The organism is Stenotrophomonas sp. MYb57 (assembly GCF_002966815.1).
Classification (GTDB): Bacteria; Pseudomonadota; Gammaproteobacteria; order Xanthomonadales; family Xanthomonadaceae; genus Stenotrophomonas; species Stenotrophomonas indicatrix.
In genome coordinates, this window is record NZ_CP023271.1 from 3896479 (window position 1) to 4010554 (window position 114076).

Genomic DNA, 114076 nt, shown 5'->3' on the forward strand with positions numbered 1-114076 from the left:
CAACCTGCGCTTCATGCTCAACGTGATCGAAAGCCGCAACCGCGACCGCCTCGCCGGCACCACGGTGGATCGCACGCGCGCGGTCACCGGGCGCCTGCAGTTCGACTTCTAACGCGTTTTCCCCGGGCACGCTCGCTCGGGCCCCTTCCACGTCCCACGTCCTGTTTCCTCTAGGAGTCCGCAGATGATGCTGAGCATCCTCGGCTTTGGCATGGTCATTACGTTCATGTACTTGATCATGAGCAAACGACTGTCGCCGCTCGTTGCCCTGATCACCATTCCCATCATCTTCGCCCTGATCGGTGGCTTCGCCGCCGGCATCGACGAGATGATGCTGGAAGGCATCAAGAAGATCGCGCCGACCGGCGTGATGTTGATGTTCGCCATTCTCTACTTCGGCGTGATGATCGATGCAGGCCTGTTCGATCCGCTGGTGCGGATCATCCTGCGCTTCGTCAAGGGCGACCCGATGAAGATCGTGCTTGGCACCGCCGTATTGGCGATGCTGATCTCGCTCGACGGCGATGGCTCGACCACCTACATGATCACCGTCTCGGCGATGCTGCCGCTGTACCAGCGGCTGGGCATGAACGCGCTGAACATGACCTGCGTGACCATTCTCGCCGGTGGCGTGATGAACCTGACCCCGTGGGGCGGCCCGACCGCGCGCGCGGCCACCGCACTGCACGTGGATCCTGCCGATGTGTTCGTGCCACTGATTCCCTCGATGGTGATCGCCTGCGCCGGCGTGCTGCTGCTGGCCTGGTACCTGGGCCTGAAGGAGCGTCGTCGCCTGGGCGTGGTGACCCTGCCCAAGGGCGGCAGCTGGATGGACAACAGCGTGTCAGATGACGGCAACACGCTGCCGACCGTGGAAGACGCCGAAGACACCAAGCGCCCCAAGCTGCTGTGGGTGAACCTGGTGCTGACCTTGGCGCTGATGAGCGCGCTCATCATCGGTGTGCTGCCGATGCCGGTGCTGTTCATGATCGGCTTCGCCATCGCGCTGGTGATCAACTACCCGAACCTGGCCGAACAGCGCCGCCGCGTGGTCAGCCATGCCGGCAGCGTGCTGTCGGTGGTGGCGCTGATCTTCGCCGCAGGCATCTTCACCGGCATCCTCAACAACACCGGCATGGTCGAGGCGATGTCGCACAGCTTCCTGGCGATCATCCCCGACAGCTGGGGCCCGTACCTGGCGGTGATCACCGCCGTGGCTTCGATGCCGTTCACCTTCTTCATGTCCAACGACGCGTTCTACTTCGGCGTGCTGCCGATCCTGTCCGAGGCGGCCGGCAACTACGGCATCACCCCGGTGGAAATGGCCCGCGCGTCGCTGGCCGGGCAGCCGGTGCACCTGCTCAGCCCGCTGGTGCCTTCCACCTATCTGCTGGTGGGGCTGGCCAAGGTTGAATTCGCCGACCACCAGAAATTCACCCTGAAGTGGGCGATCGCCATTTCGCTGCTGCTGATGATCGGCGGCCTGTTGTTCGGGCTCTATCCCTTCACGGCCTGATTTCCTTACCAAGGAGCGTTCTGCAATGACTCTTCGCATCGCCTACGTCACCAGCGGGATGGGCAGTGTCGGCACTGCCATCTGCCAGAGCCTGGCCCGTTCCGGCCATACCGTGGTCGCCGGCTGCGCGCCCAACTCGCCGCGCAAGGCCAACTGGCTGCGCGAGCAGCGCGAACAGGGCTTTGATTTCATCGCCTCCGAAGGCAACGCCACCGATTGGGCGTCGACCACAGCGGCCTTCGCCAAGGTGCGTGCCGAGGTCGGCGAGGTGGACGTGCTGGTCAACAACTCCGGCGGCAGCCGCGACCTGCTGTTCCGGCAGATGACGGTGGAGGACTGGAATGCGGTGATCGCCTCCAATCTCAATTCGCTGTTCAACCTGACCAAGCAGGTGGTCGATGGCATGGCCACGCGTGGCTGGGGCCGCATCATCAACATCGGTTCGGTCAGCGCCCACAAGGGCCAGATCGGCCAGGTGAACTACGCCACGGCAAAAGCCGCGATGCACGGTTTCAGCCGCGCGCTGGCCGCTGAAGTCGCCTCGCGCGGGGTCACCGTCAACACGCTGTCGCCGGGCTACATCGCCAGCCAGGCGATCAGCAGCTTCCCACCGGACGTGCTGGATCGACTGGCCGCGTCGGTACCGGTGCGGCGGCTGGGTCGCCCGGAAGAAGTGGCCGGCCTGTGTGCCTGGCTGGCTTCGGATGAAGCCTCCTACGTGACCGGTGCCGACTATCCGGTCAACGGTGGCCTGTACATGGGCTAGCCCTCTCCGCGCAGGGCGTGGGTCTGCTTCCCTCCCCCGATGGATTCACGCCCTGCGCGGCTTCTCCCACGACGCCGTTCGTTGGTTCTCCGTAAACAAGGTTTCATGTTCCGTTCGCATAGTGGCCGTGCACCACGCCCCCGGGCCGGTGACCATCCCCCATGCAACGGACCATCATGCAGACCCGATACCTGACGATCGCCGTGGCGATCGCGCTTTCCGCCGCCAGCGCCCATGCCGCTGAAGCCACCGACGCCACCGCCGATACCGCGCTGAGCGCGCAGACGCTGGATACCGTCTCGGTCATCGGCCAGGGCGAGACCCGCCAGGTGCAGCGCATCACCACCGTCGACAAGCAGGTGCTGCCGCCGGGTACCAGCGGCCAGAAGATCCTCGACCGCCTGCCCGGCGTGTCGGTGCAGTCCAACGATGCGTTCGGTGCCAATGAGGAATCGCAGACCATCAGCCTGCGTGGCTTCGACAAGAGCCGCCTGGGTTACACGCTGGACGGCATCCCGCTGGGCGACAACAGCTACGGCAACTACAACGGCCTGAGCATCGCCCGTGCACTGATCGCCGAGAACCTGGCCGGCGCCGAGCTGTCGCAGGGCATCGGCTCGCTGGGCGTGGCCTCGACCAGCAACCTTGGCGGCACCATCCAGTACTTCTCGATGGACCCGTCCACCGAATTCGGCGGCCGCGCCAGCATCACCGTCGGCGATGACAACCAGCGCCGCGGCTACCTGCGGGTGGACACCGGCGACATCAACGGCTTCTCGGCCTACGTGTCCGGCGTGCACCAGGACCAGGACATGTGGGCCGCGCCGTACCAGAACCAGACCACCCGCCAGTTCAATGCCAAGGCGGTATGGAACGTGGGCGACAACCGCTTCGGTGCCTTTGTCGCCACCTCGCGCGCCAGCCAGGCCAACTATGCCTACCTGTCCAAGGACATGCTGGCGCGCGGCCTGGGTTATGACTGGAACATCTATGCACCGGACTGGGATCGCGCCGTCGCGGCTGCATACTGCGCACCGGGCACCTACAACAAGGCACGCTGTGCATTCAGCGGCGGCGTCAACAGCATCGACGATGCCTACTACCAGAGCCGTGCGCTGCGCGATGACAACCTGTACTCGATCGACGCCGACATCCGCTTGGGTGAACAGGGCCGCCTGAAACTGCTGGGCTACCACCACGAAAACCGTGGCCAGGGCCACTGGTGGGCACCGGGCCAGCCGTCCTACCCGGGCACCGACAGGATGCTGCCGATCTCGATCCGCAGCACCAACTACACCATCAACCGCGATGGCGTGACCGCTGCGCTGTCGTGGACGCTGGGCATCCACGAACTGGAAGCCGGCGTGTGGTACGAGCAGAACGACCATAACGTCTCGCGCAACTTCTACTACATCAGCGGCCCGTTCCTGGACGACCTGTACCTGCAGAATCCGGACCGTCGCCTGTTCAACCAGGACTTCGACATCCGTACCCGCCAGTTCTATGTGCAGGACCGCATGCGCTTCCTCGACCAGCGCCTGACCGTGGACGTGGGCATCAAGAGCCCCAACACGCGCATGACTGCCAAGGCCCAGCCGGGCGTGGAAACCAGCATCGCCTCGGGTACGCTGACCGCCAAGGAATCGGTGCTGCCGCAGCTGGGCGTGGGCTTCAAGCTCAACGCCAACAATGAAGTGTTCGCCTCGTACGCCGAGAACATCGCAGCCTTCGTCGGCGGCGGCAGCGGTGGCCCGCTGCAGGTGTCGCCGGAATCGTTCGCGGCCAGCGCCGGCCTGGAGCCGGAGAAGTCCAAGAGCCTGGAAGCTGGTTTCCGTACCTTCGGCGAGAAATACCAGGCGTCGATCGCGGCCTACAACGTGAAGTTCGACAACCGTCTGCTGTCGTTGAACCCGTGCTCGAGCATCGAGGTAGGCACGCGTCCGGAGTGCGTGACGCGCTTCATCAACGTCGGTTCGGTGAAGAGCCATGGCGCAGAGCTGACCTTCATCCTCAAGCCGGTCGATGGCCTGCAGTGGTACAACGCGCTGTCCTGGAACAAGACCACCTACGAGGATGACTACACCTCGGGCGGTGCGATCGTACCGGTGGCCGGCAAGATCACCGTGGATACGCCGCAGCGCATGGCGTCCAGCGAGATCAGCTGGAACCGCGATGGCTTCTTCGCCAGCCTGCGCGCCAAGTACACCGGCAAGCGGTACTACACCTACACCAACGACCAGTCGGTGCCGGGCGTGACCACCTTCGATGCCGGCGCCGGCTACGACTTCGGCCCGGGCATGGGCCTGCGCAACGTGCGGGTGTCGTTGAACGCGACCAACCTGACCAACAAGCGCTATGCGGGCCAGCTGAGTTCGTTCGCACCGACCGATCCGAAGGGCACGCGGTATGCAATCCATGCGAGTGCCCCGCGGCAGATCTTCATGACGGTGGCGGCGGAGTTCTAAGTCGAAAGCGGGCGCTGCGGCGCGTTGATTGTTCCTGCATGGCGTGGGTAGGCAGGCCCATGCAGGACACGCCGTAAACCCATCCATGGGGGCTCGATGGCGCCATCCATGGCGCCAACGGTCCTGCATGGGCCTGCCTACCCGCGCTGGACAGTTCCCCGCGCCGGCGCGGAGGCAATGGAAAGCAAGAGCAAAAGCAAAAGCAAAGAGCCGGGCAGTGCCCGGCTCTTTGCTTTTCAAGCGCAATCCCTTCGGCGCGGTGATGTGCTGCCGCCCGCGCGGGAAACTGTCTGGCGGCGGTGGGGCACCCTGGCCAGGACCGTGAGGCGCATGGATGCGCCGATCGAGCCCCCATGGATGGGTTTACGGCGTGTCCTGGCCAGGGTGCCCCACCGCCGCCAACCGATATCAATCGAGGCGCCAGCGCATCATCCCGCCAACGCATTTCATTCCGGCGCCAGCTGGTCCATCCGGATGCGGTTGGCGAACAGCGAGAACGCCAGCATGCCAGCCAGGCCGTTGGCCCGGCTCATCCAGTGCGGCAGCCAGCGCGGTGGCTTCAGCACACCCGATTCGAACAGCGGGGCGAACGCGATCGCATCGGTCAGGCTCATCTTGCCGGCGAACAACCAGCGGCAGACCTGCAGGCGATCCTCGGCCAGCATGTGGCGGAAGAAGGTATGCACCGACACCAGCCCGCGCAGGTACACCGTGTCCTTGGTGAAGGCCAGGCCGCCACTCGGCGGCACACCGCGGAATACCCGCTGCGCCGAGGCGAAGCTCTCTTCCGGGTTCTGCCCCGCATCGCAGAAGTAGCGGAACACCTCGATGAAGTCCGCACCTTCGCGCGCCATCGCGATCGCCTCGGTTCGCAGGCTGATGCGCTTCAGGCGCTCGATGTCGATGCTGCCGGTGATCTGCTCGGCAAACGTCGCCAGTCCTTCCTGGGTGGCCGTCACCCGTGGCGAGGACAGCGCCAGGCTCGGCAGCACCGGCTGCGCGCGACCGTTCAACGCCGTCAACGAATGCACCAGCGCTTCGTGGTGGAACAGCTGCGCGCGGTCGTAAGCGCTGAAACGCGCGCTGGTGCGCAGGCGGATGCGGGTCGGTCCTGCAGCCGCCTTCGAGACCAGCTCCGGGTCCAACTGCACCTGGATGATGCGTGATTCAAAGAACGCATCGAGATCATTCTGCAGCTGCAGCTGCAGGGCGATGGCCGAGACCGGCACCTGCTCTTCCGGTGCCAGCAGTTCGTGATCCAGTTCGGCAGCAATCTGGATGAAGTGGCGCGCCGCATCGCGCGTGCTCGGTCCGTTGCCCGGCAACGGCTGCTCGGGCGAACCGAACAACTGCATCGAACAAGCATCCACGGCCGCGGTACCGAGGCCTTCCAGCAGCTGCGCTGCCAGATCCCAGCTCTGCGCGGACTGCTGCACGTAATGGCCCAGCGGATGGCTTTCGTCACACTCGGCAGCGAGCGCGGCCAGCGCGCGACGCTCGTCGCTGAAGTCCAGCTTCGGGTAGTCGACCACCGGCAGCGTCGGCTGGCCACGGGCCACGCTGTCCAGGAAGGGTGCCTGCAGTGTCGCCGGCCAGCTGGTCAGGCCCAGCAGGCGGATGCCTCCTACGGCCTCGACCAGGCGCGCATCGAGCGCTGCATGGTGGGCCACGTCACGGTCCAGCGTCGCGGTCGGTTCCATGGGCGGACTATAACGCCCTGCCCGCGCGTTGGTAGGTGCCAACCTTGGTTGGCACAGATATGCATGCGCGGGAAGCATCCACGCATGGCGTGGATCTACTGGGCTGCCCCTGCCGTGACAGTGCCAACCAAGGTTGGCAGCCACCATTCTCCAGCCTTAGCGCCGGCGCGGTTTGCCCGCCGGGCGGAACTGCTGGCTCTTGCCCTTCCTGCCACCGCGTTCCTGCGCGGTCTCGGCCTGGCGCACGGCCAGCTTGGCGGCGGCGGCGGCCACTTCTTCCTTCAACTTGAAGTAGTTCAGCAGCCGGCTCTCTTCGATCTCGCCGGCATCGATCGCCGCACGCACGGCACAGCCGGGTTCCTGCTGGTGCATGCAGTCGCGGAAGCGGCACTGCGCGGCCAGCGCTTCGATGTCGGCGAAACCGCCTTCGGCCAGCGTTTCTTCGCCGGTCGGCTTCAGTTCGCGCATGCCCGGCGTATCGATCAGGCAGGCGCCCATCGGCAGTGGCATCAGTGCGCGGTGGGTGGTGGTATGGCGGCCGCGCGAATCGTTGGCGCGCACCGTATTGGTCTTCATCCGCTGCTCGCCCAACAGCGTGTTGGTCAGCGTCGACTTGCCCGCACCGGAAGAACCCACCAGCACCACCGTGCGGCCGGGGCCCAGCCACGGCTCCAGCACTGCAACACTGTCGGCATCCAGGCCATTGATCGCGTGCAGGGCGATGCCCTGCATCTCCAGTTCTTCCAGTACCGCCAGCGCATCTTCGCTGTACTCGGTCTGGTCGGCCTTGGTCAGCACCACCACCGGTTCGGCACCGCCACCGCCCACCAGCAGCAGGTAGCGCTCAATACGGCGCGGATTGAAGTCCGCATCCAGGCCACAGACGATGAAGACGGTATCGATGTTGGCGGCGATCACCTGCTGGTGGTAATGCTCACCGGCAGCGCCACGCTTGATGGCGGTACGTCGCGGCAACAGGGCAACGATGCGGATGCCATCCAGCAGCACCCAGTCGCCCACCGCCGGCCGTTCGTGGCTGGGGAAGCGCGGGCGCTGCCACTCCGGCAGCGATTCGGCCTTGATCGATGCCTCCGGGCCATCAGCCACCACATAGTGGGTGCGATGCTGCTCGATCACCCGCGCCGGGTGGGCCTGCGGGTGTGCGGCCATCACAGCCTGCCAGTCGGCCTGCTGCGGCGGGCCCGGCCAGGGCCAGCCAATGGTCTGCAGAGCGGTGAAATCGGGGGTCTGGGTCATCGCCGCCATTCTACCTGTGTGGTGCCGCCCAGCCCAATGTTGGCGGGCCCTGCGGCCCTTGCCATGCGCTGCAGCAATTCCGCTACCATGGAAGCCCCATGCCTTTTGCGGCCCACCGCCCATGTCCACTCCCTCGCCCAAACCCCTGGTCATCCGCGAGCGCCTTTCCGAAGTGCGCTACGAAATCCGCGGAGAACTGGCACGGCGAGCCCGGGAGCTGGAAGCGCAGGGCCACAAGCTGATCAAGCTCAACATCGGCAATCCCGGCGCTTTCGGCTTCCGTGCACCGGAACACCTGCAGCGCGCGATCGCCGATGACATGGGTCGCACCGATCCGTATACCCACCAGCAGGGCCTGCCGGTCGCCCGCGAGGCCATCGCCGCCGCCTACGCCCGCCGTGGCGCACCGGATGCCCATCCGGACCGCGTGTTCGTCGGCAACGGTGTCAGCGAGCTGATCGACCTGTCGCTGCGTGCGCTGCTCAACCCGGGCGACGAAGTGCTGGTGCCCTCGCCGGACTACCCGCTGTGGTCGGCCTCGACCATCCTCAACGACGGCCGCCCGGTGTATTACCGCTGCGCCGCCGAGAACGGCTTCCAGCCGGACCCGAGCGAGATCGAGACGCTGGTGTCCTCGCGCACCCGCGCCATCGTGCTGATCAATCCGAACAACCCCAGCGGTGCCAGCTACCCGCGTGAGCTGCTGGAGCAAGTGGTGGAGATCGCGCGCCGCCACAACCTGCTGCTGCTTGTCGATGAGATCTACGACCAGATCCTGTACGACGACGCGGTGTTCCAGCCGGTCGCACCGCTGGCCGGTGACCATCCCTGCCTGACCTTCGGCGGCCTGAGCAAGGTGCACCGCGCCTGCGGCTGGCGGGTGGGCTGGGCGCACCTCAGCGGCGACGACGCGCGGCTGGGCGACTTCCGCGCCGCGCTGGACCTGCTGGGCGCACTGCGCCTGTGCGCCAACGTGCCGGGCCAGTACGCCATCGACGCCGCAGTGAACGGCCCGGACACCATTTCGGAGCTGTGCGCGCCGGGTGGCCGCCTGTATGAAACCCGTCGTGCGGTGATCGAAGCCTGCGAGGCCAGCGAACACCTGTCGCTGGTTGCCCCCGCCGGCGCGCTGTACGCGTTCCCGGCCGTGGTCGGTGCCGCTGCCAAGGGCTTCGACGATCATAATTTCGCGCTGGACCTGATGAACAACGACGGCGTGCTGGTGGTGCCGGGCTCGAGCTTCAACGTGCCTTACCGCCATCACTTCCGCGTGACCCTGCTGCCGGAGGCGTCGGTGATGCGCGACGTGTTCGCCCGTATCGACCGCGCCCTCACCCGCCGTGCCGAAGACGCCACCAAGGTGGTGCCGCTGAAGCCCCGCCGGTCGGTGGCTTGATCGATGGGCTTGTCGTATCTGGCCCTGGGCGATTCCTACACCATCGGTGAAGCGGTCGCGGTCGACGGCCGTTGGCCGCATCAGCTCGCCGCCGCCCTGCGCGCGCAGGGCATCGCGCTGGGCGACCCGCAGACCATCGCCACCACCGGCTGGACCACCGACGAGCTCGATGCCGGCATCAACGACGTTGCGCCGCAAGGGCCGTTCGACTTCGTCAGCCTGCTGATCGGCGTCAACAACCAGTATCGCGGGCGTCCGCTGGACGAGTACCAGGTGCAGTTCCAGGCCCTGCTGCAACGCGCGATTGGTTTTGCCGGCGGCCGTGCGGACCGGGTCCTGGTGCTGTCCTTCCCGGATTGGGGCACCACGCCGTACGGTGCAGGCAGCGGCCGCGACCTGGGCCAGATCGAACTGGAAACCGACGAGTTCAACGCTGCCGCCGAGGTGATCAGCACCCAGCAGGGCGTGGCCTTCGTCGACATCACCGATATCAGCCGCGACACCGGCGCTGACCCGGCGATGATCGCCGAGGATGGCCTGCACCCGTCCGCACGGATGTACGCGCTGTGGAGCGCGCGTGCGCTGCCGGTGGCCGCACACCTGCTGGGCAGGACGGACTGAGACGATGGACGGCACGCCACGGAACGGCACGCCCCTGCCCTGTTCGCCGCTGGATGCCGGGCAGGCGCGCCTGATCGCCGAGTCCTTCCGGCCGATGCAGGCCTGGGGCAGCCGCCGCGATTACTACTACACGCGCGGCAAGCTGGGCAGCGACCCGCTGTATGACGGCGTGCTGCAGCACCTTCCCGATGACGGCCAGCCGGTGCTCGACCTGGGCTGCGGGCTGGGCCTGTTCGCACATGTGCTGCGCCAGCGCGGTCGCCAGCAGGGGTATCTCGGGGTGGACGTGGACAGCGACAAAATCGCCCGTGCGCAGCGCGCCGGCAGCGGCCTGGCCGACGTACGGTTCGACTGTCTGGATGTGCAGGCGCCGTTGCCGGTGCATGGTGGGCATGTGCTGCTGCTGGATGTGCTGCAGTACCTGGACGAAGCGCCGCAACTAGAGCTGCTGCGCGCGGTGAGCGCGCGGGTCGCGCCCGGTGGCCGCCTGCTGCTGCGCACGCCGCTGGCAACCGGCGACCGCCGCGACCGCACCACGCGGGTGGCTGACCGACTGGCCTGGCTGGTCGGCTGGATGGGCACGCGACCTCGCCACTACCCGGATCCGCAGCGGCTGCAGGCCACGCTGGCGGCTGCCGGCATGCAGGTGGCTCCGTTGCGTCCGCTGCATGGGCGCACGCCGTTCAACAGCTGGTTGCTGGTGGCCGAGCGGCCGGGAACTGCGGCCAACGGCTGAGCCCCTCGTGGTGGGCGGCGGTCTACGGGGGCTGCCCGGGCGGGATGGGCTGCGCGGGGACGCCGTGAACCCCTCCTTGGGGGCTTAGCCGCGCTATCCATGGCGCGGATACCCCGCGCAGCCCATCCCACCCGGGCACGGACGGTTTACGGGCGCGTCCACCACGGAAGACAAGAGAAAAGCGAAGGGCAAACGCGGGTCGCTTCGCTCTTGCCGCGCTGCGCGCTCGCCGGGCGTGGCCCGGCGCTACCGGTCACCTGGCCGGCAGTTCGGCTTTCAGGCCGCGCTCGTCCAGCACCTGCAGCACCCGTTCGATGATGGCCAGGTTGTGGCCATGTGCGGCACCTTCATGCAGCAGCACGATCGCGCCCGGGCGCAGGTCCGGGAGCAGACGCGCCAGCACGCCATCCGGGGTGCAGCCGACGCCGTCATAACCGCGGGCGCTCCAGCCCACGCGCACCAGGCCCAGCTTGCGCAGTACCGGCGCCACGAACGGGTTGGTCATGCCCACCACCGAGCGGTACCAGCGCACCGGTCGCCCACTCACCGCCTGCAGCGCCTGCTGGCAGCCCTCGATCTCCGCCGCCATCGTGCCCGGGCCCAGCCGCCAGAAGCGCGCCTGCGGATGGCTGTGGCTGTGGTTGCCGAGGTCGTGTCCGCGACGCAGGATCTCCTCCACCAAGGCCGGATGCGCCAATACGCGCTCGCCGACCAGGAAAAAGGTCGCCTTCGCCTGGTGCCGATCCAGCAGATCCAGCACCGCCGGGGTCTGTTCACTGGGGCCGTCGTCGATGGTCAGCCAGACGCTGTTGCCAGCCTCGGGCAACCGGCTCAGCACCGGCGCGTAGAAGCGGCTGTTGGGCAGGAACACCGGCACCATGAACAACGCGTGGCTTGCCACCATCAGGGCCAGGCCCCAGTGCCAGCCCGCCAGCACCCAGACCAGGATCACGGCCAGCTGCGACAGCACCAGCCAGGGCACCCAGCGCCAGGGCCGGGTAGGGATGCGATGCAATGTTCCTGCGTTGGTCATGCCCCATGATGCCATGGGGGGTAGAATTGATGATTCGAATTTTTCGGACCCATGACTGCCATGTCCCTCGATCCCGCCCTGCGTTCGCGCATCGAAACCATCCTCAACGACAACCGCGTCGTGCTGTTCATGAAGGGCCAGCCGTCGATGCCGCAGTGCGGCTTCTCGGCCAAGGCCGTGGGTGCCCTGCAGGACCTGGGCGTGGAGTTCGCCCACGTCAACGTGCTGGCTGACGCGGAGATCCGTGAAGGCATCAAGGCCTATGGCGACTGGCCGACCATCCCGCAGCTGTACATCGACGGCGAACTGGTCGGCGGCAGCGACATCGTGCTGCAGATGGCCGCCAGCGGCGAGCTGAGCAGCGTGCTGGGCCTGGCTGCACCGGACCGCACCCCGCCGCGCATCACCGTCACCCCCGCCGCGGTGGAAATGCTGAAGGGAGCGCTGGCCGATTCACCGGGTGCGTCGCTGCAGTTGGGCATCGATGCCCGCTTCCAGCCGAACTTCCAGCTGGCCCCGTACGATGAAGGCGCGATCGCCGCCGAGTCCAACGGCCTGCGCGTGCAGTTCGACCTGGCCAGCGCCCGCCGCGCCGATGGCATCACCATCGACTGGGTCGACGACATCCGTGGCAAGGGCCTGGCGATCGACAACCCGAACGCGCCCAAGCCGGTGCAGGAAATCAGCGTGCGTGATGCCGACGACCTGGTGCGTGCCGGCAACGTGATGCTGGTGGACGTGCGCCCGGCCGAAGAACGCGCCATCGCTGCTGTCGGCGTACCGTTCAAGAGCTTCGATGGCAACGGCCGCGCCGAGCTGGAAGCCCTGCCCAAGGACACCGCCCTGGCCTTCCTGTGCCACCACGGTGGCCGCAGCGCGCAGGCAGCAGAGCAGTTCCGTGCGCTGGGCTTCAGCAAGGTATTCAACGTCACCGGCGGCATCGATGCCTGGTCGGACGAAGTGGACAACGGCGTGCCGAAGTACTGATCGGCTGCGCTTGATGCACAGGAAAAACGCCGGCGAAAGCCGGCGTTTTTTGTTGAGCCCATCCACGCGTGGTGTGGATCTACTCCTTCCGTGCCCCAAGCGCGGGGGCTGACGTTCCGGTTACCCGGCAAACCCGCCTTCGGCCAGGTAATCCAGTTCTTCCGGCGACGGAATGCGGCCAAGCACCGCATTGCGGTGCGGGAACCGGCCGAAGCGGCGGATGATGTCGCGGTGCAGTTCGGCGTACTGCAGGTATTCCTTGTCACCCAGCACGTCGAACATCGCGACCGAGCGGTCCTGGTCCAGCGGATCTTCGGAGTGCTCGAACGGCAGGTAGATGAAGGCGCGCAGCTTGGGGACCAGCTGCAGGTCCAGCCCCTCTTCGATCGCGCGCGTGGCGTAGTGCCGTGCCAGGCCATCGGTGGCATAGGAATGGGCCGTGCCGCGGAAGCAGTTGCGCGGGAACTGGTCCAGCAGCAGCATCAGCGCCAGCGCGCCCTCGGCGCTGCCCAGCCAGTGCTCGCGCGCGCGCGATGCGGCAGCGTGGTGTTCGTCCGCGAACAGCGTACGGAACCGCGCGTCGAACGCATCATCGCGGGCGAACCACTTTTCAGGGCCCGCGTCTTTCCAGAAATCCACCACTTGCGCGGCAACGTCCATCACCTACTCCCCAGGGCCGGCGCGCCGCGCCAGGCCATCATCATCATTCGTCGAAGCGCAGGTGGCGGACCGACTTGCCGTTGCGCCGGATAAGCTTAAGCGCCTCGATGCCGATCTGGATATGGTTTTCCACGAACTGCGAGCTGACCTTGGCGTCGGACGCCTCGGTTTTCACCCCGTCCGGGATCATCGGCTGGTCTGAAACCAGCAGCAGGGCCCCGCTGGGAATGTGGTTGGCGAAGCCGGCAGCGAAGATCGTCGCGGTTTCCATGTCGATGGCCATGCAGCGCATCGCCCGCAGCCGCTCCTTGAAGGCCTCGTCGTGCTCCCAGACCCGGCGGTTGGTGGTGTAGACGGTGCCGGTCCAGTAATCATGGCCGAGGTCGCGGATCATGGTCGAAACCGCACGCTGCAGGGCGAAGGCCGGCAAGGCCGGCACTTCCGGCGGCAGGTAGTCGCCCGAGGTCCCCTCGCCGCGGATGGCCGCGATCGGCAGCACCAGGTCGCCCAGCTCGTTCTTGCGTTTCAGCCCGCCGCACTTGCCCAGAAACAGCACGGCCTTGGGCATCACCGCCGACAGCAGATCCATGATGATCGCGGCATTGGGGCTGCCCATGCCGAAGTTGATCATGGTGATGCCGTCGATGGTGGCGCTGGCCATCGGCCGGTCCAGGCCGATCACCGGCGCCCCGGTCAGCGCGGAGAACGTATGCAGGTAGCCCCCGAAGTTGGTCAGCAGGATGTGCTGGCCGAACTGGTCCAGAGGCACGCCGGTATAGCGCGGAAGCCAGTTGTCGACGATGTCCTGCTTGCTCTTCATGGGCGCTCCGGTACGGCGTGGGGAGCACCATTTTCCGGGAGGCGGTCGTTGCCGTCGAGATGGCCGATGGCGACCCGTGAAAAAGGACACTTGGCAAGCACGCCGCTCCCCGGCTAGCGTCGGTGGGTTGAACACGCTGCCAAGGGGATCTGCATGACATCGACGTTGTTGCGCGCCGGGTTGGGTCTGGCGCTGGTATCGCTGAGCACGGCGCCGGCCGTGGGCGCTTCGCGCTTCGTGGCCGATCCCTACCCGAGCACCTACCAGGCGCACCCCGATGGGCCGCTGCTGATCCAGAACGCAACGGTGCTGACCGGCACCGGCCAGCGCCTCGACAACGCCGATGTGCTGCTGCGCGATGGCCGCATCGTCGCCGTCGGCGATGCGCTGCAGGTCGATGCCAGCGTCACCCGCATCAACGCCGACGGCAAGTGGGTGACGCCCGGCCTGATCGACGTGCACTCGCACCTGGGCGTCTATCCCAGCCCCGGTGTCGGCGCGCACAGCGACGGCAACGAGATGACCGCGCCGGTCACCGCCAACGTCTGGGCCGAGCATTCGGTATGGCCGCAGGACCCCGGTTTCCAGGCGGCACTGGCAGGCGGAGTGACCAGCATGCAGGTGCTGCCCGGCTCGGCCAACCTGGTCGGTGGCCGCGGCGTAACGCTGAAGAACGTGCCTGCCACCACCTACCAGGCGATGAAGTTCCCCGGCGCACCGTGGGGCCTGAAAATGGCCTGCGGCGAAAACCCCAAGCGCGTCTACGGTGGCGGCAAGGGCGTGGCACCTGCAACGCGGATGGGCAACGTGGCCGGTTACCGCGCAGCCTTCATCGACGCAGCCGACTACATCGCCAAGAACAAGCCGAAGCCGGCCAAGCGCAAGGGCTGGTTCGGCAGCGACAAGGGCGACAGCGCCGGTGATGCCGGCGGCAAGCGCGACCTCAAGCTGGATACGCTCGCCGGTGCGATCCAGGGCGATATCCGCGTGCACATCCACTGCTATCGCGCCGATGAAATGGCCACCATGCTCGACCTGTCCAAGGAATTCGGCTTCAAGGTGGCCGCCTTCCACCACGGCGTGGAGGCCTACAAACTGGCCGACAGGCTGGCGACCGAAGGCGTGTGCGGGGCACTGTGGGCCGACTGGTGGGGCTTCAAGATGGAAGCCTTCGACGGCATCGCCGAAAACATCGCGCTGGTCGACCGGCCGAAGAACAGCTGCGCCATTGTCCACTCCGACTCGCCCGAGGGCATCCAGCGCCTGAACCAGGAGGCAGCCAAGGTGATGGCCGCCGCGCGCCGCGCGCACATGCCGGAGATCGCGCCGGAACGCGCGATCACCTGGATGACCGCCAACGCCGCCAAGGCGCTGGGCATCGAGGCGCAGACCGGCACGCTGGAGGCCGGAAAGATGGCCGACGTGGTGATCTGGAACGGCAATCCCTTCAGTTCGTATGCACTGGCCGAGCAGGTGTTCGTCGATGGCCGCCGTGTGTACGACCGCAGCACGCCATCGGCAACGCCGCGGTCGGATTTCCAGCTTGGACAGGAGTTGCGCTGATGGGCATGTTGAACAAGCGCCGCCGGGCATGGCCCGGCGCTACCTTGGTTGCGCTGTTGGTGATGACAACCGCAGCCTCGGCGCAGGACCTGCTGGTGCGCGGTGCGACGGTCGCTACCGCCAGCGCACGTGGCAACGTGGAAGATGCCGATGTGCTGGTGCAGGGCGGCATCATCCGTGCGGTGGGCCGGGGCCTGTCCGCACCGGCCGGTGTGCCGGTGGTCGAAGCCAAGGGCCGCATGCTGACCCCTGCCCTGTTCGGTGGCATCACCGAGATCGGCATCGAGGAAGTATCCGGTGAATCAAGCACGGTCGACAGCGCACTGAAGATCGGCGAGCAGCCGCTGCGCCCGGAGTTCGACGTGACACTGGCCTATAACCCGGCATCCGTGCTGATTCCGGTGGCGCGCCTGGACGGCATCGGCTTCACTGCGCTGGGCGCGGCCACCGGCGGTGGCTTCGTTGCCGGCCAGGGCGGCGTGGTGCGTTTCGATGGCAGTGCCGACCCGATCGGCCCGCGCGCGCTGTTCCTGCGCCTGGGTGCTGCAGCATCTGAACTGACCGGTCAATCGCGCGCGGCGCAATGGATGCTGCTGCAGCAGATGGTGGACGAGGCACGCGGCCAGGTGGCCGCCGACTCGCCGCATGCGCTGCTGACCCCGGCCGGCCGCCGCACGCTCGCCCGCTATCTGTCCGGGCAGGGCCGCATCGTGGTGGAAGTGGACCGCGCGGCCGACATCCGCCAGCTGCTGCGCTGGGCGGCCCGCGAGAAGGTGAAGATCGCCATTGCCGGCGGTGCCGAGGCCTGGCAACTGGCGCCGGAACTGGCAGCAGCCAGGGTGCCGGTATTCGTGGACGCGCTGGGCAACCTGCCGACGACCTTCGACCAGATCGGCGCCACCCTGGAAAACGCCGCGCGGCTGCAGCGCGCGGGCGTACCGGTTGCCTTCGCCCAGCGCGATGACGCCTCGCACAATGCACGCAAGATGCGCCAGCTGGCCGGCAACGCGGTGGCCAATGGCCTGCCCTGGGCCGACGGACTGGCCGGGCTGACCCGGGTACCGGCCGAGGTGCTGGGCGTGGCCGACCAGATCGGCAGCATCGAGCCGGGCAAGCGTGCCGACCTGGTGCTGTGGGAAGGCGATCCGCTGGATGTGGCGCACTATGCCGAACAGGTCTGGCTGGGCGGCCGCGCGATGCCGATGCGCTCGCGCCAGACCGAACTGCGCGACCGCTACCTGCAGCGCAACGCGCAGCCCTGACCCTAACCAGGAGCCATCGATGCCCACCCTGCGCTGGTATTTCGACTTCGTCTCGCCCTATTCCTACCTGCACTGGCAGAAGGTGAAGCAGCTGCCGCAGTTCGGGCGCATCCAACCGGTACCCATCGCCTTTGGTGCGGTACTGCACCATCTGGGCAACCTGGGCCCGGCGGAGATACCGGCCAAGCGCCGCTTCATGTACCGCCAGCTGCTGTGGACTGCGCAGGCCGAGGGCACCCCGCTGCGCTTCCCGCCCGGGCACCCGTTCAATCCGCTGGCGGCCCTGCGCCTGTGCCTGGCCGCCGGTGCCAGCACTGCGGCGGTGGATGCGCTGTTCGACTGGATCTGGCGCGACGGCCACGCCGGCGACACGGCCGAGGCCCTGCGCGAACCCGCCGCCCGGCTGGGTATCAGCGACGTAGAGGCGGCCATTGGCGAGCCGGCCATCAAGGAGCAGCTGCGACGCAACACCGAGGCGGCGATCGAGGCCGGGGTGTTCGGCGTGCCGACCCTGGCCATCGACGGCGAACTGTTCTGGGGCAACGATACCCACCCGCTGATGGCGGCGGTGCTGGACGACCCCAGCCTGCTGGACCGGCCGGACTGGCAGCAGGCGGTGGCCCTGCCGGTGGCGGTGCAGCGCAGTCGCTGAACAGGGAGCGGCGCGTTTCCCTCGCGCGCCCGCCCCCGTTTTGAGATAGTTTTCACATTTCCGAACCTACAACCGCCCTGGAGGGGGAGCCGCGGATGCGCATCGGAATCGTCGTCGACTCGGCCTGCGACTTGCCGCAGGACTTCATTGCCGAGCACAACATCGTGCTGCTGCCGATCACCGTGCGGATCGGCGAAGCGGTGCTCGCCGACCACCGCGACGAGCAGGCAACGCTCAGCTTCCTGCACGCGCACGTCGCCGAGCACGGCGCCGAAGCGGAGACCATCCCCTTCAGCGTCAACCAGATCCGCGACCTGTTCCTGCAACGCTTGGTGATCGACTACGACCATGTGTTCTGCATGACCATCACCAAGACCCGCAGCCCGATCCACGACAATGCACTGCAGGCCAGCTTCGCCATCCTCAACGACTACAAGCCGGTGCGGCAGGCGGCCGGCTTCAACTCGCCATTCGCGCTGCGCGTGCTGGATACCCAGAACCTGTTCGCCGCCCAGGCGGTGACGGCGGTGGAAGCGGTGCGGCTGCGCGCCAGTGATGCCAGCGTGCAGCAGATCCGCGAGCGCCTGGAAGAACTGGCCGGCAACGTGCACGGCTACATGGTCACCCGCGACCTGTACTACATGCGTGCCCGCGCCCGGCACAAGGGCGACCGCAGCGTCGGCCTGCTCAGCGCCGCACTGGGCAGTGCGCTGGACATCAAGCCGGTGTTGCATGGCTATCGCGGGCAGACCGGGCCGGTGGCGAAGATCAAGGGTTTCGACAATGCCGTGCTGAAGCTGTTCGGCGTGGTCGGCCAGCGCGTACGCGCCGGCCTGATGACGCCGACCGTGTGCGTCAGCTACGGCGGCGAACTGGACGAGCTGCGTGCCCTGCCCGGCTATGCGCAGATGAAGGAGGTCTGCGCCGACCATGGCGTGACCGTGTACGAATCGGTGATGAGCCTGACCGGCATGGTCAACGTCGGCAAGGGCGCGGTCACCGTGGGTTTTGCCGATGGGCCGCATCGATTTGAATGAAGGCCAACCGCGCTCTGGAATCTGCACATCGATTCCACCGCGCCTATGCCAGCCTAGCCGCACCTCAAGGAGATCAACATGCCTGCGCAGTACCACATCAGCCTGCCCGAACCGTCCAAGGCCCGCGGCAACGACCCCGACCTGTCTTTCCATTCGCAGGGCGCTGCCGGCTTCGCCGAAGAACTGCAGAACGCGCTGCGCAATGGCAGCCTGTTCGAGCGCTGGCGCGACAAGCAGCCGGACCCGGATGCGGTGGAGCCGCAGTGGGGCGCGACCGATCCGGAGGCCACCGTGACCGGTGAGCAGAAGGACCTGCGCATCAACCTGGTGGCCACCACCCGCATCGACAGTGACGTGTTCAAGCAGCGCCTGCGCCTGCTGGCCGGGCACCACTGGGAACTGCGCGACGTGCGTTGAGTTCCGGCTCTGGTAGGCGCCAACCTTGGTTGGCGCTTTCCTGAAGGCTGCCAACCAAGGTTGGCCACTACCGGCTTCACCTTGCCGAGCTGCCGGCCAGCGGCCGGCACTACCCGGCATCTGGGTGTGCTGGTATCGTGCCGCCGCCAAAGGCGACTGCACGGATTGCACATGGACCCCAAGCTGAAAGCGCTCATCGAGCAGACCAACCTGTCGGACCTGCTGCCGTCGGCGACTCAGGACATGGACCTGCAGCAACCGGTAGCGCCGCCGGAACCCGCAAAACCGCAGCCCGCCCGTTCCACCAACGATGCACTGCAGGTGCATTTCGGTGGTACCGACATGGTCGGCAAGCTCGCCAATGCGCCCACCAGCGGACGGATAAAGACCTTCGCCATGATCCTGCTGGGCGGGCCGACCATCGTGTTCGGCCTGCTTCTGCTGGGCATGGTCTGGACCGAGCCGGGCAAGTCAGTGTTCGCCCTGGTCTACGGCACGGTCATCGCAGCGGTGTTGATCGGTATCTGGCCTTATCTGCTGTTCCGCAAACGCGAAAAGCCGGCGGCCTGACGCGGGCTGCCTGCCAGGATAGTGCCGGCCGCTGGCCGGCAACTCATGCATACGGCATCTGCCGGCCAGCGGCCGGCACTACCCAACCTGCGCCTTACCAACCGCCGCCCAGTGCGCGATACAGCTCTAGGCGTGCAATCGCGGCGGTCGCCTGGCTGTTGGCCAGCGCGGCCTGGTTGTCCAGCGCGATGCGCTGGGTGCTCAACACATCCAGCATGTCGACCACGCCGGCCTGGTACTGCCGACGCGCCGCACCCAGCGCCGTCTCGCTCTCATCCACCGCCACGTGCAGCTGCGCGGCACGCTGCTGTTCGGCGGCGTAGCCATCGATGGCGTCGTCCACTTCATGCCAGGCCTGCAGCACGGTACGGCGGAACTGCAGGGCCGCCTGTTGCTGCTGCAGCCTGCTCAGCGCCAGGTTGGCCTTCAGGCGTCCGCCCTGGAAGATCGGCAGGCTGATCGACGGGCCGATACTGAAGCGATGCGCGTTCCAGCCATCCAGATCATCCAGCTGCCTGGCCTGGAAACCGGCATCGCCATTCAAGGTGATGCGCGGCAGGAAGCTGGCCTTGGCCACGCCAATTCCCGCCGTGGCAGCATGCAGCGCAGCCTCGGCACGGCGGACATCCGGGCGACGCTCGGCCAGTTCACTGGGCACGCCCACGGCCATGGTCGGCAACGCGGGCCAATCGCGGCGCGCGCTCTGCAGCTGCGCGTCCAGCGCCTGCGGCGGCTGTGCCAGCAGGAACGCGAGTGCATTGCGCAGCTGCGATTCGCGGTGCCGCAGCGGCGCAATGCGGGCCTGCAGCGAAGCGACCTGCGCCGCCGCACTGGAGACCTGCAACGTGCTGGCCACGCCCTGGCGCTGGCGCGCTTCGGTCAGCCGCTTGGTGTCGTGGGCGATGCTGAGGTTGTCCTCGGTGATGGCCAGCAGCTGGCGCGTCGCGCGCAACTGCAGGTAATCACGCGCGGTCTCGGCCAGCAGCGCGATGCGCACCGCGTGTGCATCTTCCTCAGCTATCTGCACGCGTGCGTCGGCCGCTTCCACCTGACGGCGTACGCGTCCCCACAGATCCAGTTCCCAGCTCATGCCGATGCCGGCCTGGAACAGCCCATAGTCATCGCGACCGCCATTACCGGACGGATCGTTCAGGCCTACCTCGCTGTTGCGCGCGCGTACGCCACTGGCAGTGGCGCCGACGCTGGGCAGCCGGTCGGCCGCGGTGAAGCCACGCGCGGCGCGGCTCTGCTGCACCCGGTTGGCGGCCAGCTGCAGGTCGAGATTGGCCTGTAGTACCTGCGTCGCCAGTTGCCCCAGCAGCGGATCATCGAAACCGGACCACCAGCTGGCGTCGTCATCCAGCGCAGCTGAAGCCACCGCTTCGCCCTGCCACTGCGTGGGCAGGTCGGCCTGCGGGCGCACGAAGTCCGGTCCCAGCGTGCAGGCGGTCAACGCCGTGCACAGTGCCGCTGCAGCCAGTACACGCGGGAATACGCGGATCATGCGCCTTCCCCGCCCGTGCGGTGCCGCTCGCGCTGCGCGCTCTGCACCCGCTGCGGACGCTGCAGATCCACGCTGGCTTCCACCGACATGCCGGCACGCAGTTGGCCCAGCAATGCCTGCTCCGGCTCCAGCACGATCTTCACTGGAATGCGCTGCACCACCTTGGTGAAGTTGCCGGTCGCGTTTTCCGGCGCCACCGCGGCGAACGTCACCCCCGTGGCCGGGGCGATGCTGTCGATATGGCCACGCAGCCGCGTGCCGGGGAACACGTCCACCGTCAGTTCGACCTGCTGCCCCGGCTGCATGCGGGTCATCTGCGTCTCCTGGAAGTTGGCGACAACGAAGGCGCGCTGCAGCGGCACGACTGCGGCCACCGGCGTGCCCGGGGTCAGGTAGGCGCCGACGCGCACTGCGCGGCGTCCCACCACGCCATCGATCGGTGCACGCAGTTCGGTGTGCGAAAGATCCAGTTCGGCGCGCGCCTGTGCGGCTTCGGCACGCTGCACGGCCGCCTGTGCGGCCTGCACCCCGGCAGCGAGGATGTCAGTGCGCTGGCGTGCGGTCGACAACGCGGCCTGTCCCTGTTGCAGATGTGCACTGGCCACGGCCTGCTTCGACTGCGCCTGCTGCGCGTTCTGCACGGTACCGGCACCGTCGCGGGCCAGCTCGCGGTAACGCTGCTGGTCGGCGCTGGCCAGGGTCAGTTCGGCGCGGCTGACATCCACACTCGCCTGGGCGTGTTCGATCAGCGAGCCCTGCTGTGCCAGCGCCGCCTGCGCGTTGGCCAGCTGCGCACGCGCATTGGCCAGGTCGGCGCGGGCGGCCTGCAACGCGACCTGGTAGTCGCGGTCATCGATACGGGCCAGCACGTCACCGGCCTTCACCGCCTGGTTGTCTTCCACGTTCACCGCGCTGACGAAGCCGGCGATCTTCGGTGCGACTACGGTGTAATCAGCAACCACATAGGCGTTGTTGGTGGTCTGGTGGCGGCCGTCGCGCAGCAGCAGCCAGGCAGCACCGGCCAGAAGCAGTACGCCCAGGCCGAGGCCCGCGTTGAGATACGTTCGATTGATCGTCATGAGGGGATTCCTGCGAAGGGGATCAGGCCACGGCACGTGGCGGATGGATGCGGGTGGGCATCCAGGCAATGAGGGGAATGAAGGCCAGCGCGACCAACGCGACCAGCAGGTAGAGATCGGCCGAGGTCAACGCCTGCACCTGCGCATGCAGGCGCGCGCCAAGCTGCGGCCCTTCGGCCAGCCACGGCTGTTCGCCAAGCCGCTCGACCAGCACGGTGGAATGGAAATGGCGGCGTCCCTGCGCGACCGCTTCCAGCACGCCGCTGGCCAGCACCGCAGCAAAGCCCTTGACCGTGTTGAACCACGCCGATGCGAAGGGGCCGTCCTGTGGCGCCAGGCCACCGGTGGCCAGCATCAGCAACGGCAGCACCGCCATCGGCTGCGCAAACACCTGCAGCAGCTGTACCCACAGGAAGTTGTCGCGTATCCAGCTGACGTCCAGATGCGCGCCCAGCCAGCAGGCCAGCGCCAGCAGGGCCAGGCCGGTGGCCTGCACCCAACGGCAATCGATCGCACGGATGTTCAGCAGCGCGGCGACCAACGGCAGCGCGATGACCTGCGGCACCGCCACCCACAGCAGTATCGGCGCGGTCTGTTGCGGGCGATAGCCCTGCACGCTGGCGAGGAAGCCGGAAGGAATGGAGATCACCGCCAGCAGCACGAACAGCACGCCACCGAGGGTAATCAGCGAGTAGCTGAGGTTGCGGTTGGCCAGCAGCTGCAGCTTGAAGAACGGCAATGGATGGAACCACTCGTTGATGAAGAACAACACCAGCAGACCCGCACCGCCACCCAGCATCAGCGTGATCAACGAGGAGTCGAACCAGTTCAGGCGCGGGCCCTGCACCAGACCCAGTACCAGCAGCACCAGCGCCGGCAGGCCGAGCATCAGGCCGACGCCGTCGAACTGTGCGAAGCGCTCCAGCCGCAGGGGATCCTGTGGCAGGCCCCAGCCGACCATCGCCATCGCCGCCAGGCAATACGGCACGATCTGCCAGAACGCCCAGTGCCAGCCCACCTGCTCCACCCAGAATGCGGCCAGCGGGGTGCCCATGCTCGGCCCGAAGGTGGCGGTCAGTGCGTAGGCGGCCAGACCGTACAGCTTGATGCCCGGCGGCAGGAAGCGCAGCGCCACGCTCATCAGCAGCGGCGGCAACGCGCCCCCACACAGGCCCTGCAATGCGCGCAGCAGCAGAAAGGTCTGCAGGTTAGGGGCGAGCGGGCACAGCACGCCCAGCACCATGAAGCCGCCGATCATCGCCAGCGCAAAGCGGCGCAGCGAGAAGGTGGCTGCGCACCACGGTGCGAATGCCATCGCGCTGACCGACATGGCGCTGTACAGCGCCACGATCCAGCTGCCGTCATCGACGCTGAAACCCATCGCACCGCGGATGTCGGCCAGCGCGACCTTGGTGACGTTCTCGTTGAAACCCGACACCAGCACTGCCAGCAGCACACCGCACAGCCCAACCAGGATGCGCCGGTCGAAGCCGGGGGCAGCGACGGGCCGGGGCGCTGCCGGCGCCGCGGGCATGGCGGCCGGCGTGCTCACTGCCGGCTGCCGATCCGTGCAGTACACGGCATATATGGAGACATTGGATTGCGCTCAGTGAAACTTTCGGGAGCGCAGTCTAGAAAGGCCGTTGCCTGCGAAAAATGGCGTGCCCGGCATCGCAGGCGTGCGTCCGGCGCACGCCCGCGGGCAATCAGTGGTGGGCCGCCTCGACCGAATCGCACATGCCCTTGATCGCCCGCCGCAGCCACTGGTGGGCCGGGTCGTTGTCCATGCGTGGGTGCCAGGCCTGCACCAGCGCTACGGTCCGCACCGGCACCGGCAGCGGGAACATTCGCAGCGGCAGGCCCATGCGGGTGATGCGGTCCAGCATCACGCTTGGCATCTGCGGCAGCACCAGGTCCGAATCGGCGGCAGCAAAGATCGCGCCGTGGAAGGTAGGGATGACCACCGCCACCCGCCGTTGCAGGCCAAGCGCTGCCAGCTCTTCGTCGATCGGGCCATGCGCAAGCCCGCGCCGGGACACGGCGATGTGGTCGCACGCGGCGAAGCGCTCGACACTGATGTCGCCGTCGAACAACGGATGATCCTCGCGTGCCGCGCCCAGCAGCGAGGTGGTGAACAGGTGCTGCACCTTGGTTTCCGGGCTGTGCTTGCCGGCCGTGCTGATGTACAGGTCGATCCGCCCCTGCACCATCGCATCGTCATCGGTATCGCCTTCGGGCACGAAGCGCAGCATGCAGCGCGGTGCCTGCTGGCGGAAGACATCACGCAGGCGGCCGCCATAGCTGCCGATGAACACATCGTTGGCGCGCACGCTGAACGTTCGTTCCAGCGTGGCCATGTCGACCTCGCGGCCCGCATTGAACACGCGGTGTGCCTGCTCGATCACATCGCGCACCTGCTCACGCAGTTCCAGCGCGCGTGGCGTGGGGGCGAGCCCACGGCCGGCGCGCACCAGCACCGGATCACCCAGGGCTACCCGTACCCGGCCCAGGGTACGGCTCATCGCCGGCGCACTGAGATTCATCCGTCGCGCAGCGGCCGCCACGCTGCATTCGTCGATCAGCACATCCAGCGCCAGCAACAGGTTCAGGTCCGGCAAGGGCATGGCAGTCTCCCGCAAATGGGATGACTCTACTGCAATCCAGATCATCCAGAATTGCGTTGTACGCACGCATTGACTGCGGCGCACGGCATGGGTGCGCGCGACGACATCAGCGACCATCAGCGCCCTGCAAAGGAGCTTTCCATGTTCAACACCCTGCTGGTCGCGCTTGATGGCGGCCCCCAGCACGACCGCGTGCTGGACCTGGCCGCCACCATGGCCGGCCCCCGCAGCCGCCTGCACCTGCTGTGCGTGCTTGACCCCGAATTCGCACTGGCCGCTGGTGCCACCGATGCCGACCGCCGTGAGTATCCCGCCGCCGCCCGGCAGCAGGCGCATGCCGAAGCGGTACTGGCCGACGCCTTGGCCGAGCTGCGCGAGCGCGGCGTGGACGCCATCGCACAGCTGCCTTCCGGCGATCCTGGCGAAGTGATCAGCGCGCAGGCGCGTCGCCTGCAATGCGACCTGATCGTCATCGGCCACCGCCATCTGTCACGCCTGCAGCGCCTGTTTGAGCCCTCGGTGGGGCAATGGACGATCGACCATGCGCCTTGCCCGGTGCTGGTGGAAACACGTGATCCGTAGGTATCGCCAGCATGGCAATGTACTGGCCTGCGGCGGCCTGACGCGGGCTGCCTGCCAGGGTAGTGCCGGCCGCTGGCCGGCAACGCCTGCGCCTGCTGGATCCGACCGGGCGGTCGCGCCAGCCCCGATCAACCACGCACTTTCCTGCCGTGGCAGTCGCGCAGCCATGCTCAACAGTCCAGCGTGTCGTGCGCGCCCCCGTCGTCGTCCAGCACGTGTGCGTGCAGGATCACCTGGTTGCGGCCCGCACGCTTGGCCGCGTACAGGCCGGCATCGGCATCGGCCAGCAACTGTTCGGCGGTGGCCAGCGCCGGCGGATGCAGGTAACCCACGCCCACGCTGATGCTGACCCGGCCTTCCGGCAGCGGCAGCGCTTCCACCGCCTCGCGCAGGCGCTCGGCCAGCGCCAGCACACCCGACAGCGGACTGCCGGGCACGATCACCGCGAACTCCTCACCGCCATAGCGCGCCACGCTGTCGGCCGCGCGCCCTGCGGTGGCTTGCAGCACCGCAGCCACCGCCTGCAGGCAGCGGTCGCCGGCGGGATGACCGTGCTGATCGTTGAATGCCTTGAAATGGTCGATATCCACCAGCAGCAACGCCATTTCGCTGCCGCTGCGGCGCGCACGGTTCCATTCGGCCAGCAACAGCGTATCGAACTGACGGCGATTGGCTACGCCGGTCAGGCCATCCTGCCGCGCCAGCTGATCCAGGCCGGCCTGTCGTTCCAGCAGGTCGAGCTGCAGCAACGTGCTGCGCAGGCTGAAGCCCAGTGTCGCCACCACGAAACCGGTCAGCGCCAAGGGCCGCGCGTGGTCCACCACCAGGGTGCCGACCACCAGCAGCAACAGGGGCAGGATGATCGGTCCACCCGCCTGCACCAATCGCAGCAGGCGGGGATGCAGCACGAAGCCCGGCGCAGGTGCCTGGCGCAGCGCCAGTAGGGCCAGCAGCAGGAACGGCAGATCGATCAACAGATCGTTGTAGGCGCCGAACGACTGCTCGGCGGTGTAGTGATTGATGTAGAACGCCAGCAGCAGATAGGACAGTGCATACAGCGCCAGGGCGCGGTAGAAGCTGCGTCGTTCAGGTGCATCGCCAGCGACCCAGCGCACCACCGCGAAGCCGGCGATGCACAGGTTCTGGATGTCGAACATGCGCTGCATGTGGGCCATCGCCTGGCCATCGATATCGATGCGGTCGGCGAAGGACTGGGTATGCACGAAGAACAGCACGCCCAGCAGGGCGGCCATCACGCCGTCGATCAGACTGATCATCCGGCGTTCGCGACGGGCGCGGGCCAGGATGAACACCAGCGGCACGCCGTACAGCACATACAACAGCAGGCTGGCGCGCGGGGTGATGTCGGCCCGCCCAGCCCCCAGCGCGTCGGCCATGTTGAAGGCCATGCCACCGGCCCAGAGCAGCAGCGCCACTGCAGTGGCCCGCCAGCCCAGTGCAGCGCGGTCGCGCTGGCCACGCCACAGGCAGGCCGCGGCAGCCAGCAGAGGCGCTGCGGTCAGGAACACGAACGATCCCTCTCCGGCCGCACCCGGCCAGAACGCCACGACCAGACCGTGGCAGACCACGAACAGCAGCGCCAGCGCAACCGGCATGCATCCCCCATCGGCAAGGCCGTATGGCCGCACGATAGCGCGCGGCGCCGCCACGGTGGCGTGATCCACTTTGGAAAATCCGCGACGGTGGCAGCCGTCTCGTGGGACGGTTGCCCAGCGACGCTCGCGGGCCAGCCGGGAAGCCGCTGGGCAGCCGCGACCTGTAAAATGCGCAGATTCCTCCCCATTCTGGCCAGCGCGTCCGCGCCGGCCGCCCCAGAGATCCCGTGAAAACCCCGGAAGGACTGCGCGCCCTGATCGACGACGGCGTGATCGATGAAGTTCTACGCCCGCTCAAGAGCGGCAAGGAAGCGGCCGTGTACGTGGTACGCAGCGGCAACGAGGTGCGCTGCGCGAAGGTCTACAAGGACATGGCCCAGCGCAGCTTCCAGCAGCGCGTGCAGTACCAGGAAGGTCGCAAGGTGCGCGGCAGCCGCGAGGCGCGTGCGGTGGGCAAGGCCAGCAAATACGGCCGCAAGCAGCAGGAAACGGCCTGGAAGAACACCGAGGTGGACGCGCTGTACCAGCTGCGCGATGCCGGCGTGCGCGTGCCCGAGCCGTACGGTTACTACCACGGCGTGCTGGTGATGGAGCTGGTCACCGATGCCGACGGTTTCTCCGCCGCGCGCCTGGGCGAGGTGGAGCTGGAGCCCGAGCAGGCCCGCCAGTTCCACCAGACCCTGGTCCGCCAGGTGGTGCGCATGCTGTGCTGCGGCCTGATCCATGGCGATCTCTCGCCGTACAACGTGCTGGTCGGTCCCGATGGCCCGGTGGTGATCGATTTCCCTCAGGTGGTCAGTGCGGGCGGCAACAACGCCGCGCGCAGCATGCTGCTGCGGGATGTCAACAACCTCACCGCCTACCTGGGCCGTTTCGCGCCCGAACTGCTGGACAGCTGGTATGGCGAGGAAATGTGGGCGCTGTTCGAGGCGGGCAGCCTGCTGCCGGACAGTGAGCTCACCGGCACCTTCGTGCACGATGAATCCACCGTCGACCTGGACAGCGTGCGCCACGCCATCAACGATGCGCGCGAACAAGCCTTGATCCGCCAGCAGGGCCGTGAAGCGGCGGAAGAAGAAGACGACGTGTAAGCGCCACGCCATGCGTGGCGGCTGGCCGCCGTAGCGTCGAGCTTGCTCGACTGTTCTCAAGGCAATGCCGGCCAGCGGCCGGCACTACCGTCAGGGTCAGACGTGCAGCGCCCGGGCGTGGTGCGCGATGTGCTCGCCGATGAAGCTGGCGATGAAGTAATAGCTGTGGTCGTAGCCGGGCTGCAGGCGCAGGCTCAGCGGATGACCGGCAGCATCGCAGGCCTGCTGCAGGCGCTGCGGCTGCAGCTGGCTGTGCAGGAACTCATCCCCCTCGCCCTGGTCAACCAGCAGCGGCAAGCGCTCGCCGGCGTGGGCCACCAGTTCGCAGGCATCCCACTGCGCCCAGTCGGCCGGGTTGTCACCAAGGTAGGCGGCGAATGCCTTCTGCCCCCACGGCACGTGGCTGGGTGCCACGATCGGCGAGAACGCCGACACGCTGCGGTAGCGGCCGGAGTTGCGCAGCGCGATCACCAGCGCGCCATGGCCGCCCATCGAATGGCCACTGATGCCTCGTGCGTCGGTGGCCGGGAAACCCGCCTCGATCAACGCCGGCAGCTCGTGAGCGACGTAGTCGTGCATGCGGTAGTGCTTGGCCCACGGCTGCTGTGTGGCGTTGAGATAGAAACCCGCGCCCTTGCCCAGGTCATAGCCCTCGGCATCGGCCACGTCATCGCCGCGTGGGCTGGTGTCCGGGGCGACGATGATCACGCCGTGCTCGGCCGCATAGCGTTGCGCGCCGGCCTTGGTGATGAAGTTCTGCTCGGTGCAGGTCAGTCCGCTCAGCCAGTACAGCACCGGCAGCTTCCGGGTTTCCGCCTGCGGCGGCAGGTACACGGCGAACTGCATGTCGCAGCCCAGCGTGGTCGAATGATGGCGGTAGACATCCTGCCAACCGCCGGCACAGGCGCGGTGTTCGATACGTTCCATGAGGTTTCCTCCCGAGGGACGGCAGGCATGCGCCTCCCGCCCAGCGCGGCTCAGTAGTGGACGACCGAACGGATCGACTTGCCTTCATGCATCAGGTCGAAGGCTTCGTTGATCTTGTCCAGGTCCATGGTGTGGGTGACGAACGGGGCCAGCTCGATATCGCCCTTCATCGCGTCTTCGACCATGCCCGGCAGCTGGCTGCGGCCCTTCACGCCACCAAACGCGGTGCCCATCCACTTGCGGCCGGTGACCAGCTGGAACGGGCGGGTGGAGATTTCCTGACCGGCACCGGCCACGCCGATCACCACGCTCTGGCCCCAGCCACGGTGGGCGCATTCCAGCGCCGCACGCATCACGTTGACGTTGCCGATGCACTCGAAGCTGTGGTCCACGCCCCAGGTGGTCATCTCCACGATCACCTGCTGGATCGGCTTGTCGAAGTCCTTCGGGTTGATGCAGTCGGTGGCGCCGAATTCGCGGGCCAGCTCGAACTTGGACGGGTTGGTGTCCACCGCGATGATGCGCCCGGCCTTGGCCTGGCGCGCACCCTGGATGACCGCAAGGCCGATGCCGCCCAGGCCGAACACGGCCACGCTGTCGCCTTCCTGCACCTTGGCGGTGTTGTGCACCGCGCCGATGCCGGTGGTCACGCCGCAGCCGAGCAGGCAGACATGCTCCGGGTTCGCTTCCGGGTTGATCTTCGCCAGCGACACCTCGGCAACGACGGTGTATTCGCTGAAGGTCGAGCAGCCCATGTAGTGGTAGATCGGCTCGCCGTTGTAGCTGAAGCGGCTGGTGCCATCGGGCATCACACCCTTGCCCTGGGTGGCACGCACCGCCACGCACAGATTGGTCTTGCCGCTCTTGCAGAACAGGCATTCACCACATTCGGCGGTGTACAGCGGAATGACGTGGTCACCCGGCTTGACGCTGGTCACGCCCTCGCCCACCTCCACCACGATGCCGGCGCCTTCATGGCCCAGCACCACCGGGAACAGGCCTTCCGGATCATCGCCGGACAGGGTGAACGCATCGGTGTGGCAGACACCGGTGTGGGTGATCTTGACCAGCACTTCGCCCGCCTTCGGCGGGGCGACGTCGATCTCGACGATCTGCAGCGGCTGGCCGGGACCAAAGGCGACGGCGGCACGGGATTTCATGATGGCACTCTCCAAAAGGGCTTGCGGAAAACAGGATGCGCGGCGCTGTGTCGCGCCGTCGTTCATTTCAGGTACGAGCGGATCAACGCACTCATGTCGCGCACGCGTTCGGCGCGTTGTTCATCGGAGGCGGCGGGCTGGCCGAACTCCTCGCGCAGGTGCGCTTCCATCACTTCGGACATCAGGCCGTTGACCGCGCCGCGGATGGCGGCGATCTGCTGCAGCACCGGCCCGCAGTCGGCGCCGGCTTCCAGCGCGCGGTCCAGCGCATCGCACTGGCCGCGGATGCGGCGCACGCGGGCCAGAACCTTCTTTTTCTCTTCGGGAGAGTGCGGCATCGCTGGCCGGCCTCGGAACTATACTGGGGGATAGTATACAGGAGTCGAGCCGGACCTCAATCGAACGCCCCCTCTGCGGCCAGCCGGGTCAGCTCTTCCACCACGTAACGCACCTTCGGCCGCAGATGCCGCGTCTGTGGCCACAGCGCGTGGATGTCCACATGGTGCTGCGTGCAGTGGTCCAGTACCGACTGCAACGCACCGGATTCCAGGTGATGGCGCACCAGAGACATCGGCATCTGGCAGATCCCCAACCCGGCGATCGCCCCCTCGATCACCGCATCGCCATCGTTGAGCTGGTGCGTGGCACTGGGGATGAAGCTGCCGTTGGTGCCCTCGCTGCCGATCCGCCACGCCACCGACTGGCCATGACGGAAGCCGACCACGCTGCGATGGTCGCGCAGTTCGTCCAGCGTCTGCGGCACACCATAGGCCTGCAGGTAGGCCGGCGACGCGCAGGTCACCAGGCGCTGGCTGGCCAGCTTGCGCGCGACCAGGTGCTCGGCGTGATGCAGGCCGCCAAAGCGGATCAGCAGGTCGATGCCTTCTTCCACCGGGTCAACGAAGTGATCGGTGAAGGTCATCGTCAACTGCAGGTCCGGGTGTTCATTGCACATGCGCAGCAGTACCGGCAGCACCACCAGACGCCCGAACGAGGACGGCATGTCGATGCGCAGGCGGCCGCTTGGCAGATGCGCAGCCGAGCCCAGGCAGGCTTCGGCCGCCGCGATTTCATCCAGGGCCGCGGCGCAGGAGGCGTAGTACGCCTCGCCGTCGGTGGTCAGCGCGATGCGCCGGGTGGTGCGATGGAACAGGCGCACGCCCAGCCGCGTTTCCAGCCGGGCGATGGCCTTGCCGACCGCCGAGCGGGAGATGCCCAGCGCGTCGGCGGCCTCGGTGAAGGTGGCCGAGCGCGCCGTGGTGACGAAGGTCGCCAGGCCATTCAGGGATTCGACGGGAAGCATCGGCAGGCTCGCTTATTGGGGACAGATTGTCCCGCCTGACGGGAAATCTACCGCCTTTATGTGCCCACATGTCAACTCCATCATGGTGCTGTCGCGCCGTTGGCGCCCTCCCCCGCTCCGAGATGACTGACATGACCGCCGCCCTGTTCCGCCCCTTCGACCTCGCTGGACTACCCCTGCACAACCGCATCGCGATGGCGCCGATGACCCGTGCCCGCAACCCCGGCGCCGTCGCCAATGCGCTGACCGCCCAGTATTACCGGCAGCGCGCCAGCGCCGGCCTGATCATCAGCGAAGGCACCCCGGTCTCACCGCAGGGCCAGGGCTACATCGACGTGCCGGGCATCTGGTCGGCCGAGCAGGTGGCCGGTTGGAAGCTCGTCACCGACGCCGTACACGCTGCGCAGGGCGCGATGTTCGCGCAGCTGTGGCACGTCGGCCGCATGTCACACAGCTCGCTGCAGCCCGACGGCGGCCAGCCGGTGAGCGCTGGCACGCGGCCGGTGGCGAGCGATCCGAAGAACACCTCGTTCGTGTACCTGGACGACGGCAGCCGTGGCCATGCCGATCCGACGCCGCCGCGTGCACTCAGCACGGAAGAAGTGCCGGGCATCGTCGCCGACTTCGTGCAGGGTGCCGACAACGCGATCGCCGCCGGCTTCGATGGCATCGAACTGCATGCGGCAAACGGCTATCTGTTCGAGCAGTTCCTCAACCCAGTCACCAATGACCGGCAGGACGTGTACGGCGGTTCGCTGCGCAACCGCGCGCGGCTGATCCTGGACACCGTGGATGCGATGGCTGCGCGCATCGGCGCGCACCGCATCGGCGTGCGCCTTGCGCCGAACAGCCAGGTCTTCGACATGCCCGCCTATGCGGAAAACGAAGCCAGCTATCTGTACCTGGCCGAGGAACTGGGCAAGCGCGCGCTGGCCTATGTGCATCTGAACGACAACTACCTGCACGGCGCACCGGCGATCGGCGAGGCCTTCCTCAAGGCCTTCAAGCAGGCCTATGGCGGTACGGTGATCCTGGCCGGCGGCATGACCCGCGAACGCGCCCTGCGGCTGGTCGAGGAAGGCATCATCGATCTGGCCGCCTTCGGCCAACCGTTCATCGCCAACCCGGATCTGGTCGAGCGCCTGCAGCGCGATGTCCCGCTGGCCGTCCCCGACCGCAGCACTTACTACGGCGGCGGCAGCGAGGGCTACCTCGACTACCCGCCGGCCCCGTAGATCCACGCCACGCGTGGATGCGGCGCGCCATTCGCCACCGAACACATCACGGCGCCTTCTCGACCTTCGTCGAGTCCGAATCAAAGGTCAGCACACGGGTGCTGATCTCGCCCCTGGCCGAGTCCTTGCGGCTCAACTCAAGCCGCCCCTGGTTGCCCTGCGCCACCAGGCTGGCGGCAAAGCTGCCCTCGTTGGACAGTGCCGTGATCACGGCGGTGCCATCGGGCGCGACTCTCATGCCCGCCCGATCACGAACCTTGTATCCCACGCCAACCGGTGCATCCAACGCCATTACCGCGCTGCCGTTGGCCATGGTGCCGATGCCACCGCGCTCATCGCCCTTCGCATCGTAGATGGTCATGCCCGTTGCGCGTGAGTTGCGGGCAATGTCACTGGCATCCTCGGCAATCTGCACGCGCGTGCGCCCTTCACTGTCGAGCACGGTCAGCTTGTAGGTACGGATCTCCGGCACTACGCCGGCATCGGGCGTGGCTACGCTGGTCCCGATCAGGGCCAACGATGCGCCCAGCGCGAACATCGAGGCAGCAAGCAGATTCCTGCGGCGCAGCCTGTGTTCCAGGCGTTCCAAGCGTACGGCTATATCCTGCTCATGCATGTTGCGCTCCCTGTTTGCGCCTGTGGTTGTTCCGTCACCTGCTATCAGCCTCCACGTGGATCACACGGGTGGATGCTCCGCCTTCGGCGGAATCCACGTGGCTCACCTCCAACTGTCCTTCCGCCCCCTGCGCGATCAGCTTGGCGGCAAAGCCCCCGGCGTTGGACAGGACACCGATGAGCGCCGAACCGTCCGCTCCCACTTTCATTCCGGCCCGATCTGACACGCGATAGCCGACACCACGCGGCGCATCCAGGGCAACCGTAGCGCTGCCATCGTCGGCGGTGACCATGCCTCCACGTTCCTGTTCATTGCCATCGAAGATGATCAACCCCGCCACCCGGGCGTTGCGCTTGATGTCCAGATCCGGCGCGTCCTCACCGATCTCCACCCGCTTGCGCCCTTCCTGATCAAGCACGATCAGGCGTTGGGTGCGGATCTCCGGAACAATGCCGACCTCCGACCTGGCAAATCCGCGACCAGCCAGCACAATCGACATCAATAGGACGGGGGTAGCCACCAGCAGCCAGCGCCATCGGCCTGCCCGTCGCTCCAGCCTGCGTACTCGCGCTTCCACTTCCAGATCCCGCATGGAATCCTCCCTGGCAACGAGGCCACCGATCGCAACGACCGGGCACTCCGATCCTGAACTACAGTTCGATCCTAGACAGTACATCCGTGCCCAACAACATGACGAAAGTCCCCATGAACTCCGTCACCACTTCGTTCATCGTCAACCTCGACGTGCCCGATCTTGCTGCCGCTGAAACCTTCTACACCGCAGCCTTCGACCTGCGGGTCGATCGCCGCCTTGGCCCCGGTGCGCTGGAACTGCTCGGTGGCCCCACGCCGCTGTACCTGCTGCAGAACGATGCCGGCAGCGCGGCGACCGAAGACGGCGATGTGCGCGATTACGAGCGCCACTGGACGCCGGTGCATCTGGACTGGGTGGTCGCTGACATCGACGCGGCGCTTGCCCGCGCGGTTGCGGCCGGAGCCGCGCTCGAACGCCCCGTCCGCGAACGCCTCTGGGGAAAGATCGCCGTGCTGTCCGATCCGTTCGGCCATGGCTTCTGCCTGATCCAGTTCAGCGATGCAGGGTATGACGCGCTGGTCGAATGAATTGGTCACTGCGTAGCGTGCGCCAATCCACGCATGGCGTGGATCTACTAGATGTAACGGCATCCATGCAGCGCGTGGATCAAAATGGGCGTGCGGCGATGGTCAGTAGATCCACGCCACGCGTGGATGCGGGTGATCGCGATTCATTCGCGCAGCATGTCCACGAACGCACGCAGCGCACCGGGCATCTGCCGCTGCTTCGGGTAATACAGCGCAAACCCGGCGAAGGGCTCGCTCCAGTCTTCCAGCACCGCCACCAGGCGGCCGTCGTCCAGATACGGCCGCGCGGTGTCTTCCAGCACATAGGCCAGGCCGATGCCATCGAGCACCGCGCCAACCACGGTGCCCTGCTCGCACAGCGTCAGCCGACCCGGTACGTCGATTTCCAGGGTCTGGCCGTCGCGTTCGAACTGCCACTTGTACAGATGGCCGCTGGCGAAACGGAACCGTACGCACTCGTGCGCGGCCAGGTCGCGCGGATGCTGCGGGGCCGGCCGGCGCCGCAGGTACTCGGGTGAACCGACAATCAATCCGCGCAGCGGCGGCCCCATCGGCACCGCCACCATGTCCTCGGGCACGAACTCGTGCAGGCGCACGCCAGCGTCGTAGCCCTCGGCAACGATATCGACCAGGCCATCGTTCTCGGTCAGCTCCACCCGTACGTCCGGATGCGCGTGCAGGAACCGAGCCAGCCGCGGCCCCAACTGGGTCGCCACCGCCGCCCGCGTCGCATTGATCCGCAGCAGGCCGGCCGGCACCGCGCGGAAGTGGTTCATTTCCTCCAGCGCGTCATGCACCTGCCCCAGCGCCGGCTGCAGGCGCTCCAGCAGGCGCTGCCCGGCCTCGGTCAGGGCCACGCTGCGGGTGGTACGGTGGAACAGGCCCACCCCCAGCCGTTCCTCCAGCGCGCGGATCGCATAGCTCACCGCCGAGGTCGACAGGGCCAGTTCGGCACCGGCGCGGCGGAAACTGCGGTGGCGGGCGACCGCAGCGAAGGCGGCCAGGTGGGTCAGGTTGTCAGTGGCCATGATTGTGCAGTCTGCCTTGATGAATCATGCCGATATATACGCTTCTTACCCTGAGGTACGGAGCGTATTGTAAAACGCCTTTCGACAAACCCTGCCAAGGATTCCCCATGTCCCTCGCCCGTGGTTACGCCGCCCACACCCATACCGACCCGCTGGTGCCCTTCGAATTCGAGCGCCGCGCGCTTGGCCCGAACGATGTGCGCATCGAGATCCTGTACAGCGGCATCTGCCATTCCGACCTGCACCAGGCCCGCGACGACTGGGGTGGCTCGATCTACCCGATGGTGCCGGGCCACGAGATCATCGGGCGGGTCACCGAAGTCGGCAGCGAGGTCACCCGCTTCAAGGTCGGCGACCACGCCGGTGTCGGCTGCATGGTCGACTCCTGCCGCCATTGCGATGCCTGCCAGCACGACCTGGAGCAGTACTGCGCCGAAGGTGCGACCTGGACCTACAACGGCCGCGAGCGTGAAAGCGGCGCACCGACCTACGGCGGCTATTCCGACCACGTGGTGGTCGAGCAGCGCTTCGTGGTCAAGGTCTCCGAAACGCTGGACCTGAAGGCAGCCGCGCCGCTGCTGTGCGCCGGCATCACCACCTGGTCGCCGCTGCGCCACTGGAAGGTCGGCCCGGGCCAGAAGGTCGGCGTGATCGGTCTGGGTGGCCTCGGCCACATGGGCGTGAAGTTCGCCAAGGCGCTCGGCGCGCACGTGGTGATGATCACCACCACCCCGGAAAAGGGTGCCGACGCCAAGCGCCTGGGCGCTGACGAAGTGCTGGTTTCGCGCGATGCCGAGCAGATGAAGGCGCATGCCGGCAGCTTCGACTTCCTGCTCAACACCATCCCGGTCAGCCATGACACCAACCCGTACATGGGCCTGCTCAAGCGCGAAGCGACCATGTGCCTGGTCGGTGTGCTGACCGAACTGGACCCGCCGCTGACCGGTGGCAGCGTGATCTTCGGTCGCAGGAACCTGACCGGTTCGGCGATCGGCGGCATGGCCGAAACCCAGGAGATGATGGACTTCTGCGCCGAGCACGGCATCGTCAGCGACGTGGAGATGATCGACATCAAGAACGTCAACGAAGCCTGGGAGCGCATGGCCAAGAACGATGTGCGCTACCGCTTCGTGATCGACATGGCCACCATCAAGGCCTGATCGCTGCGCTGATGGAATGAAGAAACCCCGGCATTGCCGGGGTTTTTTTGCGTACGCCACCCGCCGGGCATGGCCCGGCGCTACCGGATTCGTGGCGGGTAGCGCCGGGCCACGCCCGGCGGGCGCATTTTCAGTACGCGAACTCGCGGAACACCGGATCCACGTCACCGTGCCAGCGGCCATGGAACAGCGCCAGCTTGCGCTCGGCGGGGGTCAGGCCGGACTCGACGATTTCCTGCAGCACGTCCAGGAACTTGCTTTCATCCTGGCCATCGGCATTGCGCGCCGCACGGCGCTTGAGCCCATCCACCGAAATCTTCACCGCCTCGCGGGCGAGGTCACGCACGGTGCCACCGCGGAACGGCAGGCCCATCGCGTGCTTGGGCACGCCATCACGCAGCGCATGGCGCTCGGCCAGGCTGAAGTCACGCACCAGATCCCACGCCGCATCCAGCGCCGTGTCGTCGTACAGCAGGCCCACCCAGAAGGCCGGCAGCGCACACAGCCGGCTCCACGGGCCACCATCGGCACCGCGCATTTCCAGGTACTTCTTCAGCCGCACTTCCGGGAACGCGGTCGTGGTGTGGTCCGACCAGTCGCGCAGGGTCGGCAGCTGGCCCGGCAGCACCGGCAGCTTGCCCTGCATGAAGTCGCGGAAGCTCTGCCCGCTGGCATCGTGGTAGATGCCATCGCGGTAGGAGAAATACATCGGCACATCGAGCAGGTAGTCGACATAGCGCTCGTAACCGAAGCCATCCTCGAACACAAAGTCGAGCATGCCGGTACGGTCGGCATCGGTATCGGTCCAGATGTGCGAGCGGTAGCTGAGGTAGCCGTTCGGCTTGCCTTCGGTGAACGGCGAGTCGGCGAACAGTGCGGTGGCGATCGGCTGCAGCGCCAACGACACACGGAACTTCTTCACCATGTCCGCTTCGCTGGCGTAATCCAGGTTCACCTGCACGGTGCAGGTGCGGGTCATCATGTCCAGGCCGAGCGAACCGACCTTGGGCATGTACGAGCGCATGATCTTGTAGCGGCCCTTGGGCATCCACGGCATTTCATCGCGCGTCCACTTCGGCTGGAAGCCCATGCCGAGGAAACCCAGCTGCAGTTCGCCGGCCACCTGCGCCACTTCATTGAGGTGGGTGCCGGTTTCCACGCAGGTCTGGTGAATGGTTTCCAGCGCCGCACCGGACAGCTCCAGCTGGCCCGCCGGCTCCAGGGTCACCGAGGCGCCATCACGCAGCAGGGCGATGGTGTTGCCGTTCTCCTGCACCGGCGTCCAGCCGAAGCGGACCAGGCCGTTGAGCAGGGCCTCGATGCCGCGCTCGCCATCGAAGGTCGGCGGACGCAGGTCATCCAGGCGGAACCCGAACTTCTCGTGCTCGGTACCGATGCGCCACTGCGAACGGGGCTTCTCGCCGGAGGCGATCTCCGCCACCAGTTGCGAGCGGTCGGTAATGGGCGTATCGGCGACGTGGCTGGGGCTCGACAAGGGGGTGGCTCGCTGGACGGTGGCAGGGGATGTGGGGCTGGGAGCCTTGCATCGCAAGGGCGCACTATAGCGTGGCGGCTCGTTACGTCATGCGACGGTGACGGGTTTCAGCATCCTACCGACACCCTCTTGACCCTCGTACACTCAGGGCCATGAGCCGCCATTCACGACATCCCGAGCTGCACCGTGCCGATCGCGTCGGCTGGCTGCGGGCCGCCGTACTGGGCGCCAACGATGGCATCGTCTCGGTCGCCGGCCTGGTGGTCGGCGTGGCCGCCAGCGGCGCCTCGGCCAGCACGATCCTGGCCACCGGCGTGGCCGGCACCGTGGCCGGCGCGATGTCGATGGCCGCCGGCGAGTATGTGTCGGTACAGACCCAGGCCGATACCGAAAATGCCGATCTGGCAATGGAGAAGCGCGAGCTGCACGAAGACCCGCACAGCGAACTGGACGAGTTGACCGCGATCTACCGCCATCGCGGGCTGGAGCCGGCGTTGGCGCGCCAGGTTGCCGAACAGCTGACCGCCCACGACGCGCTGGGTGCCCACGCGCGCGACGAACTGGGCATCACCGAGGAACTGCGCGCGCGGCCGTTGCAGGCCGCATTGGCGTCGGCTGCCGCCTTCACCTGTGGCGCCGCGCTGCCGGTGCTGACCGCACTGCTGACGCCGGTACAGAACGTCGCCACGGCCACCACGGTCAGCACGCTGGCCGGCCTGTGCCTGACCGGCGCGATGGCGGCACGCGCCGGCGGCGCATCACCCACGCGCGGCGCCCTGCGCGTGATGTTCTGGGGTGCACTGGCGATGGCCGCCGCGGCCGCGGTCGGTCGCCTGCTGGGCGCGCACGTCATATGACCGGCATGCCCCCCACCGCTTTGGCACTACTGGCGGAGATGGCCAGCCTGGCCGGCTGCCAACGCGCTGAAGGTTATGCCTGCATCACCGCCCGCCGCGAGCATGGCGCCAGCTCGGTGGAGATACCGCAGCCGCAGTTCGCGATCCTGCTGGAAGGCCGCAAGCAGGTGCGTACCGCCCACCAGTCGCTGACCTTCGTGCCCGGCGACATCCTGCTGATCACCCAGCGTTGCCGCATCGACGTGGTCAACACTCCGGACCCGCAGACCGGCCGCTACCTCAGCGCGATCGTGCCGCTGTGCACGGAAGTCCTGGCGGCGGCGCGCACGCTGTGGAGCGAGGCCTTGCCAACGGCCGGCGCGGCGCTGGCCCGGCAGGCGCTGGGCGATCACGCCACGGTACTGCGCAGCTGGCGGCAGTCGTTGCAGGACGGCCACTACAGCGAAGCGCGGTTGGCGCTGGCCACGCTGGTGCTGGCGTGGTGCCGGCAGGGCCACGGCAACCTGCTGTTGCCGCACGCACCGACGCTGGGCGAGCAGATCCGCGACCGCATTGCCGCCGAGCCGGCCCGCGACTGGCAGTCGCGCGACGTTGAAGCGCACTTCGCACTGAGTGGCGCGACCCTGCGGCGGCGGTTGGCCGCCGAAGCCACCAGCCTGCGCCAGCTGCTGACCGAAGCGCGACTGGCCCATGGCATGCAGCTGCTGTACACCACCGATCTGCCGTTGAAGACCGTGGCAGCGCGCGCGGGGTATCGTTCCGCAGCGAGTTTCAGCAAGCGCTTCGCCGAGCAGTACGGGCTGGCTCCCACAGATATTTGAGGGTTCTTCAGCAGGGCTGCGCCCTGCACCCGCAGAGGCAACGGCAACAGCCGAAGCAACAGCAACAGCAACAGCAACAGCGTGCATTCCGTGGGGTGGCGGGGCGGTGTGGGTATGCAGGACACGCCGTAAACCCATCCATGGGGGCTCGATGGCGCCATCCATGGCGCCAACGGTCCTGCATACCCACACCGCCCCGCCTTCGACAGTTTCCCGGTGGCCCGTAAATCCACGCCATGCGTGGATGATTTCCTCCACGTTCATTCGATTCATTTCGATGATTCCGAATTGAATTCGAAGAGCATCCACGCATGGCGTGGATCTACGTGTCGACCAAGGTCGACACCCACCAAAAGCAGGTCATGCCATTCCAACAGATCGCGGGAATCTGTCGAAGGCGGGGTGGGTCCGGTTGTGGGGGTGTCCGCGGCATGGATGCCGCGGCCAAGCCCCCATGGATGGGTTCACGGCGTCCCCCGCAACCGGACCCACCCCGCCTCCCCACAGGAAGCCAGCTTCTGCTGTTGCTTCGGCCGTTGCTGTTGCTTCGGCCGTTGCCGTTGCTGTTGCCTCTGCGGGTGCAGGGCGCAGCCCTGCCGATACCCCCCATTGAGCATTCCGCGCAGTGCTTTGAGCGCCGCACGCACGCGCAACACGGCACGCTGTGCGCAACGGGCCTGCCCATCACTCACCGAGAAGAACCGCCATGACCCTGCGTCATCTGCCATTGCACGCCGCCCTGCTGCTGGCCCTGTCCTCCCTGCCGCTGGCCGCGCTGGCCGAGGCCACCTCGCCCGCCCCCACCCAGCAGGTGCCGGGCGTGCAACACCAGCGCATCGGTGCGCTGCAGGTCACGGCCCTGTTCGACGGCGTGGTTGCGCTCGGCCGGCAGGAAGTGGTCGACGTGCCGCCAACGCTGGTCAGCCGCCTGCTCGAAGGCCGCTATGTGCCCGAAGACAAGAAGGGCCTGCAGACCGCGATCAACGCCTTCCTGGTGCGCCAGGGCAAGCACCTGACCCTGGTCGATGCCGGCACCGCGCAGTGCTTCGGCCCTGACCAGGGCCAGGTGCTGGGCAACCTGCGTGCGGCCGGCGTAGACCCGGCCGAGATCGATGAGGTGCTGCTGACCCATGCCCATCCCGATCATCTGTGCGGGATCCTCGATGCACAGGGCAAGCCGGCCTATCCGAATGCGACGGTGTGGCTGTCCAAGGCCGATGCCCGCTACTGGCTCGACCCGGCCAGCGAAGCCACGGCACCGCAGGGCGTGCGCTTTGCCTTCGCGCTGGCACGCAACGCGATCGCGCCGTACCAGGCCGCCGGTCGCCTGCACACCTTCCAGCCCGGCGATGCCCTGCCGGGCCACGCGGTGGCGATGGATACCCACGGCCACACGCCGGGGCATGTGTCCTACCGCTTCGACAGCCAGGGCCAGTCACTGCTGGTGTGGGGCGATGTGCTGCATTTCCATGCGGTGCAGTTCGCACACCCGGAAGCAGCATTCGAGGCCGATTCGGATCGCACGGCGGCTACGGCCAGCCGTCGCAGCCTGTTGCAGGAAGCCACCGCCAAGGGATGGTGGGTTGCCGGCGCGCACCTGCCCTTCCCCGGGCTGGGGCACGTGCGCAGCGAAGGCCAGGCCTATGCGTGGGTACCGGCGGAGTTCTCGCCGTTGCCGAAGGAATGAGTGAGCGAGGTTGCCGGCCAGCGGCCGGCACTACCTGACAACGCCCGGCTGCGAGCCGGGCGGCGGGGCTTATTCCAGCCCCAGCCAGCCGCCGATGATGCCGCGGGCTTCATCCACGCCGGTACGGGCCGAGCCGGAGAACACCTGCACACTCACCGTATCGCCGAACGACGAATGCAGTTCCTTGCGTACCTTCTGCAGGGTCTGCATCTGCTGGCTGCGGCTGAGCTTGTCGGCCTTGGTCAGCAGCGCATGCGCCGGCAGGCCACGCTGCACGGCGTAGGCCAGCATCTGCCGGTCGTAGTCCTTCAGCGGATGACGGATGTCCATCACCACCACCAGCCCCTTCAAGGCCTCGCGGGTGCGGAAGTAGCGGTCGATGAAGGCCTGCCAGTGCGCCTGCAGGTCCAGCGGCACCTTGGCGTAGCCGTAACCGGGCAGATCGACCAGATGGGCGTCCGGGGTAACCTGGAAGAACACCAGCTGCTGGGTCCGGCCAGGCGTCTTGGAGACCCGGGCCAGGCTGTTCTGGCGGGTCAGCGCATTGAGCGCGCTGGACTTGCCGGCGTTGGAGCGACCTGCAAAGGCCACTTCAGAACCTTCATCGGGCGGCAGCTGCCCCATGTTGTGGGCAGAGAGGTGGTATTGGGCGCGTTCGATGAGCAATGACATGCGCATAGGATCGCATGTTGCGGCGCCGCGCGCCCGGCCCGGGGCCTTCCAGCGGGAAAATGCTGCACTGCTGCGTTGACCGTGCAAGGAAACGGCGTTGATAATCCGGGCGATGCCGGCCGCCGCCGCCCGGCCGGTCCATACGGAGCTTCAGCATGCGCCACGCTCGCGTTCTTGCCGTATCCGCCCTTGCTACTGCCGTTGTTGCCGCTGCTGCCTTTGCGCAGACCACGCTGACCCCGCTGCCCGACAACGGCCCGATCAAGACCGCCTCGCTCGAGGTGGATTTCAGCAAGACCACCTGGGGCGATGCCAAGGCCGGCCAGACCAAGGCCACCGCGTGTGCCGCCTGCCATGGTGCCGATGGCAATTCCACGGTGGAGATGTATCCCAGCATCGCCGGCCAGAGCGAGCGCTACGTCGCCCAGCAGATGGCCCTGATCGCCAATGGCCAGCGCAGTTCCGGCGCCGCCGTGGCGATGGTGCCCTTCGTGCAGAACCTCACCCCGCAGGACATGCGCGATATCGGCGCGTTCTTCGCCACGCAGAAGGCCAACGCCGGCATCGCCGACGACACGCCGGTGGCCGAGGGCCCGTACAAGGGCATGAAGTTCTACCAGATCGGCCAGCAGCTTTACCGCGGCGGCGACGCCCAGCGCGGGCTGCCGGCCTGCATGGCCTGTCACGGCCCCAGCGGCGCCGGCAACCCCGGCCCGGCCTACCCGCACATCGGCGGCCAGCACGCCAGCTATGTCGCCCGGCGCCTGCAGGAGTACCAGGCCGGACAGACCAACGAGACCGACAAGGCGCACTTCCAGATCATGGCTACGGTGGCGCAGAAGCTGACCGAGCAGGAGGTGCAGGCCCTTTCCAGCTACCTGCAGGGCCTGCACAACAAGGCCGACGATCTCGCCGCCGAAGGCGCTTCGACGCGACCGGCTGCCGCCCCCTGACCGCCACTGGTCGGCGCCGGTCGCCACGACGGCCCGTCGCTGCGGTATGTTTCCTTCACGCCGGCGGCTGCGCCGGCGTTGTCATTTTCAACGGAGATGCGTGTCGATGAGGTTGATTCCCCGCCTTCTGCTGTCCCTGCTGGTGCTGCTGCCGTTGGCGGCCTGCGCCGCCACCCCTGCCAACGCCCCGCTGGTCGAAGGCAAAGACTACGAGCGCATCGCCCAGCCTGGCCCGTTCCAGCCGCTGGCCGGCAAGATCGAGGTGGTCGAGGTGTTCGGCTACACCTGCCCGCACTGCGCCCATTTCGAACCGCAGCTGGCCGCCTGGGCCGCCAAGCTGCCGGCCGACGTGCGCTTCACCCCGGTCCCGGCCGCCTTCGGCGGTGCCTGGGATGCCTGGGCACTGGCCTACTACGCCGCCGACGAAGTGGGCGTGGCCAAGCGCAGCCACGCCGCTGTGTTCAAGGCCCTGCACGATGACGGCACGCTGCCGATGCAGAACGTCTCGGCCGATGAGCTCGCCAACTTCTACAAGGCCTACGGCGTGACCCCGGAGCGCTACACGCAGGCCCTGCGCGGCGAGGCGGTACAGAAGAAGGTCGATGCCGCCCGTGCCTTCGCCCAGCGCACCCAGGTGCCGGGAACCCCGGCCATCATCATCAACGGCCAGTACCTGGTCCGTGGCAAGAGCTTCGACGACCAGCTGCGCATCGCCTCGGCGCTGATCGCCCAGGCCCGCGCGGCCCGCGGCCGCTGAACCAACACACACCATCGACACGGCGCTGTCGCCGCCGCATGTCATCATTTCCCTCTGGCCGGCGCCTGACGCCGGCCCCACCTTTCCAGATGCTGGAGACGCTTCCATGAAGACCCGTTTCGCCGCCCTCGCCCTCGCAGCGCTGCTGCCGATCCTGGCGGCCTGCAAGGCCGACGATGGCACCACCAACACCTCCGCCCCGGCAGAACCGGCAGCGACCCCGGCCAGCACCGAACCGGCCGCGCCGGCCGCAGGCGGCGAAGCCGCTGCACCGGCTGCCGAAGGTGACAAGACCGCTGCCAGCGCTGCACCTGCCCCGACCACCGCCGCGCTGACCGGCCCGGCCCCGGTGGAAGGCGCCGACTACCAGCTGATCCCGAACGGCCAGCCGTTCCAGCCGGCCGCCGGCAAGGTCGAAGTGGTCGAGATCTTCGGTTACGTCTGCCCGGCCTGCGCTGCGTTCCAGCCGCTGGTCGGCCCGTGGAAGGCTGGCCTGCCGAGCGATGTGAACTTCGTCTACGTGCCGGCCATGTTCGGCGGCACCTGGGACAACTACGCCCGTGCCTTCTACGCCGCACAGACCCTGGGCGTGCAGGAGAAGACCCACGAAGCGCTGTACTCGGCCATCCACTCGCAGAAGGTCCTGAAGGGCGAGCGCGGTGCTGATTCGGTCGATGACATCGCCAAGTTCTACGATGCCTACGGCGTGGACCCGAAGCAGTTCGCCGCCACCATGGGCAGCTTCGCGGTCAATGCCAAGACCAACTCGGCCAAGCAGTTCGCCCAGCGCAGCCAGATCAGCGGCACCCCGTCGATCATCGTCAACGGCAAGTACCTGGTGAAGGGCAAGAGCTTCCCGGACATGCTGCGCATTGCCGACCACCTGATCGCCCGCGAACGCGGTGCGGCCCAGGCTCACTGATCAAAGAGACGTTTTCCCGGCCGTGACTTCCCCCACAACACGGACCCTGCGCTTGCTGACGGCCAACATCCAGGCCGGCTCAAGTACCCGCCGCTACAGCGACTATGTGACCCGCAGCTGGTCACATGCGCTGCCGGCGGGTCGCAAGCGCAGCAGCCTTGACGCGATTGCCACTTTGGCGCGCGGTCATGACATCGTCGGCCTGCAGGAGGCCGACCCGGGCAGCCTGCGCTCGGGCTTCACCAACCAGACCCATTACCTGGCCCAACGCGCCGGCTTCAATTACTGGAGCCACCAGCCGAACCGGCGCATGGGTGGCGTCGCCTCCAGCGCCAACGGCCTGCTGAGCAAGCTGGAACCGGTGGAAGTGCAGGACCACGCCCTGCCCGGCCGTATCGGCGGGCGCGGCGTGCTGCTGGCCAAGTTCGGCGATGGCCGCGATGGCCTGGCCGTTGCGGTAGCGCATCTGTCCTTGGGCGCCGGTTCGCGGATGGCCCAGCTCGGCTTCATTGCCGAGCTGTTGTCCGACCATCCCAATGCGGTGCTGATGGGCGACTTCAACTGCCTGGCCGAACGTCCGGAAATGCAGGTGCTGTACCAGAAGACCCGCCTGCAGCCGCCCGGCTGCATCGTGCCGACCTTCCCCAGCTGGCGCCCCGACCGCGCCATCGACCACATCCTGGTCAGCAGCGGCCTGCAGACCCGCACCGTGGAAGCGGTGCCCGCTGCGTTCTCCGACCATCTTGCCTTGGCGATGGCAATCGACGTCCCGGCCGACGCCCTGCGCTGAGCGCTGCCGCTGCGCTCGCCGGGCATGGCCCGGCGCTACCGACCTTGGTAGGGGCCAACCTTGGTTGGCACGCTGACCTGGTGGGTGCGGACCGTTGGTCCGCACGCTCTCCGCCGGGCATGGCCCGGCGCTACCGACCCTGGTAGGGGCCAACCTTGGTTGGCACGCTGCCCTGGTGGTGCGGACCCCGTTGGCACGCTGCCCTGGTGGGTGCCGACCGTTGGTCCGCACGCTCTCCGCCGGGCATGGCCCGGCGCTACCCCGCCTGCGCCACCGGCACCTTCAACCGCCGTGCGGTCATCGTGCTGCCCACCGAGGCCAGTACCGTGCAGCCGATGGCCAGCCACTGCAGGCCATGCAGGTGCTCATGCAGCAGCAGCATCGCCCACAGCGCGGCCACCGCCGGTTCCATGCTGATCAGGATGCCGAAGGTCTCCTTGGGCAGGCGCTTGAGCGCCATCATTTCCAGTGACATCGGGATCGCGCTGGACACCAGCGCCACCACCAGCCCGGCCAGCAGGATCTTCGGCTCCAGCAACGCCGCACCGGCATGCACCACCCCCACCGGCACCACCACCAGCGACGCGGCCAGCAGCCCCAGCGACACCGAATGCCCGGCGTGCAGGTGGCCGGCGCGCTTGCCGAACACGATGTACAGGCCCCAGCACGCTGCCGCCCCCATGGCGTACAGCACGCCCACCGGGTCCAGTGCCGGGCCGCCACCGATCGGCAGCAGCAACAGCAGCCCGACCGCCGCGCAACCCACCCACAGGAAATCGATCGGCCGCCGCGACGACAGCATCGCCACCGTCAACGGGCCGGTGAATTCGATGGCCACCGCGATGCCGAACGGGATCGTGCGCAAGGCCATGTAGAACAGCAGGTTCATCAGGCCCAGGGTGAGGCCGTAGCGCAGGATGGTGACCGCATCCACGCGGCTGGTCTTCCAGCGCCATGGCCGCCAGAACAGCAGCAGCAACAACGCCGAAAAGCCCACGCGCAGCGCGCTGGTGCCCTGCGCGCCGATCAACGGAAACAGCTGCTTGGCGTAGGAGGTACCAATGGCCAGTGCGGTGACCGAGCCGAGCACCGCCAGCGCCGGCAACATCGGCGCGATTCGAGAAGTCTGCATGCCGCCAGTCTATTGCGTCGGCGGCGAGCACTTGGCTCAATTGACGGCCCGCCCGCGCAACTTCTGCTCACCATGGCCACCGCCCCCGTGCTGGACAGCTTCGACCGCGCCATCCTCGCCCTCCTGCAGCAGGACAACACCCTGCCGCAGCGGCAGATCGCCGAAGCCGTGCACCTGTCCACGCCGGCGGTGCAGCGGCGGATCAAGCGCCTGCAGGACAGCGGCGTGATCGCCGCCAACGTGGCGGTGATCGACGCTGCGAAAATCGGCCGGCCATTGACCATCATCGTCGAGGTGCGCGTGGTCAGCGAACAGCGCGAGAAGGTCGCCCCGTTCCGCCGCCGCGTGCAGGACGATCCTGCCGTGCAGCAGTGTTACTCGATCACCGGCGACGGCGATTTCCTGCTGCTGCTCTCGGCGGCATCGATGGAGGAATACGAGGCGATCACCGAGCGCTTGTTCGGCGGTGATGACAACATCGAGCGCTTCCGCACGTCGGTGGCGCTGGGCACGTTGAAGCGCGGGTTCGACGTGCCGCTGACATGACGCAGATGCCGTCGAGCCTGTCCTGCTCCTACACTGGTGACGCATGAACACCGCTTCCCCCTCCAACGCCAGACGCCTGCGCCGCTGGTTGCTGCGTGGCACCTTCCTGCTGATCCTGGTCATCGCGGCGATGGCCTTCTGGAACAGCCCGTGGGCTGCCGCACCGAAGATGCTGTGGACACTCTCGCGCATGCCACCGGCCACGCAACTGCCGGTGCCGGTGGACGGCGTGCGGCCCCGGCAGATCGCCGATACCTTCGGCGCACCGCGCGGGCGCGACCGCACGCACGCGGGTATCGACATCTTCGGCAAGCGCGGCACGCCGGTGCGCAGCGCTACCCCCGGTGTTGTCGCCGACATCCGCGACAGCGGACTCGGTGGCCGCCAGGTCTGGGTGATCGGGCCGGGACGCGAGCGCTATTACTACGCGCACCTGGAAGACTGGGCCGATGGCCTGGCGCGCGGCCAGGTGGTGCAACCCGGCGACCTGCTCGGCCATGTTGGCGACAGCGGCAACGCCAAGGGCACGCCGCCCCATCTGCATTGGGGCATCTATGGCGCCGACGGCGCGCGGGACCCGCTGCCGCTGCTGCAACCGCAGGGCACCCGCTGACGGCAACCGAGCCGAGCCGCGAGGTCGCACGCGTTTGTTCATGATTTGTAAATAGGAATAGTTCGTATTACCATTTCTTTCGTTTCCGGTGGTGCCAGGACGGCCTGCCCGCCCTTCCCCTACCCGTAGCGCCTCGACTCCTGGATGACGGCCGAACGCGCGTGCCCGTTGCAGGAATCCGCATGATCCGTTCCGCCTTTCGTACCCCGCAGCCGCAGCGGCTGTCCGTTGCCGTACTCGTCGCGCTCTGCGCCGTCGCACCCACCGCTTTCGCCGAAACCGCCACCGACCCGACCACCCTCGACAAGGTCGTAGTGAAGGGCGAGCGCGCCGAAGGCTATTCGGTGCGCCGTACCTCGGCCGGCACCCGTTTCGACCTGGCGCCGCGCGAGATCCCGCAGTCGGTCAGCATCATCAGCCACCAGCGCATCGAAGATCAGCAGCTGGACGACATCATCGACGTGCTGGGCAACACCACCGGCGTCACCAGCACCCAGTCCGACAGCGAGCGCACCGAGTTCTATGCGCGCGGCTTCTACATCGATGCGTACCAGTTCGATGGCCTGCCCACGCAGATGGTGCAGAACTGGAGCTACGGTGACTCCGGCCTGGACCTGGCCCTGTATGACCGCGTGGAAGTGGTGCGTGGCGCCACCGGCCTGCTCAGCGGCGCCGGCAATCCTTCCGCCTCGGTGAACCTGATCCGCAAGCACGCCGACAGCGCCGAACTGACCGGCAGCGTGTCGGTCAACGTCGGCAGCTGGGGCCGCACCCGCACCACCGTGGACGTGGGCAGCGCGCTCAACGCCAGCGGCACCGTGCGCGGCCGGGTGATCGGCAGCTACCTGGACACCGATGGGCAGATGGACCGCTACAACCAGCGCAAGACGCTGGGCTATGCGGTGATCGACGCCGACCTGACCCCGGATACCCAGCTCAGCGTGGGCTACGACTACCAGCAGAAGCGCGCCAACGGCGCGACCTGGGGTGGCTTCCCGATGCTGTACTCCGACGGCAGCGCGACCCCGTACGACGAATCGTTCAACGCCAGCCCGAACTGGACCTACTGGGACACCACCAGCAAGCGCGCGTTCGCCACCCTGCAGCACGCCTTCAGCAACGGCTGGAAGTTCAAGATCGGCGCAACGCATGACCAGACCAAGGCCGACGACAAGCTGTTCTACCCTGCGTACAACGATTGGACCACCGGCGCCTCGAACTTCGACAAGACCACCGGTGCGGGCATTTCGCCGTCCGCAGGCTTCTACAACACCGAGCGCAAGGTCACCGGTGTCGATGGCTACGTTGATGGTCCGTTCCAGTTGTTCGGCCGCGAGCACCAGTTCATGGCCGGGCTGAGCTACAACAAGCGCGACTACGCCAACTACGGCGACTACCAGGTCGGCGGCGCCGGCCAGAGCTGGGACCCGTTCGCCAGTTACCTGAACTGGACGGGCAACATCAGCGAGCCGAACTGGAACCCGCTGGCGCTGGCCAGCGAGGGCACCATCACCCAGAAGGCCGGCTATGCCGCCGCACGCCTGTCGCTGGCCGATCCGTTGAAGCTGATCATCGGCGCGCGCTACACCGACTGGAAGAGCGAGGGCGAAGGCGCGGATCGCGAGCACAAGGTGACCACGCCGTATGCCGGCCTCGTGTTCGACATCAACGACACCTACTCGGCGTACACCAGCTACACCGAGATCTTCCAGCCGCAGACGCTGAAGGACCGCAACGGCAGCTATCTGGACCCGGTGGATGGCAAAAGCTACGAAGTGGGCGTCAAGGGCGCCTGGTTCGACAACCGCTTGAATGCCTCGCTGGCGGTGTTCCGCATCGAACAGGACAACGTCGGCCAGATCACTGGCGAGCCGGTGCCCGGCAGCCAGAACGAATTCGCCTATCGCGCCGCACGCGGCACGGTGAGCCGTGGCTTCGAGTTCGAGCTCAACGGCGAACTGGCACCGGGCTGGAACGCCACGTTCGGTGCCTCCCGTTACGTGGCCAAGGATGCCAACGACGCCGACATCAACACCAACCTGCCGCAGACCGCGCTGAAGCTGTTCACCAGCTACACCCCGCAGTCGCTGCAGGAACTGACTGTCGGCGGCGGTGCCAACTGGCAGAACCGCATCTACTACCCGGTGCCGGCCTATGGCCGCATCGAGCAGAGCGGCTACGCACTGGTCAGCGCCTTCGTGCGCTACCGCATCTCGCCGGAGTTCAGCGTGCAGGCCAACCTCAACAACCTGCTGGACAAGAAGTACCTCTCGCAGATCAATGGCTACGGTGCGTATGGCGATGGTCGCAACGGCTCGCTGACGTTTACCTGGTCGTTCTGAAGGAACCGTCGCCGGGCATGGCCCGGCGCTACCGCGGCAACAGCAGCGCCGGAATCACTCCGGCGCTGCTGTACTCACATCAGAACCGCAGGTCCGCGCGCAGGTACCAGTAACGGCCACGCGGGATGTCGTAGGTCGAGGCGTCATAGCCGTTCAACGAACACGACAGGCAGATCGGCGGGTCCTTGTCGAACACGTTGTTCAGGCCCGCTGTCAGCTGCAGGCCCTTCATCCAGTCGATCTTGTAGCCCACCTGCATGTCATGGAAGGTGGTGGCCGACAGCGTGTTGGTGCCGGCGGCCTGGTTGCTGCACACCGGGAACGCCACGGCGTCACCGCAGTCTTCGGTCAGCTCGGAAATGTGGCGTACCGTCCAGTTGGCGCTCCAGTTGTCCAGCGTCCAGCCGATGCTGGCGTTGCTGGTCCACTCCGGAATCGAACTGTCGGCCACTTCCACGCCGGGCTTCTGCGGCTGCCGCTGGCCGGCCGCACCGGTGGCCTCATAGCGACCGACGAAGGTGTTCTTCCAGCCCAGCTTGAACTGGCCGATCGAGCTCTGCGGCAGGGTCCAGAACAGGTCCACATCCCAGCCGTCGGTCTTGATCGAACCCAGGTTGGTCAGGCGGTTGTTGAAGCTGCTGACCGCACCGGTGCTGGCACGCGTGATGCCGTCGCAGTAGATCGGGTCCAGGGTATCCACGCACAGGTCCAGCTGGGTCTGCGCGTTGATCGCCTGGATCGCGCCATCGATGTTGTGGCGGTAGAACGTCACTTCCACGTCGAAGCGCTCCGACCACGATGCATCGTTGCCGAACCAGGGGCTCCACACGAAACCGGCACTGAAGCTGCGCGAGCGCTCCGGCTCCAGCTCGCGGTTGCCGCCGGTGGTCACCGAGATCTGCGAGTTGGCCTGCTGGAAGCCGGTCGGCACGCCCAGCGATGCGCAGTTGGCCGCACTGCCACGTGGCGGTGTGCCACCCAGGCCCACCGAGCAGGGATCGAACAACTGCAGATCCGCGCGCGCGGCCGAACCGTACAGCTCGCCGATCGACGGTGCGCGGAAGCCTTCGGCGTAGGTGGTACGCAGCACGAAGTCATCGGTCACCTGCCAGCGCAGGCCGTACTTGGGCGTGAACTCGCCACCGAAGGTCGAGTAATCCGAGTAGCGGCCAGCCAGGCTCAGGTCCAGCTTCTTGCCCAGTGCCGAGTCGGCGAAGATCGGCACGCTCAGCTCCAGGTACGCTTCGTTGACGTCGTAGGAGCCTGACGTCGGCTGCGACGGTACGCCGTTGTAGTGGCCGATCACCGTCAGCGGATCAGGCTGGTACGAACCTTTGTACTTGCGGTGTTCGAGGCCGGTGGCGAAGGACACCGGGCCGGCCGGCAGGGTGAACAGATCGCTGGACAGGTTGGCGGTGAACAGGCTCAGCTCGTTCTGGCTGCGGTCGCGCACCACCGGCTGGATCCAGCGCAGCATGTCCGGGGTGATCGAACCGGCGCCGCCGAAGATGTTCAGCGGTACGCAGCCCGGCGTGGCCGCGCACACCGCAGGATCGCCCAGCGCCATGTTGACGTTGTAGATGTTGTAGCTGCCGTAGTTGGTCTGCTCGGCCTTGTTCTTGCTGTACATGCCGTTGACGTCCCAGTACCAGCTGCGGTCAGCGGCCTGGAAGTTGCCGACCAGGCCGGTGGCGAAGTACGTCGTGTCCACCTGCTGTTCGAATACGCGCGCGCCGCCTTCCACCGGACGGCGGCCGATCAGGCTCATGTTGCCCGACGACACCAGGTCGAAGCCGAACGGGTTGTACGGGTTCAGTGCCGAGACCACGATGTTGTCGGCCAGCGGATTGCCGGTGGCACCATCAGGGCCGAAGAACAGCGGTTCCGGGCCGGCCTGGTTGGTCGACTCGCGGCGGTTGCCCAGTGCCTTGACGTACCACTGCACGTTGTCGGTGATGTCGAACCGGAACTGGCCAAACAGGCCCTTACGCTCCGACGGTGTCAGCACCATGTTGTATTCGGCGAAGTTGAAGCGGTCGGCGCTGGTGAAGCAGTGGTAGTCGTCGGTGCGGTTGCAGCCGGCGCTGCCGTCGTAACGCGGGCTGCTCACGCCGGTGTTGGGCACGATGTCCTGTTCGGCACCGGTGTTGGGATCGACGAAGGCGAAGCGCCCCTGCGGGATGCCGCCGCTGCCGAAGGCCAGGCCGGTGCCGGGAATCGGGAAGCGCGACTGCTCGCGGTCCTTCGCATACACCGGGTCCTGCTTGGTCCAGCTTGCCCCCAGGAACAGGCTGTAGCGGTCGCCGCTCTTGCCCCAGGCCAGGTCCACGCCCTTCTGCGTGCCATCGCCCTTGCCATACTGACCGTAGTTCATCGTCATCTGGCCGCCATCGAAATCGCGGCGGGTGATGATGTTGACCACACCGGCGATGGCATCGGAGCCGTACAGCGACGATGCGCCGTCTTCCAGCACTTCGATGCGCTCAACGATCGCCAGCGGGATGGTGTTGAGGTCGGTGGCCGAGCCCACGCCCGAGGCCGAGGATTCATTGACCCAGCGGATGCCATCGACCAGCACCAGTACGCGCTTGGCCCCGAGATGGCGAAGGTCCACCTGCGCCGAACCCGCGCCGACGCCACTACCGTCGGGTGGGAAACCGAAGTTGCCCGACGAATTGAACTTGGCATTGAGCGCCGAGCCCGAGCCGGTGAGCTGTTGCAGCACTTCACCGATCGAGGTCAGGCCGGTGCGTTCGATGTCGGCGCGGTTGAGCGTCTGGACCGGCACCTGGCCTTCCACTTCAGCGCGCTTGATGCGGGTACCTGTGACTTCGACGCGATCCAGGTCGGTGGTGGCCGATTGGGCAGCAGCCCCCAACGGGGCCAGTGCGGTCACGCACAGCGCGACGGCAACCGCCAAGGGGCGGTGATGCAGGTATTTCATTCGCTCTCTCTCCAAAGGAATGTCGGGACATGGACTGCCGCGCTCCCCCCTGCATGGCGGCAGCGTCTCCTTTGTAAACAAGCGGTAAACATCGCGGCGTGATGCCCGACACTCTTTCACGCGAATTTGACGATTCTGAAAGCAGATAACGTCATTTGCCTACGTATTCACCGGAATGCGCGTACGACAACATCGCCGTAGCGCTGGGTCATTCCCGCGGGGTCACGATAGCGCCGGGCCATGCCCGCCCGGGTCACGGTAGCGCCGGGCCATGCCCGGCGAATTGTCGAAGAGGTCTCTGCCAAGCCCGGCGCACATCGCAGGTCTGCCGCCGGGTATGACCCGGCGCTACCGGTACACGTGCGGCCTTCCCTTGGGAAGGCCGCACCGATGAATCGCTCACTGCACGAACGCGATGCGTTGCATGCCGGTGGCTTCGGCGGCGGCCAGGATCTTGGCCATGCCGTCGTACTCGGCCGACGGATCGGTGCTGATGCGCAGCTCCGGCAGGTTGCCGGCATGCTCACTGGCCTGCGCCTGCAGGCGCGACTGCAGATCGCCGATGGCCATCGGCTGCCCGTCCCAGCTCAACTGGCTGGACGCATCCAGGCGCAGTTCGATCGGCGGCGGCGGTTCGGGGCGATCCACCACGCGATCGGTGGCCTGCGGCAACTGCACGTTGATCGGCCGCGACAACATCGGCGCGGTCACGATGAAGATGATCAACAACACCAACATTACATCCACCAGTGGCGTGACGTTGATGTCCGCCAGCGGGCCGCTTCTTCCTGCGCTACTGAATGCCATGTGCCGCTCCCTGCAGCAGGGCCGGTCGCCCCAGCCCAAACCTACGCCGGACAACCGCCCTCGCGGCAGTGCGGATCCCGCCATCATTCAGCTGTCGTTGCCGTCTTCGGCCGTGTACACAATGCGAAACTGAATTCAGCCACTGCCCGCTATGCTGGTCGCCATGACCCGACGATCTTCGACCGCCCTGTCCCTGCTCCCGCTGGCCACCACGCTGCTGATCGGCTGCGCGAGTGCCCAGTCCCTCGATGCCCAGAACGCCCAGCTGAAGGCCGCCATCGCCGCCGCCGAACGTGGCCAGTTCGATCCCGGCCAGGCCGCCGCGCTCAGCCGCCATCCCGCGTATGGCTGGCTGGAGTTCGCCAACCTGCGGCGCAACATCGACACCGTCGATACGGCGCAGGCACAGGCCTTCCTCAAGCGCTACCAGGGCCAGGCCGTGGCCAACAGCTTCCGCAGCGCCTGGCTGCCCTCTGTAGCGCGCCGCCAGGACTGGCCGACGCTGCTGGCCAACTGGGCTCCCACCGACAACCTCGGCCTGCGCTGTGCGCAGCTGACAGCGCGCCAGGCCACCGGCAAGCTGGACCCGCAGTGGATCGGTGAAGCCCAGGATCTGTGGCGCAAGAACGGCAAGTCGTTGCCCGATGCCTGCGACGCCGTGTTCGCCGTGCTGCAGGCGCAGGGTGGCATGAGCGACGCGCTGCGCTGGGAACGCATCGATGCCGCTGCCGATGCACAACAGCCGGCGGTGATGCGTTCGGCTGCCCGCGGCCTGCCGGCCAGTGATCTGGCCTTGGCCAACACCTACGCCGCCTTCGTCGACAAGCCCAATGCCAGTGCCCTGAACTGGCCGCGCAACGAGCGCAGCCGGCGCATCGCCACCGACGGCCTGGCCAAGCTGGCCAAGGCCGACCCGGATGCTACCGAACAGCAGCTGCCGCAGTACGCGCAGGCGCTGGGCCTGAGCGCCGAACAGCAGGGCCAGGTGCGTTACCAGATCGCCCTGTGGACGGTGGCGTCCTACTTGCCCGACTCGGCTCGCCGTTTGAATACCGTGCCCGATGCGGCCTATGACGAACGCCTGCACGAATGGCGCGCGCGCGAAGCGATGTCGCGCGGCGATTGGCCGGCGACGCTGGCGGCGATCCGCAAGATGGGCCCGACCCAGCGCAACGATTCGCGCTGGCGCTATTTCGAAGGCCGCATGCTGGAAAAGACCGGCCAGGCACAGCAGGCGCAGCCGCTGTTCCGCGAAGCCGCGCGCGCACCGACCTTCCATGGTTTCCTCGCTGCGGACAAGCTGCAGCAGCCCTACACGCTGTGCCCGTGGAAGCCCAACGACAGCGCACAGGCGCAGGCCGCGGTGGCTCGCGATCCGGCCATCCAGCGGGCGATGGCGCTGTACCAGATCGACCGCGCCGGCTGGGCGGTGGCCGAATGGAACAATGCGCTGTCGCGCTTCGATGACACCCAGCGTCGCCTCGCCGTGCGCGTAGCGCAGGACAACGGTTGGTTCGACCGCGCGGTGTTCGCGCTCGGCAAGCAGCCGCAGGAGCAACGCCTGTACGACCTGCGCTTCCCGCTGCACCACGACGCCACGATCCGCCGTGAATCGGCACGCAATGCCATCGACCCGGCCTGGGTGGCCGCCGAGATCCGCGCCGAAAGCACTTTCACCCCGCGCGCGCGTTCGCCTGCCAATGCGATGGGCCTGATGCAGGTACTGCCGGCGACCGGCGCCGGCGTGGCCAGGTCCATCGGCCTGACCGGCTACGGCGGCGCTGACAGCCTGTACGACCCGGATACCAACATCGCCATCGGCACCGCGTACCTGCGGCAGTTGATGAACAAGTACGACGGCCTGCCCTACGTGACCATCGCCGCCTACAACGCGGGCCCGACGCCGACCGCACGCTGGCAGACCCAGCGCCCGGGCTTCGATCCGGACCTGTGGATCGAGACCATCAGCTACAAGGAAACGCGCGAGTATGTCGCCCGCGTGCTGGCCTTCAGCGTGATCTACGACTGGCGACTCAATGGCGACGCATTGCCGCTGAGCGACCGCCTGATGGGCCGCCTGGTGGACAAGCGCAAGGCCTTCACCTGCGCCGCCAACGCCGACCAGGGCGGCGATTGATCACGTGGTATCGGTAGCGCCGGGCCATGCCCGGCGAACGCCATGTGTTCGGCCGGGCACGGCCCGGCGCTACCGTGCCATCATCCCCCCATGAAGATCTATCTTGTCGGCGGCGCCGTGCGCGACCGCCTGTTGCAGCGCCCTGCCGGCGACCGTGACTGGGTCGTCGTCGGCGCCACGCCCGCGCAGATGGAAGCGCAGGGCTTCACCGCCGTGGGCCGTGATTTTCCCGTCTTCCTGCACCCGAAGAGCGGCGAGGAATACGCGCTGGCCCGCACCGAACGCAAATCCGGCCGTGGCTACCGCGGCTTCGTGGTCGATGCCGATCCGGCGGTGACGCTGGAAGAAGACCTGCAGCGCCGCGACTTCACCATCAATGCCATCGCCTGCGATGAAGACAGCGGCACGCTGGTCGATCCTTATGGCGGTGCGCGCGACATCGAGCAGCGCGTGCTGCGCCATGTCGGTCCCGCATTCGTTGAAGACCCGCTACGCGTGCTGCGTGCGGCGCGCTTCATGGCCCGCTTCGCCTCGCTCGGTTTCACCGTCGCGCCGGAAACCATGGCGCTGATGCGCGAGGTGGCCGCCAGTGGCGAGCTCGACGCGCTGGTACCGGAACGTGTGTGGCAGGAACTGCGCAAGGCATTGGTGTGCGAGCGCCCATCGGCGTTCCTGCGCACCCTGCACGACGCGCACGCGCTTGGCCCGATACTGCCAGAACTGGAAGCGCTGTACGGCGTACCGCAGCGCGCGGAATTCCATCCGGAAGTCGACACCGGCATCCACCAGGAAATGGTCAGCGACATGGCGGCAAAGCTGGCGCCCGGTGATGACCTGGTCGGCTTCGCCGCACTGACCCACGACCTCGGCAAGGGCCTGACCCCGGCCGAGGAATTGCCGCGCCACATCATGCACGAGCAGCGCGGCATCAAACCGCTGAAAGCACTGTGCGCGCGCCTGAAGATTCCGACCGAGCACCAGCAGTTGGCCGAGGCCGTCTGCCGCGAGCATCTGAACGTGCATCGCATCGACGAACTGCGCGATGCCACCGTGCTGGAACTGCTGGGCCGCTGCGATGCGTTGCGCCGGCCGGAGCGGGTGGCACGCATCGCGCTGTGCTGCGAGGCCGACAAGCGCGGCCGGCTCGGTTTCGAGGACAGCGACTACCCGCAGGGCGAAACACTCAAGCGCCTGCACCGGGCGGCGCTGTCAGTGCAGGCGCGTGACCTGGACACCACACACCTCAAAGGCCCGGCCATTGGTGAGGCGCTGGCCAAGGCGCGTGTACGGGCGATCGCCGCCGCCCGCTGATGCTTATCCGGCACTTTTACCGGTAGTGCCGGCCGCTGGCCGGCAACCACAGCGCTATCAGTGCGCCATCCCGCGGGTGATCGCCGCAGCACGTTCCTTCAGCTGCGCCACCGCATCGGGAATCATCTCCATGCCCACGTCCAGGCCGGGGTTCAGCACCAGGCCGACGCCCTCGCCGATGCCCGACAGCAGTGCATGCACCGCGATGGGCATGGCGTGGGCAAACTGCGGCAGCTGCTCGTGCCAGATCTCCGCGCGCTCGGGCGCGGTGAACACCGCAAACATCGGCTCGCCGCTTTCGCTGGTCAGCACCAGCGGCGAAATGCTCTCGTCCCAGGCGCCGTCTTCACCGATGGCCTTGTCCAGCAGCACGAACACCGGCGCGGTCAGCAGGCCGTCGAGGAACTGCGAGGCCGTAAGGGTTCCATCCTGGGCCTGCAACAGGCGCACTTCCAGGTCGTTGGCGGGTTCGAACGGCGTTTCGTGGTCCATGGTCGGTTCCGGTACGTGGTTGCTGGCTGCAACTTTAGCAGGCCCGGCATCAGCCTACGTACACCTCGTTCCGCAGCGGAATCGACCTCAGCGGCCGATCAGGCTTTCCGCCGGAATGCCCAGGTTGCGGTGCAGATTGCGGATCATCTCCAGAGTCAATCCGCGCTTGCGATTCAATACCTCGTATACGCGGTTGAGCTGACCAATCGAGGGCACCAGATCCTTGACGGTCAGACCGCCCTGCTCCATGCGGAAGCGGATCGCTTCAATCGGGTCCGGCAGCTCGATCGGGTAGTGCTTCGCTTCGTAGGCCTCCACCAAGGTGGCGAGAATCTCGAAACGATCTCCCTCTTCGCTATCCAGCGCAGGTTCGTTCTCGAAATAGGCCTCCAGCTCGCGCAACGCGTTCTGGTAGTCGACTTCTGTGCGAATAGGACGAATGTTCATGGAAACTCCGCAGTACAAGCGCCAACCAGATCATAAGCCGCACGCAGCACTTCAGTTATACGGTCAGCCCCCACCGTGTCCCTGCCGCCACATCCACCCCGCCACCGCCAGCCCGGCCACTATCACCAGCATCACCGGCAGCCCAAAGCGGTGCCGGAATGGGATCGGCACCCCGCCCAGCTGCTGGTCCATGCTTTCGGTGTCCAGCACCCAGCCGTGCTCGCAGCCGGTGCAGGCCAGCTCGTAGCGGCGCTGGTAGACGAAGCCGAACAGCAGGTCGATGCGCGCCATCCTGTAGCGCAGCTGCGGGGCGAATTCGGTTTCGGTCTGGCAGCGCAGGCAGTGGTGCGATTCGGTGGGGCCGACAATCAGCACCCGTTCGTGTTGGCCGATCAGCAGCATGGCTCAGCCCTCTTTACAGGCGGGCTGGGCCAGCAACCAGGCTTCGGCCGCCGCCACCGTGGCGTCATCGCCAGCGGTGGCCTGGTCCGGCACGATCTTCCGCCCGTCGCCATTTCCGTTGCGATCGCGCATGACGCTGGTGGTCAGCACCAACGCGCTGCCGTCCACCAGCCGGCGCACCACGTTGGCCGTCGATACACCCGCCGTAGGCTGTCCGAAACTGCGGGTCTGCGCGCGGCCACGGAACGCCAGTACGGTCGCTTCGCCGGAACTGGCGGTGCGCGGGCCGGTCAACACCGCCACCGGCGCGCCAACCTGGCGGGGCAGATAGCCGGGCTGGCCGAAATCCAGGCGCGTCGCCTCGCCCATGCGCACGCCACTGGCAGTGGTCTGCCAGCGTACCGGACCGTCGGCGGTCTCGAATGAGCCCACGTCCTCGATACCCATCGCCGAAGTGCGCAGCAGCGGCGCAACGCCCAGCAGCATCGGCCACATGTTGCCGCCGGTGTTGTCGCGCAGGTCGACGATCCAGCCACAGCGAGGCGTGCTGTCCTTTTCACGGATGATGTTCTGCCAACGCACCGCACGCTGGATGTTCTGTTGCTGCAGCTGCTGCGGCGGCGCACCGGGGTCTGCCGCATAGCCCTCGATCAGCACTTGGCCGATACGCGGGTCACGTGCGCGAGCGGCGTCGCTTTCGCTGCGGGCAGCGGCGGTGGCGTTTTCGCGGGCGAAACGCTCCACACGTTGCTGCTGTCGTTGCGGGGTCATCCAGCTGCCGTGACCGCCTGAACTGCGACCGATGGCCTCGGCCAGGACGGTCCGGACCTTGGCCGGATCGCCCTGCGCATCCTTCAGCCGCGTGCGCGTGGCAGGCCAATCGACCCTGCCTCGGTACAGCGCCTCGCGTTCAAGCATGTCCAGCAGCTGTGCCTGTGCGGCGGGTGATGGAATCTCGATGGCGTCGGCCGCAGTGGCAGCGGTCGTTGCCAGCAGCGCGGCGATGAGGAGGGCACGCCCCGGCAATCCTTTGCTGTTCCGCATCGACATCTGCCTGTCGTTGAATGAAGGCGAAGCATAACGCCTTGGCCGCCGCGCGGCGTGTCGCATCAGGCACGTCGGGATCGGACTGCGATTTACAACTTTGCCCATGTCGGCACGCTGGCAAACGCGCGAAGGTCGCTGTGCCGGCGCCACCTGCGCTGGCCGGGATTGGCGTCCTGAATCAATGAGCAAAGATGACCGATTGCCTCGATGCAGGCACTCGCGACAATGCACCACCTGCCGGTCCATGGCGGGCGGTGCGTGGGGACCCTTGGGTCCGTCGGCTTCTTCTTTGCTCTTGACCGGCACGCCAACCCGCACCGCCCGCCACCTTGCATTCCGCAGGTGGCCCAGCCCTGTGAGGTTGTTGCCATGACCACGCTCCACCCCACCTATCCGCGCCTGCACACATTGCTGGGCGATGCCCTGCCCGACCTGCAGCTGCCCAACGCCACCGCCGAGGCGCTGGAAGACGCGCTGGCCGAAGCCGATGAAGCTGCTCCCACGCCCGCCTTCTTCAAGCGGCTGCGCGACGTCACGCGCTGCCACGCCGCTGACGGCGAGCCGTGGACGGAACTGCGCATCACGCCGGCACGGGCGCGCGATCTGGCCTGCACCACGCGCTGCCTGCTGGCGTTGTCGGCGCTGGGGGGTGTGCTGCTGGCGACGCAGGCGGCGCGTGAACTGGACGACGCGGATGCGCAGTGCCCGCCGCTGACGGAGGAAGGGCTGCTGCATGCGGTACAGCTGCTGGCCGATCACGCGGGCGCGTTGCTGGGGCGTTCGCCGTTGTAATGCAGCGGTGTTGGGATTGCTTGATTGGTAGCCAGGGCGTGTCGACCGAGGTCGACACCTACCAGAGCAGGTCATGGCGCTGGAGGGATTCGTACCGACCTGGGTCGGCACCCACCAAAGCGGATCATGGCGCTGGAGGGATTCGTGTCGACCGAGGTCGACACCTACCAGAGCGGGTCATGCCGCTGGAGGGATTCGTGTCGACCGAGGTCGACACCTACCAGAGCGGATCATGGCGCCGGGGGGATTCGTGCCGACCTGGGTCGGCACCCACCAGAGCGGGTCATGGCGTCGGTTGGATTCGTGTCGACCAAGGTCGACACCCACCCAAGCGAAGGTCGTCACCAGTCAGCGCGCAGGCCGATGTTGCCTTCGATGATGCGGCGCTTGCCGTTGTCGCTGCCACCAACCTCGCGGGTGTAGTCGGCCACGGCATACGCGCTGATCGTGCGGTTGAAGCGCCCGACCACGCCGACACCGGCCTCCACAGCACGCGAGCGCTGCGAATTGATGATCGCGTCGCTGTCGAACAGGATGCGGTCCTCGCCTGAACGGCCATGCCAGTAGTTCAACTTGAAGTACGGCTGCCAGCCGTTGTCGGCCAACTGGTAATCGCCCGCCAGGCGCAGGCCGACGCGGCCGGTCCAGGCGTTGTCGTTGTCGAAGGAAACGGTGGACACCAGATCACGCTGGTCATCCAGTGAACTGCGCTGCCAGATCACCTGCAGCTGCGGTTCCAGCCACCACGATGACTGCCCGAACTGCAGCAGTGGCTTGCCCGCTTCCAGCGACAGCGTGGTGCCATCGCCCTTGAGGTCGATGCCCAGCCCGCGCGAGGAGCGCGTGCGGCCGTCGTAGCGGCTCTGCATCGCCACCGCGTCGATGTAGCCGCCGCTGCTGTCGGTCAACGTCCAGTACAGGCCCACGTGCTTGTCGTCCAACCGGCTCTGGCCGACCAACACGTTGTCCCAGCCCACCGCCAGGCCGGTGATCCTGCCATCGGCGCGAGTGCGGCCGACGAACACGCCGATCTGGTTGCGGTGGCTGTCACCGCTGGCAGCCCACACATCCAGGCCTGCCTGCACACCCATCACGTCACCATCGAAGCCGGGCCGTGCATCGCCTTTCCAGTGGATCTCGCTGCTCTGCCCGACCAGCCGTCCCCATGCCGTGCGGAAGGCGCCCTGGTTGTACAGCAGGCGCTGTTCGCCCTGGCGCTCATGGAAGGTCCCCAGGCTGGCCAGCGAGGTCTCGCGCAGCAGCGGTGGCACCACGGCGTAGGCCGCGGTCTCCAGGCGGTACAGCGGCACCAGGCCGTTCTCGTTCGGCGCGGCGGGCCTTGCCCCCGCACTGGGCGGCGGCGAACCGGTACCGGGCAGGCTGCCACCGGCCACCGGCACGTCCGGTACGGGTGGATCACTGGGCGGCGCTACGGGCGCAGGTTCCGGCGGCGGTGGCGGCGGTGCGGTCTCGCCTGCGGTCAGGTCCGGATCGGTGGCACCCTCTGGCGGCGGCGGGGGTGCCGGGGGAATCGGCGGTGGTGGCGCCACCGGGGGCGTCGGCGGTGGCGGTGGCAGTACTTCGCCGCCGCCGTTCGGCGCGGGCGTCGGCCCGGCCGCCAATGTCGAACGCAGGTACCAGTTCTCGCCGGTGCCGGCGCTGACGCCGCCCTTGAACAGGAAATACTCGTAGGCACCGGCCGAGACCGGTGCGAACAACGAGAACGCGCCTGGCGCGGTGGTTGCGCCGTTCAGCGCCTGCACCACCAGGATACCGTCGACCAGCGTGGCCGCTCCTCCGCCACCGGTGTTGATGATGCCAAGGCCGGTGCTGCCGGTGGCGGTGCCGCCATCAAAGACCAGGCGGTCGCTGGCTGAGTCGTCCGCACCCAGCACGGTCTGCAGGTACACGCCACCGCCGTCGCCGCGATAGTTGCCACGGATGGTGAAGGCATCGCCGGCGCCGCTGTTGTTGGTCAGATCAATGCGTCCGGCGTTGACCATGTTCACCAGCGCAGCTGTCGCGAACGGACGGATCGCATGGTTGCCGCCACCGCCGAACAGCGTGCTGGTCTCGTCCACGTTCAAGCTGCCGGTGCCGGTGGCACTGTCGCCCAGCACCAGGTCGCCATCGAAGGTGAGCTCGGTGCTGCTGGCCAGGCTGATCGCTTCCCAGTTCTGGAAGCGTCCGACGCCAGCGGTCTTGACGTTGTTGAAGCTGAGGCGATCGCTGCCGGTGCCACCATCGAACAGCGGTACAGCGCCGAGGTTGGCCTGGTTGAGATTGCCCAGGGTCGCGACGTCATCGTCTGGGCCCATGTCGATGGCGCCGTAGACAATGCCGCCGCCATTCCAGTTGAAGGTGTCGTTGCCGGTGCTCAGCAGCACCTGGCCACGCACCGTGCCACCGGTGATGGTGACGCTGTCGGCGCCGCCGCTGACGCTGATGTTGCCGCCGATGTAGGCGTCGTTGGAGATGATGATGGTGTCGGTGTCGAAGCCGGTGACCACGTTGCCGTCGACAGTGCCGCCGGACATGTCCCACAGGTTCTTGTCCAGTTTCATGTTGACGCGGCCGATGCGGCCGCCGGTCATCCACGCCTGGTCGCCATCTTCGAACGCGCCGACGATGCGGCCACCGCTCATGCGGAAGGTGTCGATGTTGTCGCCCTGCTGCAGAGCGCCGATGGTGCCGCCGGTCATGACGAAATCATCGCGGCCACTGCCCTGCGTCACCAGCCCGGTGATGGTGCCGGCGTTGACGGTCAGCTGGTCATCGCCATTGCCCTGGTCGAGGCTGTCGATGGTGCCGCCGCTGAGCAGCAGCACGTCGTTGCCATCGCCCTGCTGCACGCCGCCGCTGATGCTGCCGGCCAGCATCTGCAGACGATCGTTGCCGGCACCGAACTGCACGCCGCTGCTGCCACTGATGGTGCCGCGGTTGACCAGCTCGCTGTCGCCGGCACCGCTGAACTGCAGTGCGATACCGCTGCCGGAACTGATGCTGCCGGTATTGTCGACGCGGCTGCCGCCGCCAAGCTGTACCGCGGTACCGCTCGCCGAGCTGATGGTGCCGAGATTGGTGAGCACGTGCCCGCCCGCGCCGAGCAGGGCGACGGCGCTGCCCGCGCCGGCCTGCTGCAGCTGCGCGCCATTGCCAACATTCACGGTGATACCTGCCGCGCCACTGGCGCTGATGGCTGCTGTCTCGGGATTGGGGGCGGTGCTGCTGCAGGTGACGGTCTGCCCGGCCACGGGAGCCGTCGCGTCGCACCCGGCCCAGGCGGCAGGGGCGGACAGGGCGAGCAGCGAGGGCATCGCCAGGATCTGCAGCAGGGAAACGGTCAAGCGGCGCTGGCGGAACCCGCGCGGGACGACATGGGACATACAGCACTCCTGGGTCGGGGGATCAGGAACTGCGGATGCTCTGTACGACACTGCTGATGCAGTCTGCCCTGCCATGAATGGTTTCGATAGGTGAACTTATCGGCAGTCGGTCACGCTTTCGTTGTGAAACCGGGAAGTAGTCACGCAGCCCGCATGTCGATGAACCGGTTCTTTTCCCATCGCCCGGGATGGAACATACACGCATGGCGTGGATCTACAGCAGGCATGCCACGTGTGGATGGGCCATGGATCCGCGCCAAGCGTGGATGAACCGTGGCCCCACACCACACACGGATGGGCCATGCCCAGTAGATCCACGCCATGCGTGGATGGGCCGTTCTCCACGATCTTCGTCCGCGCTCAGATCTTCAGATAAATGCGACGCCGGTCCAACCACCACGCCACGCCCCACCACAGCGCAACGAACGCCAGCGCCTGCAGCATCGAGGCCAGCTCCAGCGCCTGTGGCATCGCTGCGGCCAACTGTTGCCAGACCCAACCCCAGGCGCCGGTGCCCAGCAGGATCACCGACATCACCGAGGCACCCAGATAGGCGGTGATGGCATTGACGCCGAAGCGCCGGCCCAGTGCCGGCCATCCCTTGCGGTCGATCAGCAGGTGGCCCAGCCACAATGCCAGCGCGGCCAGGCCACCGGTCCACAGCACGTAGCTGGGCGTCCACAGCTGCTTGTTGAGCGGCAGTACGGTTGCCAGCAGCAGGCCAAGCACGGCGGTGACCGCACCCAGCGCGGCCAATGCACCGGCGCGGCCACTGCGCAGCAGGCCCCCGGCCAGCAGGCCCAGCACGGTGCTGGCCAATGCGCCCAGACTGCTCAGCAATCCTTCCGGGTCATGGCCCAGACCGGTATCGGCCTGCCATTGGTAGATCCATGGCGCGAACAAGGTGGTATCCAGGCGACTGGCCGGGTTGGTCCACGGCGCCAGGTCACCCACGCCCAGCAGCAGCGCGGCGTAACCCACCAGCAGCGCTACCAGCGCGGCCGCCTGCACGCGCGGGCGCGCATACACCGCCAGCACGCCCACCACGGCCGCGCACAGCGCAATGCGCTGCAGCACGCCCCAGATGCGGAAATGGTGCGTGTGCAGTGCCCACCACACCAGCAGGTGCAGCAGCACACCGGCAACGGCGATGCGCAACGCGCGTTCCAGCACGCCACGTGCAAGCGCAGGCCGTGCGGCCGCATCCAGCGCGCGCGGTGCGACGCTGAAGGCCATCGACACGCCAACAAGGAACAGGAAGAACGGGAACACCAGATCGGTCGGCGTACAACCGTGCCAGTCGGAATGGCGCAGCGGTGCGAACACCGCGCTCCAGTCGCCTGGGTTGTTGACCAGCAGCATCGCCGCCACGGTCATGCCGCGCAGGGCGTCGATCGAGCCCAACCGGCGTGGCGGCGCGCTGCTCATCGTCAGGCCGCCTCGTACTGGCCGGCGATCCACGTACCACGCACCTGCAGCGCGTCGTCCAGCAGCACCAGGTCGGCCTGGTAGCCCTCGGCGATGTAACCCAGGCGATCATCGACATTGAGGAACTGCGCCGGATAGGTCGAGGCCATGCGCGCGGCTTCAGCCAGCGGCTGGCGCAGCAACTGCACGGTGTTGCGCACGGCAGTGGCCATGTCCAGCGCCGAACCGGCCAGCGAGCCGGCCGCGTTGCGCACCACGCCGTCGATGGCAGTAATGGTTTCGCCATACAGCACGTAGCTCGGATCGTCGGCACCGACCGGCGGCATCGCGTCGGTCACCAGCATCAGGCGGCCACGCGGCTTGGCCGCCAGCGCCACCCGCAGGCTGGCCGGATGCACGTGCACGCCATCGACGATGATGCCGATCCAGCTGTCGCGATCTTCCAGCGCCGCGCCGACTGCGCCGGGTTCGCGGCCCTGCAGCGGCGACATCGCGTTGTACAGATGGGTGAAGCCACGCACGCCGGCATCGAGGCCGGCACGGATCTCTTCATAGGTGCCGGCCGTGTGGCCAGCAGCGACGATCACACCGCGCTCGACCAGCGCGCGGATGGTCTCCAGCGGCACGCGCTCGGGCGCCAGGGTCAGCAGGGTCACGCCGTTGTCCAGCGACGACGCCAGTTCGATTTCCTGCTCGTCCGGCACGCGGAACTTGCTGGCATCGTGCGTGCCCTTGCGCGCCGGTGCGATGTACGGGCCTTCCAGGTGGATGCCGATCACGCCGGGCACGCCCTGTGCGATCGCCTGGCGCATCGCGCCGATCGCCTCGCGCATCACGACCACGTCGTCACTGATCAGGGTCGGCAGCATTGCCGTCGTGCCGAAGCGGCGATGCGCACGGGCAATCGTACGCAGCGACTCGACGTCGGGCGTGTTGTTGAACAGCGCGCCGCCACCGCCATTGACCTGTACATCGATGAAGCCGGGCAGCAGCCAGCCACCGCCAAGATCCACCTGCTCGTCGGCCGTACCCAGCTGCGGCGCCGCGTCGGGCAGCAGCGCGCTGATGTGGCCGTCTTCGATCACCACCGCAAGATCATCGCGGAACTCATCGCCGGCAAGAATGCGGGCATTGCGCAGGACGGTTGTCATCACACCGTCTCCGTCACCTTGTTCAGATGCGGCGGCAGATCCGGGTTGAAGCCACGGCGCAGCGCCAGTGCATTGATCGCGCGATAGAAGCTCTGCACCGTCAGCAGCGGCGCGCACAGCGGATGCGGCGCGGCAGCGACCGGCAGGTTGCCGCCGGCACCGGCCAGCCACACCTTGGCGCCACGTGCGGTGAACTCTTCAGCCACGGCACGGGTACCGGCGCCGGTCTCATCGGGCTGGGCAAAGGCCAGCACCGGGAAGCCGCGATCGACCAGCGCCATCGGACCATGCTTGACCTCGGCCGAGCTGTAGGCCTCGGCATGCAGACTGCAGGTTTCCTTGAACTTCAGCGCCGCTTCCTGCGCCGCGCCCAGGCCGAGGCCACGGCCGAGCACGAACAGGTTGTTGGCCTCCACCAGGCCATCGGTCACAGCGCTCCAGTCGCACTGCCAGGCCTCGCGCATCGCATCGGGCAGCAGGTCCAGTGCATTGCGCAGCGCGCTGTCCTGCTTCCAGTACGCGGCCAGCTGCAGCAGCGCGGACAACGAAGCGAGGTAGCTCTTGGTTGCCGCCACGCTCTTCTCCACGCCGGCATGCAGCGGAATGACCGTGTCGGCCAGTTGTGCCAGCGGAGAATCCTCGACGTTGACCAGCGCCACCACGCGCGCGCCAGCGGCCTTGGCCGCTTCAGCATTGCGCAGCAGGTCCGGGCTCTTGCCGGACTGCGAGATGACAATGAACAACGCACCGCGCAGCTGCAGCGGTGCCGCGTAGACCGAGCCCACCGATGGCGAGGCCGAGGCAACGACCAGGCCCAGCTGGGTTTCCAGCAGGTACTTGCCGTAGGTCGCGGCATGGTCGGAGCTGCCACGTGCGCAGGTCACCACGAACGGCGGCGGCGCAGCGCGCAGGCTGGCTGCCAGCGTCTCCATCACGGCGTGGTTGCGGGCGAACTGGCGGGCAACGACCTCGGCCGCTTCGGCGGCCTCGGCGAACATCAGGGTGGCGGTGGGATCGGACAGCGACATGGCAGGCTCAGGAAGGATCGGAAGGAAGGGGGCGCGCGGCGGCAGGACGCATCGGTGCGGTCGAGCCGCGCACCACCAGTTGCGGCACGAAGCCCTGGTTGTGCAGCGGCGCCGGCGCATCGTCGTAGGCATCGCTGCGCAGCTGTGCGATCAGCAGGCGCGCGGCATGGCGGGCGATGTCTTCGGTGGCCTGCTTGGCGGTGGTCAGCGGAGGCCACGACTGGCGCGAGAACGGACTGTCCTCGAAGCCGGCAATGGACAGGTCGTAGGGCACGTTCATGCCGGCCGACTTCGCTGCGGCCAGCACGCCGGCGGCGATTTCATCGTTGGAACCGAAGATGGCGGTGGGCGGTTCGCGCAGTGCCAGCAGGCGCCGCGCACCGCGGAAACCATCGTCGAAGGTGTAGTCGCCCTGCACCACCAGATGCTTGTCCACGGTCATGCCGTAGTCCTTCAGCGCGGCCTCGTAACCGGCGTAGCGTTCGCCCGAAGAACGGTGCGAGGTGCCACCCCAGAGGAAACCGATGCGCTGGTGGCCCAGCTGGATCAGGTGCTCGGTGATTTCATAGGCGGCTTCGCGGTCATCAACGAAAACGCAGGCGCCATCGGCCGGATCTTCGGTGGCGGCGATGATCCGCACCAGCTTGATGCCACGTGCGGTGAGCGCCTGGACCAGGTCGCGACGTTCGGACATCGGTGCGGTCAGCACCAGCCCGGCAAGGCGCGAGCGCTGCACCCAGTCGGCCAGTTCATCGGCCAGCAGCGGCGAACTGGAATCGCACGGATGGATCTGCAGGCCGAAGCCTGTTTCGCGGCAGGCGGCGAGCACGCCGTTCTGCACGCCGATGATGTGGTACGGGTTGGGGTTGTCGTACACCAGCCCGATCACGAAGGTGGTGCCGCTGCGCAGGTTGCGCGCGGACGGATCGGGTTCGTAGTCGAGCTCGGCAATGGCACGCAGCACCCGCGCACGGGTGGCCTGCATCACCGAGGGCTCGTTGTTGATCACCCGCGACACCGTCTTCAGCGAGACCTTGGCCTTTTCGGCAACGTCCTTGATGGTCGCTCTGCGCATCGGCTTTTCCTGGGGTTGGCTGCCGTCCATCATCGCCGATCAGCCCTTGTCCTGCGGCAGGCCGACGCGATGGCCGACCACCGAGTAGAACAGGATGTACAGGTAGCACGGCACCATCAGCAGCAGGAACACCAGCTGGAAGTCGATGTGCTGCTTGAGCACGGCGAACAGCTGCGGAATGATCGCGCCGCCGGCGATGCCCATGACCAGCAGCGCCGAACCGGTTTCGGTGAAGCGGCCCAGGCCACGGATCGCCAGCGGGAAGATCGCCGGCCACATCATGGCGTTGGCAAAACCCAGCAGCGCCACGAAGGCAACCGACACATAGCCGTGGGTGAAGAAGGCGCCCAGGCAGAACACCACGCCCAGTACCGCCGAGACGGTCAGGTAGCGCGACTGCGAGATCACTCGCGGGATCAACGCCAGGCCGACCACGTAGCCGATCAGCATGGCGAACAGGGTGACCGCGGTGAACATCTTGGTCTGGTCCAGCGGCAGGTCGAAGCCATGACCGTAGGTACCGATGGCGTCACCGGCCATCACTTCCACGCCGACGTAGACGAACAGGCACAGCACGCCCAGCCACAGGTGCGGGAACTGGAAGATGCTGCTGCGCTCGGCCTTGCCCGGTGCGCCGGCCGGGGTGGCATTGGCCTCGGAGGCCTTGATTTCAGGCAGCGGCGAGAACAATACCGCGACCGCCAGCACCACCAGCAAGCCGGCCATGGCCAGGTATGGCGCGTGGATCTTGGCCGCGAACTGGTTGAGCAGCGTGGTCTTGGTGGCCGCATCGGCGGCCTGCACCTGAGCGTCGAGGTCACCGATGCCATGCAGCACCAGAGTGCCGATCAATATCGGCGCAAGGATGCCAGCGATCTTGTTGCAGATGCCCATCATCGCGATGCGCCGTGCGGCGGTTTCGATCGGGCCGAGGATGGAGATGTACGGGTTGATCGCGGTCTGCAGCAGCGCAAGGCCGCTACCGATCACGAACAGGCCGCCCAGTGCACCGGGATACCAGCGCTGGGTGGCGAATTCACCGAACAACGCCGCACCACCGGCCATCACCAGCAGGCTCAGGCTCAGGCCTTTTTTCATGCCGGTGCGGCGCAGGATCCACGACGCCGGCAGGGCCAGGAAGAAGTAGGACAGGTAGAACACCATCAGCACCAGGAAGGCGCCGACCTCGCTCAGCTCGAAGGCGAGTTTGACAAAGGTGATCAACGGGCCGTTGAGCCAGGTGAAGAAGCCGATCAGGAAGAACAGCACGCCGACGATGGCGATGGACGAGGCCACGTTCGGGCGTGCGCTTGCAGCGGGGACGGCTGACATCAGGAAGGCTCCTGCGGCGACGGCCGCAGAACACGGCGTCGGAGAGTGGCTGGGAACAACGTTGTCACATTCTTTCGATGGACAGCGACCGTTTGTCAACTTCCATGCGCGGGTCACCACACCTCATGCTGCACTGCGCAAGCGCGTTGCACGGCCATCCGCTGAATGCGCTTGGCCCTTGAAGCCCCTTGCTGCAACGGTTCCGCCCGGGATGCAGTACTCACGCCATGTAAACGTTTACGGCGATCTGCATTCGTTGCGGCGCAGCAACGAAAGTGTCACGAACTCGTTGACATCGTTGTCAACGCGGTTACAGACTCCGCCCAATCGCCGGCTCCATCGTTGCCCTTTCCGGGGCCGGCCCCACCTGCAGCAGGAGCCCGCGTGACCGCCAGCCATCCCGCCCCGGCCCATGTCCTGTCCCGCGTCGCGCCCTCGTTCCTGGCTGCCGACGTTGGCGGCACCCATGTGCGTGTCGCCCGGGTCCAGGCCAGCGGCGACGATGCCCATCCGGTGCAGGTGCTCGATTACCGCAAGTACCGCAACGCCGACCACGCCGGGCTCAGCGCGATCCTCGCCGACTTCCTGGCCGAAGGCCCACGCCCGTCGCATTGCGTGGTCGCCACCGCCGGCTACGCCCGCGAAGACGGCACGGTGATCACCGCCAACGTGCCGTGGCCGTTGTCGGCGCGGCAGATCGAGGCCGACGTCGGCCTGCAGCGGGTGCACATCGTCAACGACTTCGAAGCGGTGGCCTACGCGGCCGCGCAGGTCGATGCCAGCGGCGTGCTGCACCTGTGCGGCCCGGAAACGGCGCCGCGCGGCCCGACCCTGGTGGTCGGCCCCGGCACGGGCCTGGGCGCAGCGCTGTGGATTCCCACCGCCGACGGCCCGGTGGTGCTCGCCACCGAGGCCGGGCAGCCGACCCTGGCCGCCAGCACCGAACTGGAAATGGCGATCGTCCGCCACATGCAGCGCGACCGCGCGCACGTGTCGATCGAACATGCGATTTCCGGCCCCGGCCTGATGAACCTGTACCGCGCGATCTGCGCGCTGCAGGGGCAGGCACCGGCGCTGGCCAGCCCCGATGCGGTCACCGCTGCGGCGATGACCGGCACCGATCCGCTGGCGCGTCAGGCGCTGGATGTGTTCTGCGGCCTGCTCGGCAGCACCATCGGCGACATGGCCCTGTTCTATGGCGCCCACGGCGGGGTGTACCTGGCCGGCGGGATCCTGCCGCAGATCCGCGAGTACCTGCGTACCAGCACCTTCGTCGAACGCTACCTGCAGAAGGGGCCGATGGGCGAGGCGCTGGCACGCATCCCGGTGAAGGTGGTCGAGCACGGACAGCTGGGCGTGATCGGCGCTGCCAGCTGGTACCTGCTCCACGCCGACGCCTGAACCTGCAATCGGCTTCAACGCAATCGCAGCACGCAGTACGTGGCACGCCAATGCCGGGACATCGCCGCCGCCCCGCGCACGTCATCGCAACCGCAATCCCATATCGCCGCCGGCATCCAATCGAGTGATGAGGAGAGACATCATGAATACCCGCAAGACCTTGCTTTCGGCCGCCATCGTCAGCTGCATCGCCTTCAGTGCGCACGCGCAGCAGGCCGCCCCGACCGCCACCGATCTGGACACCGTCACCGTTACCGGTATCCGCGGTTCGATGGAGAAGTCGCTGGACACCAAGCGCGAAGCCAATGCGCGCGTGGAAGTGGTCACCGCCGAAGACGTGGGCAAGCTGCCGGCGCACAACGTCGCCGACACCCTGCAGCGCCTGCCGGGCGTCAACATCAGCTCGTCCAGCGCCGATGAGGGCGGCTTCGACGAAGCCGACCGTGTCAGCCTGCGCGGCACCAGCCCCAGCCTCACCCAGACCCTGATCAACGGCCGCACCGTCGGTTCGGCCGACTGGTTCGTGCTCAGCCAGGGCAACAACGTCGGCCGCAGCGTCAGCTACTCGCTGCTGCCGTCGGAACTGGTCAGCTCGGTGGAAGTGAACAAGTCCTCGCAGGCCAAGCTGCAGGACGGTGGCACCACCGGTACCGTCAACATCATCACCCGCAAGCCGCTGGAGTTCTCCAAGCAGTTCACCGCTGAAGGCTCGATCGGCATGGTGCGTTCGGACCAGGCCAAGTCGAACGACCCGCAGTACTCGGCATTGTTCAACTACAAGAACGAAGAAAACACCTTCGGCGTGATGGTGCAGGGCTTCAGCCAGAAGCGCGAACTGCGCCGTGAAGCGCAGGAAATTCCGGGTGGCTTCTTCCAGATCGGTCCCAAGGATCCGGTGGCCCTGACCAATCCGGACCTGATCGGCGTCAACGTTCCCGGCCTGCTGGGTTCGACCCTGTTCGAACAGACCCGCGAGCGCAAGGGCGGCCTGGTCTCGCTGCAGTTCAAGCCGACCGACACCCTCACCCTGGGCCTGAATGGTTTCAGCTCCGAGCTGAAGGCGAACAACTACAACCGCAACTTCATGATGTTCGGCAACAGCTTCGCCAAGGTGCAGGCGCCGAACCCGGGCTATGTGGTCAAGGATGGCGTGCTGACCAACGCCACCTATGCAGGCGTGCCGGGCACCAACTACGCGGTGTACGACATGATCTACCGCGAGTCGAAGGCCAAGTCGAGCTACGTCACCTTCGATGCCGACTGGCAGATCAGCGACAGCCTGACCGCCAAGTTCCAGGCCGGCAGCACCAAGGGCACCGGTGAGACCCCGCGCCAGTACATCGCCGAGGTCACTCTGGCCGGCGGCGGTGGCGCCAGCTGGGCCACGCACGGCAGCGGCTCGCCGATCGACTGGAACGTCGGCGGCGACCTCTCGCCCAACGGCGTCACCAGCTTCGGCACCTGGGGCAACCAGCAGGTCACCGCCGAAGACAAGGAGAAGTGGGCCACGCTCGACTTCAACCAGTACTTCAACGACGGCGGCGTGCTGAGCTCGCTCGATTTCGGTGTGCGCTTTGCCGATCACAAGCGCGAAGCGCTGTCGCCGGAAGGCGCGACCCCGGGTGACATCTGGAGTGCACTGAAGAACGGCGCCACCTCCAACTACCCGAACGGTTTTGCCGGCGATATCGGCGGCACCTTCCCGCGCAACATCTGGTACTTCACCCCCGGTGCGCTGAAGGAGGCGGTGACCAACAACTCCACCTGGCTGGCGGGCAACGACGGCCCGACCGGTCGCCACAACTACGGCGCCGAGTGGCGGGTGAAGGAAAAGAACTTCGCCGGCTACGTGCAGGCCAATTTCCGCGGTGACTGGTGGAGCGGCAACCTGGGCCTGCGCTACGTCAACATCAAGCAGGACATCGATACCTACAACGCCGTCAGCAATGCTGCCGATGCGGATGTCAGCAGCCTGTTCGGCATGTGGGAACGCATGGCCTTCCAGAACAAGCGCAACCGCGTGCTGCCCAGCGCCAACATCAAGTTCGACCTGGACGACAACCTCGTGCTGCGCGTGGCCGCGTCGCAGACCCAGACCCTGCCGGACTACTCGGCACTGGGCGCGTCCTCGTACGGTTCCGACCTGAACCGGACCGGCGGCGGCGGCAACCCGAACCTCAAGCCGACCCTGTCCACCAACCTGGATGCCAACCTGGAGTGGTACTTCATGCCGCGCGGCCTGTTGTCGATCGGCGCCTACCACATGGACCTGAAGGACTACATCGCCTTCGACGTCGTCTCGCGCCAGCTGTACAGCGAACTGACCAACCAGCTTGAGACCTACCAGATCTCCACCCCGATCAATGCCGACGGCAAGGTCACCGGCGTGGAAGTGGCCTACGAGCAGCCGATCGGCGAATACTTCGGCGTCAACGCCAACTACACCTACGCCAACGGCACGACCGCGCACACCTGGTCCGATGGTTCACACAACCTGCTGGGCACCTCGAAGAACACCTACAACGTGGGCGCGTACTTCGAGAACGAGCGCTTCGGTGCACGGGTCAGCTATACCCACCGTTCCTCGTTCCTGATCAGCCTGTCGGGCACCAACCCGTACTACCAGGATGACTTCGGCACGCTGTCGGCGTCGCTGAGCTTCAAGGCCACCGACTGGCTGAGCATCAGCCTGGATGGCCTGAACCTCAACAACCCGACCTACAAGTACTACCAGACCGCGGCCATTCCGACCTCGTTCTACAGCAACGGTCGCCAGTACTACCTGAACTTCCGCTTCAAGTACTGATCCAGCGGCAGCCTCATCGCCGAGTCGTGCACGCACGCCGGGCCTGGGTCATTCCGGGCCCGGCGTTTTTCATGTATAGCGAACATCGCACCCGATCCAAGGAGTCCTTCCGATGACGAAGCCCACCCGCGCCAGGATGCGCAGCCTTCTGTTGCTGGGCAGCCTGCTGGCCGCCCTGCCTGTGCTGCCGGCACTGGCCGCCGATGCCCCGGCACTCGATACCGGCCCTGGCCCGCAGCTGCGCGCCGGCAGCCTGATGTTGATTCCCGCACCGGCCAACGTGCAGCGCGGCAACGGCGCGGGCATCACCGTGGGCGCCACTACCGTGCTGCATGCCGATGGCGAAGCCGCACAGCGCGTGGCCGCACAGTTCGCCGACCTGCTGGCGCGCAGTGGGGGGCCGCGACTGGCCGTGGCCAACGGCAAGGCCGCCGCCAAGGGCAACAGCATCCGCTTCCAGATCGTGCCGACCTTCCGCGACAGCGGCGAGGGCTACACGCTGGAAAGCACCGCGCAGGGCGTGCTGGTGCAGGCCGGCAACGAGACCGGCCTGTTCTACGGCGCCACCACCCTGGCCCAGCTCGCCACCGGCGGCAGCAACGGCGTGCTGCCGGCCGTGCAGATCCAGGATGCGCCGCGCTTCAGCTGGCGTGGCTTCATGCTCGACTCGGCACGGCACTTCCAGAGCCTGGACGAGATCAAGCGCGTGCTCGATGCGATGGCCGCGCACAAGCTCAACACCTTCCATTGGCACCTGACCGACGACCAGGGCTGGCGCATGGAGATCAAGCGCTACCCGAAGCTGACCGAAGTCGGCAGCTGCCGCCTTCCGGCCGGTGATGGCGGCATCGATCCGGTCAGTGGCAAGGAGCATCCGTACTGCGGCTTCTACACGCAGGACCAGATCCGCGAAGTGATCGCCTACGCCGCCAAGCTGCATATCCAGGTCATTCCGGAGATCGATGTACCCGGCCACGCCACCGCTGCCATCGCCGCCTATCCGGAACTGGGTACGATCGACACGCCGTTGAAACCGTTGAGCGAATGGGGCGTGTTCCCGAACCTGTTCAACGTCGAGGACGGCACCGTTACCTTCCTGGAAAACGTGCTGGAAGAAGTGATCCAGCTGTTCCCGGCCAGGTATGTGCATGTGGGTGGCGACGAGGCGGTGAAGGACCAGTGGGAGGCGTCAAAACAGGTGCAGCAGCGCATGCGCGCGCTGGGGATCAAGGATGAGATGGCCATGCAGAGCCACATCATCAAGCGCCTGGAAACCTTCCTGGAACAACACGACCGTCGCCTGATCGGCTGGGACGAAATCCTTGAGGGCGGCCTGCCGCCGCAGGCCACGGTAATGTCCTGGCGCGGCACCGAAGGCGGCCTTGCTGCGGCCAGCGCCGGCCACGATGTGGTGATGTCGCCGGTCAGCCACCTGTACCTGGATTACCTGCAGACGGCCTCGCCGAACGAACCGCCGGGCCGGCCGACGCAGGTGAACCTGGCCAAGCTCTACAACTACGAACCGGTGCCGGCCGAACTGGCCGCCGACAAGCGCGGGCACATCCTCGGCCTGCAGGCGAACATGTTCACCGAGCACACGCGCACCTACGCGCGTCTGCAGCACAACCTGTTCCCGCGCCTGGCCGCCGTGGCCGAGACCGGCTGGAGCACGCCGGAGCGTCGCGATTTCCGCGACTTCCTGGCCCGCCTGCCCTCGCAGCTGCAGCGCTATCGGGCCTGGGGCTTGGCCTACGCGCAGACGCCGTTCGAAGTAGGCGTGGCCTACACCGATGACCGCGCGGCGAACACGGTGACCGTGTCGCTGGCCAATCCACTGGGCTATGAAGTGCGCTACAGCAGCGACGGCAAGCCGGTGACCGCGCAATCGCCGCTGTACCGGCAGCCACTGACGTCCACGCTGCCGGCGACGGTGCAGGCTGCCGCCTTCTACCAGGGCCAGCCGCTGGCTGCGAAGCCGACGGTGGCGGCGTACACCGCGCAGTCGCTGCTGTCGCGGCACAGCGAAGCACTGCGCAGCTGCGTCGGCGAGAAGGGCCTTGTCCTGCGCCTGGAAGATGATGGTCCGCGCGAAGGTGCACGTGCGGTGTTCACCGTCGACATCTTCCAGCCGTGCTGGCGTTGGCCGCAGGCACAGCTGGATGGCATCGGCAGCGTGGAAGTGCGCGCGGGCCGCATTCCGTACTACTTCCAGCTGGCCCACGACGAGCCGAAGCGTCGCTTCGAAAAGGCCCGGAGCGCGCACGGCGAAATGCTGATCCGCCGCGGTGACTGCACCGGCAAGGTCCTGGCGCAGGTGCCGCTGCCGGCGCAGACCGATGCCGACGGCTTCGTGACCCTGCGCGCGGCTTTGCCGAAGGGCACCTCGGGCACGGGCGATCTGTGCATCAACTTCACCGGCGACACGCGCCCGGCGATGTGGGTGCTGGATGAGGTCACGCTGGGGAAATAGCGGCGGACACGCATGGCGTGGATCTACTGTAGCGCCAGGCCATGCCTGGCTGCCTTTGGTAGACGCCAACCTTGGTTGGCGCCGCCGAGATCCATCCACGCATGGCGTGGATCTAACGTAGAGCCAGGCCATGCCTGGCTGCCTTTGGTAGACGCCAACTTTGGCTGGCGCCGGCGAGATCCATCCACGCATGGCGTGGATCTACAGTAGAGCCAGACCATGCTTGGCTGCCTTTGGTAGTCGCCAACCTTGGTTGGCGCCGGCGAGATCCATCCACGCATGGCGTGGCTCTACCGTAGAGCCAGGCCATGCCTGGCTGCCTTTGGTAGACGCCAACCTTGGTTGGCGCCGGCGAGATTCATCCACGCATGGCGTGGATCTACTGTAGAGCCAGGCCATGCCTGGCTGCCTTTGGTAGATGCCAACCTTGGTTGGCGCGCCTTACCCCCGCCAGCGCAGCAGCATGTCGCGCAGCGGGGTCAATGCGGTAGCCATCCCCGCCAACACGCCAACGGTGTTGGCCACCGCATCCATCGGATCGGCCATGCGGTTGCTGGTCAACGCGCCCTGCGCGAACTCGATGCCGACGCCCATCAGCACCAGGCCGGCACCCACCCACAGCAGTGGACGGCCACGCCGGAACAACTGCACCGCGCTTCCAGCCAGGATGAAATAAGCCAGGAAATGCTCGCCCTTGTCGCTGTTTTCCGGCAGCGGGATCGGCGGCGGCGGAATCAGGCAGACCACGATCACCGTCAGCACCGCCAACACCCACAACGCGGTCCACAGTCGTGGCCGCCGCAGCGGCTTGATCACCGGCAACGCTGCACTCACAGGCGCCAGCTCAGGTCGCCCAGTTCGAAGGCCGGTTCGAAATCGACGTCGCGCTGCAGGCCAATTGCCTGGAAACGCTCGCCCATCTCCGTTGGCAGGGTCAGCTTCTTCACCTGGTCCCGCAACTGGATGCGGCCCACTTCATCGGTGCGCTCCTCGGCCAGGGTCAGTACCTGGTCCAGGCCGTTGCCGAGCAGGAAACTGGCCTGGCTGCAGTACCCGGCCAATTCAAATCCGCCATGCAGGCCGGCCTCGGCCATGGCAGTGAAATCGACCGATGCGGTGATGTCCTGCAGGCCCGGCCAACGATGGATCTCGTTGTGCACGTGGTGACGGTAGAACGCGCGCACGGTGCCGTCATCGCGTTCTTCCTGGTAGAACTCGCCCCGGTTGTAGCCGTAGTCCACGAACAACATCGCGCCGCGCCGCAGGCCACCGGCCACCGCCTGCAGCCAGTACGGCAGCTGCGGCAGCACTTCGGAACGGTAGCCGTCGGCAAAGGGCTTTTCCAGGTAGCGCTCGAGATGGCGCACCGCGCCGTTGAGCAGCAGGTCGGCCGGCTGCGCGCCACGGATGAAATTGCCCTGCCCGTCCAGTTCGACGGTTTCCTCGTATACCTCGCCGTCCTTGATGAGGAAGCGCGGTGTCGGCAGCGCATCGATCACCTCGTTGGCGAACACCACGCCGTCCCAGTCGTCCTCGAACGGACGATCAAGCCATTCCACCCGGCCGGCCAGTTCGGGCGGCAGGTTCTGCTGCAGGCGCTCCTGCTGGCGCTGGCGCAGGTCCGCACTGGGTTCGAGGATCGCGTAACGGGCCGGCAGCGCCTCCAGCTCGGCCAGGCGCAGCAGCACCGCCTCGGCGAAGGCGCCGGTGCCGCCGCCCAGTTCCAGCATCCGTGCGTGCGCATCGAGCTGGCCGAACACCGGCGCCAGTGCATTGGCCACGCTGCCGGCGAACAGGCTGCCGAGTTCCGGTGCGGTGGTGAAATCGCCGCTGCCGCCGAATTTGCTGGCACCGGCGCTGTAGTAGCCCCAGCCCGGCGTGTACAGGCACAGCTCCATGAAGCGGGAGAACGGCATCGCCCCCCCCTGTGCGAGGATCTCGGCACGCAGGGCGGCGGCCAGTTGATCGCTGTGGGCCAGGGCATCGGCTTCGGGCAGGGGGAAGGTAGGCTGCATGGCGTCTTCGAATGCGGTGACAATGGTGCACAGGATAGCCGAGCCTTGGAGGACCCTCGATGAGTGACACCGCCCCCGTGGCCCTGATCACCGGCAGCGCACGCCGGATCGGCGCGGCCATCGCCCGCCAGTTCCACGCCTGTGGCTGGTCGGTGGTGCTGCACGCCCATACCTCCAGCGCCGAACTGCAGCAGGCCGCCTTCAACCTGGACAACGAGCGCCCCGGCAGCGTGCTGGCGTTGCAGGCCGATCTGCGCGACGCCGATGCCCTGGCCGATCTGGTCGAGCAGGCGGTCACCCACTTCGGCCGCCTGGATGCGCTGGTCAACAACGCCTCCAACTTCTTCCCCACCCCGCTCGGCCAGGTCACCGCCGAGGCGATGGACGAGCTGTACGCGGTCAACGCGCGCGCGCCGCTGCTGTTGGCCCAGGCTGCGGCTCCTTACCTGCGCCGCCAGCATGGCTGCATCGTCAACCTGACCGACCTGCACGGCACTGACCCGATGCGCGACCACATTGCCTACACGATGGCCAAGGCCGCGCTGGAAATGGCCACCCGCTCGCTGGCGCTGGAACTGGCGCCGAAGGTGCGGGTGAACGCGGTGGCACCCGGTGCGATCCTGTGGCCGGAACAGGGCAAGGACGATTTCGCCCGCGAGGCGCTGCTGGCGCGCACGCCGCTGGCGCGGATCGGCACGGTCGAGGAAATCGCCGAAGCGGTTTACTGGCTGGCGGCCGAGGCCAGCTTCGTCACCGGCCACACGTTGCGCGTGGATGGTGGGCGTACGGTCAGCTGAAATGTTGCCGGCCAGCGGCCGGCACTACCGGTAGCGCCGGGCCATGCCCGGCGAGCGCAGCGGCAACAACAACCCGTCATTCCAGGTCCACGACCTCGAACGCTTCACCAAACTGCTTGTGCGCGCGCCACAGCGTGGCCAGGTCCAGGCCGCTGACCGGATCGACGAAGTCCGGGGCGATGTCAGCCAGCGGCTTCAGCACGAAGGCATGCTTCAGTTCCGGGCGCGGAATGCGCAGATGGCCGGGGCCCTCCACCACCAGGTCGCCATAGAACACCACATCGACGTCCAGGGTCCGGTCGGAGAAGCGTGGGCCGCTGCGGTCACGACCATGCGCATCTTCCAGCGCATGCAGCCAGTCATCCAGTTCCTGCAGCGGCAGGTCGGTCTCGAGGGCAACGCCGTTGTTGAGGAAGGCCGGGCCGTCGAAACCGACGGCAGCGGTGCGGTAGGCGGCAGACACCTGCAGCGCGCCAAAGCGCTCGCGCAGGGCCGCCACCGCAGCGTGGAGGTAGCGGCGGGGATGGACGTTGCTGCCCAGGCTCAGGAGCACGGTGGTCATGCGGTTCCGGTGACGGCAATCAGGTGGAGCGCGGGCATGCCATCGTCACAACGGCCTGCCTACAATCCGGGACGCATATGATAGGGCACCGACATGACCTATTGCGTTGGAATCGAGGTGGACGAGGGCCTGGTCTTCGCCGCCGACACCCGCACCAATGCCGCGCTGGACGATGTCCGCGTGCACCGCAAACTGCACGTGTTCGAATATCCCGGCCAGGCCGCCTATGTGGTGATGGCCGCTGGCAACCTGGCCACGACCCAGTTGCTGGTGTCGCGGCTGAAGCGCGATGCCGAGGAGCGGCGCACGCCGAACCTGCGCGACATGGCCCATCTGTTCGAGGCTGCGGCCTACGTCGGCTCCCTGCTGGTGGACAGCCAGGTACAGAGCCAGCACACCGAGCATGGCCACGACGGGGTGAACACCCAGGCGACGCTGATCTTCGGTGGACAGATTGCCGGTGAACAGCCTGGCCTGTACATGGTCTATCCGCTGGGCAACGCCATTGCCGCCTCGCCGGAGACGCCCTATCTGCAGATCGGTGAGTCCAAGTACGGCAAGCCGATCCTGGACCGCATCCTGACCCCGTCCACGCGCCTGGAAGATGCCGCACGCACGGCGATCGTCTCGCTGGATTCGACCATCCGTTCCAACCTGTCGGTGGGCCTGCCGGTCGACCTGGCGCTGCTGCGCGCCGGCGAACTGCGGATCAGCCAGCAGCTGCGGCTGGGCGCCGATTCACCGCTGTATGCCGACATCCACCAGAACTGGTCGCGACGGCTGGAACAGGCGGTGGAAAGCCTGCCGCGGTTCCCGTGGGAACCCCAGGACCGGTAGTGCCGGCCCCTGGCCGGCAACCGCAATGATCCGACCACAGATGCCGGCCAGCGGCCGGCACTACCCCTGTTTCAGCCCAGCGCGTCGGCCACCGCGCGGAACACCTGCTGCATCTGCAGCGGCTTGCGCAGCAGGTGCACCTCGATGCCAGCGGGGAACACATCTTCCGGCATCTCCCCGGCAGCGTCTTCCAGCACCAGTGCCGGGCCGCGGTAGCCGAGCGTGGCCATTTCGCCCAGCAGCTGGCTGGCCGACAACAGCTTGGAGCCGGCATCGGCAATCACCAGCGCCGGCATCGCCTCCTGCTGCATCCAGCGCAGCGCAGCCGGGCCATCGGAGGCCAACTGCAGCTGATAGCCCTGGCTGGACAGTGCATTGCCCAACAGCGACAGGCGGGTGGCTTCACCATCGACCACCAGGATCGACTGGCCACTGCCCAGTGCCACCAGCTGTTCGATCGGTTCGCCGCCCTCGGCGCTGGCATGCATCGGCAAGCGCAGCTCGAAGCAGGTGCCCCGCCCCAGCTGGCTGTCGACGTGGATGCTGCCACCGGCACCTTCAACGATGCGCTTGCAGGAAATCAGGCCCAGCCCGGTGCCATCGGCCTTGGTGGTGAAGAACGGGTTGAACAGGTGCGACAACGTGTCCGCATCCATGCCGGTGCCTTCATCGACAACCGCGATGCGCAGCCAGTCCTCGCCATCGCGCTGGCCACCATGGCTGGCGGTCAGGCTCAGGTTGCCCCCCTGCGGCATCGCCTGGATCGCGTTGAGCGCCAGGTTCAACAACACCTGCTGCAGCTCGGTGTAGTTGGCATCGACCACCAGCCCCTCATCCTCGACCACCAGGTCCAGGCGGACGCCATCGGGCACGTTGCTGCGCAACAGCAGCGCCACGGCCTGGAACAGGTCATCGATGTGGATGCGTTCGCTGGCCTTGCGCGAGCCGCGCACGAACGACAGCATCGATTCGGCCATCTCATGGCCACGGCGACCGCATTCGGCGATCACGTCGGCCAGGTGGTGCAGCTGCGGATCTTCGGTACGCGCCTTCAGCAGGTCCGGCATGATCAGCAGCGGCTGCAGGATGTTGCGCAGATCGTGGCTGAGCCCGGCGGCCAGCAACGACAGGCTTTCCAGCCGTTGCGCGCGCATCAGCTCGGTTTCCACCCGCGAGCGCTCGATGGCGCTGCGTGCCTCACGCACCGCGCGCGCCACGGCCGACGGCAGGCGCGCCGGCTGGTGCTTGATGATGTAGTCGTTGGCTCCCTTCTGCAGGGCCGCCACCGCATTCTCCTCGCCCATGGTGCCGGAGACGAAGATGAAAGGTACCTCCGGCAACGCATCGCGCACGATGCGCAGCGCGTCGTCGCCGGAGAAACCGGGCATGCTCAGGTCGGACAGCACGATGTCCGGCTGGAAGCGCGCCAGCGCATGGCGCAGGTCGTCCGCGCTCTCGACACGCTCGAAGGTGGCCTCAAGGCCTGCATCGAGCATCTGTTCGGACATCAGCTCGGCATCCTCCGGGGAATCTTCCACCAGCAGGATGCGCAATGCGCCGAGCGCGGGACCGGTCAGGGGCATGGGCCTACTCGATCTCCGGAGCCTGGTTGATCAGTGCCCAGAACTTGCCCAGGGTCTGCACTGCGCCGAAGAACTGGTCCACGTCCACCGGCTTGACCACGTACGCGTTCACGCCCATGTCCCAGCTGCGGGCCAGGTCGCTTTCCTCGCGCGAGGAGGACAGGATCACCACCGGCAACCGCTTCAGCTCATCGTGTTCGCGGATCTGCCGCAGCACTTCCAGGCCATCCATGCGCGGCATCTTGATGTCCAGCAGCAGCACCGCCGGCAGGCCCTCTTCGCGGCTGGCGAAGGCGCCGCGGCGCAGCAGGTAATCCATCACTTCCACGCCGTCTTCGACGTGCACGATGGGATTGGCCAGGCGCGCTTCCTGCAGCGCATCGATCGCCATTTCGGCGTCGGCCGGGCTGTCTTCGGCCAGGAGGATGGTGCGCAGCGTCGTCATGCGATGGGGCCCTGTTTGTCCGTGTCGAGCACGGGGGGAAGATAGAAGTGGAAGGTGGCGCCGGCATCCGGTGCGGCTTCGGCCCAGATGCGGCCGCCATGGCGGGTCAGCACCCTGCGAACGCTGGCCAGGCCGATACCGGTGCCGGGATAGTCGCTGGCCTTGTGCAGGCGCTGGAATACACCGAACAGCTTGCCGGCGTAGGCCATGTCAAAGCCTGCACCATTGTCGCTGACCGTGAACTGATGACCGCCATCGGGCTGCTGCTGGTAGTCCACGCGGACCTTGGCCGGCTCGCGGTTGGCTGAATACTTCACCGCGTTGCCCAGCAGGTTCAGCCAGACCTGGCGCAGCATGTTTTCGTCGCCCACCACGATCGGCAGCGGCGCGATGCTCCACTCCACCTGATGGGCGTGGCCACTGCTCTCGGCTTCGCTCTGCACGTTCGCGTCGAGCATCGCGCGCGTATCGGCCACCAGCGACTGCATGTCCACGGTCTGCTGGCGCATCGCCACGCGGCCCAGGCGCGAATAGACCAGAAGGTCGTCGATCAACGTGGCCATGCGCCGCGCTGAACCGGAGATCACCCCCAGGTAGTGCTGGCTCTTCTCGTCGGCAGCCTCGCCCAGATGGCGCGACAGCTTGTCCGAGAAACCGGCGACATGGCGCAGCGGCGCGCGCAGGTCGTGCGACACCGAGTAGCTGAACGCTTCCAGTTCGCGGTTGACCTCCGAGACCTGGGCAACCTTGCCCTCCAGCTGCCGGTTCAGTTCTTCAACACGTGTCTGCACCGCACGCTGCACGGTCACATCGCTGACGGTCAGCAGCACCACTTCATCGTCGGTGTCAGGCAGCGGCATGCGCCGGGCGTTGAGCAGCATGTAACGGGACATGCCGTCGACGGTGCGTTGTTCGTGTTCGAAATCCCACAGTTCGCGGCCGCGCAGCAACACATCGGCTAGACGCTGGCGCACCACCGGGTCACGCCACGCGCCCTCGCCTACGTCTTCCAGCAGCAGGCCGTCGGCGCGCTCATCCTGCAGCCCGTACAACTCGGAGAACGCGGGATTGTGCAGCTGCACGCGCAGCTCGCGATCCAGCAGCACGATCGGTTCGCGCACGGTCTGCAGCACCGACGCCGCGCGTGCCGCTGCGCGCTGCGACTGCCGCTCTGCCTGCAGGCGGCGGCCGATCTGCCGTTGCAGCAGCCACAGCACCAGGCCGAGCAGTGCCAGCTGCACCAGCAGCGAGCTCCACGACACGAAGTTGGTCTGCCGCTTCTGTCGCTCCGCCTGCGCGGTGCGCTGGGCCAGCAGCGCTTCCTCACTGGCCTGCAGCTCTTCCACCAGGCCGCGGATCGGGTAGCGCGTGCTCAGGTCCTGCACCAGCTCGCGCTGGTCGCTGTTCGGCTCGGACTTCGCCAGTTCACGCGCAACCCCCAGCCGGCCTTCCAGCATCGACTGGATGCGGCCGATGCGGATCAGCTGGTCGGGATTGTCGCGGGTCATCCGGCCCAGTTCGGCCAGACGCTCGGGGATGTCGTTGGCCTTGCCCATGCGCTCGCGCAGGCCCGGCGCGTCCACGCCCTTGGACAGCGTCAACGCAGCAGATTCGATGTCGCGCACGTCGGTCTGCAGCTGCTGCAGGGCCACGGTCACCTGCTGGGTATGGGTCACCCAGCCCATGGCCAGTTCGTTGTCCTGCTGCAGTTTGCGCAGGGTCAACCACGGGACCACGATGATGGCTGCCGCTGCCAGTGCCAAAGCAGGCAGTCGCCAGCGATCCCAGATGTCATCACTGAAAACCAGCGCCATAGTTCCTCGTCAGCTCAGCCGGGGAGTGCGATCCGGGCAGGACCGGCCACGGCGGAACCGGCAATATAGCGCAGCCGGTCACATCTCTGGGGCAATGGGTCATTCGGCGGGGCGCCCACCAGCACGTATCGAGCAGGCGCCACAGCACAAAACAGGGGCGCCCCCGTGGGAGCGCCCCTGCCGATAACCTGCGGCATCGATCAACGCTTGGCGGCGCTGACCTTCAGTGCGGCGGCATCAACGCGGGTCACGCCCTTGATGCCCTTGGCGGTGGCGATGGCCTTGTCATGCTCGGCCTTGGTGGCAACGGTGCCACTCAGGCTGACCACGCCATTGACCGTCTCCACCTTTACTTCGGTACCCGGCACATTGCTGCTGGCGAGCAGATCGGCCTTGACCTTGGTGGTGATCCAGCTGTCGGTGACCGGCTCGTTGGAATCATGGCGGTCTGCATGGGTCATCGCCGAATGATCGGTTTTCGGCGGGCTCTTCGCTGCGGCGTCCTGGGCGAATGCGGCCGAGGAGGACAGCGCCAGGCCCAGGGTGAGGGCGGAAGCCAACAGCGTACGGGTCGTGGTGCTCATCGTTTGGTTCTCCTACTGGTTGGTGCGCCCAGTGTCGCCAAGTGCTTGTAGTGCAGGCGTGGCGCTGCGGTCACGCTCACGTGAATGGGCGCACCCGCAGCGGGAATGGTTCAGCTTCCGGGCGCGTAGTCATCTCGTTTACCCTGAGGTTCCTGTCCTGCACTTCACGATCTGCGCGGAGTCCTCCCATGCGCCCTGAGCTGCAACTGGCCCTGATCGGCTACGGCCTTGCCGGCCGCGTCTTCCACGCCCCGCTGATCCAGCACACGCCGGGGCTGGCCCTGCACAGCGTGGTCAGTTCGCAGCGCGATACGCTGCTGCGCACCTTCAGCGACGTCCACGTACGCGCTACCGCACAGGAGGTCTTCGACGACCCTGCGGTAGATGCGGTGGTCATCGCCACGCCGAACGAACAGCACGCGCCATTGGCCATCGCCGCGCTGGCCGCCGGCAAGCATGTGCTGGTGGACAAGCCGTTCGCCGTGAGCGTGCGCGAAGCCGAACAGGTGCTGGCCGCAGCGCGCGACGCTGGACGCATCGCCACCGTGTTCCAGAACCGGCGGTTCGATGCGGACTTCCTGACCCTGCAGGCGCTGCTTGCCGACGGCACGCTCGGTGACATCGCCGAATGCCACGCACATTTCGACCGCTACCGTCCGCAGGTGCGCGAACGCTGGCGCGAGCAGGACGGACCGGGCAGCGGCCTGTGGTACGACCTGGGGCCGCACCTGCTGGACCAGATGCTGGTGCTGTTCGGCTGTCCGCAGGCGATCGATGCGGACCTTGCGGTGCAGCGCGAAGGCGGCAGCGGCGTCGACTATTTCCACGCCGTACTGCATTACCCGCGCCATCGCGCGATCGTGCATGCCGGTTCACTGGTCGCTGCGCCTGCCCCCCGTTTTTCCGTGCATGGCACGCGGGCCAGTTGGATCAAGCATGGCCTGGACGTGCAGGAGGGGCAGCTACGTCGCGGCATCGCGCCAGGTGCGCCGGGATGGGGTATCGATCCGCGCCACGGCGAGCTGCTGCACTGCGATGCGGAGGACAACGTCCTGCGCAGCACCGTGGACAACCTGCCGGGCGACTACCGGCGCCTGTATGCCGACTTCGCGGCGGCGATGCAGGGTGAGGGCGAGCCGACGGTCAGCGCGCAGCAGGCGCTGCAGGTGATGCGGCTGCTGCAGGCGGGGATGGATAGCGCACGCGAAGGGCGGCGGGTGCAGGTGGGGTGATCGGCAGGGCTGCGCCCTGCACCTGCCGAATCAACGTCAACGTCAACGTCAACGTCAACGTCAAAAGCGGGCATTCCGTGGAATGGCGGGGTGGGTCCGGTTGCGGGGGACGCCGTAAACCCATCCCTGGGGGCTTGGCCGCGGCATCCATGCCGCGGACACCCCCGCAACCGGACCCACCCCGCCTTCGACAGTTGTCCGCTGCTCTTGGGGGTGTCGACCTTGGTCGACACGGCATGGCCTGCTCTTGGTGGGTGTCGACCTTGGTCGACACGGCATGGCCTGCTCTTGGTGGGTGTCGACCTTGGTCGACACAGTAGATCCACGCCATGCGTGGATGACGTAGAAACGATCAAAGAAGGCTTTTTGTAGAGTCGAGCCATGCACGACTGGCTTCGCTCACGCAATTGCGGGGTCAGAGCCCTTTCCTGCGGAAAGGGATCCGACCCCGGCGCCGAACCTCAAACGGTGCTTACGACTTCTTGATGGCGTGGCCGCCGAATTCGTTGCGCATCGCCGACAGCAGGCGGTCGGTGAACGAATTGGATTCGCGCGAACGCAGGCGTTCGAGCAGCGACAGGGTGATCACCGGGGCCGGTACGTCCAGCGCGATCGCTTCGGCGACGGTCCAGCGGCCTTCACCGGAATCTTCCACGTACGGTGCGATGCCATCCAGCGCGGGATTGCGCTTGAGTGCTTCGGTGCTGAGGTCCAACAGCCACGAACGCACCACGCTGCCGTGGCGCCAGACCTCGGCCACCTGGGCCAGGTCCAGTTCCATCTCCTGCTTGCGCTCCATCAACGCGAAGCCTTCGGCGTAGGCCTGCATCATTCCGTACTCGATGCCGTTGTGGACCATCTTGGTGAAGTGGCCTGCGCCGGAAGGGCCGACGCGCGCCCAGCCGCGGTCCTCGGCCGGTGCCAGCGTGCGCAGCAGCGGTGCGATCTGTTCGACCACCGCTGCATCGCCACCCACCATCAGGCTGTAGCCTTCCTGCAGGCCCCACACGCCGCCGCTGGTGCCACAGTCCACGTAGCCCAGGTCATCTTCGGCCAGCGCCTTGGCGCGACGGATCGAGTCCTGGTAGTTGGAGTTGCCACCGTCGATGACGATGTCACCTTCGGCCAGGTGCGGGGTCAACTGGCCCAGCGTCTGGTCCACGGTCTCGCCGGCGGGCACCATCAGCCACACCACGCGCGGCACCGGCAGCGCGGCCACTGCGGCGGCCAGCGAATCAACCACCTCCAGGCCGGCCTCGGCGGCGCGCTGGCGGGCGCCCTCGCCCGGGTCGTAGCCGACAACGCGGTGGCCACCGCGGTGCAGGCGCTGGGCCATGTTGGCGCCCATCCGGCCGAGGCCGATCATTGCAATATCCATTGTTTCACCTTCAGTTGGGGTCTAGGGTCAGGCTGCCTGGCCTGCCGGTGGCTGCGCAGTGGCGCAACTGCGCCTCGCGCCAACGCCGGTAGAGCGTGGTATGCAGATTGTGCAACGCCAGGTCGATGGAAAACGGCGTGCGCGGATTCCGGTCGAGCAGGCGGATGATGTGGTAGCCGACAGGACGTATACCGCGTGGGTGCGCGTAGATCACGAACTGCTGGTAGAACGGATCGTCCAGCAACTGGTCCATCTGCTGCACGACGTCACGATAGCGCGGGGCCAGCTGCGCACGCAGCGCTGGATCGCGTTCGTACAGCAACCGCTCGAAATAGCGTTGGCCGACACGCGGAATGCCCTGCGCCAGCTGCCACAGGGCACGGTTGCGCTGGTCATACCAGGCCAGGCCACCGTGCTCCGCCAGTGCCTGCGCGGCGCCTGCGCCCACCTCCACCACGACGAAGTTCTCCGCCTGGTTGCTCAGATCGTCCAAGGTGCCTTTGTCGAAGACGTGTTCGATGAAGCCCGGCAGCCCGACAAAGGCCTGCCGCCCCATCGCCGACGTGCGCACGGCCTTGCCGTCGGCCATGAACTGGCCGGCCTGCGCGCCCAGCAGGATGCTGTCGGTGTCGTGCAGGCCAAGGAACGTGCCGATGGACAGTTCGGCGGGCGCGAATTCCGCATCGAAGGCCGCATCGCCGTACAGCTCGCGCTGCGTAGCCAGCTGCGCGACCTGGCGGCCGACGCCGCACTCGGCGCGAACGTGGCCCGTATAGAACGCATCCAATGCGCGGCTGTTGCTGGCGGCAGGTACATAGCCGCGGCCGAAGCTGCGCACCCGCTGCCAACCCTGTGCCGGGGCGCCGCGTGCGCCAAAGCCTATCCAGCCCAGCTGCACACCGGTGAAGCGGAAGGATTCATTGTCCTGCAGTGCCTGCGTAGCGCGTTGCACGGCAGCGCCCAGTTCAAAGGCGTAGGCACAGACCGTGGCCGGGTCATCCAGCAACTGCTGCAACAGGGCCTGCCGGTCGGCCGCAGCCAGCGTTCCCGGCCAGCGCACGCGTAGATCACCCGCCGCCTGCGCCTCGGCCAGCGAGGCACGCGTACACACCGGCCCACCCTGTACCTGTGGTGCGCTGATCGCTGCGGTTTCAAAGCGCCATCCCAGCCGCTGCAGCAGGCCTTGGCTGCACTCGGCCGTAGCGGCCAGCGTGCTCAGGGGCCAGCCCAGCAGCAGGGCCCACGCCATCACCCTGCCGCGCACGCTCAGCCCTGGTCCGTTGCTGCCGGCGCTGGTTCGGGCTCAGGCCCGGCAGGAGGCTGCGGCGACGCGGCCGGTTGCGGTTGCGGTTGCGGTTGCGGCTCTGGCTTCGCTGCCGCTGGCAGGTACTGCTGCAGGCGCTGGAAGAAGCGCCGATAGAACTCGGCATCGGTGATCGTGCTGCTGGCCACTTTCACCAGTGAGTCGTCATTGCTGCCGAACGGCAGCGACACCGAGCCCAGCGCGCCCACGCCCACACTGGCCGAGGTCGGGCTCTTCTTCAGTGCATAGCGGTCCTGCACGGCGCTGACGAACACCAACGCCTGGCTGCCACGCGGCGCGCACGAGATACGCAGCACCAGCTGTTCATGGTCGTCCTCGCGCGGCTGGAAGTTCTTGTTGCCTTCCACCTGCGCATCGTCCGAGCGTGCGATGGCATAGCCCTGGCTCAGCAGCGTGCGCCGTGCTGCTTCGCAGGCTTCGGCCGGACGGCCATCGACGGTGCGCGAGAAGGTGTCGCCGGAGTCGAAGGACTCCCGCAACAGGCTGCTGTCGGCGGCACGACCGCCACAGGCGGTCAATGCCAAGGCACTGGTGGCAGCCAGCAGGGAAGCAGAAAGAAGGGAGGCCCGCATGGGTACTCCTGCGAAGACGTTATCCCCGAGGGTAGCCCCCTGCACGTGTGCGCCGGGTCGAAAACACCGGGCCCGTCCGCCACCGTTGTACCCGGTTCATGCAAAAAGGGGACGGAAGGATCAAGTCGTTTGTGCCACTAACGACTTGATCCCTCCGTCCCCTTTTTCAGTCAATCAGTCGGCCCAGCGGCCTGCGGCGGTGGACTGCGGCAGGACCTGCGCCGACAGCGGACGGTCGGCCTCCAGCAGGTTCACCGCGTCGGCCAGGATCGAGGCCGATTCACGCAGCAACGGATCCGGACGCTTCTCGGCGGCCTTCTCGCGGGCGGCGTCCTTGACGATGTCGCGCTCGTTGCCGGTCAGGCCGTCATCGCTGCTGTCATCGGCCAGCGGGTCCAGGGCCAGGCCCAGTTCCTTGCGCACGATCTGGCGCTGCTTGCGCTGGGTGTCCTGGCGCTCGCGCTCGGCACGTCGGGTCGCTTCATTCAGCGAGACGTACTTCTTCGCCGCTTCAGTACGGAACTGCTCCACGTCCTCGTTCCACCACTGGAATTCCTTGTCGGTGGCAATGCGCGCGTCATGGCGCGTTTCCAGCTTCGGCAGCAACGGCGCGAAGTTGCCGTACTGGGTGTGCGGCACCGCGGCGATACGGGTCCACGGCAGGGCATTGTCGTAGGTGCTCTCGCCGAACTCGGTGGCATCGACGCTGGCCGGGAACGCCAGGTCCGGCACCACACCCTTGTGCTGGGTGCTGCTGCCGCTGATGCGGAAGAACTGGGCGATGGTCAGCTTCACCTGGCCAAAGCGCTGGGCTTCGCCACTCGGCCAACGGTCCAGGTCGACGATGTTCTGCACCGTGCCCTTGCCGAAGCTGGTTTCACCGATGACCAGGCCGCGGCCGTAGTCCTGGATGGCACCAGCAAAGATCTCCGACGCCGAGGCCGAACCACGGTTGATCAGCACGGCCAGCGGACCGTCCCATGCCACGCCCTGGTTGCGGTCGCTGTTGACGGTGACCCGGCCACCGGATTCGCGCACCTGCACCACCGGACCCTGCTCGATGAACAGACCGGTCAGCTCGATGGCCTCATCCAGCGAACCGCCACCGTTGTTGCGCAGGTCCAGCACCACGCCGTCCAGCTTGTCGGTCTTGAAACCGGCCAGCAGCTTGGCCACGTCGCGGGTGGCCGACGCGTAATCGGTGGCGTTGCGACGACGGCCTTCGAAGTCCTGGTAGAAGGTCGGCAGCTTGATCACGCCGACCTTGCGTGCCGGCTCGCCATTGACGGCCGGAATGGTCATGGTCTCGCCCTTGGCGGCCTGTTCGGCCAGGCGCACCTTCTGCCGGGTCAGCACCAGGGTGTGGTGCTTGCCGTCGACGCCCGCTTCGGCCGGAATGAACTCCAGCTTCACCTGGGTGTCCTTGGCGCCACGGATCTTGGCCACGACATCATCGATGCGCCAGCCGATCACATCTTCCACCAGCCCGGACTTGCCCTGGCCGACGCCGACGATGCGGTCACCCGGCTTCAGCGTGCCGTCCACGGCCGCCGGACCACCGGCGATGATCTCGCGGATCACCACCACGTCGTCCTGGCGCTGCAGCTGCGCGCCGATGCCTTCCAGCGACAGCGACATCGCCTGATTGAAGTTCTCGGCGGTGCGCGGGGTGAAGTAATCGGTGTGCGGATCAACCGCGCTGGTGTAGGCGTTCATGAAGAACTGGAAGGTGTCTTCGCCCTTCAGCTCGTTGACCGACTTTTCCAGGGTGGCGTAACGCTTGTCCAGCGTCTTGCGGATGTCATCGGACTTCTTGCCGGCCAGCTTCAGGCGCAGCCAGTCATTCTTCACCGACTTGCGCCACAGCTCGTCGAGCTCGGCGTTGGACGCTGCCCACGGCACGTCCTTGCGGTCGTACTCGAAGCGCTCGTCGGTGGTGAAATCCGGTTCCTGCTTCAGCAGCTTGCGCGCATAGGCCACGCGCTCGCCGACGCGCTGCTTGTAGACCGCAAACACCTGGAAGGCCGGCTCCAGCTCGCCGCCGCGGATGGCATTGGCAATGCCGGCCTGGAACGGTGCGAAGCGGGTGATGTCGGCCTGGGTGAAGTACTGCTTGCCGCCGTCCAGTGTCTCCAGGTAGCGCTTGAACACATCCTTGGAGGTGGCTTCATCGAGCGCACGCGGGCGATAGGCGTAGCGGCTGTCGGACAACAGGCCGTAGACCAGCTTGGAGGTGGTCACCTGATCGGCGGTAGCCGCCGCCGGCAACGCCGGCGAGTCGGCCTTGGCCGCCAGCGCCAACGGCGCTACCAGCGCCAGGGCCATCAGGAATGCGGGGGCTTTGAATTTCATTGACGTGCTCGAAGGCGCCTTGCCAAGGGGGAGACTGCAGGGTGTTCAGACACCACGACAGTGCCGAAAGTTGCCGGGTTTGTCACCCGTCCACTTCCAGTGGAAAACCAGCCTAGCGGGGCCGGTGTAGCAAATTGTGAATGCAGGCAAAGGCGTGCGGACCAACGGTCCGCACCCACCATGGTGATGGTGACACCCATCGGTGGTGGTGGCACCCATCGGTAGCGCCGGGCCATGCCCGGCGGGGATGAGGTGTGCGGACCATCGGTCCGCACCCACCGGCGGAGCCTCAGGAAACGCCGGCGCCCTTGGCCTGTACGTCGGCGTGGTACGACGAGCGCACCATCGGGCCGGAGGCCACGTGGCTGAAGCCCAGCTCGTAACCGTAGACTTCCAGCGCCTTGTAGTCGTCCGGGGTCCAGTACTTCAGCACCGGGTGGTGGTGCGCGGTCGGCTGCAGGTACTGGCCGATGGTGATCATGTCCACATTGTGCGCACGCAGGTCGCGCATGGTGGCCTTGATCTGTTCGAAGTCTTCGCCCAGGCCCAGCATGATGCCCGACTTGGTCGGTACGTCAGGGTGCTGCGCCTTGAAGTTCTTCAGCAGGTTCAACGACCACTGGTAATCGGCACCCGGGCGCACGTTGCGGTACAGGTCCGGCACGGTTTCGATGTTGTGGTTGAACACGTCCGGCGGGTTCTGCGCGAGGATCTCCAGCGCGCGCTCCATGCGGCCCTTGCCGCGGAAATCCGGGGTCAGCACTTCGATGCGGGTGCCCGGCGACTTCTGGCGGATGGCGGTGATGCAGTCGACGAAGTGCTGGGCACCGCCGTCGCGCAGGTCATCGCGGTCGACGCTGGTCACCACCACGTACTTCAGGCCCATGTCGGCCACGGTCTGGCCCAGGCTGGCCGGCTCGTTGGCATCGGGCGGCTTCGGCCGGCCGTGTGCCACGTCGCAGAACGAGCAGCGGCGGGTGCAGACCTCGCCCAGGATCATGAAAGTGGCGGTGCCGTGGCCGAAGCATTCGTGGATGTTCGGGCAGCTGGCTTCCTCGCACACGGTCACCAGGCGGTTCTCGCGCAGCTTGGCTTTCAGGTTCTGCACGGCATTGCCCGAAGGAATGCGCACACGGATCCAGGAGGGCTTGCGCAGCACCGGCACGTCGGCGAACTGCACCGGTGAACGGTTGATCTTGTCCCCACCCATCTGCTTGACCCCGGCCTGCAACGGCGCGGTGGACGGAAGCTCGGCCTGCACGATCTGCAGGGGAATGGTGCGGGCAGTGGTTTCAGTCATGGCGTTTCCGGGGGCGGTCAGGCGGCCGCAGAGAGATCAGGCAGTTCAGGCACGGGCTGCAGCAGCAGGCCGAACTGGCGGGCCAGGTGGTCCAGCAGCACCGGCTTGACGGCGTCCATCCCGGACGGACCGCCCAAGTCTAGCACCGTGGTCACCTGCAACCCCTCGTAACCACAGGGGTTGATGCGGTGGAAAGGGTCGAGGTCCATGGCCACGTTGAAGGCCAGGCCGTGGAAGGTGCAGCCGCGCCGCACGCGGATGCCGAGCGCGGCGATCTTGGCGCCGCCGACGTAGACGCCCGGGGCGCCATCGAGCCGTTCGGCACCGATGTTCCATTCCGCCAGGGTATCGATGATGGCCTGCTCGATGCGGCATACGTAGTCGCGCACGCCGATGCCCAGCCGCGGCAGCCGCAGCAGCGGATAGATCACGATCTGGCCGGGGCCGTGGTAGGTCACCTGGCCACCGCGATCGACGTGGACCACCGGGATCTCACCCGGCGCCAGCACGTGTTCGACCTTGCCGGCCTGGCCCAGGGTGAACACCGGATCGTGCTCGACCACCCACAGCTCGTCCAGCGTGTCATCGTCGCGCTGGTCGGTGAAACGCTGCATGGCGTGCCAGACCGGCTCATAGGCCTGGCGCCCCAGGTCACGCACCACCGCCGGACGCGGCGGGCGCGCCTCGGGGGCCGCCGCTTCGGCAGGGCAGCTGACGGCTACACCGTCCACTTCACTTCCGGGTGGTCGCGCAGGGCCTGGTGGGCCACGTCGTACTGTTCACGGTTCTCGGCCCGGAAGACCAGGCGCACCGAGACGTACTTGCCGTTGGACGAATGCTTCCAGCTGATGCGCTCGTTCACCACGTCGACGCCAGCAGCCAGCAGCAGGCGGGGGAGTTCATGCTCCAGGCCGCGGTTGGCCGGGCCCATCGCGCTGAGCTCGAACTGACCGGGGAACTGGAAGCCGTGTTCGGGGTTGTCGGACTTGATTTCCATGCGCCCATTATCGGGCCGCAGGGCAACAAACCCAAGAGTATTCATGTAAGCCGGCGGCACTGCGGGCGGGCCGCTGCGTTGCAGCTGAACATCCATTCAGGCAGGGACCCACCTCCCAGGGCCCCTGCGCCATCGCTGCGGCTTCACCTGCGGTAACCGATTGTATCGATCAGACAATGTTGTTTTCGGAACAGACAAGTGATCCCAGCGCGCTCGTTCCATCACAGCGCCGGGAGTACCGTGTCGTTGCATAAAACGACAGACAAAAGCCCCCTTCCCGATGATCATCCCATCCATGCGCTACCTCGCATCCTTTGGATTGTCCGGCCTGCTGGCCACCGCCCTCCCCCTTTCTGCCTACGCAGCCGAGCAATGCGGCCCGGACGCGATGCGCGAGCATCCGCCGCAGGTCAATTTCCGCGTCGACAACGACCTGTTCGGCGGCCGCCACCAGGATCAGGGCTATACCAACGGCGCCCAGCTGACCCTGGTCTCGCCCAACCTGGTCGATTACACCGACGACCCGTGCCTGCCGCGCCTGGCGCGCTGGGTGAACAGCCACCTGGAGGCACTGCACCCGGGCAGGTTCGAACAGCAGAACATGATCTTCAGCCTGGCCCAGGGCATCTTCACCCCCACCGATTTCACCCGGAAGGACCTGATCGAAGACGACCGCCCGTATGCGGGCGTGCTGGTGGCCAGCTTCGGCTACAACGCACGCAGCGGCGACCACCTGCAGACCACCCAGCTGACCCTGGGCGTGGTGGGCCCGTGGGCGCAGGGCCGGCAGGTGCAGAACGCGGTGCACGACGTGCTGGGTGATGAGAAATTCCAGGGCTGGGACAACCAGCTGCACAACGAACCGGTGTTCATGCTGACCCACGAGCGCATGCGCCGCTGGCCGGGCGACGCCAGCATCAATGCCGACGGCTGGGGCTGGGATGCGATCAGCCATTACGGCGGCTCGATCGGCAACCTGGAAACCAAGGCCAACGTCGGCGGCGAAGTGCGTTTCGGCTGGAAGCTGCCCGACGATTTCGGCAGCACCCCGCTGCGCCCGGCCGGCGAGAACACCGCGCCGACCCGGGGTGGCAAGCCCAGTGGCTGGTCGTGGCACATGTTCGCCACCACCGATGCGGGGTGGGTGATCCGCGATATCACCCTGGACGGCAACACGTTCCGCAACAGCCACAGCGTGGACAAGCGCCACGTGGTCGCCTACGGCGGTTACGGCGTGGCAGTGATGCGCGGCCGCTGGAAATTCGCGGTAGCCCGCTACCACAGCACCCGCGAGTTCAATGGCCAGCGCGAAGCCCCGGTGTTCGGCAGCTTCACCATCAGCCGCTCGCTGTAAGCGAGGGACTGATGGTGAAGCGGGTAGGTGCCGACCGTTGGTCGGCACACCGGATTGAATCGCTCGCTGTAATCCGGGACTGCGTCCGCCGGGCATGGCCCGGCGCTACCCGATCATCGGTAGCGCCGGGCCATGCCCGGCGGGATCCCACGAAAAAGGCCGGCATTCGCCGGCCTTTTTCATTCACCGCAGCAGGCTGCGGATCATTCCGATTCCCACCACATCCAGAAGCTGTCCCACAGGCGCTTGAAGAAGCCGGCCTGCTCGACGGCGGCCACAGCCACCAGCGGCGCTTCGGCCACCAGCTTGCCATCCAGGGTGACCTTGACGGTGCCGATCTGCTGGCCAGCGGTGAACGGCGCTTCCAGGGTCTTGGGCACGTCGATGCTCGGCTTCAGGTCGTTGTAGCGACCGCGCGGCACACTGACCAGCATCGGCTGCGCCACGCCCAGCTGCACCTTGTCGGTGGTGCCCTTCCATACCTTGTGCTCGGCCACGGCCTTGCCCGGCTCGTACAGGCGGTGGGTCTCGAAGAAGCGGAAGCCCCAGTTCAACAGGGCCAGGCTGTCATCGGCGCGCTGCTTTTCCGACGCGCCGCCCAGCACCACCGCGACCAGGCGCTGGTCACCGCGCTGGGCCGAGCTCATCAGGCAGTAGCCGGCCTCGGAGGTGTGGCCGGTCTTGATGCCGTCCACGCTGCCATCGCGCCACAACAGCAGATTGCGGTTGGGCTGCTTGATGGTGCCGACCTGGAATTCCTTGATCTTGTTGTACGCGTAGGTTTCCGGGTAGTCGCGCACCATCGCGCGGCCCAGCAGAGCCAGGTCGTAGGCGCTGCTGTGATGGCCCGGGGCGGTCAGGCCGTGGGCGTTCACGAAGTGCGAGTTCTTCATGCCGATCTTGGCGGCGTAGCTGTTCATCAGCGAAGCGAAGGCTTCTTCGCTGCCGGCCACGTGCTCGGCCAGGGCGATCGCGGCGTCATTGCCGGACTGGATCGCCATGCCCTTTTCCATGTCTTCCAGGCGCGCGGTCTGGTTGACCGGGAAGCCGCTGTAGCTGCCGTCGGTGCCGGCACCACCTTCGCGCCAGGCGCGTTCGCTCATCATCACCTGGTCATCGGGACGGACCTTGCCGTTCTTGACCTCGGCGGCGATCACGTACGACGTCATCACCTTGGTGATGCTGGCCGGGGCCAGCTGTTCGTTGATGTTCTCGCCTGCCAGCACCTGGCCGGTGGCGTAGTCCATCAGCACCCAGGCCTTGGAAACGCTGGGTGCAGGCGCCGGCGGCGTGGCCACGGTGGCGGGGGCAGCAGCGGCGGCAGGCGCCGGGGTGGCCGGGGTCGGCAGCGGCGTCTGGGCGGAGGCCAGGCCCACCACCAGGGTGGCGGCCAGGGCAGTGGCGGCGGAACGGAAATTCATGGGACAGCAGGCTCCAGGGGACGGCCGGAAAATGAAGGATGGGGCGAGGTGGCCATTGTAAGGCCGAGGTGGCAAGGGCCGGCAGCACCGGCCCGGGCGGAATCAGTCCTTGACGATCTGTGGCGAGCCAAAGCCCAGACCCGAGATGCGCCCGGCAAGTTCCGCCGCGCTGGCATGGTCGCTGGCGGGAACCCGCAGGCGCCACAGGGTACGGCCGCCCGCAGCGATGTCGCTGATGGTGGCACCGACGATGCCGGCAGCGTTGAGCTGGCCCATCGCCCGGTTGGCGTTGTCGCGGTTGGAGAAGCTGGCGACCTGCAGCATCACCGCGCCCACCACCTTCTGCGACAGGCTGGGGCTGCTGGCCGGGGCCGGGCTGCGCGGCATGGCGGTGGTCACGACCGGCGCTGCCGGACGCGACGCGGGTGCGCTGGGCGGCAGGCTGCTGACCGCCACTTCCGGCATCGTGCTGACAGCGGCCTGGGTGGTAGCCGGCTGGCCGCGCTCGGGCGCGGCGTCGGCCGGCAGGCGCTTGACCAGTCGATCGATGTCGCTGTCGGCAACCGCACGTGCGGTGGGTGCGGGGCGTGCGCTGGCAACGGCAGCGGTAGCCGCTTCAGCAGCACGGCGTTCGCGGCGCGACGGCTTCTGCGCCATCAGGTTGGTTTCACCCGGCTGCACTGCGCGCACTTCCACGTTGCCGGTACCGCGCTGGGTGATGCCCAGGCGCACAGCGGCGGCGTAACTGAGATCGACCACGCGGCCATCGTGGAACGGGCCACGATCATTGACGCGCACGATCACCGATTCGCCGTTGTCCAGGTTGGTCACGCGGGCGAAGCTGGGCAGCGGCAGGGTCTTGTGCGCAGCGGTGAACTGGTACATGTCGTAGACCTCGCGGTTGGAGGTCAGGCGGCCATGGAACTTGGCGCCGTAGTACGAAGCGGTGCCGCGTTCAACGTAGTTGCGGGTGTCGTCGAGCACCTTGTACTGCTTGCCCAGCACCACGTAGGGCGACTTGTTGCCGATCGCCGAGCGATCCTCATTGGTCACCACCGGCTCGGGAATACAGGCCACGTTGGGCACGTAACTGGGCGTGGTGTCTTTCACGCCGGGCTTGTACAGGCCACCGGCGGTGTAGTTGCCACGGGTGGACAGGTCCTCGGTGGCCGCCGCGTACGGCGAGCCCTCCGGACAATGCGCCGGACGCCCACCCTTGCCCTGCACCACCGTGCCGGACGGCTTGCCACCGTGTCCGGCGGACGCCGGCTTTTTCGGCGCGCTGCTGCAGGCGGCCAGCGCGAGGACGATCAATCCAGGGACCAGCCATCTGATGTTCATGCCGGGGGCAGCTCCTGTCCGGCAATGGCCTGCGACAACTGGAACACGGCCATCGCGTACATCTTCGAGAGGTTGTAGCGGGTGATTGCGTAGTAGTTCTGGAAGCCCAGCCAGTACTGCTTGCCGGTGCTGCCTTCAAGGGTGATCGGGGTAGCAGTGGCACCGGGCTGCACCGGCGCGCTGGGCTGGTAGCCGCGCTGGGCCAGGTCGGCCAGCGACCAGGTGGGCATCCACTCGGTCGGGTTGAACTCCTCGCGGCCGGCGGCGAGCGTGGCCGGCACGGCAACCTGGCCGCCGCGCACCCAGCCGCCCTTCTTCACGAAGTAGTTGGCGATGGACGAGAACACGTCGTCGTAGCTGGTGAACAGGTCACGACGACCATCGCCATTGCCGTCCACGGCGTAATCCAGGTAGCTGGAGGGCATGAACTGGCCCATGCCCATCGCACCGGCATAGCTGCCCTTGAGCGTGGTGATGTCCAGCTTTTCCTCACGGCCCAGCTCGAACAGCTTGGCCAGTTCATCGCGGAAGAACAGCTCGCGGCGCACTTCTCGCTCCAGCTTGGCCGGGTCGCCACTGCGCGGGTAATAGAAGGCCAGGGTGTACAGCGCATCCAGCACGCGATGGCTGCCGGCATTCTTGCCGTAGCTGGTTTCCACGCCGATGATCGCCACGATCACTTCCGCCGGTACGCCGGTGCGCTGCTGCACACGGTCCAGTTCGGCGCGATGCTGGGCAAGAAACGCCTTGCCGCCATCGATGCGTGCCTTGCTGATGAACATCGGCCGGTATTCGTTCCACGGCTTGACCCGTTCGGCCGGCCGCGACATGGCAGCAATGATCGGCTGGCGCACCTGCGCCTGGTCGAGCACGTTGCGGATCTCGTCGGGCTTGAGTCCGTAGCGCTTGGCGGTGTCGGCAATGAATCTGGCGCGCGCGGTTTCGAACGGCACCGGGGTGAGATCGACCGGTGCTGCCGTGGCCGCGGTCGCTTCCGGCGCGGCCTCGGCCGGGCCGTGGGGCTTGGCCGCCGGGTGGCGCGGCGTACTGCTGGCCTGTGGCGAAGTCGGTGGGGACGTCGGCTGGGTCGCGCAGGCGACCAGGCCGAGGGTGAGCATGCAGGCCAGAGAACGTCGAATCATCACCGCAGGTTAGCAGGTCATGGATGAATTAAAACCCCTAACACCATGAATCACAACGATTTGCACGCGTTCAGCGCGAAATGTGAAGACGTTGTGATTGACCTGCCCCATTCAGGCAGAGGTTGCCGGTTGCGTCCCCATCCCCGCAGACGCAACCGGCCGCCGGACCCGGTCGGTACCTGCGCGGCTGCCGCTCCCCAGTGGCAGTGCTCCGCGCTCCCTGTACCCGTTGGATCAGTACTGCTTTCCCATCCGACGCCCCTCGCGCTGCATCAAAGACGGCGCGCCATGCCGAACGGGCCGCCATTGTGCAGGCCGATTGCGACAAGTCCATTGATCAGGATCAACGCGGCGTCAAAATGTGAATTGGCGCCCACTTTTAATGGAACTTCGTCAGCGGCGATGCTGCTGTGCGGCGTTGTGGGAACGATTACAGAAATGCGCTTGCGCAGATTCATGCGCGCATCGGCGGCGAAGGTCGGCGAACGGCGCAGCCCCTCGTGGGTGAGCGCTGAAAGCAACAGCCGTGGTTGGCCGGGCGGGTGGGGTTCGCGGGGGACGCCGTGAATCCGTCCATGGAGGCTTGGCCGCGCCATCCATGGCGCGGACACCCCCGCGAACCCCACCCGCCCGGCCTCTGACGGTTTCCTGCGGCGTCCACCCACGCAAAGAGAAAAAAGAAGAGCGAAGAGCAACAGCGGGTCGCTTCGCTCTGAGCCGAGCGTGGGCTCGGCTCTACAGGAAGCGTGGGCAACCGGCCATGCTGCTTTTGCTTTTGATCTTCTTTTTCTTCTTGCGTGGTGGACGCCGCAGGAACCTGTCAGCGGCCGGGCGGGTGGGTAGTGCGGGGTGTCCGCGGCATGGATGCCGCGGACAAGCCCCCAGGGATGGGTTCACGGCGTCCCCGCACTATCCACCCGCCCGGCCAGCCCTCAGCAATCCAGCTTTCCACGACCCACCCACCCCCACCCACGAGGGGCTGCGCCGTTGGCTGGAAACCTACGCGTGCACCGGCCGATGCCCCCGCACCGCCATCACCAGCCCGATCCCCGCCAGCAACGACACCGCCGAGGTGCCGCCATAACTGATCAACGGCATCGGAATGCCCACCACCGGCAGCAAGCCGGAAATCATTCCGCCGTTGACCAGCACGTACACGAAGAACGCCAGGCCGAGGCTCCCAGCCAACAACCGCGCGTGCGTGTCGCGTGCCTGCACCGCGATCGACAGGCAACGCCCGACCACGAACAGATACAGCGCGAACACCACCACCACGCCAATCCAGCCGAATTCCTCGGCAAGCACCGAGAACGCGAAATCGGTGGTGTACTCGGGCAGGAAATCCAACGTCGCCTGCGTGCCGTGCCCCCAGCCCCTGCCCTGCAGGCCACCCGAGCCGATGGCGATGCGCGACTGCAGGATGTTCCAGCCGGTGCCCAACGGATCGGCAGCCGGATCCAGGAAGGTCAGCACGCGATTCTTCTGGTATTGCCGCAGCAGCCCGAACCAGGCCAACGGCGCAGCCACCGACACCGCGCCCAGTCCGGCCGCCACCCAGCGCCACTGCAGGCCCGCCAGCAGCAGGGCGAACACGCCGCTGGCGGTGACCAGGGTGGCAGTGCCGAGATTGGGCTGCATCAGGATCAGCAGCGCTGGCACCCCGATCAGTACTGCGGCCGTCAGCACCGTGCGCGGCGATGGCGGCAGCGGCTGGCGGTGCAGATACCAGGCCATCATCAACGGCAGGCTGAGCTTGAGCAGTTCCGAAGGCTGCAGGTAGAACACGCCGAGGTTGAGCCAGCGCTGCCCGTATTTGCCGGTGCCGATCACGTACACCGCCATCAACGGCAGCATCGACAGTGCATAGATCGCCGGCGTCCACGCGCGCAGGCGCAGCAGCGAGACCCGCGACAACAGCCACATCGCCACCAGGCCACCGGCAAAGCGCATCGCCTGCCCGTGCACCGGCCCGTTCACGCTGTGCAGCACCGCCAGGCCTGCGCCCATCAGGATCAACAACGCGATCAGCAACGGCAGATCGATCGTGCGCAGCGCCTCACGGCAGCCACCAAGCATTCGTTTCCATTTCACCCGCGGCACGGTAGCAACCGGCGCTTTCGCGAAGCTGTCAGCGCTGTTTGACGCTATCGACTCCTTCGGCGACAACTGCCTTGGGCGCCCGGATTTTCCGGGTTTCAAACAATTCTGATTGGAGCCGCAAGGGCCCCGTGCACATCATGTGCGGCCACCGACAACGGGTGGCACGGGACTCCAATCCCGTTTGATAGATGCGTTGTTTACGCTTGCCAGCCGGCGTCGCTTTTTCCTTGTTGAGCGGCGTCGGCTGGCAATCCGTCCGTGCGTCTTTGGCGGGCGGTGCGTGGAGGGCCTCGTGCCCGCCGGCGTTCCAGCGTCTATCACCGGTATTGGAGCCACGCATCGCCTGCCACCCTCGCCTCCACGCGGGGTGGCCCTTGCCGACCGCACGAGGACCCCGCCATGTCCGCTTCCACCTACCCGTACCTGTTCGCCACGCTGGGCGAGGCTGCTCACCAGCTGCCGCATGACATCGCCCGCGCGCTGGAAACCACGCTCATGCAACGCAGGCCGCCAACGCGCCGGGCGGCCCTACCCTGCTGGACTGCCTGCAGCGCATCCGCCAGGTGGAAGCGGCAGATGGCCAGCCGTGGCCGAGCAAAGGGCGAACGCAGGCGCAGTGCATGGCGATGGCGCGCATCGACCGCGCCAATGCCGGGCTGACCTTCCTGCTGGAACTGCTGCACGCCAGCGAACGCGTGCGCGTGGACGGCGACGACACGCAGCACCTGCCCGACGACGCCCGCGAAGGCCTGCTGCTGGCCTGCCGAGGCCTGTCGGAATACGTGGATGTGCAGTTGCAGGCCGCGTAATGCGCACGTCGCTGTGCCCTCGCCTGCCTCTCGTACAGCGCATGCCGGCCCTGAGCCGAGCATGGCTCGGCACTACAAAGAGCGAAGCGACCCGCTTCTGCTCTGCTTTATTTCTCTTTGCGTGGGTGGCCACCGCAGGAAACTGTCAGAGGCCGGGCGGGGTGGGTTCGCGGGGGTGTCCGCGGCATGGATGCCGCGGCCAAGTCCCCAGGGATGGGTTCACGGCGTCCCCCGCGAATCCACCCCGCCCGGCCAACCACGGCTGCTGCTTTCAGCAACCACCCACGAGGGGCTGCGCCGATGGCTGGAAACTACCCGTAACCGCCATGCACCGGATTGTGACGACGCACCGCCATCACCAACCCGAACCCCGCCAGCAGCGACACCGCCGACGTACCGCCGTAACTGATCAACGGCATCGGCACACCTACCACCGGCAGCAGGCCGGAAATCATCCCGCCGTTTACCAGTACATAGACGAAGAACGCCAGACCCGTGGCACCGGCCAGCAGGCGCGAGTACGAATCGCGCGACTGGCTGGCGATCCACAGGCAGCGCCCGATCACCACCAGGTACAGCGTCAGCACCAGCGCCACGCCGATCCAGCCGAACTCCTCGCTCAGCACCGAGAACGCGAAGTCGGTGGTCTGCTCGGGAATGAAATTCAGGTGCGACTGCGAGCCTTCGCCCCAGCCCTTGCCGTCGAAACCGCCGGAACCAATGGCGATCTTCGACTGGATGATGTTCCAGCCCGCGCCCAGCGCATCCATTTCCGGGTCGAGGAACATCATGATGCGGTCCTTCTGGTACGGCCGCAGCAACCAGAACCAGGCGACCGGCGCCACCGCTGCCACACCGCCCACGCCCAGCCCCACCCACCACCACGGCAGGCCCGCCAGCAGCAGCACGAACACACCACTGGCGGCGATCAGCACGCCGGTGCCGAAGTCCGGCTGCAGCATCACCAGCCCGGTCGGCACACCGATGATCACCATCGCCACCAGCACCGTGTTGAAGCGCGGCGGCAGCGGCATCTTGTGCAGGTACCAGGCCACCATCATCGGCAGGCTGACCTTGAGCAGTTCGGCCGGCTGCAGGTAGAAGAACTTGAGGTCCAGCCACTGCCGGCCGTATTTCCCCGTTCCCAGCGCGAACACCGCCAGCAACGGGATCATCGAGATGGCGTAGATCAGTGGCGTGGCCGAGCGGATGCGCAGGATCGGCGCCCGCGAAATGCCCCACATCGCCGCCAGGCCCACGGCAAAACGCACGCCCTGCGCCATCACCAGGCCATCGCCGCCAGCACTCTTCAACGTCGCCAGGCCGATCACCATCAGCGCGCCCAGGGCCAGGCACAGCAGCCAGTCGAGGCTGCTGAAGAACCGCTGCAGCATTTCCCCGGCCCAGCGCAGGAAGGCGCTCATCGGCTGGCCTCCGCCGCGACGGTCGGGCGAGGACCGACGGGCACCGCCGCAGCAGATGGCGAACCCGGAACCGGTGCCGGCGCCGGTGGCGGTGCGGGCATGCCGATCAGCACCGGGTGCTCGCCCAGCTCGGCGGCGGCGGCGTCGCCGGCCGGACGCGCGTTCACGTCCTCATTGTCGAAGGCGGTGATGCCGATGGCGGTGGTGCCGCGTTCGCTGTCCAGCGGCTGCATGCCTTCAGGCATCTTGCCCAGCAGCCAGGCATCGAAGATCTTGCGCGCGATCGGTGCGGCCGCCGCGCCGCCGTAACCGCCGCCTTCCACGGCGATGGCCAGCGCGATCACCGGCTGCTCGGCCGGCGCGAAGCCGACGAACAGCGCACGGTGGCGCAGGTGCATCGGCAGGCTTCTGGGATTGACCGCGGCCGTGCCCTTGCGGCTGACGACCTGTGCCGTGCCTGTCTTGCCCGCCATCGTGTACGGCGCGCCGGCCGCCATGCGTGCGGCGCTGCCGCCGGGAAGCATGGTGGCCATCATGCCTTCGCGCACGGCCTGAAGATTGTTCGGGTTGGGGCTGACCGGCTTGCTCGGGCCGGGCTCCGCCGCCACCCAGTCGCTGTCGAAACCAGCACGCTGCTGCATCACCAGATGCGGCGTGCGCAGCTGGCCATTGGCCAGGCCGCTGACACCACGGGCCAGCTGCAGGGGGGTGACCTTCCAGTCGCCCTGGCCGATGCTGATGTTCACCGTGTCGCCGGGATACCAGGCTTCCTTGCGGCTCTTCCGCTTGTAGGCCGGCGACGGCAGGATGCCGGAGATCTCGCCGGTCAGATCGATGCCGGTCGGCTGGCCGAAGCCGTAGTACTCCATGTAATGGTCGAACCGCTCGATGCCCAGGTCCAATGCCAGCCGGTAGTAGTACGTATTGACCGACTGCGCGATGGACTTGCGCAGATCGGTCCAGCCGTGACCGCCACGATGCGAATCACCCCAGCCACGCGAGGTGCCCGGCAGGTAGAACATGCCGGTTGACAGCACCTTGTCCTCCGGACGGCGAACGCCCGAATCGAGGCCGGCCAGGCCGATCAGCGGCTTCAGGGTCGAACCGGGGGCAACGCCGCCGAGTACCAGGCGATTGAACTGCGGGCGCGACGGGTTGTCGTTCAGCGCCTTGAAATCGGCATGCGAGATGCCGTTGACGAACAGGTTCGGGTCGTAGGACGGCAGGCTGACCATCGCCAGCACTTCACCGGTACGCGGGTCCATCGCCACGGCCGAGCCTTCCTGATCACCGAAGGCAGCCACCATCGCCCGCTGCAGGTCGGCGTCGATCGACAGCCGCAGGTCGGCGCCGGATTGCGCAGCGACACGGCCGATGGTGCGGATCGCGCGGCCCTGCACGTTGGTCTCGACCTGCTCGTAGCCGACCTTGCCGCGCAGTTCCTGCTCGTAATAGCGCTCCAGGCCGGACTTGCCGATGTGGGTCAATGCGGCATTGCCCTCGCCGAGGATCTCCAGATCCTTGTCGTCGACCCGGCCAACGTAGCCGATGATGTGCGCGAACAGGTCGCCATAGGGATAGCGACGGGTCAGGTACGGTTCCAGCTCGACGCCGGGAAAGCGCCAGCGGTCCACCGCGAAGCGCGCCATTTCCTCATCGCTCATGCGCAGCTTCAGCGTGACCGGCAGGAACTTGCGGCGCGCCTTGCGCGACTTGTTGAACGCTTCCAGCTCTTCCGGACTGATCTGGATGATCTTCGCCAGCCCTTCCAGGGTGGCGTCCATGTCCTTGACCTTGTCCGGGGTCACATCCAGCCGGAACGCCGGCACGTTCTCGGCCAGCAACCGACCATTGCGGTCATAGATCATGCCGCGCCCGGGCACCACCGGCCGCGGCTTGATGCGGTTGGCTTCGGATCGGGTGGCGTAGATGTCGTGGTCCAGCACCTGCAGCTTGAAGTACCAGCCGCCCAGGCCCAGCAGGCAGACCAGCACGCCGAAGAAGCCCAACGCCGCACGGCGCCGGAACTGTTCGGCTTCGGCGTGCGGATTCTTGACCTGGCGGCGCGGCAGCATGGCTCAGCGCCCGCGCTTGCCGAAGCGCACCGCGTCCAGCAGCACGAACACCAGCGGCCACAGGCCCATGCCCAACAACGGCGCCCACCAGTACGACCACGGCAGGGTCGGCTCGCCCACCAGGATATGGACCAGTGCGCTGACGATGCGATCGTTGAACAGCAGGCCGCCGATGGCCAGCATCTGCTGCGACATCGGGAAGAAGCGGATGCGCGCGCGGAAGCGCTGCAGGATGAAGGCCAGCATCACCAAGCGCAGCGCCTGCTCGCCCAGCACCCCGCCATACAGCAGGTCGGCGACGACGCCGCTGGCGAAGGCGATGCCGAGGCCTACGCGCTCGGGCGCTTCGATGACCCAGTAGGCCAGCACCAGTGCGAGCCAATACGGACGCAGCGGCTGCAGCAGCGCGGGCAACGGCAGCAGGCCCAGCAGCAGGGCCACCACCAGGCTGGCCGGCAGCACCCAGCGGTTGTCGCGAAGGCGGCTCATCGCTGCGCCTCCGGCTGCGGTTGGGTGGGCTGCGATTGGGTGGGCTGCGGTTGGGTGGGCTGCGGTTGAGTTTGCTGCGGTTGCCGGCCAGCGGCCGGCACTACCGGGGAGCTGGCTGGGGGAGAGCCCCCCTCTTGTTGAGGGGGGCGCGCCGAAGGCGCGGGGGTAAGGGAGGATGCGCGGGCAGCCGGGTTCGTCGCAGACGAGGACGGCTGCCGGCCAGCGGCCGGCACTACCGGGGTAGCCTGCGTTGCTGCAGGCGCGGGGCCGGTCGGCAGCGCTGTGGCATCGGCCGGGCCACCGGGAGCGGCCTGTTCCATCTGCAGGCGCAGGTTCGGCGGAATGCGGATCGCAGCGCCGGGGCGCAGCAGCAGCACGTCGCGGCCGCGATCAAGCTGCGCGGCCGGTTTCAGTTCGCCCACCAGGAAGGCATGGGTATCGTCCGGGCGCAGCCCGGTGATGGTGCCGACCGGGAATCCGGCAGGGAAGCGGCCACCGAGACCGGACGTGACGATCTCATCGCCCACTTCCACGCCGGCGCTGAGCGGGATGTCGCGCAGTTCCAGCTTGTCGCCGCGGCCGTAGACGATCAGGCGCACGCCATTGCGGGCCACGGTCACCGGCACCGCGTGGTCGGGGTCGGTCAGCAACAGCACGGTGGAGCTGCCCGCGGTCACGCTGATCACCTGGCCCATCAGGCCGCCGGAATCGATCACCGCCTGGCCGACGTGCACGCCTTCGCGGCTGCCGGCGTCCAGCACCAGGCGCTGTTTGACCGGGTCCAGGTCGATGTCCAGGATCGGCGCCAGCTGCACGTCCAGGCCACTGCGCTCGGCCACGTTCAGCAGTTCGCGCAGCTGCGCGTTGTCCAGTGCGGCGGTCTGCAGGCGGGTCAGGCGGGCGTTGGCCAGCAGCAGCTGGTTGCGCAGCTCGCGGTTCTCGGTCACCAGCTGGCCGTGGCTGGCGGCGGTGTCGCGCACCTGGCCGCCGAGCTTGCCGGGCAGGCCGGCCAGGGCCCACACCGGCTGCACCAGGCTGTTGGCCTGCTCGCGCAGACGCGCCAGCCAGCCAGCCTGGTCGTCGAGGACGATCAAGGTGATTGCCAGTGCGAGATAGGCCAGCAGCCGCAGCGGGCTGGCGGCATCACCGGATCGGGAAGCGACGGGAGGTCCGGCGTAGGGCGGCACGGCAGCGATTCAACTGGCAGAAGGCGGAAGGGAGACACGCGGGCGCCCCGCCGGTGCCGACCCGCCGATGTGGCGGGCCGCACCCCGGAGGGGCGCTGCGGGCGCAGGCAGCCGGGACAGCTTATTCCGGCGCAAAGAACTCGTTGCCGTGCATGTCGACCAGTTCCAGCGCACGACCGCCACCGCGGGCCACGCAGGTCAGCGGGTCGTCAGCCACCTGCACGTGCAGACCGGTTTCCTCGGAAATCAGGCGGTCCATGTCGCGCAGCAGGGCGCCACCACCGGTCAGCACGATGCCGCGCTCGGCGACGTCGGCGCACAGTTCCGGCGGGGTCTGTTCCAGTGCCAGCTTGACCGCGCTGACAATGCCAGACAGCGGCTCGTGCAGCGCTTCAAGCACTTCGTTGGAGCTGATCTTGATCATCTTCGGCACGCCCTCGGCGAGGTTGCGGCCGGAGATTTCCATCTCGATCGCTTCCGCCTGCGGGTAGGCACAGCCCAGTTCGACCTTGATGCGCTCGGCGGTGGCTTCACCGATCAGCATGCCGTGGTTGCGGCGGACGTAGTTGGTGATCGATTCGTCGAAGCGGTCGCCGCCGATCCGCACCGAGGCGGAATAGACGATGCCGTTGAGCGAGATCACCGCCACTTCAGTGGTGCCGCCGCCGATATCGATGACCATCGAGCCACGGGCCTCGGTGACCGGCATGCCGGCACCGATCGCAGCCGCCATCGGCTCTTCGATCAGGAACACGTCACGGGCACCGGCCTCCTCGGCCGATTCCTTGATGGCGCGGCGCTCGACCTGGGTCGAGCCAGCCGGCACGCAGACCAGCACGCGCGGGCTCGGGCGCAGGAAGCGCGACTTGTGCACCTTCTTGATGAAGTGCTTGAGCATCGCTTCGGTGTAGGTGAAGTCGGCGATGACACCGTCCTTCATCGGGCGGATGGTGGTGATGTGGCCCGGGGTACGGCCAAGCATCTGCTTGGCCTCGGCGCCAACGGCTGCCACCGACCGGGTACCACCAATGGCGCGATCCTGGCGCACAGCGACCACGGACGGCTCGTTCAGCACGATTCCCTGCCCACGCACATAGATGAGGGTGTTGGCCGTGCCCAGGTCGATGGACAGGTCATTGGAGAACATGCCGCGCAGTTTCTTGAACATCTGGGAGTTGATCCTGAGGGGTGTCGCGCCCAACGCGGGATGGCGAAAAAATGGGCAGAAATCGAGGTCGACAAGCCTAGCAACCTGCCTGCCGCCGAGCAAGGAGAAAACTAGCTGAACCCGCGCCTTCACAGGCTTTCGGCCTGATCGGGCATCACCCGGTTCTGGCCCTGAGCGGCACCAGCGGGTAACCTTTGCGCCGTCGGGCGCCCAAGGGCGCCGTTTGCTTGCCTGCCTAAGTGGGCAGGCCCACCCCAAAATTCACCGCATAGGCTTACATCGATGTCCGCTCTGATCTGTGGTTCTCTTGCCTTCGACACCATCATGGTGTTCCCGGACCAGTTCAAGAATCACATCCTGCCGGACAAGGTGCACATCCTGAACGTGTCCTTCCTGGTGCCGCGCATGCGCCGCGAGTTCGGCGGCTGCGCCGGCAACATCGCCTACAACCTGCACCTGCTCGGTGGCGATCCGATCCCGATGGGCACGGTGGGTTCGGACTTCGGCCCGTACCGCGAGCACTTCGATGCCCTGGGCATCGACCTCACCCGCGTGCGCGTGATCGATGAGCTGTTCACCCCGCAGGCGTTCATCACCACCGACCACGACAACAACCAGATCACCGCCTTCCACCCGGGCGCGATGATGCGTTCCTACGAAAACCACGTGCGCGACGTGCCGGGCGTCAGCCTGGGCCTGGTCGGCCCGGACGGCCGCGAAGGCATGATCCAGAACGCGCTGGAATTCCACGAAGACGGCGTGCCGTTCATCTTCGACCCGGGCCAGGCCATGCCGCTGTTCAACGGCCCGGAACTGCGCGAGTTCATCGAGCAGGCCGATTACGTGGTGGTCAACGACTATGAGTCGAACCTGCTGCAGGAACGCACCGGCTGGAACGAAAAGGAGATCGTCAGCCGGGTCAAGGCCTACATCACCACCCGCGGCCCGAAGGGCGCAGTGATCCACACCCCGGAAAAGAGCTACGACATCCCGCCGGCGCACGAGCGCCGCGTGGTCGATCCGACCGGCTGTGGCGACGCGTTCCGCGCCGGCCTGATCTACGGCATCCAGAAGGGCTTCGACTGGCTGACCATCGGCCGCATGGGCAACCTGATGGGCGCGCTGAAGGTCGAGCACCCGGGCACCCAGAACCAGCGCTTCACCTTCGATGAGTTCAACGAGCAGTTCAAGCAGCAGTTCGGTTACGCGTTGAACGCGTAAACGAACTGCCCGCGCATTTCTCCTTATCCCCGCGCCTTCGGCGCGCGCCCTTGAACAACAAGGGGGCTCTCCACCCGAGGCGCTATCGGGAATGCTTCTGGCGGGAATGCCTCTGGTAGGTGTCGACCTTGGTCGACACTGCCGGCCAACGGCCGGCACCGCATCGCCGCCCGGCCCTTCCGGCTCAGGGCCTGGCCTTCGGCAAGCGGTACAGCTCTTTCTCGTAGGCCAGCGTGCCCCACATCGCGTAGGCATGTGCGCGCCGTGCCAGTTCCGGCCGCAGCGGCTGCGGCTGCAGCTGGTCGCTGGCCGGGTCGTAGCGGAAGCCCTGCGCTGGCTTGTCCGGCTGCAGGATGGCCACATCGTTGCCCTCCATCCACGCCAGATTGCGGTCGTACTGCATCAGCGCGCGTCCGGGCTGCAGCCGCTGCAGGTCGGTCAGGTCCTGGCCAACGGTGGGGGTGGCATCGGCGATGCCCAGCAATGACAACAGCGTCGGCGGCAGATCGATCTGGCTGACGATGCGGGCATCGCGGCGCGCCTCGATGCCGCCGCCGAGGATCAACCCGGGAATATGGAAGTTGCCGATCGGCACCATGTTCTTGCCGAACACCCGCGAATCATGGTCGGCCACCACCAGGAACACGGTGTCCTCCCAGTACGACGAGGCCATCGCCTTGCGGAAGAACTCGCCCAGCGCGTAGTCGGCGTACTTGGCGGCGTTGTCGCGGGTCTGCTTCGGTTGCTCGTACAGGTCGATTCGGCCGTCGGGGAACTCGAAGGGATCGTGGTTGCTGGAGGTGAACACCAGGCCGAAGAATGGCGTGCCCTGCGCTTTCAGCTGCCGGAACTGCTGGTCGGCGCGAGCGAACAGATCCTCGTCCGACGCGCCCCAGGAGCCGACGAAGGCCGGCTTGCGGTAATCCTTGCGGTCCACGATGCGGGTGAAGCCATTGGCGAGGAAGAACTCGCGCATGTTGTCGAAGTGGCTTTCACCGCCGTAGTAGAAGCCGGTGTCGTAGCCATGCCGCCCCAGCACATCGGCCAGGGTGAAAAAGCGCTGGCGGCTGGCAGGCAGCTTCACCACCGATTCGGCCGGGGTCGGCGGGAACCCGGTCAGGACCGCCTCGATGCCGCGCACCGAACGCGTACCGGTGGCATACAGCCGCTCGAACGCCCAACCCTGCCTGCTCAGGCGGTCGTAGTTGGGCGACAACGGTCGTCCGCCGAGACTGCCGATGAACTGCGCGCCCAGGCTTTCTTCCAGCACGATCACCAGATTGCGCGGCTTGCCCTGGTACTGCGGCGGACGCAGCGCCAGGCTCGGCAACGCGTCGGAGACGTACGCCGATGCCGGCAGGCCGCTGCTGGCGCGCAGTTCGCTGACCACCTCGGCAAGCGGCAGGTCACCGTAGACGCGAGAGGTTTCGCTGCGGGTCGCCAGTTGCCGCGCGGCATAGCCGACGGTGTACAGCGAATTCAGCGGCAAGGCGTTGATGGTGGGGTCGGTGGAGAACGCCACCAGCGCCGGATTCAAGGGCCGATGACCCAGGCTGGAACGCACGCCCAGCGCCGCCAGCAGCAGCACCAGCAATGCCAATGGCAGCCGCCACAGCCATCCGGCTTCGACTGCGAGCGCCGGGCTGTTGCCGACCCAGCACCGCGACCCGCGAAGCAATGCCCAGAACAGCACGATCACCGCGGCAACTTCGATCACCACGGCCAGCAGATGGCCGCGCAGCAGCGTCATCCCGACTTCTTCGGGATAGATCAGATACTCCAGGAACACGCGATTGGGGCGCAGGCCGTACTCGGCCATGAAGCTCGGCGTGGCCAGTTCCATGAACACCAGCAGCACGCTCGCCAGGATCAGCCACCACCGCAACAGATGGCGCCACGCGCGGCCCACGCGTCCCTCCAGCGGCAACAGCAGCGCCAGCACCGCAGGGATGCCGTACAGCAGGCACAGGGTCGACACATCCACCCGCAGCCCCTGCAGCAACACCGTGGACCAGCCGTCGGCAGCACTCACCCGCGCGGCATGCCACAGCGACAGCCCCAGCCGGGACAACGACAGGGCGACCAGGCCAAACAGGAAGAAGGCGGCAATTGGACACAGACGCCGGTACAGCGACACCCACGCAGCTCGGAGCATGAAAGGAATCCAGAAATGGAGCAAAGGACACCCATGCCCCATCCTTGGCAGCGGGCCACACCGGACAACGTGTTACCCGACACCACCGCCAGCGCAGCGGAACTTCCCGCCGGCACCTTCAGCATCCACCTCAGCTTCAATCGGGCTGCGGCAGTGAGCGGCGGCGGTTCCGCAACCGCTTCCGCTTCAGCCCCGGCGGGTCATTCGAAGAACGTCCCGCCGACCGCGCACAATACACTGTGATGACAGTCGGCAGTTGACTGCAGGTGCGGCCCCTGGCTACCTGCCAGCGCGCGCACAGAGCGCCGCGCTAGCCTCCCCAGCGCTCCAGCACCGCCCCGCAATCGGCCAGGTGCCAACAGGCCATGCCCGGCCACGGGTTGTCCGGAGCGTTGACCAGCAGCGTGCGGCTGCCCGCCGCGCGGCCGCATTCGAGATCGAAGCGGTAATCGCCCACCATCACCACCTGCGCGGGCTCAACCTGCCAGCGCTGCTGGAAGTACTGCAGGCCGGCCGGTGAGGGTTTCGGCTCGGCCTCGTCGCGGCCGATGATGTCGTCTTCGGCAAAGACGTCGCCCAGCCCGATCGCCTGCAGGGTGACCTGCGCCAGGCTGCGCACGTTGCGGGTCAGAATGCCCAGCCGGCAGCCGGCGCCCTGCAGCGCGCGTACCAGCGGCACCGCTCCCGTTGCCGGCTGGGAAGCAGCGGCCAGCGCACGCTCGTGCGCCAGCAGCCAGGCGTGCTTGGCGCTGGCCTCTGCGGCCGGCAACCCGGCCAGGTGGGTGAGGATGTCATCCTCCTGCGGAATCGCCAGTTCGCGCTTGATCCGCGCGAAATCATGCACCGCCACGGTCAGCGTGCCATCCATGTCGAACACCCAGTGGCGGATCGCCGACAGCGACGACGCAGCCGCCGGTGCCTGCACGGTCAACGCCACCACGCCGGCATGCGGCTGGCATCCACGCCACCGGTCTCGAACACGGCCGTGCGCGTGCCACCGGCCTTGACCGGGAACTCGATGCTGATCGACTTGCCCTTGGCTGCCAGCTTCCACAACGCCTTCTGGTCGGTGATGAACATGGCGATCGCCTCGTCGGTCTTCGGCCGCCAGGCCGCCATGGAGACCGGCTTGCCGCCGTCCACCGTGACCTTCACCGTGCACTGCGGGCAACGGAAATCGCCGGCCTGCAGCACCAGGTAGGCATGACGCTTCCATTCGGGGTGGTCGCGGAACACCAGCTGCACCGGCTTGGCGCCGCTGCCGTCCACATCCACCCGTTCCTTGCTGAAGATCTGCGCCGACACCTGGTTGCCCTTGCTGCCGACCGGAATCTGGTTGTACTGCCACAGCGCCTGCATGCGGCGCAGGTCGCGCGCGGCATCGCCCTTGGCCTTGACCTCGTCGAAGCCGGCGGCGATGCGCTCGGCGGCGGCGGTGTCCTTGTACTGGTCCAGCAGCGAGGCACCGTGCAGGCGCGCGCGCTCCCAGTCCTGCGCAGCCACGGCCATGTCGTACTGCTTGGCCACGTCCTCGGCCTTGGCTTCCTTCTGCGCCTGCACGGCGGCCGCAGCGGCCTCCTGCGCCTTGCGTTCTTCCTCGGGGTTGCTGCAGGCGGCCAGGGCCAGGGTGCAGGCGGTGAGCAGGATCAGTCGTTTCATGGCGGAGTCCTTTACGGGTGCATCCCGATTCTATCGGCAGCGAAAAGCGGATACAGCAACGGCGGGTTTCCCCGCCGTTGCTGGTGAAGCAGCATCAGGTTGCCGGCCGGCGGCCGGCACTACCGTTTACTTGGCTTCAGCCTTGGCCAGCATGTCCTGCACCGAGGCGGTGGTGATCGGGTGGTAGCCCG

100 protein-coding genes and 1 pseudogene (2 of these 101 running past the window's edge) are annotated in these 114076 nt (G+C 67.0%); 41 read left to right on the plus strand and 60 right to left on the minus strand.

The window, feature by feature from the left end; all coding sequences use genetic code 11:
* The 4 genes from CLM74_RS17770 to CLM74_RS17785 all read left to right on the plus strand — a co-directional run.
* On the plus strand, positions 1 to 112 hold the end of the coding sequence (locus CLM74_RS17770; protein WP_105164625.1) for a porin. It extends 1025 nt beyond the left edge of the window; the window shows 112 of its 1137 coding nt (coding positions 1026–1137); its start codon lies beyond the left edge, outside the window; its stop codon occupies positions 110 to 112.
* Positions 113 to 187: 75 nt separating this feature from the next.
* Positions 188 to 1516, plus strand: a complete 1329-nt coding sequence (locus CLM74_RS17775; protein WP_025874116.1) for a CitMHS family transporter — start codon at positions 188 to 190, stop codon at positions 1514 to 1516.
* A gap of 25 nt (positions 1517 to 1541) precedes the next feature.
* Positions 1542 to 2282 carry an acetoacetyl-CoA reductase gene (phbB, locus tag CLM74_RS17780; protein WP_025874115.1) on the plus strand — a complete coding sequence of 247 codons (741 nt, stop codon included), beginning with the start codon at positions 1542 to 1544 and terminating at the stop codon, positions 2280 to 2282.
* Positions 2283 to 2458: 176 nt separating this feature from the next.
* Positions 2459 to 4747, plus strand: a complete 2289-nt coding sequence (locus CLM74_RS17785) for a TonB-dependent receptor (protein WP_081323768.1) — start codon at positions 2459 to 2461, stop codon at positions 4745 to 4747.
* 446 nt (positions 4748 to 5193) lie between these two features.
* Here CLM74_RS17785 and CLM74_RS17790 read toward each other — a convergent pair whose 3' ends face one another.
* Both CLM74_RS17790 and rsgA read right to left on the minus strand, forming a co-directional pair.
* Positions 5194 to 6447 carry a flavohemoglobin expression-modulating QEGLA motif protein gene (locus tag CLM74_RS17790; RefSeq protein ID WP_032975427.1) on the minus strand — a complete coding sequence of 418 codons (1254 nt, stop codon included), beginning with the start codon at positions 6445 to 6447 and terminating at the stop codon, positions 5194 to 5196.
* Between the two features lie 156 nt (positions 6448 to 6603).
* A complete protein-coding gene (gene rsgA, locus CLM74_RS17795; RefSeq protein ID WP_227416527.1) occupies positions 6604 to 7704 on the minus strand; it encodes a ribosome small subunit-dependent GTPase A in 1101 nt (366 codons plus the stop codon).
* Between the two features lie 121 nt (positions 7705 to 7825).
* Here rsgA and CLM74_RS17800 point away from each other — a divergent pair, with 121 nt between their 5' ends.
* From CLM74_RS17800 to CLM74_RS17810, 3 genes are read left to right on the plus strand one after another with little or no spacing between them, the layout of a single operon-like run.
* Positions 7826 to 9100: a pyridoxal phosphate-dependent aminotransferase gene (locus tag CLM74_RS17800; protein ID WP_105164626.1), complete on the plus strand. Its 1275-nt coding sequence runs from the start codon at positions 7826 to 7828 to the stop codon at positions 9098 to 9100.
* 3 nt (positions 9101 to 9103) lie between these two features.
* Positions 9104 to 9721, plus strand: a complete 618-nt coding sequence (locus CLM74_RS17805; protein WP_099843620.1) for an SGNH/GDSL hydrolase family protein — start codon at positions 9104 to 9106, stop codon at positions 9719 to 9721.
* A 4-nt stretch (positions 9722 to 9725) separates the two neighbouring features.
* Positions 9726 to 10457, plus strand: a complete 732-nt coding sequence (locus CLM74_RS17810) for a class I SAM-dependent methyltransferase (RefSeq protein WP_025874109.1) — start codon at positions 9726 to 9728, stop codon at positions 10455 to 10457.
* Positions 10458 to 10710: 253 nt separating this feature from the next.
* Here the strand turns inward: CLM74_RS17810 and CLM74_RS17815 are convergent, their stop codons facing one another.
* Complete coding sequence (locus CLM74_RS17815; protein WP_033831985.1) at positions 10711 to 11490, minus strand: polysaccharide deacetylase family protein; 780 nt, start codon at positions 11488 to 11490, stop codon at positions 10711 to 10713.
* A 60-nt stretch (positions 11491 to 11550) separates the two neighbouring features.
* Between CLM74_RS17815 and grxD the strand changes: the two genes are divergently transcribed.
* Positions 11551 to 12477, plus strand: a complete 927-nt coding sequence (gene grxD, locus CLM74_RS17820; RefSeq protein ID WP_025874107.1) for a Grx4 family monothiol glutaredoxin — start codon at positions 11551 to 11553, stop codon at positions 12475 to 12477.
* Positions 12478 to 12597: 120 nt separating this feature from the next.
* On the opposite strand, the gene CLM74_RS17825 is transcribed toward grxD, so the two are convergent.
* A complete protein-coding gene (locus tag CLM74_RS17825) occupies positions 12598 to 13137 on the minus strand; it encodes a DUF924 family protein (RefSeq protein ID WP_025874106.1) in 540 nt (179 codons plus the stop codon).
* Positions 13138 to 13180: 43 nt separating this feature from the next.
* On the minus strand, positions 13181 to 13957 hold the full coding sequence (locus tag CLM74_RS17830) for an AMP nucleosidase (protein WP_025874105.1): 777 nt from the start codon (positions 13955 to 13957) through the stop codon (positions 13181 to 13183).
* A gap of 153 nt (positions 13958 to 14110) precedes the next feature.
* Here CLM74_RS17830 and CLM74_RS17835 point away from each other — a divergent pair, with 153 nt between their 5' ends.
* From CLM74_RS17835 to CLM74_RS17860, 6 genes are all read left to right on the plus strand, one after another.
* Positions 14111 to 15520: an amidohydrolase gene (locus tag CLM74_RS17835; protein ID WP_105164627.1), complete on the plus strand. Its 1410-nt coding sequence runs from the start codon at positions 14111 to 14113 to the stop codon at positions 15518 to 15520.
* A complete protein-coding gene (locus tag CLM74_RS17840) occupies positions 15520 to 16782 on the plus strand; it encodes an amidohydrolase family protein (protein ID WP_105164628.1) in 1263 nt (420 codons plus the stop codon). Before CLM74_RS17835 ends, CLM74_RS17840 begins: the two co-directional genes overlap by 1 nt.
* 19 nt (positions 16783 to 16801) lie before the next feature.
* Positions 16802 to 17434, plus strand: a complete 633-nt coding sequence (locus CLM74_RS17845; protein WP_080149859.1) for a DsbA family protein — start codon at positions 16802 to 16804, stop codon at positions 17432 to 17434.
* Between the two features lie 95 nt (positions 17435 to 17529).
* Positions 17530 to 18471: a DegV family protein gene (locus CLM74_RS17850; RefSeq protein WP_025874100.1), complete on the plus strand. Its 942-nt coding sequence runs from the start codon at positions 17530 to 17532 to the stop codon at positions 18469 to 18471.
* A gap of 78 nt (positions 18472 to 18549) precedes the next feature.
* Positions 18550 to 18888 (plus strand): hypothetical protein, encoded by a 339-nt coding sequence (locus tag CLM74_RS17855; protein ID WP_025874099.1) that lies wholly within the window; start codon positions 18550 to 18552, stop codon positions 18886 to 18888.
* Positions 18889 to 19059: 171 nt separating this feature from the next.
* Positions 19060 to 19458, plus strand: a complete 399-nt coding sequence (locus CLM74_RS17860; RefSeq protein WP_080149858.1) for a hypothetical protein — start codon at positions 19060 to 19062, stop codon at positions 19456 to 19458.
* A gap of 94 nt (positions 19459 to 19552) precedes the next feature.
* Here CLM74_RS17860 and CLM74_RS17865 read toward each other — a convergent pair whose 3' ends face one another.
* The 4 genes from CLM74_RS17865 to CLM74_RS17880 form a co-directional block, all read right to left on the minus strand.
* Positions 19553 to 20962, minus strand: coding sequence for an efflux transporter outer membrane subunit (locus CLM74_RS17865; protein ID WP_105164629.1), 1410 nt, complete (start codon positions 20960 to 20962; stop codon positions 19553 to 19555).
* The gene (locus tag CLM74_RS17870) at positions 20959 to 22041 is read right to left on the minus strand and encodes an HlyD family secretion protein (protein WP_105164630.1); all 1083 of its coding nucleotides are present in this window, start codon (positions 22039 to 22041) and stop codon (positions 20959 to 20961) included. The genes CLM74_RS17865 and CLM74_RS17870 overlap by 4 nt, the downstream gene beginning before the upstream one ends.
* Positions 22042 to 22063: 22 nt before the next feature.
* Entirely contained in the window at positions 22064 to 23593 is a 1530-nt protein-coding gene (locus CLM74_RS17875) for an MFS transporter (RefSeq protein ID WP_105164631.1), read from the minus strand.
* A 154-nt stretch (positions 23594 to 23747) separates the two neighbouring features.
* Complete coding sequence (locus CLM74_RS17880; RefSeq protein ID WP_025874094.1) at positions 23748 to 24665, minus strand: LysR family transcriptional regulator; 918 nt, start codon at positions 24663 to 24665, stop codon at positions 23748 to 23750.
* A 141-nt stretch (positions 24666 to 24806) separates the two neighbouring features.
* Between CLM74_RS17880 and CLM74_RS17885 the strand changes: the two genes are divergently transcribed.
* Entirely contained in the window at positions 24807 to 25247 is a 441-nt protein-coding gene (locus tag CLM74_RS17885; protein WP_059065132.1) for a universal stress protein, read from the plus strand.
* Positions 25248 to 25417: 170 nt separating this feature from the next.
* Here CLM74_RS17885 and CLM74_RS17890 read toward each other — a convergent pair whose 3' ends face one another.
* A complete protein-coding gene (locus tag CLM74_RS17890; protein ID WP_105164632.1) occupies positions 25418 to 26863 on the minus strand; it encodes a GGDEF domain-containing protein in 1446 nt (481 codons plus the stop codon).
* A gap of 227 nt (positions 26864 to 27090) precedes the next feature.
* Here CLM74_RS17890 and CLM74_RS17895 point away from each other — a divergent pair, with 227 nt between their 5' ends.
* Positions 27091 to 27954, plus strand: a complete 864-nt coding sequence (locus CLM74_RS17895) for a PA4780 family RIO1-like protein kinase (protein ID WP_025874091.1) — start codon at positions 27091 to 27093, stop codon at positions 27952 to 27954.
* Between the two features lie 96 nt (positions 27955 to 28050).
* Here the strand turns inward: CLM74_RS17895 and fghA are convergent, their stop codons facing one another.
* The 4 genes from fghA to CLM74_RS17915 all read right to left on the minus strand — a co-directional run bounded on the left by fghA (position 28051) and on the right by CLM74_RS17915 (position 31344).
* The gene (gene fghA / locus CLM74_RS17900) at positions 28051 to 28881 is read right to left on the minus strand and encodes an S-formylglutathione hydrolase (protein ID WP_105164633.1); all 831 of its coding nucleotides are present in this window, start codon (positions 28879 to 28881) and stop codon (positions 28051 to 28053) included.
* Positions 28882 to 28931: 50 nt separating this feature from the next.
* Positions 28932 to 30041, minus strand: a complete 1110-nt coding sequence (locus CLM74_RS17905) for an S-(hydroxymethyl)glutathione dehydrogenase/class III alcohol dehydrogenase (RefSeq protein ID WP_105164634.1) — start codon at positions 30039 to 30041, stop codon at positions 28932 to 28934.
* 62 nt (positions 30042 to 30103) lie between these two features.
* A complete protein-coding gene (frmR, locus tag CLM74_RS17910) occupies positions 30104 to 30379 on the minus strand; it encodes a formaldehyde-responsive transcriptional repressor FrmR (protein WP_005411009.1) in 276 nt (91 codons plus the stop codon).
* Positions 30380 to 30435: 56 nt separating this feature from the next.
* A complete protein-coding gene (locus CLM74_RS17915; protein WP_033831994.1) occupies positions 30436 to 31344 on the minus strand; it encodes a LysR family transcriptional regulator in 909 nt (302 codons plus the stop codon).
* A gap of 131 nt (positions 31345 to 31475) precedes the next feature.
* Here CLM74_RS17915 and CLM74_RS17920 point away from each other — a divergent pair, with 131 nt between their 5' ends.
* Positions 31476 to 32579, plus strand: coding sequence for an alkene reductase (locus CLM74_RS17920; protein WP_105164635.1), 1104 nt, complete (start codon positions 31476 to 31478; stop codon positions 32577 to 32579).
* A gap of 46 nt (positions 32580 to 32625) precedes the next feature.
* Here CLM74_RS17920 and CLM74_RS17925 read toward each other — a convergent pair whose 3' ends face one another.
* Positions 32626 to 33168 (minus strand): hypothetical protein, encoded by a 543-nt coding sequence (locus tag CLM74_RS17925; RefSeq protein ID WP_025874086.1) that lies wholly within the window; start codon positions 33166 to 33168, stop codon positions 32626 to 32628.
* A gap of 61 nt (positions 33169 to 33229) precedes the next feature.
* Positions 33230 to 33787, minus strand: coding sequence for a hypothetical protein (locus CLM74_RS17930; RefSeq protein ID WP_158684162.1), 558 nt, complete (start codon positions 33785 to 33787; stop codon positions 33230 to 33232).
* 113 nt (positions 33788 to 33900) lie between these two features.
* Here CLM74_RS17930 and CLM74_RS17935 point away from each other — a divergent pair, with 113 nt between their 5' ends.
* On the plus strand, positions 33901 to 34317 hold the full coding sequence (locus CLM74_RS17935; protein WP_105164637.1) for a VOC family protein: 417 nt from the start codon (positions 33901 to 33903) through the stop codon (positions 34315 to 34317).
* A 143-nt stretch (positions 34318 to 34460) separates the two neighbouring features.
* Here the strand turns inward: CLM74_RS17935 and CLM74_RS17940 are convergent, their stop codons facing one another.
* Positions 34461 to 35345 carry a LysR family transcriptional regulator gene (locus tag CLM74_RS17940; RefSeq protein ID WP_025874084.1) on the minus strand — a complete coding sequence of 295 codons (885 nt, stop codon included), beginning with the start codon at positions 35343 to 35345 and terminating at the stop codon, positions 34461 to 34463.
* A 107-nt stretch (positions 35346 to 35452) separates the two neighbouring features.
* Here CLM74_RS17940 and CLM74_RS17945 point away from each other — a divergent pair, with 107 nt between their 5' ends.
* Complete coding sequence (locus tag CLM74_RS17945; RefSeq protein WP_105164638.1) at positions 35453 to 36505, plus strand: NAD(P)-dependent alcohol dehydrogenase; 1053 nt, start codon at positions 35453 to 35455, stop codon at positions 36503 to 36505.
* A gap of 130 nt (positions 36506 to 36635) precedes the next feature.
* On the opposite strand, the gene CLM74_RS17950 is transcribed toward CLM74_RS17945, so the two are convergent.
* Positions 36636 to 38000 carry a glutamate--cysteine ligase gene (locus tag CLM74_RS17950; RefSeq protein WP_025874082.1) on the minus strand — a complete coding sequence of 455 codons (1365 nt, stop codon included), beginning with the start codon at positions 37998 to 38000 and terminating at the stop codon, positions 36636 to 36638.
* 152 nt (positions 38001 to 38152) lie between these two features.
* Between CLM74_RS17950 and CLM74_RS17955 the strand changes: the two genes are divergently transcribed.
* From CLM74_RS17955 to CLM74_RS17970, 3 genes are all read left to right on the plus strand, one after another.
* On the plus strand, positions 38153 to 38857 hold the full coding sequence (locus CLM74_RS17955; RefSeq protein WP_033831997.1) for a VIT family protein: 705 nt from the start codon (positions 38153 to 38155) through the stop codon (positions 38855 to 38857).
* The gene (locus CLM74_RS17960) at positions 38854 to 39678 is read left to right on the plus strand and encodes a helix-turn-helix transcriptional regulator (protein ID WP_105164639.1); all 825 of its coding nucleotides are present in this window, start codon (positions 38854 to 38856) and stop codon (positions 39676 to 39678) included. The genes CLM74_RS17955 and CLM74_RS17960 overlap by 4 nt, the downstream gene beginning before the upstream one ends.
* 706 nt (positions 39679 to 40384) lie before the next feature.
* Complete coding sequence (locus CLM74_RS17970) at positions 40385 to 41365, plus strand: MBL fold metallo-hydrolase (protein ID WP_105164641.1); 981 nt, start codon at positions 40385 to 40387, stop codon at positions 41363 to 41365.
* Between the two features lie 69 nt (positions 41366 to 41434).
* Here the strand turns inward: CLM74_RS17970 and yihA are convergent, their stop codons facing one another.
* Positions 41435 to 42037: a ribosome biogenesis GTP-binding protein YihA/YsxC gene (yihA, locus tag CLM74_RS17975; RefSeq protein WP_025878662.1), complete on the minus strand. Its 603-nt coding sequence runs from the start codon at positions 42035 to 42037 to the stop codon at positions 41435 to 41437.
* Between the two features lie 155 nt (positions 42038 to 42192).
* On the opposite strand from yihA, the gene CLM74_RS17980 reads away from it, so the two are divergent.
* From CLM74_RS17980 to CLM74_RS17995, 4 genes are all read left to right on the plus strand, one after another.
* A complete protein-coding gene (locus CLM74_RS17980; protein ID WP_025878663.1) occupies positions 42193 to 42990 on the plus strand; it encodes a c-type cytochrome in 798 nt (265 codons plus the stop codon).
* A 106-nt stretch (positions 42991 to 43096) separates the two neighbouring features.
* On the plus strand, positions 43097 to 43747 hold the full coding sequence (locus CLM74_RS17985) for a thiol:disulfide interchange protein DsbA/DsbL (protein ID WP_025878664.1): 651 nt from the start codon (positions 43097 to 43099) through the stop codon (positions 43745 to 43747).
* Between the two features lie 106 nt (positions 43748 to 43853).
* Positions 43854 to 44669 (plus strand): thiol:disulfide interchange protein DsbA/DsbL, encoded by an 816-nt coding sequence (locus CLM74_RS17990; RefSeq protein WP_105164642.1) that lies wholly within the window; start codon positions 43854 to 43856, stop codon positions 44667 to 44669.
* Positions 44670 to 44691: 22 nt separating this feature from the next.
* Positions 44692 to 45459 (plus strand): endonuclease/exonuclease/phosphatase family protein, encoded by a 768-nt coding sequence (locus CLM74_RS17995; RefSeq protein ID WP_032952088.1) that lies wholly within the window; start codon positions 44692 to 44694, stop codon positions 45457 to 45459.
* 256 nt (positions 45460 to 45715) lie between these two features.
* Here the strand turns inward: CLM74_RS17995 and CLM74_RS18000 are convergent, their stop codons facing one another.
* Entirely contained in the window at positions 45716 to 46591 is an 876-nt protein-coding gene (locus CLM74_RS18000; RefSeq protein ID WP_025878667.1) for an EamA family transporter, read from the minus strand.
* A 72-nt stretch (positions 46592 to 46663) separates the two neighbouring features.
* Here CLM74_RS18000 and CLM74_RS18005 point away from each other — a divergent pair, with 72 nt between their 5' ends.
* The 3 genes from CLM74_RS18005 (at position 46664) to fhuE (ending at position 50092) form a co-directional block, all read left to right on the plus strand.
* Positions 46664 to 47137, plus strand: coding sequence for an Lrp/AsnC family transcriptional regulator (locus CLM74_RS18005; RefSeq protein WP_080149847.1), 474 nt, complete (start codon positions 46664 to 46666; stop codon positions 47135 to 47137).
* A gap of 43 nt (positions 47138 to 47180) precedes the next feature.
* Positions 47181 to 47750, plus strand: coding sequence for a M23 family metallopeptidase (locus CLM74_RS18010; protein WP_105164643.1), 570 nt, complete (start codon positions 47181 to 47183; stop codon positions 47748 to 47750).
* A gap of 182 nt (positions 47751 to 47932) precedes the next feature.
* Positions 47933 to 50092, plus strand: coding sequence for a ferric-rhodotorulic acid/ferric-coprogen receptor FhuE (gene fhuE / locus CLM74_RS18015; RefSeq protein WP_105164644.1), 2160 nt, complete (start codon positions 47933 to 47935; stop codon positions 50090 to 50092).
* Positions 50093 to 50171: 79 nt separating this feature from the next.
* Here fhuE and CLM74_RS18020 read toward each other — a convergent pair whose 3' ends face one another.
* The gene (locus tag CLM74_RS18020) at positions 50172 to 53036 is read right to left on the minus strand and encodes a TonB-dependent receptor (RefSeq protein ID WP_105164645.1); all 2865 of its coding nucleotides are present in this window, start codon (positions 53034 to 53036) and stop codon (positions 50172 to 50174) included.
* Between the two features lie 399 nt (positions 53037 to 53435).
* The gene (locus tag CLM74_RS18025) at positions 53436 to 53843 is read right to left on the minus strand and encodes a biopolymer transporter ExbD (RefSeq protein WP_025878672.1); all 408 of its coding nucleotides are present in this window, start codon (positions 53841 to 53843) and stop codon (positions 53436 to 53438) included.
* Positions 53844 to 53994: 151 nt separating this feature from the next.
* Here CLM74_RS18025 and CLM74_RS18030 point away from each other — a divergent pair, with 151 nt between their 5' ends.
* Positions 53995 to 55980: a transglycosylase SLT domain-containing protein gene (locus CLM74_RS18030; protein WP_105164646.1), complete on the plus strand. Its 1986-nt coding sequence runs from the start codon at positions 53995 to 53997 to the stop codon at positions 55978 to 55980.
* Between the two features lie 90 nt (positions 55981 to 56070).
* Complete coding sequence (locus CLM74_RS18035) at positions 56071 to 57291, plus strand: multifunctional CCA addition/repair protein (RefSeq protein ID WP_105164647.1); 1221 nt, start codon at positions 56071 to 56073, stop codon at positions 57289 to 57291.
* 57 nt (positions 57292 to 57348) lie between these two features.
* On the opposite strand, the gene CLM74_RS18040 is transcribed toward CLM74_RS18035, so the two are convergent.
* The 4 genes from CLM74_RS18040 to CLM74_RS18055 form a co-directional block, all read right to left on the minus strand.
* Positions 57349 to 57783: an SseB family protein gene (locus CLM74_RS18040; RefSeq protein WP_059065110.1), complete on the minus strand. Its 435-nt coding sequence runs from the start codon at positions 57781 to 57783 to the stop codon at positions 57349 to 57351.
* Between the two features lie 87 nt (positions 57784 to 57870).
* On the minus strand, positions 57871 to 58230 hold the full coding sequence (locus tag CLM74_RS18045) for a transcriptional regulator (protein WP_105164648.1): 360 nt from the start codon (positions 58228 to 58230) through the stop codon (positions 57871 to 57873).
* Positions 58231 to 58293: 63 nt separating this feature from the next.
* A complete protein-coding gene (locus tag CLM74_RS18050; protein WP_080149839.1) occupies positions 58294 to 58632 on the minus strand; it encodes a hypothetical protein in 339 nt (112 codons plus the stop codon).
* 3 nt (positions 58633 to 58635) lie between these two features.
* Positions 58636 to 59676 (minus strand): S41 family peptidase, encoded by a 1041-nt coding sequence (locus CLM74_RS18055; RefSeq protein ID WP_105164649.1) that lies wholly within the window; start codon positions 59674 to 59676, stop codon positions 58636 to 58638.
* 372 nt (positions 59677 to 60048) lie between these two features.
* Here CLM74_RS18055 and CLM74_RS18060 point away from each other — a divergent pair, with 372 nt between their 5' ends.
* Positions 60049 to 60471, plus strand: coding sequence for a hypothetical protein (locus tag CLM74_RS18060; protein ID WP_105164650.1), 423 nt, complete (start codon positions 60049 to 60051; stop codon positions 60469 to 60471).
* Positions 60472 to 60812: 341 nt separating this feature from the next.
* Here CLM74_RS18060 and CLM74_RS18065 read toward each other — a convergent pair whose 3' ends face one another.
* The 6 genes from CLM74_RS18065 to CLM74_RS18090 all read right to left on the minus strand — a co-directional run bounded on the left by CLM74_RS18065 (position 60813) and on the right by CLM74_RS18090 (position 69871).
* Positions 60813 to 63857, minus strand: a complete 3045-nt coding sequence (locus tag CLM74_RS18065; protein WP_105164651.1) for an autotransporter domain-containing protein — start codon at positions 63855 to 63857, stop codon at positions 60813 to 60815.
* A 360-nt stretch (positions 63858 to 64217) separates the two neighbouring features.
* Positions 64218 to 65285, minus strand: a complete 1068-nt coding sequence (locus tag CLM74_RS18070) for a heparan-alpha-glucosaminide N-acetyltransferase domain-containing protein (protein WP_105164652.1) — start codon at positions 65283 to 65285, stop codon at positions 64218 to 64220.
* 2 nt (positions 65286 to 65287) lie between these two features.
* Positions 65288 to 66436 (minus strand): N-acetylglucosamine-6-phosphate deacetylase, encoded by a 1149-nt coding sequence (gene nagA / locus CLM74_RS18075; protein ID WP_105164653.1) that lies wholly within the window; start codon positions 66434 to 66436, stop codon positions 65288 to 65290.
* Complete coding sequence (locus CLM74_RS18080; protein WP_025878683.1) at positions 66436 to 67464, minus strand: SIS domain-containing protein; 1029 nt, start codon at positions 67462 to 67464, stop codon at positions 66436 to 66438. The genes nagA and CLM74_RS18080 overlap by 1 nt, the downstream gene beginning before the upstream one ends.
* 7 nt (positions 67465 to 67471) lie before the next feature.
* Entirely contained in the window at positions 67472 to 68539 is a 1068-nt protein-coding gene (locus CLM74_RS18085; RefSeq protein WP_025878684.1) for a LacI family DNA-binding transcriptional regulator, read from the minus strand.
* A gap of 39 nt (positions 68540 to 68578) precedes the next feature.
* Complete coding sequence (locus CLM74_RS18090; RefSeq protein WP_105164654.1) at positions 68579 to 69871, minus strand: sugar MFS transporter; 1293 nt, start codon at positions 69869 to 69871, stop codon at positions 68579 to 68581.
* A 384-nt stretch (positions 69872 to 70255) separates the two neighbouring features.
* Here CLM74_RS18090 and CLM74_RS18095 point away from each other — a divergent pair, with 384 nt between their 5' ends.
* From CLM74_RS18095 to CLM74_RS18105, 3 genes are all read left to right on the plus strand, one after another.
* Entirely contained in the window at positions 70256 to 71272 is a 1017-nt protein-coding gene (locus CLM74_RS18095; protein WP_105164655.1) for a glucokinase family protein, read from the plus strand.
* A 142-nt stretch (positions 71273 to 71414) separates the two neighbouring features.
* On the plus strand, positions 71415 to 74078 hold the full coding sequence (locus CLM74_RS18100; protein WP_105164656.1) for a TonB-dependent receptor: 2664 nt from the start codon (positions 71415 to 71417) through the stop codon (positions 74076 to 74078).
* Between the two features lie 112 nt (positions 74079 to 74190).
* A complete protein-coding gene (locus CLM74_RS18105; protein ID WP_105164657.1) occupies positions 74191 to 76548 on the plus strand; it encodes a family 20 glycosylhydrolase in 2358 nt (785 codons plus the stop codon).
* Between the two features lie 441 nt (positions 76549 to 76989).
* Here the strand turns inward: CLM74_RS18105 and CLM74_RS18110 are convergent, their stop codons facing one another.
* Entirely contained in the window at positions 76990 to 77382 is a 393-nt protein-coding gene (locus tag CLM74_RS18110; RefSeq protein WP_025878689.1) for a membrane protein, read from the minus strand.
* Positions 77379 to 78563 carry an SAM-dependent methyltransferase gene (locus tag CLM74_RS18115; RefSeq protein WP_025878690.1) on the minus strand — a complete coding sequence of 395 codons (1185 nt, stop codon included), beginning with the start codon at positions 78561 to 78563 and terminating at the stop codon, positions 77379 to 77381. The genes CLM74_RS18110 and CLM74_RS18115 overlap by 4 nt, the downstream gene beginning before the upstream one ends.
* Before the next feature lie 59 nt (positions 78564 to 78622).
* Between CLM74_RS18115 and CLM74_RS18120 the strand changes: the two genes are divergently transcribed.
* Positions 78623 to 79360 carry a pteridine reductase gene (locus tag CLM74_RS18120; RefSeq protein ID WP_025878691.1) on the plus strand — a complete coding sequence of 246 codons (738 nt, stop codon included), beginning with the start codon at positions 78623 to 78625 and terminating at the stop codon, positions 79358 to 79360.
* 76 nt (positions 79361 to 79436) lie between these two features.
* Here CLM74_RS18120 and folK read toward each other — a convergent pair whose 3' ends face one another.
* Positions 79437 to 79922: a 2-amino-4-hydroxy-6-hydroxymethyldihydropteridine diphosphokinase gene (folK, locus tag CLM74_RS18125; protein WP_025878692.1), complete on the minus strand. Its 486-nt coding sequence runs from the start codon at positions 79920 to 79922 to the stop codon at positions 79437 to 79439.
* A gap of 93 nt (positions 79923 to 80015) precedes the next feature.
* Between folK and CLM74_RS18130 the strand changes: the two genes are divergently transcribed.
* Positions 80016 to 80759, plus strand: coding sequence for a 20S proteasome subunits A/B (locus tag CLM74_RS18130; RefSeq protein WP_025878693.1), 744 nt, complete (start codon positions 80016 to 80018; stop codon positions 80757 to 80759).
* Between the two features lie 71 nt (positions 80760 to 80830).
* Here CLM74_RS18130 and CLM74_RS18135 read toward each other — a convergent pair whose 3' ends face one another.
* The 4 genes from CLM74_RS18135 to CLM74_RS18150 all read right to left on the minus strand — a co-directional run bounded on the left by CLM74_RS18135 (position 80831) and on the right by CLM74_RS18150 (position 85185).
* Entirely contained in the window at positions 80831 to 82342 is a 1512-nt protein-coding gene (locus CLM74_RS18135; RefSeq protein WP_032975381.1) for a hybrid sensor histidine kinase/response regulator, read from the minus strand.
* 4 nt (positions 82343 to 82346) lie between these two features.
* Positions 82347 to 82787 carry a response regulator gene (locus CLM74_RS18140; protein WP_025878695.1) on the minus strand — a complete coding sequence of 147 codons (441 nt, stop codon included), beginning with the start codon at positions 82785 to 82787 and terminating at the stop codon, positions 82347 to 82349.
* Entirely contained in the window at positions 82784 to 84601 is a 1818-nt protein-coding gene (locus tag CLM74_RS18145; protein ID WP_025878696.1) for an ATP-binding protein, read from the minus strand. The genes CLM74_RS18140 and CLM74_RS18145 overlap by 4 nt, the downstream gene beginning before the upstream one ends.
* Before the next feature lie 200 nt (positions 84602 to 84801).
* The gene (locus CLM74_RS18150) at positions 84802 to 85185 is read right to left on the minus strand and encodes a BON domain-containing protein (protein ID WP_025878697.1); all 384 of its coding nucleotides are present in this window, start codon (positions 85183 to 85185) and stop codon (positions 84802 to 84804) included.
* Positions 85186 to 85373: 188 nt separating this feature from the next.
* On the opposite strand from CLM74_RS18150, the gene CLM74_RS18155 reads away from it, so the two are divergent.
* Entirely contained in the window at positions 85374 to 86417 is a 1044-nt protein-coding gene (locus tag CLM74_RS18155) for an oxidoreductase (protein ID WP_105164658.1), read from the plus strand.
* Between the two features lie 472 nt (positions 86418 to 86889).
* Here CLM74_RS18155 and gnd read toward each other — a convergent pair whose 3' ends face one another.
* The 7 genes from gnd to CLM74_RS18190 form a co-directional block, all read right to left on the minus strand.
* The gene (gene gnd / locus CLM74_RS18160; RefSeq protein WP_099843691.1) at positions 86890 to 87795 is read right to left on the minus strand and encodes a phosphogluconate dehydrogenase (NAD(+)-dependent, decarboxylating); all 906 of its coding nucleotides are present in this window, start codon (positions 87793 to 87795) and stop codon (positions 86890 to 86892) included.
* Positions 87796 to 87805: 10 nt separating this feature from the next.
* The gene (locus CLM74_RS18165) at positions 87806 to 89044 is read right to left on the minus strand and encodes a hypothetical protein (RefSeq protein WP_105164659.1); all 1239 of its coding nucleotides are present in this window, start codon (positions 89042 to 89044) and stop codon (positions 87806 to 87808) included.
* Between the two features lie 17 nt (positions 89045 to 89061).
* The gene (locus CLM74_RS18170) at positions 89062 to 89691 is read right to left on the minus strand and encodes a DUF2242 domain-containing protein (RefSeq protein ID WP_088100955.1); all 630 of its coding nucleotides are present in this window, start codon (positions 89689 to 89691) and stop codon (positions 89062 to 89064) included.
* Positions 89692 to 89865: 174 nt separating this feature from the next.
* The gene (locus CLM74_RS18175) at positions 89866 to 92043 is read right to left on the minus strand and encodes a carboxy terminal-processing peptidase (RefSeq protein ID WP_025878702.1); all 2178 of its coding nucleotides are present in this window, start codon (positions 92041 to 92043) and stop codon (positions 89866 to 89868) included.
* Between the two features lie 289 nt (positions 92044 to 92332).
* The gene (gene lipA / locus CLM74_RS18180) at positions 92333 to 93343 is read right to left on the minus strand and encodes a lipoyl synthase (RefSeq protein ID WP_105164660.1); all 1011 of its coding nucleotides are present in this window, start codon (positions 93341 to 93343) and stop codon (positions 92333 to 92335) included.
* A gap of 17 nt (positions 93344 to 93360) precedes the next feature.
* On the minus strand, positions 93361 to 94005 hold the full coding sequence (lipB, locus tag CLM74_RS18185) for a lipoyl(octanoyl) transferase LipB (RefSeq protein WP_223483263.1): 645 nt from the start codon (positions 94003 to 94005) through the stop codon (positions 93361 to 93363).
* A gap of 56 nt (positions 94006 to 94061) precedes the next feature.
* Positions 94062 to 94340, minus strand: a complete 279-nt coding sequence (locus CLM74_RS18190; RefSeq protein ID WP_032975372.1) for a YbeD family protein — start codon at positions 94338 to 94340, stop codon at positions 94062 to 94064.
* Positions 94341 to 94620: 280 nt separating this feature from the next.
* On the opposite strand from CLM74_RS18190, the gene CLM74_RS18195 reads away from it, so the two are divergent.
* On the plus strand, positions 94621 to 95694 hold the full coding sequence (locus tag CLM74_RS18195; RefSeq protein WP_105164661.1) for a lipid A deacylase LpxR family protein: 1074 nt from the start codon (positions 94621 to 94623) through the stop codon (positions 95692 to 95694).
* 203 nt (positions 95695 to 95897) lie between these two features.
* Here the strand turns inward: CLM74_RS18195 and CLM74_RS18200 are convergent, their stop codons facing one another.
* The 5 genes from CLM74_RS18200 to rodA (CLM74_RS18215) all read right to left on the minus strand — a co-directional run bounded on the left by CLM74_RS18200 (position 95898) and on the right by rodA (CLM74_RS18215) (position 101674).
* Entirely contained in the window at positions 95898 to 97115 is a 1218-nt protein-coding gene (locus tag CLM74_RS18200) for a D-alanyl-D-alanine carboxypeptidase family protein (RefSeq protein ID WP_032975369.1), read from the minus strand.
* Positions 97116 to 97217: 102 nt separating this feature from the next.
* Positions 97218 to 98456: a septal ring lytic transglycosylase RlpA family protein gene (locus CLM74_RS18205; RefSeq protein WP_105164662.1), complete on the minus strand. Its 1239-nt coding sequence runs from the start codon at positions 98454 to 98456 to the stop codon at positions 97218 to 97220.
* A complete protein-coding gene (gene mltB, locus CLM74_RS18210; RefSeq protein ID WP_033832243.1) occupies positions 98453 to 99598 on the minus strand; it encodes a lytic murein transglycosylase B in 1146 nt (381 codons plus the stop codon). The genes CLM74_RS18205 and mltB overlap by 4 nt, the downstream gene beginning before the upstream one ends.
* Before the next feature lie 272 nt (positions 99599 to 99870).
* Positions 99871 to 100119 carry a hypothetical protein gene (locus CLM74_RS21560; protein ID WP_154881076.1) on the minus strand — a complete coding sequence of 83 codons (249 nt, stop codon included), beginning with the start codon at positions 100117 to 100119 and terminating at the stop codon, positions 99871 to 99873.
* A 478-nt stretch (positions 100120 to 100597) separates the two neighbouring features.
* Positions 100598 to 101674 carry a rod shape-determining protein RodA gene (gene rodA / locus CLM74_RS18215; RefSeq protein ID WP_199776055.1) on the minus strand — a complete coding sequence of 359 codons (1077 nt, stop codon included), beginning with the start codon at positions 101672 to 101674 and terminating at the stop codon, positions 100598 to 100600.
* Positions 101675 to 102097: 423 nt separating this feature from the next.
* Here rodA (CLM74_RS18215) and CLM74_RS18220 point away from each other — a divergent pair.
* Positions 102098 to 102507 (plus strand): annotated as a pseudogene (locus tag CLM74_RS18220) (hypothetical protein).
* Between the two features lie 311 nt (positions 102508 to 102818).
* Here the strand turns inward: CLM74_RS18220 and rodA (CLM74_RS18225) are convergent.
* The 5 genes from rodA (CLM74_RS18225) to CLM74_RS18245 form a co-directional block, all read right to left on the minus strand.
* A complete protein-coding gene (gene rodA / locus CLM74_RS18225; RefSeq protein ID WP_025877247.1) occupies positions 102819 to 103931 on the minus strand; it encodes a rod shape-determining protein RodA in 1113 nt (370 codons plus the stop codon).
* A complete protein-coding gene (gene mrdA / locus CLM74_RS18230; RefSeq protein WP_025877249.1) occupies positions 103928 to 106006 on the minus strand; it encodes a penicillin-binding protein 2 in 2079 nt (692 codons plus the stop codon). Before mrdA ends, rodA (CLM74_RS18225) begins: the two co-directional genes overlap by 4 nt.
* A 3-nt stretch (positions 106007 to 106009) precedes the next feature.
* Positions 106010 to 106495, minus strand: coding sequence for a rod shape-determining protein MreD (mreD, locus tag CLM74_RS18235; protein WP_025877251.1), 486 nt, complete (start codon positions 106493 to 106495; stop codon positions 106010 to 106012).
* Positions 106492 to 107682 (minus strand): rod shape-determining protein MreC, encoded by a 1191-nt coding sequence (gene mreC, locus CLM74_RS18240; RefSeq protein WP_105164664.1) that lies wholly within the window; start codon positions 107680 to 107682, stop codon positions 106492 to 106494. Before mreC ends, mreD begins: the two co-directional genes overlap by 4 nt.
* A 121-nt stretch (positions 107683 to 107803) precedes the next feature.
* Positions 107804 to 108850 carry a rod shape-determining protein gene (locus tag CLM74_RS18245; RefSeq protein WP_025877255.1) on the minus strand — a complete coding sequence of 349 codons (1047 nt, stop codon included), beginning with the start codon at positions 108848 to 108850 and terminating at the stop codon, positions 107804 to 107806.
* Between the two features lie 282 nt (positions 108851 to 109132).
* Between CLM74_RS18245 and CLM74_RS18250 the strand changes: the two genes are divergently transcribed.
* Positions 109133 to 110071, plus strand: a complete 939-nt coding sequence (locus tag CLM74_RS18250; RefSeq protein WP_059065157.1) for a carbohydrate kinase family protein — start codon at positions 109133 to 109135, stop codon at positions 110069 to 110071.
* A gap of 184 nt (positions 110072 to 110255) precedes the next feature.
* On the opposite strand, the gene CLM74_RS18255 is transcribed toward CLM74_RS18250, so the two are convergent.
* From CLM74_RS18255 to CLM74_RS18270, 4 genes are all read right to left on the minus strand, one after another.
* Positions 110256 to 112226, minus strand: a complete 1971-nt coding sequence (locus tag CLM74_RS18255) for an LTA synthase family protein (RefSeq protein WP_105164665.1) — start codon at positions 112224 to 112226, stop codon at positions 110256 to 110258.
* A gap of 310 nt (positions 112227 to 112536) precedes the next feature.
* Entirely contained in the window at positions 112537 to 113094 is a 558-nt protein-coding gene (locus tag CLM74_RS18260) for an HAD family hydrolase (RefSeq protein WP_234003487.1), read from the minus strand.
* A 59-nt stretch (positions 113095 to 113153) separates the two neighbouring features.
* Positions 113154 to 113885, minus strand: a complete 732-nt coding sequence (locus CLM74_RS18265; protein WP_032976539.1) for a lipoprotein — start codon at positions 113883 to 113885, stop codon at positions 113154 to 113156.
* Positions 113886 to 114011: 126 nt separating this feature from the next.
* Positions 114012 to 114076, minus strand: the end of a protein-coding gene (locus CLM74_RS18270; RefSeq protein WP_105164667.1) for a M1 family metallopeptidase. It continues 1864 nt past the right edge of the window; only the last 65 of its 1929 coding nucleotides appear in the window; its start codon lies off the right edge, out of view; the stop codon is at positions 114012 to 114014.

What these genes read in the sequence shown, in the direction of transcription:
- CLM74_RS17775 (WP_025874116.1), top strand. Translation starts at nt 188, where the DNA reads ATGCTGAGCATCCTCGGCTTTGGCATGGTCATTACGTTCATGTACTTG.
- phbB (WP_025874115.1), top strand. Translation starts at nt 1,542, where the DNA reads ATGACTCTTCGCATCGCCTACGTCACCAGCGGGATGGGCAGTGTCGGC.
- CLM74_RS17785 (WP_081323768.1), top strand. Translation starts at nt 2,459, where the DNA reads ATGCAGACCCGATACCTGACGATCGCCGTGGCGATCGCGCTTTCCGCC.
- CLM74_RS17790 (WP_032975427.1), bottom strand. Translation starts at nt 6,447, where the DNA reads ATGGAACCGACCGCGACGCTGGACCGTGACGTGGCCCACCATGCAGCG.
- rsgA (WP_227416527.1), bottom strand. Translation starts at nt 7,704, where the DNA reads ATGACCCAGACCCCCGATTTCACCGCTCTGCAGACCATTGGCTGGCCC.
- CLM74_RS17800 (WP_105164626.1), top strand. Translation starts at nt 7,826, where the DNA reads ATGTCCACTCCCTCGCCCAAACCCCTGGTCATCCGCGAGCGCCTTTCC.
- CLM74_RS17805 (WP_099843620.1), top strand. Translation starts at nt 9,104, where the DNA reads ATGGGCTTGTCGTATCTGGCCCTGGGCGATTCCTACACCATCGGTGAA.
- CLM74_RS17810 (WP_025874109.1), top strand. Translation starts at nt 9,726, where the DNA reads ATGGACGGCACGCCACGGAACGGCACGCCCCTGCCCTGTTCGCCGCTG.
- CLM74_RS17815 (WP_033831985.1), bottom strand. Translation starts at nt 11,490, where the DNA reads ATGACCAACGCAGGAACATTGCATCGCATCCCTACCCGGCCCTGGCGC.
- grxD (WP_025874107.1), top strand. Translation starts at nt 11,551, where the DNA reads ATGTCCCTCGATCCCGCCCTGCGTTCGCGCATCGAAACCATCCTCAAC.
- CLM74_RS17825 (WP_025874106.1), bottom strand. Translation starts at nt 13,137, where the DNA reads ATGGACGTTGCCGCGCAAGTGGTGGATTTCTGGAAAGACGCGGGCCCT.
- CLM74_RS17830 (WP_025874105.1), bottom strand. Translation starts at nt 13,957, where the DNA reads ATGAAGAGCAAGCAGGACATCGTCGACAACTGGCTTCCGCGCTATACC.
- CLM74_RS17835 (WP_105164627.1), top strand. Translation starts at nt 14,111, where the DNA reads ATGACATCGACGTTGTTGCGCGCCGGGTTGGGTCTGGCGCTGGTATCG.
- CLM74_RS17840 (WP_105164628.1), top strand. Translation starts at nt 15,520, where the DNA reads ATGGGCATGTTGAACAAGCGCCGCCGGGCATGGCCCGGCGCTACCTTG.
- CLM74_RS17845 (WP_080149859.1), top strand. Translation starts at nt 16,802, where the DNA reads ATGCCCACCCTGCGCTGGTATTTCGACTTCGTCTCGCCCTATTCCTAC.
- CLM74_RS17850 (WP_025874100.1), top strand. Translation starts at nt 17,530, where the DNA reads ATGCGCATCGGAATCGTCGTCGACTCGGCCTGCGACTTGCCGCAGGAC.
- CLM74_RS17855 (WP_025874099.1), top strand. Translation starts at nt 18,550, where the DNA reads ATGCCTGCGCAGTACCACATCAGCCTGCCCGAACCGTCCAAGGCCCGC.
- CLM74_RS17860 (WP_080149858.1), top strand. Translation starts at nt 19,060, where the DNA reads ATGGACCCCAAGCTGAAAGCGCTCATCGAGCAGACCAACCTGTCGGAC.
- CLM74_RS17865 (WP_105164629.1), bottom strand. Translation starts at nt 20,962, where the DNA reads ATGATCCGCGTATTCCCGCGTGTACTGGCTGCAGCGGCACTGTGCACG.
- CLM74_RS17870 (WP_105164630.1), bottom strand. Translation starts at nt 22,041, where the DNA reads ATGACGATCAATCGAACGTATCTCAACGCGGGCCTCGGCCTGGGCGTA.
- CLM74_RS17880 (WP_025874094.1), bottom strand. Translation starts at nt 24,665, where the DNA reads ATGCCCTTGCCGGACCTGAACCTGTTGCTGGCGCTGGATGTGCTGATC.
- CLM74_RS17885 (WP_059065132.1), top strand. Translation starts at nt 24,807, where the DNA reads ATGTTCAACACCCTGCTGGTCGCGCTTGATGGCGGCCCCCAGCACGAC.
- CLM74_RS17890 (WP_105164632.1), bottom strand. Translation starts at nt 26,863, where the DNA reads ATGCCGGTTGCGCTGGCGCTGCTGTTCGTGGTCTGCCACGGTCTGGTC.
- fghA (WP_105164633.1), bottom strand. Translation starts at nt 28,881, where the DNA reads ATGGAACGTATCGAACACCGCGCCTGTGCCGGCGGTTGGCAGGATGTC.
- CLM74_RS17905 (WP_105164634.1), bottom strand. Translation starts at nt 30,041, where the DNA reads ATGAAATCCCGTGCCGCCGTCGCCTTTGGTCCCGGCCAGCCGCTGCAG.
- frmR (WP_005411009.1), bottom strand. Translation starts at nt 30,379, where the DNA reads ATGCCGCACTCTCCCGAAGAGAAAAAGAAGGTTCTGGCCCGCGTGCGC.
- CLM74_RS17915 (WP_033831994.1), bottom strand. Translation starts at nt 31,344, where the DNA reads ATGCTTCCCGTCGAATCCCTGAATGGCCTGGCGACCTTCGTCACCACG.
- CLM74_RS17920 (WP_105164635.1), top strand. Translation starts at nt 31,476, where the DNA reads ATGACCGCCGCCCTGTTCCGCCCCTTCGACCTCGCTGGACTACCCCTG.
- CLM74_RS17930 (WP_158684162.1), bottom strand. Translation starts at nt 33,787, where the DNA reads ATGCGGGATCTGGAAGTGGAAGCGCGAGTACGCAGGCTGGAGCGACGG.
- CLM74_RS17935 (WP_105164637.1), top strand. Translation starts at nt 33,901, where the DNA reads ATGAACTCCGTCACCACTTCGTTCATCGTCAACCTCGACGTGCCCGAT.
- CLM74_RS17940 (WP_025874084.1), bottom strand. Translation starts at nt 35,345, where the DNA reads ATGGCCACTGACAACCTGACCCACCTGGCCGCCTTCGCTGCGGTCGCC.
- CLM74_RS17945 (WP_105164638.1), top strand. Translation starts at nt 35,453, where the DNA reads ATGTCCCTCGCCCGTGGTTACGCCGCCCACACCCATACCGACCCGCTG.
- CLM74_RS17955 (WP_033831997.1), top strand. Translation starts at nt 38,153, where the DNA reads ATGAGCCGCCATTCACGACATCCCGAGCTGCACCGTGCCGATCGCGTC.
- CLM74_RS17960 (WP_105164639.1), top strand. Translation starts at nt 38,854, where the DNA reads ATGACCGGCATGCCCCCCACCGCTTTGGCACTACTGGCGGAGATGGCC.
- CLM74_RS17970 (WP_105164641.1), top strand. Translation starts at nt 40,385, where the DNA reads ATGACCCTGCGTCATCTGCCATTGCACGCCGCCCTGCTGCTGGCCCTG.
- yihA (WP_025878662.1), bottom strand. Translation starts at nt 42,037, where the DNA reads ATGTCATTGCTCATCGAACGCGCCCAATACCACCTCTCTGCCCACAAC.
- CLM74_RS17980 (WP_025878663.1), top strand. Translation starts at nt 42,193, where the DNA reads ATGCGCCACGCTCGCGTTCTTGCCGTATCCGCCCTTGCTACTGCCGTT.
- CLM74_RS17985 (WP_025878664.1), top strand. Translation starts at nt 43,097, where the DNA reads ATGAGGTTGATTCCCCGCCTTCTGCTGTCCCTGCTGGTGCTGCTGCCG.
- CLM74_RS17990 (WP_105164642.1), top strand. Translation starts at nt 43,854, where the DNA reads ATGAAGACCCGTTTCGCCGCCCTCGCCCTCGCAGCGCTGCTGCCGATC.
- CLM74_RS18000 (WP_025878667.1), bottom strand. Translation starts at nt 46,591, where the DNA reads ATGCAGACTTCTCGAATCGCGCCGATGTTGCCGGCGCTGGCGGTGCTC.
- CLM74_RS18005 (WP_080149847.1), top strand. Translation starts at nt 46,664, where the DNA reads ATGGCCACCGCCCCCGTGCTGGACAGCTTCGACCGCGCCATCCTCGCC.
- CLM74_RS18010 (WP_105164643.1), top strand. Translation starts at nt 47,181, where the DNA reads ATGAACACCGCTTCCCCCTCCAACGCCAGACGCCTGCGCCGCTGGTTG.
- fhuE (WP_105164644.1), top strand. Translation starts at nt 47,933, where the DNA reads ATGATCCGTTCCGCCTTTCGTACCCCGCAGCCGCAGCGGCTGTCCGTT.
- CLM74_RS18020 (WP_105164645.1), bottom strand. Translation starts at nt 53,036, where the DNA reads ATGAAATACCTGCATCACCGCCCCTTGGCGGTTGCCGTCGCGCTGTGC.
- CLM74_RS18025 (WP_025878672.1), bottom strand. Translation starts at nt 53,843, where the DNA reads ATGGCATTCAGTAGCGCAGGAAGAAGCGGCCCGCTGGCGGACATCAAC.
- CLM74_RS18030 (WP_105164646.1), top strand. Translation starts at nt 53,995, where the DNA reads ATGCTGGTCGCCATGACCCGACGATCTTCGACCGCCCTGTCCCTGCTC.
- CLM74_RS18035 (WP_105164647.1), top strand. Translation starts at nt 56,071, where the DNA reads ATGAAGATCTATCTTGTCGGCGGCGCCGTGCGCGACCGCCTGTTGCAG.
- CLM74_RS18040 (WP_059065110.1), bottom strand. Translation starts at nt 57,783, where the DNA reads ATGGACCACGAAACGCCGTTCGAACCCGCCAACGACCTGGAAGTGCGC.
- CLM74_RS18045 (WP_105164648.1), bottom strand. Translation starts at nt 58,230, where the DNA reads ATGAACATTCGTCCTATTCGCACAGAAGTCGACTACCAGAACGCGTTG.
- CLM74_RS18050 (WP_080149839.1), bottom strand. Translation starts at nt 58,632, where the DNA reads ATGCTGCTGATCGGCCAACACGAACGGGTGCTGATTGTCGGCCCCACC.
- CLM74_RS18055 (WP_105164649.1), bottom strand. Translation starts at nt 59,676, where the DNA reads ATGCGGAACAGCAAAGGATTGCCGGGGCGTGCCCTCCTCATCGCCGCG.
- CLM74_RS18060 (WP_105164650.1), top strand. Translation starts at nt 60,049, where the DNA reads ATGACCACGCTCCACCCCACCTATCCGCGCCTGCACACATTGCTGGGC.
- CLM74_RS18065 (WP_105164651.1), bottom strand. Translation starts at nt 63,857, where the DNA reads ATGTCCCATGTCGTCCCGCGCGGGTTCCGCCAGCGCCGCTTGACCGTT.
- CLM74_RS18070 (WP_105164652.1), bottom strand. Translation starts at nt 65,285, where the DNA reads ATGAGCAGCGCGCCGCCACGCCGGTTGGGCTCGATCGACGCCCTGCGC.
- nagA (WP_105164653.1), bottom strand. Translation starts at nt 66,436, where the DNA reads ATGACAACCGTCCTGCGCAATGCCCGCATTCTTGCCGGCGATGAGTTC.
- CLM74_RS18080 (WP_025878683.1), bottom strand. Translation starts at nt 67,464, where the DNA reads ATGTCGCTGTCCGATCCCACCGCCACCCTGATGTTCGCCGAGGCCGCC.
- CLM74_RS18085 (WP_025878684.1), bottom strand. Translation starts at nt 68,539, where the DNA reads ATGCGCAGAGCGACCATCAAGGACGTTGCCGAAAAGGCCAAGGTCTCG.
- CLM74_RS18090 (WP_105164654.1), bottom strand. Translation starts at nt 69,871, where the DNA reads ATGTCAGCCGTCCCCGCTGCAAGCGCACGCCCGAACGTGGCCTCGTCC.
- CLM74_RS18100 (WP_105164656.1), top strand. Translation starts at nt 71,415, where the DNA reads ATGAATACCCGCAAGACCTTGCTTTCGGCCGCCATCGTCAGCTGCATC.
- CLM74_RS18105 (WP_105164657.1), top strand. Translation starts at nt 74,191, where the DNA reads ATGACGAAGCCCACCCGCGCCAGGATGCGCAGCCTTCTGTTGCTGGGC.
- CLM74_RS18115 (WP_025878690.1), bottom strand. Translation starts at nt 78,563, where the DNA reads ATGCAGCCTACCTTCCCCCTGCCCGAAGCCGATGCCCTGGCCCACAGC.
- CLM74_RS18120 (WP_025878691.1), top strand. Translation starts at nt 78,623, where the DNA reads ATGAGTGACACCGCCCCCGTGGCCCTGATCACCGGCAGCGCACGCCGG.
- folK (WP_025878692.1), bottom strand. Translation starts at nt 79,922, where the DNA reads ATGACCACCGTGCTCCTGAGCCTGGGCAGCAACGTCCATCCCCGCCGC.
- CLM74_RS18130 (WP_025878693.1), top strand. Translation starts at nt 80,016, where the DNA reads ATGACCTATTGCGTTGGAATCGAGGTGGACGAGGGCCTGGTCTTCGCC.
- CLM74_RS18135 (WP_032975381.1), bottom strand. Translation starts at nt 82,342, where the DNA reads ATGCCCCTGACCGGTCCCGCGCTCGGCGCATTGCGCATCCTGCTGGTG.
- CLM74_RS18140 (WP_025878695.1), bottom strand. Translation starts at nt 82,787, where the DNA reads ATGACGACGCTGCGCACCATCCTCCTGGCCGAAGACAGCCCGGCCGAC.
- CLM74_RS18145 (WP_025878696.1), bottom strand. Translation starts at nt 84,601, where the DNA reads ATGGCGCTGGTTTTCAGTGATGACATCTGGGATCGCTGGCGACTGCCT.
- CLM74_RS18150 (WP_025878697.1), bottom strand. Translation starts at nt 85,185, where the DNA reads ATGAGCACCACGACCCGTACGCTGTTGGCTTCCGCCCTCACCCTGGGC.
- CLM74_RS18155 (WP_105164658.1), top strand. Translation starts at nt 85,374, where the DNA reads ATGCGCCCTGAGCTGCAACTGGCCCTGATCGGCTACGGCCTTGCCGGC.
- gnd (WP_099843691.1), bottom strand. Translation starts at nt 87,795, where the DNA reads ATGGATATTGCAATGATCGGCCTCGGCCGGATGGGCGCCAACATGGCC.
- CLM74_RS18165 (WP_105164659.1), bottom strand. Translation starts at nt 89,044, where the DNA reads ATGGCGTGGGCCCTGCTGCTGGGCTGGCCCCTGAGCACGCTGGCCGCT.
- CLM74_RS18170 (WP_088100955.1), bottom strand. Translation starts at nt 89,691, where the DNA reads ATGCGGGCCTCCCTTCTTTCTGCTTCCCTGCTGGCTGCCACCAGTGCC.
- CLM74_RS18175 (WP_025878702.1), bottom strand. Translation starts at nt 92,043, where the DNA reads ATGAAATTCAAAGCCCCCGCATTCCTGATGGCCCTGGCGCTGGTAGCG.
- lipA (WP_105164660.1), bottom strand. Translation starts at nt 93,343, where the DNA reads ATGACTGAAACCACTGCCCGCACCATTCCCCTGCAGATCGTGCAGGCC.
- CLM74_RS18190 (WP_032975372.1), bottom strand. Translation starts at nt 94,340, where the DNA reads ATGGAAATCAAGTCCGACAACCCCGAACACGGCTTCCAGTTCCCCGGT.
- CLM74_RS18195 (WP_105164661.1), top strand. Translation starts at nt 94,621, where the DNA reads ATGATCATCCCATCCATGCGCTACCTCGCATCCTTTGGATTGTCCGGC.
- CLM74_RS18200 (WP_032975369.1), bottom strand. Translation starts at nt 97,115, where the DNA reads ATGAATTTCCGTTCCGCCGCCACTGCCCTGGCCGCCACCCTGGTGGTG.
- CLM74_RS18205 (WP_105164662.1), bottom strand. Translation starts at nt 98,456, where the DNA reads ATGAACATCAGATGGCTGGTCCCTGGATTGATCGTCCTCGCGCTGGCC.
- mltB (WP_033832243.1), bottom strand. Translation starts at nt 99,598, where the DNA reads ATGATTCGACGTTCTCTGGCCTGCATGCTCACCCTCGGCCTGGTCGCC.
- rodA (WP_199776055.1), bottom strand. Translation starts at nt 101,674, where the DNA reads ATGCTTGGTGGCTGCCGTGAGGCGCTGCGCACGATCGATCTGCCGTTG.
- rodA (WP_025877247.1), bottom strand. Translation starts at nt 103,931, where the DNA reads ATGAGCGCCTTCCTGCGCTGGGCCGGGGAAATGCTGCAGCGGTTCTTC.
- mrdA (WP_025877249.1), bottom strand. Translation starts at nt 106,006, where the DNA reads ATGCTGCCGCGCCGCCAGGTCAAGAATCCGCACGCCGAAGCCGAACAG.
- mreD (WP_025877251.1), bottom strand. Translation starts at nt 106,495, where the DNA reads ATGAGCCGCCTTCGCGACAACCGCTGGGTGCTGCCGGCCAGCCTGGTG.
- CLM74_RS18245 (WP_025877255.1), bottom strand. Translation starts at nt 108,850, where the DNA reads ATGTTCAAGAAACTGCGCGGCATGTTCTCCAATGACCTGTCCATCGAC.
- CLM74_RS18250 (WP_059065157.1), top strand. Translation starts at nt 109,133, where the DNA reads ATGTCCGCTCTGATCTGTGGTTCTCTTGCCTTCGACACCATCATGGTG.
- CLM74_RS18255 (WP_105164665.1), bottom strand. Translation starts at nt 112,226, where the DNA reads ATGCTCCGAGCTGCGTGGGTGTCGCTGTACCGGCGTCTGTGTCCAATT.
- CLM74_RS18260 (WP_234003487.1), bottom strand. Translation starts at nt 113,094, where the DNA reads ATGGATGGCACGCTGACCGTGGCGGTGCATGATTTCGCGCGGATCAAG.
- CLM74_RS18265 (WP_032976539.1), bottom strand. Translation starts at nt 113,885, where the DNA reads ATGAAACGACTGATCCTGCTCACCGCCTGCACCCTGGCCCTGGCCGCC.